Origin of the sequence: Streptomyces sp. NPDC057002 (genome assembly GCF_042673825.1) — a bacterium.
Lineage (GTDB): Bacteria > Actinomycetota > Actinomycetes > Streptomycetales > Streptomycetaceae > Streptomyces.
Window position 1 is genome coordinate 57672 of record NZ_JBHURZ010000007.1, and the last position, 115343, is coordinate 173014.

Below are 115343 nucleotides of genomic sequence, written 5' to 3' on the forward strand. Positions count from 1 at the left end.
GCGAGCAGCGCCTCCAGGTCGGCCTGGCGGGTGCTCAGCTCGCCCTCCAGGGTCACCACGTCACTGAGCTTGGTCGCCTGGTCCATCAGCTCGCGGATCCGGGCCACGCTCGCGCGCTGCGACTTGATCCGGCTCTCCACGTCCACGACCTGGTCGGTGACGTCCTCGGCCTTGGCGTTGCGGTCGAGGAGCTTTCCGGCGCCCTCCAGCTCGGCGAGGACCTGGTCGTACTTCTCGACGGGCACGCGCAGCACGACCCGGGTCCGCTCGTGGCCGTCCGCGTCCCGGGTGGTGGTCTCGTTGCCGACGTAGCCGCCCGCGTTCTCGGCGTTGGTGCGGGCCTCCTCCAGGGCTTTGGGGACGTCCTTGACCCGCACGGTCAGGGAGGCGGTGCGGATGATGTGGCTCGCGGTGAGCTTCGGCGGCGCGGTCGCCCGGGCTCCGCTTCCGGCGGTGCCGGGCGCGGCCTCCTTCGCGCCGGACGCGTCGCCCGCCTTGTCGTCCGCCTGCGGGGCGGCGACTCCGCGGTCGGCGGTGCTGCCGGCGGAGTCCTCGCCGGCGCCGCTGCATCCGGTGAGCGCGAGGGCCGCGGCCAGCAGGACGGCGGCCAGAGTCGGGGCGGGGTGGCGTGCGGGTCGTCGTGTGCGCATGTGGGCTTCCCCCGGGGTTCGATTCCGCTGACGCTTCTTCGACGCCCGGGCGGCGCCGGACGTTTGGTCCTGGACGGTTCCGATGCGGTCACGGTCGGGACTCGTGCGGGACTCGTGCGGGACACCGGGGCCCGGCGGCACTGTCGGAGGGGTCTGAGAGGCTGGAGGCATGCGCGAAGTTCAAGCCCGTGCGGGCACGGGACAGGTCATCGTCATCGGGGCGGGTATCGCGGGCCTGGCCGCCGCGCACCGGTTGCTGGAGCGCGGGGCGCGGGTGACCGTGCTCGAGGCCTCCGACCGGGTCGGCGGCAAGCTGCTGCCCGGCGAGATCGCGGGCGCGCGCGTGGACCTCGGCGCCGAGTCGATGCTGGCCCGCCGCCCCGAGGCGGTGGCGCTCGCACGCGAGGTGGGCCTCACCGACCGCCTCCAGCCCCCGGCCACCGCCACGGCCTCGATCTGGACCCGGGGCGCACTGCGCCCGATGCCCAAGGGACATGTGATGGGCGTCCCCGGCACCGCCGCCGCCCTGTCCGGCCTGCTGTCCGACGAGGGCCTGGCCCGCATCGAGCGCGACGCCGAGCTGCCCCGCACCGAGGTCGGCGACGACGTGGCGGTCGGGGAGTACGTGGCGGAGCGCCTGGGCCGCGAGGTCGTCGACCGCCTGGTGGAGCCCTTGCTGGGCGGCGTGTACGCGGGCGACGCGTACCGCATCTCGATGCGCTCGGCCGTCCCCCAGCTCTTCCAGGCCGCCCGCGGCCACACCTCCCTGACGGAGGGGGTCCGCGAGATCCAGGCGAAGGCGGCCGCCGCCCAGCAGACCGGCCCGGTGTTCATGGGCCTCCAGGGCGGTGTGGGCACCCTGCCCCTCGCGGTGGCGGAGTCGGTCCGGGCCCGCGGGGGCGAGATCCTGACGGGGACGCCGGTGACGGAGCTGCGCCGCACCCCGGCGGACGGCGGGTGGCGGGTCGTCTCCGGTGTGCATGTGTGGCATGCGGACGCGGTGGTCGTCGCCGTGCCCGCTCCGGCCGCCGCCGCCCTGGTGCGCACCGACAGCCCCGGGGCCGCCGCCGAGCTCGGCGCCGTCGAGTACGCCTCCATGGCCCTGATCACCCTCGCCTACCGCCGCGCCGAGGCGGCCCTGCCCGAGGGCAGCGGCTTCCTGGTGCCGCCGGTCGACGGACGCACCATCAAGGCCTCCACCTTCGCCTCGCGGAAATGGGGCTGGGTCGCCGAGGAGAACCCCGACCTGCTCGTCCTGCGCACCTCCGTCGGGCGGTACGGCGAGACGGAGATCCTCGACCGCGACGACAGCGAGCTCGTGGAGGTATCCCGGCGCGACCTGAAGGCGGCGACCGGCCTGGACGCCACACCCGTCGCCACCCGCGTCACCCGCTGGGACGACGGCCTGCCCCAGTACCCCGTCGGCCACCACGCGCGCGTGGCCCGCGTCCGCGAGCACATCGCCCGGCTGCCCGGGCTCGCCGTCTGCGGCGCCCCGTACGACGGCGTCGGCATCCCGGCCTGCATCGCGAGCGCCTATGCCGCCGTCGACCAGATCCACGGTGACCTGCGGGGTGTGCAGGAGCTCACCGACCACCCGGTGCAGAGCCTGCACGGCGGAGCAGGAGAATGAGGACATGAGCAACGACGCCTCCACCCCCGAGACCGGCAGGATCCCGAACAAGGGCAAGCTGGCCAAGGACCTCAACGAGGTCATCCGCTACACGCTCTGGTCCGTCTTCAAGCTGAAGGACGTCCTCCCCGAGGACCGCGCCGGGTATGCCGACGAGGTCCAGGAGCTGTTCGACCAGCTCGCCGCGAAGGACGTGACGGTCCGCGGCACGTACGACGTCTCGGGCCTGCGCGCCGACGCCGACCTCATGATCTGGTGGCACGCGGAGACCAGCGACGCGCTGCAGGAGGCGTACAACCTCTTCCGCCGCACGAAGCTGGGCCGGGCGCTCACTCCGGTGTGGTCGAACATGGCGCTGCACCGCCCCGCCGAGTTCAACCGCGCGCACATCCCGGCGTTTCTCGCCGACGAGACGCCCCGCAACTATGTGAGCGTCTACCCCTTCGTGCGCTCCTACGACTGGTACCTGCTGCCCGACGAGGACCGCCGCCGCATGCTCGCCGACCACGGCAAGATGGCCCGCGGCTACCCGGACGTGCGCGCCAACACGGTCGCCTCGTTCTCTCTCGGCGACTACGAGTGGCTGCTGGCCTTCGAGGCCGACGAGCTGTACCGCATCGTCGACCTCATGCGTCACCTGCGCGCCTCCGAGGCCCGTATGCACGTCCGCGAGGAGGTCCCGTTCTTCACGGGCCGTCGCAAGGACGTCGCCGAACTGGTCGCCGGTCTGGCCTGATCAGCGCAGCCGTCGCTCGGCCCCGGGCTTCTCCGGGGCCGTCGACCGCGGCTCGGGCTCGGCGTGCGGTGCGCACTGCGCGCGCCGCCCCGGCAGCCGGCCCTCCAGCAGATACGCCTCCAGGTGGCCGTTGACGCAGGCGTTCGGCCCGCCCGCCAGGCCGTGCGCGCCCGCGTTCCGCTCCGTCACCAGGACCGAGCCCGCGAGCCTGCGGCGGAGTTCCAGGGCCCCGTCGTACGGCGTGGCCGCGTCCCGCTCGGCGGCCAGGATCAGCGTCGGCGGCAGCTCGCCCGGCGCGGTGCCGACGTCGAGCGGCCGCTGCCGCGGCCCCCGCCAGTAGGCGCACGGCAGGTTCGTCCACACGTTGTCCCAGGTCTCGAACGGCGCCACCCGCGCGAGCCGGGTGTTGTCCCGGTCCCACACCCGCCAGTCCGTCGGCCAGGGGGCGTCGTTGCACTCGACGGCCAGATACACCGCGCGGGTGTTCTCCGCCTCGGCGGCCGCTTCCGGATACCGGCTCGCCTGCTCGACCAGCGGCTTGGGATCGCCCTTGAGGTACGCCGAGAGCGCGTGCGCGAGGAGCGGCCACTGGTCGTCGTAGTACCCGGCTTGCAGGAACGCCTCCTGCAACTGCCCCGGCCCGACCTTCCCGCCGGCCGGCTCGGCGGCCAGCCGCGCGTTCGCCCGCGCGTAGCCGCGCTGCACCTCCCGCGCGGTCCTGCCCAGCCCGTACACGCCATGGTGCCGGGCGATCCAGCTCCGGAAGTCCCGCCAGCGGCCCTCGAACGCCGCCGACTGGGCGAGGTTGTTGCGGTACCAGATCTCCGCCGGGTCGGGATCGACCACCGAGTCGAACACCATCCGCCGTACGTGCGAGGGGAACAGCGTCGCGTACACGGCCCCGAAGTAGGTGCCGTACGACGAGCCCAGGAACGTCAGCCGTCTCTCGCCGAGCGCGGCGCGCAGCACGTCGAGGTCGCGGGCGTTGTTCAGCGAGTGGTAGTGCCGCAGCGCGCTGCCGGCCCGCTCGGCGCAGCCGCGCGCGTACGCCTTCGCCTGCGCGACGCGTTCCCTCTTGAACGCCGCCGAGGGGTACGTCTGCGCCTGGGTGGGCGCCTTGAAGAACTGCCCGGGGTCCTGGCAGGACAGCGGCGCGGAACGGCCGACGCCGCGCGGGGCGTAGCCGACGAGGTCGTAGGCGGCCGCGATCCGCTTCCACTCGGGGAGCATCCCGACGACCGGGAAGTACAGGCCGGTGGCCCCGGGTCCGCCGGGGTTGTAGACCAGGGCACCCTGCCGGCGGACCTTGCGCTTGCCGTTGTTCGGGTCCTTCTGCGTGGCCCGGGTCCGGCTGACGGCGAGTCGGATCTGCCGGCCGTCGGGCCGGGCGTAGTCCAGCGGGACGGTCACCGTGCCGCACTGCATGCCCCCCGGCAGGTCCCGCGCGTCGGCGCACGGGCCGAACCGGACACCGGCCGCCTTCGCGCGCGCGGCGGCCACCGCGGTGCCGTGCTGCTCGGGCGCGGCGGATCGGCCCTCGATGTCCGGGGCCGCGGTCAGGGCGCTCAACAGCAAGGACCCCGCTGCCGAGTAGAGGAGGGCGGCTCTCATCGGGTATCCCTTCGGTGCACGGTGGTGACAAAAGGGATGTTTGGTGCGTCGATTGAGGAAGGCAAGCACCGTCCGCCGGTGTCGGCGTCAATGCTCCCGTGCGCCCCCGGGCCGTCCGCCGTGTGCCTCGCGGTGCGCGAAAGCGGCGCGCAGATCCGGTTCACCTATCGCGCTGACCCCGCGAACGGCCACAGAGGTGAGGTACGTACGGTCGTCGGCGGTGCCGTCCGCGTTGCGGGCCAGCGCGCCGAGCAGCCGCTGACCCGCCGGGGAGGCCCAGCGCGAGTACGGGTGGATCTCGACGCGCGCGACGGCGAGGCAGCTCAGGCTCAGCGTGAGCGGCAGCGCGAACCACAGGGCGATCAGGTGGCGCGGCATGTCCGGCGGGGCGGGCGCCAGCAGCGCGGCGACGCCGAGCCCGAGCACGGCGACCGCCGCCACGCGCACCTGCCGAACCCCCGCCGCGACCGTGGTCCGGTCGCTGTCGGGCACGGCGAGGCCCGCGCGCACCAGCCCGTCGGCGATCCCGCGCACCGCGTCCGCCGTGGCGGCGGTGGTTCGCACCGGGGCGATCCGGGACTGCCCCTCGGGGCCGATGGCTCCTATCACCGACCGCTCCATCGCGTCCCGCCCGCGCGGATCGACGACGGTCGCCCAGCCGGTGTGGGCCAGCAGCAGGCGCCGCTGACGCGCCATGGCGACGAGGGTCACGTCGGCGACCCGCCGGGGCCCGCCGGAGAGGAACGCGGCCTCGTACAGGGTGAGTTCATGGACCTGGCCGGTGTCCGTGTCGCCGGCCGCGGCGCGCACCGCGGCCAGGCACAGCCGTGTGCACGCCGTGCCCGCCACGGCCCAGGCCGCCAGCAGGAAAAGAACCCAGAGCATATGTTGTTTGTATGTGACACGGTCCCGAAAGCACCATGCCTCATCCACAATCCGGACGGAGTGTTGTCGGTATGTGACGTTCCGCTTCACTGCCCCGGCGGTGGGCGGAAGGCGGGCGGCGGGAGCGTCATGGACGGGGCCGGGGTCGGGGCGGAGGCCGGGGGAGTGCTGCCGGCGGCCATGTCGCGTGCCACGGCGTCGTAGTCGACGTCGCCCGTCGCCTCCAGGGCCTTGATGTGGTCGAGGACGGTCATGGTGGCGTCGTCGGCGAGGTCGCGCACCAGGGAGTTGCGGGTGCTCGCCCGGACCTGGGCGGCGACCGGGAACACCTGGCCCTGCGCCAGCCGCAGCACGGTGGCGAACCGCCGGTCGTACTCCGCGCCCCGCGCCTCGTCCAGGGTGGCCAGCCACTGCTTCTGCCGGTCGTCGGGCGTGTCCGGCAGGGTGACGTTCAGCTGGGCGGCGGCGCCGCGGACCCGCTCGTCCAGGAACCGGTGCCCCTCGACGAGATGCCGGCCGCCCGCCCGCACGGCCGGGGTGGTCCCCTTCGTCCGTGCCTGCCGTCCCGCGGACGGCTCCCACAGTCCGGCCAGCCGGAACTTGACGAGGAACTCCTGGTCGAGCGAGGACAGCGGGCCGTAGCTCGTCCGCAACGTCTGCGCGCTCAGCGCGTCCGGCGCCGTCCCCGGCCGGTCGGTGTACGGCCAGAGCGAGAAGACCAGCGCGGCGAGCGTCGCCGCGAGGCACATGACGATGAGCCCTGTGCCGCTGACGATGCCTCGGCCCTTGACGGGGGGTCGGGGTCGCATGGTGGTGCCTCCTGGTACGGCACCGCACGCTAGTGCGCTTCGGGTGCGGAATCGCCATGATACGGCGGGCTCTACGTCAACTGCCGTACACGGGCGAATGGTTGCATCGGGGACAGGGCGGGGCGATCTGATGAGCCGCGTCGAGGGGCCTATCCGTGCAAATGGGCAGATATCTTCCCGTGGGTCCCGGCGGACACGACCCCGGTGTTAGTCCCGGCACACTCGGGCGCGCGGGCGCGGGGCCGGGCGACTAGCCCACCCGGGTCCTCTGGGCCGCCCGGACGCCGTCGCGGCGGTGTGCCCCGTGGCCGCCGACCTCCCGATGGGCCATGTTGCTGACCGTCGAGCCGATCGGCACCGGCCGGATGCGAAGGAGGCCCCGCGGTGGGTGAGCTGTACATCGACGGCGAGTGGACACAGGCCACGGCCGGTGGGCGGCGGGAGGTGGTCAACCCCTACGACGCCTCCGTCGTCACCACCGTCGACGAGGCCGACGCCGCCGACGTGGACCGCGCCGTACGCGCCGCCCGGCGTGCCTTCGCCGAGGAGGACTGGGCGAACGCCCCCTCCCGCCGCCGCGCCGACCTGCTGCTGCGCGTCCACGACCTGCTGCTGCGCGACCAGGAGGAGATCGCCCGCACCGAGACCCTCGACACCGGCAAGACACTGACCGAGGCGCGCATCGACGTGGAGGACGTGGCCAACGCCTTCCGCTACTTCGCCGAACTCGCGGGCAAGGACGGCGGCCGGGTCGTCGATGTCGGCCCCGACGTCCTCAGCCGCGTCGTCTACCAGCCGATCGGCGTGTGCGCGCTCATCGCCCCCTGGAACTACCCGCTGCTCCAGGCCTCCTGGAAGGTGGCCCCGGCGCTGGCCGCCGGCAACACCTTCGTCCTCAAGCCCAGCGAGACCACACCGCTCACCACCATCGCCATGATCCGGCTCATCGAGGAGGCCGGCGCCCCGCCCGGCGTCGCCAACCTGGTGCTGGGCTCCGGGGCGACCGTCGGCGCGGCCCTGACCAGCCACCCCGACGTGGACCTGGTGTCCTTCACCGGCGGCCTCGACACCGGACGGTCCATCATGGCCAGCGCCGCCGAGGGGCCGAGGAACATCGCCCTGGAACTGGGCGGCAAGAACCCCAACATCGTCTTCGCGGACGCCGACTTCGACGCGGCCGTCGACTACGCGCTGGACGCCGCCTTCCTGCACTCCGGGCAGGTCTGCTCGGCCGGTTCGCGCCTGCTCGTCCAGGACTCCCTGCACGACAGATTCGTCGACGCCTACGCCGACCGCGCCCGGGCGATCCGGCTCGGCAACGGCCTGGAGGAGGGCACCGAGAGCGGCCCGCTCAGCTCCGCCGAGCACCGCGAGAAGGTCGAGGGGTACATCGCCATCGGCAAGGAGGAGGGCGCCCGGCTCGTCACCGGCGGCGTCCGCCCCGACGAACCCGCCCTGAGCCGCGGCTTCTTCCTGCTGCCGACGATCTTCGCCGACTGCGACCGGTCCATGCGCATCGTCCAGGAGGAGGTCTTCGGCCCGGTGGTCACCGTCGAGCGCTTCCGCACCGAGGACGAGGCGGTGGAACTCGCCAACGACACCCGCTACGGCCTGGCAGGCGGCGTGTGGACCTCCGACGCGAGCCGCGCCCAGCGCGTCGCGCAGCGGCTTCGGCACGGCACCGTGTGGATCAACGACTTCCACCCCTATGTGCCGCAGGCCGAGTGGGGCGGCTTCGGCCGCTCCGGCGTCGGTCGCGAGCTGGGCCCCACCGGGCTGCGCGAGTACCAGGAGGCCAAGCACATCTACCAGAACCTCGCCCCCGCCCCCTCCGGCTGGTTCAAGGGCTGACCTTCCGGCAGCAACATCCCGCCCGTGGCGCACCGAACGACAAAGAAAGCAGGGCACCGCATGGCCCCCACACCCGCGCACGGCGCCGAGTCCGCCTACGACTACGTCATCGTCGGCGGCGGCACCGCCGGCTGCGTGCTCGCCGCCAGGCTGAGCGAGGACCCCGACTGCCGCGTCTGCGTCATCGAGGGCGGCCCCAGCGATGTCGGCGACGAGCGCGTGCTGCGCCTGCGCAACTGGATCAACCTGCTCGGCTCGGAGTACGACTACGGCTACAAGACCGTCGAACAGCCGCGCGGCAACTCCCACATCCTGCACTCACGGGCCCGTGTGCTCGGCGGCTGCTCCTCCCACAACACGCTGATCAGCTTCCTGCCGCTGCCGCAGGACCTCGACGACTGGGTGGCCCGCGGCTGCCCCGGCTGGGACCCGGCGACGATCCTCCCCTACCGGGACCGGCTGCGCACCCAGATCGTCCCGGTGGCCGAGGCCGACCGCAATCCCATCGCCAAGGACTTCGTCACCGCGGCCACCCGCGCCCTCGGCGTCCCCGTCGTCGACGACTTCAACGCCGAACCCTTCGCCGACGGCACCGGCTTCTTCTCGCTGGCCTACGAGCCGGAGGGCAATCTGCGCTCCTCCGCCTCCGTCGCCTATGTGCACCCGGTCATGGACCGGCCCAACCTCACGCTCCTCCTGGAGACCTGGGCACACCGGCTGCTCACCGACGAGTCGGGGCGCCTGACCCGGGTCGCCGTCCGCGGCGCCGACGGCGAACCCGCCACCGTGCGCGCCGAACGCGAACTCCTGCTGTGCGCCGGAGCCGTCGACACCCCGCGCCTGCTGATGCTCTCCGGCATCGGCCCGGCCGACGACCTGCGCAAGCTGGGCATCGAGGTACGGGCCGACCTGCCCGGCGTCGGCGAGAACCTGCTGGACCACCCCGAGTCCGTGATCGTCTGGGAGACCGACGGCCCGCTGCCGCCCAACTCCGCGATGGACTCCGACGCCGGCCTGTTCGTTCGCCGCGACAAGGGCCAGCCGCGTCCCGACCTGATGTTCCACTTCTACCAGGTGCCGTTCACCGTCAACACCGAACGCCTGGGCTACCCCGTGCCGCAGCACGGAGTGTGCATGACGCCGAACGTGCCGCGTGCCCGGTCCACCGGCCGCCTGTGGCTGCGCAGCGCCGACCCCGCCGAGCACCCCGCCCTGGACTTCCGGTACTTCACCGACCCGGAGGGGCACGACGAGCGCACCATCGTGGACGGTCTGAAGATCGCCCGCGAGGTCGCCGCCACCGCCCCGCTGCGCGACTGGCTCGTCCGCGAGGTCGCGCCCGGCCCGGACGTCGTCTCCGACGCCGACCTGTCGGAGTACGGCCGCCGCGTGGCACACACCGTCTACCACCCCGCGGGCACCTGCCGCATGGGCGCCCCGGACGATCCGCTGGCCGTCTGCGACCCCGAGCTGAGACTGCGCGGCTTCGAGGGCGTGCGGATCATCGACGCGTCGGTGTTCCCGACGATGCCCACGATCAACCCCATGGTGACCGTCCTGCTCACCGCAGAACGCGCCGCCGACCTGATCAGCGGCCGCACGCCGGCCGTGGAACAGAGGGCCGGAAAGTGACCGCCGCACAGCCTCCCGCACCGGCCTCCGGCACCCCCGGAGGGGAGCCCGGCTCGGAGTTCCGCAAGGACATGAGCCCCTGGGCCAACTTCGCCCTCGGCTTCACCTACCTCTCCCCGGTGGTGGGCACCTACACCCTCTTCGGCATCGCGATCGCCGACGGCGGACCGCCGATGGTCTGGGCGTTCCTGGTCGCCGGCTGCGGCCAGTTCCTCGTCGCGCTGATCTTCGGCGAGATCGTCGCCCAGTACCCGATCGCGGGCGGTGTCTACCCCTGGGCCCGGCGGCTGTGGGGCACACGCTGGGCGTGGATGACCGGCTGGGTGTACATGTGGGCGCTGCTGGTGACCATCACCTCCGTCGCCTACGGCGCCGGCCCCTACATCGCCATCCTCTTCGGCTTCAGAGCCACCGTGCACACCACCGTGCTGTGCACCGCCGTGCTCATCGTCGTCGCCATCCTCATCAACTACATGGGCACCAAGGCACTGTCGACGGCGGCGCTCATCGGTTTCGCCGGCGAACTCATCGGCGCCCTCGTCGTCGGCGTCTACCTGCTGGCCACCCACCGCCACCAGGGCCTCGGCGTCATCTTCGACACCTACGGCGTCGAGGGAGACGGCTCCTACCTGCCGGCGTTCCTGGCAGCCGGCATCATCGGCCTCTACCAGTACTACGGCTTCGAGGCGTGCGGCGACACCGCCGAGGAGGTCGCCCACCCTGGCCGGGTCATCCCCCGCGCGATGCGCCGCACCATCTACATCGGCGGCTCGGCGGCCACGTTCACCTGCATGTCGCTGCTGCTGTCGGTCACGGACTTCAACGCGATCATCTCGGGCGAGCAGGCCGACCCGGTGGTGGACGTGCTGTTCGACGCCATGGGCGAGACCGGGGCGCGGATGGTGATGGCCGTGGTGCTGATCTCCTTCCTGTCCTGCACGATCAGCCTCCAGGCCGCGGCCGGGCGGCTCATCTACTCCTACGCCCGTGACGAGATGATCGCCGGGCACCGGCTGCTGCGGCGGTTCGTCCACGCCCGTGCGGTGCCCAGCTGGGCACTGTTCGTGTCCGCGGCGGTGCCGCTGATCATCGCCTTCGCCTCACTGCTCTCCGAGGACGCCCTCACCAATATCGTCTCGTTCGCGATTCTCGGCATCTACGGCTCGTTCCAGATGGTGGTCCTGGCCGCGCTGCGCGCCCGGCTCAAGGGCTGGCGTCCGGCGGGGGAGTTCACCTTGGGCCGCTGGGGCCTGGCAGTGAACATCGCGGCGCTGGTCTACGGCATCCTCGCCATCATCAACATCTGCTGGGCCCGCACCCCGGAGAAGTCCTGGTGGGAGAACTGGATCGTCCTGCTGTGCGGCGGCGTGGTGGTGGGGTCGGGCCTGCTCTACATGTTCACGACGCACCACTACGGCCGGGGCGATGCTCCGGCGGGCGACGCGGTACCGGAGAAGCACCTTTAGAGGGGGCTCCCCTCAACTAGAGGGGGCTCCCCTCAACGCCGCAGCAGGACCCTGCGTGTGGCGCGAGCGAGTCGCTGGGCCGGGCGCCGGGAGCGCGGCGTGGGGCCCGACCGCTCCAGCCACCACTCCCGCAGTTCCCGCCGCACCTGCGCGTCCCCGGGCCGCCCGGCGGACAGCAGGTGCTCGGCGAAGGTGAGGGCGTCGCGTCGGTAGCCGTCGGTCATCGGGTGGGTCTGGGCGTAGCCGAGGAAGGCGGGCCGGTAGTCCGCTCCGAGGATCACCGGCAGCTCGGGCGCGACCTTCCCCACGACATCCGCCCGCTTGGCGGCGAGCGCCCGCGCCTGTACGCCGACCCGTGCCCGGTCGAACCCCTCGGGCACGGGGGTCCCGGCGACCAGCGCGGACAACAGCGCGGCCTGCGCGAGCCCCACCCGCTCCCGGGCACCGGGGTGGGGCAGGTCGAAGGCGCCCCGTGTCGCCCCGACCTCCCCGGTCTCTCGGCCCCGCTTCCCGGCGCTGCCACCGTCGAGCAGCTCGCCTTGTGCGCCCCCGACCCCGGCGCCCTCGAGCTGCTCGGCGTCGGCGCCCGCGTGCAGCTCGCCGCCGGCGTCCAGCGCCGCTTGGGCCCGCTGCCCGGCGCTGCCACCCGCGAGTAGTTCGCCCCGCGCGTTCCGGGTCTCGCTGTCCCGTCGCTCGGCGTACGCCCCCGACGGCAGCCCGGCTTCAGTGCCCCCTGCCCCATCCCGTCGCGCAGCCACGTCACCCGCCGTGCGGAGTTCCGTCTTCACGCGCTCGACGGCACCCGTCTCCAGCGCCCGTCGGATCGTGCCCAGCTCCCGCTCCAGTTCCGCCGGTTCCGGGAAGTTCTCGTCGCGTTCCAGGAGGACGCCCGGTGGGGAGACGCGGGAGGCGAGGTCGGTCAGGATGTCGAGGACCGGCCGGGGGACGGGGTGGGCGTGGCTGTCGTGCCAGACGCCGTCGCGTTCGAAGCCGCCCGCGACATGGACGTAGGCGATGGCCTCGAGGGGCAGCTCGGCGAGGGCCTTGGCCGGGTCCTCGCCGCGGTTGACATGGTTGGTGTGCAGGTTGGCCACGTCGATGAGGAGACGGACCCCCGTACGGTCGGCCAGCTCGTACAGGAACTGGCCCTCCGTCATCTCCTCGCCCGGCCAGGAGATCAGCGCGGCGATGTTCTCGACGGCCAGCGGCACCGGCAGTGACTCCTGCGCGATGCGGACGTTCTCGCAGAGGACGTCGAGGGCGTCCCGGGTCCGGGGCACGGGCAGCAGATGGCCCGCCTCCAGGCGCGGGGACGCCGTCAGCGCACCGCCCGCCCGTACGAACGCGATGTGCTCGGTGACCAGCGGCGAGCCGAGCGTCTCCACCCGCTCGGCCAGCGCGGCCAGCCGGCCCTCGTCGGGCCGGTCAGCGCCCCCGAGGCCCAGTGAGACGCCGTGCGGCACCACGGTGACGCCGCGTTCGCGCAGCCGCAGCAGCGAATCGGGCAGATGCCCGGGGCAGACGTTCTCGGCCACGGCCTCGACCCAGTCGATCCCCGGCATGCGCTCCACGGCGTCCGCGATCTCCGGTCGCCATCCGATGCCCGTCCCCAGTCGCTCCATTTCGTCCCCCTCCTCCGCACGGCCCGATCCTCGAACGTGAGGGGGGTATGGCCCAGCCGCCCGGCCCCGAACCCTGCCACGGACGCCTTCAGAGGAACATTTGAGGTTCACCGACGGAGGCACCGGGCTCGCGCCACCCCCTGATACGCCGTAGACCGGAACTGTGCCCGAAGGCAGCGAGCAGCCGCAGCGCCCCGCGCGGAAGAGGGAGCCGGAGTCCGGGGCGGCCGGTGTCCGCCGGCTGCGGATCGGAGCCGGAGCCCTGCTCGTGGCGGTCGGCACGGCCTATTTCCTGTTGCCGCTCGAAGGGCTCGGCGCCGACCGCCCCTGGCTGGGCTGGCCGCTGTTCGCGCTGTGCCTGACGCTCGTCGCCGCGCTGCTGCTGCGCCATGTGCGCGACGTGGTGCTGGAGAAGCCGCAGGCCCGGTCGGGCCTCATGATCTCGCTGCTCATGTGCCTGGCCGTGCTGGTCTTCTCGTCCGGCTACTACGCCCTCGCCCAGCAGCCGGGCCAGTTCGTCGGTCTGAGCACCCGCGTCGACGCGCTGTACTTCACCGTCGTCACGCTCGCGACCGTCGGCTACGGCGACATCACGCCGAGCGGACAGGAGGCCCGCATGGTGACCGTCCTGCAGATCCTGTACACGTTCGTCTTCCTCACCGCGGCGGCCACCGCGCTGACCCGTCGGCTGCACACGGTGGTCGCCGACCGGGACCGGCGTCCGCCGCCCGACTGACCCGGCGCCTACGCCGTGCTGGAGGCGCGGTAGTTGAACACCGACCACAGGACGAACAGACCGGTCACGATCATGATGATCGACCAGAACGGCTGGTACGGCAGCCAGATGAAGTTCGCGATCAGCGCCAGCCCGACCACGCACGCGCCGGCGACCCGCGCCCAGGTGGCGCCGGTGAACAGGCCGAGCCCGGCCAGCACCACGAGCACCCCGACGACCAGGTGGATCCAGCCCCAAGCGGTCAGGTCGAACGCGAAGACGTACTCGCCGAAGCTCGTGTACACCTCGTCGTTCGCGATCGCCGCGATGCCCTGGAGCACCGCGAACAGGCCGTAGACGACCATCAGGGTGCCGCCGAGGGTGAGACCCCCGGCCGCCCAGGAATCGCCGCTGCCACCGGAGCCGCCGGGCGTCCGGTCGGAGGCGGGCGGAGTGGGGGGAGGGTGGGCTGCGCTGGTCATGGCTGCCTCCTGGGTCGGGTCGACTCGTAACCCCACTGGAGCACCCGCCCGCGACCGGCGCGCTCGCGGCTGCGCCGAACGGGTGGACGCCCCGCGGCTCCGCCGGGGACGTCAGGGACGTCAGGGACTGGGCCGAAGGGTCCGGCGGACCGCGTCCCTGAGCCAGCGGTGCGCTCCGTCGGCGGCGTGGCGGGGATGCCAGGCGATGCCGATGACCAGGGGCGGCAGCGGCATGGGGATGTCGAGCAGGCCGAGTCCGAGCGCGGCGGCGGCTTCGGTCACGGGTGACGGCGGGGCGCCGGGCAGCGCGGCGGGGACGAGGCAGACGACGTCGCTGCGGGCGGCGAGGTGCAGTGCGGCCAGGTGGCTGGGGAGCACGGCGGTGACCCGCCGGCGGAGGTTTTGCTCGGCCAGGGCGGTGTCGAGGGGCCCGGTGAACCGGCCGCGGCGGCTGACCACCACGTGCTCGGCGGCGGCGAGCCGGTCAGGGGTCAGGGTGTCCCGGGTGAGGGGATGACCGTCCCGGACCGCCGCCACCATCCGCAGCGCGACCAACTCCTCGACCTGGGTCTCGGGGTCGACGTGGTCGATCGATCCGATCTCCAGGTCGATCCGGCCGTCGCGGAGGGCCGGCCCGGCCTCCAGTTCCTCGGCGCGCAGCCGCAACGAGACGCCCGGTGCCTCCTCCCGGGCCAGGTCCAGCAGCCCGGGGGCCAGCGCCGCGGCCACCAGGTCGGAGGCCTGGAGGGTGAAGGTGCCGCGCAGGGTGGCGGGGTCGGCCTCGGAGCCGGGGCCGAGCAGTGCCCCGAGGCGGTGCACCACCGCGGCGGCCTCGTCACGCAGTGCCTGGGCCCGGGGGGTGGGGACCATGGCCTGCCCCGCCCGGACCAGCAGGGGGTCCTGGAGGACACGGCGGAGGCGGGCGAGGGTGCGGCTCATGGCCGCGGGGGAGGTGTGCAGGCGTTCGGCGGCGCGGGTGACGCTCTGCTCGTCGAGCAGGGCGTGCAGTGCCACGGCGAGATTCGCGTCGATGACCGGATCCGTGCTGTTCACCAGAGTAATTCCATTCCGGGCAATGATCCCTTGCTGAAGTTCCCATTGTGGCAACGGTGTTGGTCTCCGGAGGATGAGGAACGTCAGCCGCTCGACGACCCACCGAAGGAGCCACGATGTCCACCGAGGAAACCACTGTGCCCGTGACGGCTTTCATGCTCGTCAAGACCACACCCGAATGGCTCGCCATGACACCCCACGAGCGCGTGAACGCCCTCGCCACCGAGGTCGTCCCCGTGGTCAAGGCCAAGACCACAGGCGTCCGGTCACGCTTCTACGACACGGAGTTCTACTCCGCCCGCGTCACCGACGTCTGGGTCTGGGAGGCGGACGACCACCACGCCTACCAGCTCCTCGTCGACGCCCTGCGGGAGACGCCCTTCTGGGACCGCTGGTTCGAGGTCGTCGACCTCCTCGTCGGCACCGAGAACGGCTACGCGCGGACCTACGGCGTCGACGCCGTGACCACCATCACGACCTGACGCGCCGCCCTACGGCCGACCCTCGCGCGCGAGGGCACGGATACGGTCGACCCCTTCCACCGCGAAAGTGGCGCCGGGGGCGATCTCCGTGAACCCCGCGTCCCGGACCACCGGCAACCCGCTGTCCGTCAGTTCCGGCCAGCGGGCCGGGGCGGCCGTCCGTACGGCGAGCGGGAAGCCCGCGTCATGCCAGGCGGCCCGCTCCTCGTCGGTCAGTTCCCACCAGGCCAGCTGGGCGGCGTGGCCCGCCTGGGCCATCGCCTTGCCGGCCGTCATGCCGAGGTGCGGGTTCACCCACAGCACGGGGGCGGCCGGGTCCGCGTCCACGGGCGGCTCCGGGTCGTCCAGGTCGGTGCCGGAGACCTGGAGCCGTGCCAGGTCCTTGGGCCAGCCGTCCAGCGGGACCGGCGGGAAGACTCGCACCTGGGCCGACTCGCCGGTGACGGTGATGCCGGGCAGCGCCTCGGCCCGCCGCCACTCGGCCCCGCGCGCCCGCCGCACCACCTTGCGGATCCGGGCGTCCTGCCAGTCCCGCATGGCCTGGGCCCACTCGCCGTCGCCGGTCGACCGCTGGTCGTCCAGGATCGTCAGCACGGCCAGCGCGGCCGTCTCGAGCGCGTCCGTACGCGCCGGCGGGTCCGCCCGCTCGATCCGCACGACCAGCGGCAGCACGAACTGCGGCGCCGTGTCCCGCGTAGAGGGCTCGGACCGGAAGGGGCTGTCACTGACGGGCGTCGGGTGTTCGCTCACGAAGCCCAGTCTGCCAGCCGCAAGATCGTGCAGTATGGGCCCCATGCGACCCGACCTGTCCCTGGAGAACGCGGGCCGCCGCTATGGCCTGCGCGGCCCCTGGGTGCTGCGTGGCGTCGACCTGACGGTGGCCCCGGGCCGCCTTGTCCGCGTCGAAGGCGCCAACGGCACGGGTAAGTCCACCCTCCTGCGCCTGCTCGCCGGTATCGACGCTCCCAGCGAAGGCCGGATCACCGGCCGGCCGCGCACGGCCTACGTCCCCGAGCGGTTCCCGCCGGCCCTGCCCTTCACCGCCGTCGGCTACCTCACCCACCTCGGCACCGTGCACGGCCTGTCCCGCACGACGGCCGCACGGACCGCCGGTGAGTGGCTGGAGCGCCTCGGGGCCGCCGCCTACGCCGATACGCCGATGGCCCGGCTGTCCAAGGGGAGCAGCCAGAAGGTCGCGGTCGCCCAGGCTCTGCTGGCGGAGCCGGAACTGTTGGTGCTGGACGAGGCGTGGACCGGTCTGGACACCGATGCCCGCGCCGAGTTGGAGCGGGCGGTCGCCGCGCGCACGGCGGCCGGTGGATCCGTGGTGTTCGTCGACCACGACCCGCGCCGCCTCGCGGGTCTGCCCGACGCGACGTACGCCGTGCGCGACGGGAGTCTTGTTCCGTGCGAGGTGCCGGGACCGCGGCCGTCCGGACCGCACGTCACCGTCGAGGCACAGGGCCCGCCGGACGGTCGGCTTCCCGACGACGTGCGGCGGACCGCCGCCTCCGCCGAGGAGACCGGACCGGGCCACTACCGCCTGACCGTTGCCGCCCCGCACTCCGACATCCTGCTCCGCGCCCTGCTCACGGCCCGGCCTCCCTGGCACGTGGTGCGCGTGGTTCCGCAGCCGGATGCCGGGGGCAGCCGATGACGGCCCTCCTGCGTTACCACGCCGCCCTGCTGCTGCGCTCGCAGCGCTGGCTGCCGCCGTTCCTGCTGTACGCCGCCTTCCTCGCCGTCAGCGTCCAGGCCGGCCAGCCGGTGCTCGACTCGCTGGGCTACTCCGCCGCCGCGCTGCTGCCCGTCGCGGCCTGGCTGGCGCGGATCTGCGTCACGGGCGAGCCGGAGGCCGCGCGCGGCTGCGTGGCGGCGGCCGCCGGGCCCGCCCGGGCCCATGTGGCCTGCCTGCTGGTGGCACTGGCCGGCACGGCGGCGCTCGGCTCGGTCACGACCCTTCTCGTGACACTGCTCAGCGACCCGGTCGCCTCGGACCACCACACCCGGGTGCCGCTTGCCCCGGCCTGCGGTGCCGGGCTGCTCGCCACCCTGGCCTGCGCCCTGCTCGGCACAGCCGTCGGCGCGCTGACGAGCCGGCCGCTGCTGCGGTCGCGGGGCCGTGCCGTCCTGGCCCTGCTGCTCGCGGCGCTGTTGTCCCTGGTGGCCACCGGCTCCCCGGCGCAGGCGGCGGTGCAGGGCCTGGTGACCGGATCTCGGTCAGGCACCGTCCCGCTCCCGCTGCTGCCGCTGGCAGCGGCAGCCCTGGTCACGGCAGCGGCGCTGGCCCTGGCCGGTGCGATCGTCTCTCGCCGATCACCCTGAGCAGGCCGTGCGCTGCGCCTCCTGCCACTCGCAGACCGGGCAGAGCGTGATGCCCTTGTACGACTCCGGGTACTCCGTGGGCTCCCGGCACAGCACGCACTCGGCGTACGGCGGGCCCTCCGCGAGGGGTGGCCTGGTCGCGTCGATCAGGCAGTAGTCGTTGTCGTTCATATGTTCAGCGTAGGCCGGTCAGGGCCGCCCGCCCACGGCCCCGACCAGCTCGGACACCTTCACGAACCGGAAGCCCCTGCGGCGCAGCTCCGGCACGATCGTCCGCATGGCCCGTTCGGTCGCCGGGGCGGCGCTGCGGGTGCAGTGCAGGACGACCACCGAGCCGGGCCGCACCCCGTCCAGCACCTGCCGGGCGACCACGTCCGGGTCCGTTTCGAACGCGTCACCGCCGACCACGTCCCACTGCACCGCGGTCACCCCGGTCGGGGTCAGGGCCTTCAGGGCCCGGCGGTCGTAACAGCCGCCGGGAAAGCGGAAGTACGGCAGCGGATCCGGTACGCCGGCCTCGCGTAACGCGGCGTACGCCCGCTCCACGTCCGACCGCTTCCGCTCCTCGGACACGGTCGGCAGGCCGTAGCAGTCCGGTGTGTAGGCGTAGTGGCTGTAGGAGTGGTTGGCGACCTCGAAGAGCGGGTCCCGGCCGATGGAGCGGGCCTGCTCCGGGTACTCCTCGGCCCACCGCCCGGTCATGAACACGGTGGCCCGCACCTTCAGCGCGCGCAGCGTCGAGATCAGCCGCGGATGGTCGAACCGCTCGCCCGCCGCCGCCCGCGCCCCCTGCCCGGCGGTCATGTCGGCGTCGAAGGTCAGCGCGACGGTCCGGCCGCGGGTGCGGGGACCGTGCTCGAAGACGGGGGTGAGGCCGGCCGGACCGGGGACGAGGGTGGGGTGCCTCGGCGGTGGTGCGGGCACCGGCGTGGTGAGCGCCCGCGGAGGCTGGGTGGTACCGCAGGCGGCGAGGGCCGTGCTCAGGGCGCACACGGTGGTGACACGGCGGAGAAGGGCGATCACCGTATGAAGATATGAGCGGGATCGTTCCCTTATGCGTGACGACCGCTGGTGTCACCCGGCCGTCAGATGTCCCGCTGCTCCAGCGGCTTGGTCGCCGGGCCCTGGATCACCTTGCCGTCCGTGTCGAAGCGGGAGCCGTGGCAGGGGCACTCCCAGGCGCGCTCGGCGCCGTTGAAGGCGACCAGGCAGCCCAGGTGGGTGCAGCGGGCGGAGACGGCGTGCAGGCTGCCGTCGTCGTCCCGGTAGACCGCGAGGCGATGGCCGTCGGCGCGGACCACGGCGCCCTCGCCGGGCGGCAGGGCCTCCACGGGCGGCACGGGCCGCAGCCGGTCCCCCACGAAGTGCCCGGCGACCTTGGCCTGCGTCTTGAGGAACGACGGCGCCTCGCGCACGGCCGGACGCAGCCGCCGCGGGTCGTACAGCCCGCTCCACGCGCACTCCTCGCCCGTGATCCGCGCGGTGAGGAGGCGGCCCGCCATCATGCCGCCGCTCATGCCCCAGCCGCCGAAGCCGGTGGCCACGTACGCGTGCCGCGCACCCGGGTGCAGCGGGCCGACCATCGGCACGGTGTCGGTGGGGTCGATGTCCTGCGTGGCCCAGCGGTGGGTGACGTCCAGGTCCGGGAAGTGGTCCCGGGCCCAGGCGGTGAGGTGCTCGAAGCGGGCCCGCGGGTCGCCGGTGCCAGGTGTGAAGTGCTCCCCGGTGACGATGAGCAGCCGCCGGTCGCCCTCGTGCGGTGCCGTGCGCACCGAGCGGATGCCCTCGTCGGGCGTGATGAACATGCCGTCCGGGTCCCGGTCCGCGGGGATCGTCCCGGCCACCACCAGCTCGCGGCGCGGCGACAGCCGGGCGAACAGCAGGGCCCGGTCGAAGATCGGGTAGTGCGTCGCGACGACGACGTCCCGGGCCCTGACCGTCGCCCCGGTCGTGGTCGACAGCCGGCACGGCTCGCCCTCGTCCAGGCCGAGGACGGCGGTGTCCTCGTAGATCCGCCCGCCGTGTTCGGCCAGGTCGGCGGCGAGGGCCAGCAGGTACTTGCGCGGGTGGAACTGGGCCTGTCCGGTGACCCGGACCGCGCCGGCCACCGGGAAGGGCAGCCCGGTCTCCGTCACGAACGAGGCGGGCAGCCCGGCCTCGGCGGCCGCCCGCGCCTCGGCGCGCAGTTCGTCCACCCGGCCCGCGTCGCACGCGTACGTGTAGGCGCTCCGGCTCTCCCACTCGCAGTCGATGCCGAGTTCCTCGACGATCCCGGCCGCCCGCTCGATCGCCTCGGACTGGGAGCGGGCGTACAGCCGCGCGCCCTCGGGGCCGCGGGTGCGCCGCAGCTTGTCGTAGACCAGCGTGTGCAGGGCGGTGACCTTGGCGGTGGTGTGGCCGGTGACCCCGGCCGCGACCCGCCCGGCCTCCAGCACCGCCACGCTCCGTCCGGCCCGCGTCAGCTCCCACGCCGTGCACAGACCGGCGATCCCGGCGCCGATGACCGCCACGTCGACGTCCACGTCCTCGGCCAGAGCCGGGTGGCGGCCGTCCGGTGCCGTCTGAAGCCAGTACGAGCTGCTGACCTGCTCCTTCTCGCTCATGGGGCGCCGAGTACCCCCGAGGGCCCGCTTCAGCGGACGGGCGTGTCGCTTTACAGGGCGGGCCGGCGGAGCTAACGTACAACCAAATGGTTGTAGATGAGTTGAGCGACGAGACGGTGGACCGGCTGTTCCACGCCCTGGCCGACACCACACGCCGGGACATACTGCGCCGCTGCGTGCGCGGGGAGCTGTCGGTGTCGCGGCTGGCCGAGTCGTACCCGATGAGCTTCGCGGCCGTGCAGAAGCACGTCGCCGTGCTGGAGCGGGCGGGTCTCGTCACCAAGCAGCGCAGCGGACGGGAGCAGCTCGTGTGCACGGACCCCGAAGCGGTGGGCCGCGCACGCCAGGCCCTCGACGAACTCGAGTCGGCATGGCGCGGGCGTGTGGACCGGATGGCCCGGCTGCTCGCCGAGGACCCCGGAACCGAAGAGAACGAAGAGAACGACACCACGGAAGGACCCCGAAGATGAGTGTCACCAGTGTCGACAAGGACCTCGACCACCTCACCCTCACCCTGATCGCCGACTTCGCCGCCCCCGTCGAGCGGGTGTGGCGGCTGTGGGCCGACCCCCGGCAGCTGGAGCGCTGGTGGGGACCGCCGACCTACCCGGCGACCGTGGAACAGCACGACCTGACCCCCGGCGGAGAGGTCACGTACTTCATGACCGGACCGGAGGGCGACCGGCACCGCGGCTGGTGGCGGATCTCCTCGGTCACCCCGCCTACGGCCCTGGAGTTCACCGACGGCTTCGCCGACGACGACGGAAAGCCCAAGGACGACATGCCGACCATCTCCGTGCGGGTGACCCTCACCGAGCGCGGCGGCGGCACCCGGATGGAGATGCGCTCCCTCTTCGACACCCGTGAGCAGATGGAGCAACTGGTCACCATGGGCATGGAGGAGGGCCTGAAGGAGGCCGTCGGCCAGATCGACGCCCTGCTGGCCGCCTGACCGGCCGGATCAGGACTGCCGCAGCAGCAGCTTCCGGAGCTCCGCCACGTCGAAGTCCGTCTGGGGATACCGCGGATCCAGCTCCTCCAGATGTTCCAGGAGCAGGGTGCTGACCGCCCAGTTGCGGTACCACTTGCGGTCGGCCGGGACCAGGTACCAGGGCGCGTACGAGGTGCCGCAGCGCTCCATGGCGATCTCGTAGGCCTCCTGGTACGCGGGCCACAGGGTGCGGTCCTCGATGTCGGAGGCGGCGAACTTCCAGCGCTTCTCCGGCTCGTCGAGACGCTTGAGCAGCCGGCGGCGCTGCTCCTCGTAGGAGAGGTGCAGAAAGCACTTGACCAGGGTCACGCCGTCGTCCGCGAGGGACTTCTCGAAGCGGTTGATCTGCTCGTAGCGCCGGTTGATCTCGGGGGCGGACGCCAGGGCGCGGACGCGGGCGATCAGGACGTCCTCGTAGTGGGAGCGGTCGAAGATGCCCAGTTCGCCGGGGTGCGGGAGCGCCTTCTCCACGCGCCACAGGAAGGAGTGGGTGCGCTCCTCGGCCGTGGGCGCCTTGAACGGTGTGATGCGGCAGCCGGACGGGTTGAGCAGCCCGATCACATGCTTGACCGTGCCGCCCTTGCCGCTGGTGTCCATGCCTTGGAGGACCAGCAGGACGCGGCGCCGGTCGCCCGCGGTGCTCGCCGCCCACAGCCGCTCCTGGAGGACGGCGAGGCGCTCGCCGATCCGGGCCGTGGCGGCCCTGCCCGCGGCCTTGCCGTCCGGGCCGCCGGGGGTGGCGGCGGCGTCGTGACGGGACAGGTCGAGCGGCTCGCCGGCCGGGACGCGCAGCCGCTCACGCAACAAGGTGCCGTGTTTGTGACCCACCGGGCCCCCTTTCGGCCTGGAGCCTCGATCATCCGCCCGGGCGCCGGGTTCCGCACCCGGCGCCCCGGTCGGGAGCGCGGCCGCGGCTACCGGCGCCAGGGGCCCGTCACCGCGAACGTGGTGCCGGGTGTGTAGCAGTTGACGTACATCGTGTCGCCGTCGGGGGAGAAGGTGACACCGGCGAACTCACCCCACTCGGGCTCCTCGGGGGTGCCGCCCGCCGCGGTAGCGGCAGATGTGATCGCCTGTCGGTTGCGGGCCATCGCGTACACCTCGCCGCGCCGGGTCACGCCGTAGACGTGCTGGGCGCCGTTGCCGTCCTCGCAGACCATGAGGCCGCCGCTGGGCGCCAGGCAGATGTTGTCCGGCGACTCTCCCGGCAGCTGGATGTCGGTGTCCGGGCCGAAGACGATCACCAGGGTCAGCCGGCGGCGCTCGGGGTCGTAGCGCCAGATCTGCCCGTAGTGGTCGGCCGTCGAACCGTCCGAGCGGCGGGCGAAGGACGACACGAAGTACACCGAACGGCCGCCCCAGTAGCAGCCCTCCAGCTTCTGCGCGTGGGTGATCCCCCCGCGGCCGAAGTCCTGGAACCGGATGGGCGTCCGCGCGGCCCCCGGGTCCGGTACGTCCACCCACTCGATGCCGTCGAACTCGGCGGCAGCGCCGACGGACTGGATCGTGGACAGGTCGGGCACGCCGGGCACCCGCATGGCCTGGAGCCGGCCGCCCGCGCGCAGCGAACCCCGGCCGCCCAGCGGCTTCTCCGGCAGGAAACGGTAGAAGAGGCCGAAGGGCTTCTCGAAGGCGTCCTCCGTCTCGTACACCACACCCCGCCGGGGGTCGACGGCGATCGCCTCGTGCTGGAAGCGGCCCATCGCGGTCAGCGGTACGGCTCCGGTGCGGCGCGGGTCGGCCGGGTCGACCTCGAAGATGAAGCCGTGGTCCTTGGTGTAGCCGTTGGTGCCGGCCTTGTCCTCGGTCTCCTCGCAGGTCAGCCAGGTGTCCCACGGGGTGGGGCCGCCCGCGCAGTTCACGGCGGTGCCGGCGATCGCGACGCGTTCCGACACGACGTTGTTGCGGGCGTCCAGCGTCAGGGCCGTACAGCCGCCCTTCCCGGCCGGGTCGTAGGTGAGGCCCTCGACCGTGGGGACCGGGACCCTGCCGTCGGCGCGGTTCTCGTGATTGCGGACCAGATGGACCCGGCCGCCTTTGCCCGCGAAGGCCGACATGCCGTCGTGGTTGGAGGGGACCTTGCCCTCACCCGAACGGAGCCGGTCCCCCTCGCGGGAGAGGACCCGGTAGCGGAAGCCTTCCGGGAGGTCGAGCAGGCCCTTCGGGTCGGGGACGAGCGGGCCGTAGCCGTGGTGGCCGAGGCCCTGTGCGGCGGCCGTGCCGGTGAAGAGTTCGGACAGGGCACCGGAGAATCCGATCCCGATGCCCAGGGCGCCCGTTCCGGCGAGCACCTGACGTCGCGTGGCGATACGACCGGTTTTGGTCATGGCGGAACCTTCCTGCTGGCGGACAGGAACTGTGATCCCGCTGTGTCTATCACCTGGTGCGGGCGGCGTGAACCACGCGCGTAGCGCGGGTCACTGCTCCACCGCCCGACGCAGCTCTTCCATGGCCTGTTCTGTCTTGTCGAGAGGGTGCTCCGCCGTGTCGAGGGAGGCCTGTGCCTCCTGTTCGGGTGCCGGTGTCTGTGACTGCGCCTGGGTCTGCCGGCCCTCTTCGTGGCCCCGTTCCAGGAACCGCAGCAGTTCCACCGGGATGGGGAGCACCAGCGTGGAGTTCTTCTCCGCCGCCACGGCCATCACGGTCTGGAGCAGCCGGAGCTGGAGCGCGGACGGCGTGTCGGCCATCTGGTGCGCGGCCTGGGCCAGCTTCTTGGAGGCCTGGTACTCGGCGTCCGCGTTGATCAGACGGGCCCGCCGCTCCCGGTCGGCCTCGGCCTGGCGGGCCATGGAGCGCTTCATCGTGTCCGGCAGGGACACGTCCTTGATCTCCACCCGGTCGATGGTCACACCCCACTCCACGGCCGGGCTGTCGATCATCAGCTCCAGGCCCTGGTTGAGCTTCTCCCGGTTGGACAGCAGATCGTCCAGCTCGCTCTTTCCGATGATCGAGCGCAGGGAGGTCTGTGCCATCTGGGAGACGGCGAAGCGGTAGTCCTCGACGTTGACGATCGCGGCCGCCGGGTCCACGACCTTGAAGTACACCACCGCGTCGACCCGCACGGTGACGTTGTCGCGGGTGATGCCCTCCTGGGCGGGGATGGGCATCGTCACGATCTGCAGATTGACTTTGCGCATCCGGTCCACCGCGGGAATGATCATGTTGAACCCGGGCCGCCGCACATCCCCGTGCACGCGCCCGAGCCGGAAGACGAGCCCGCGCTCGTACTGCTTGACGACCCGCGCCGCCGAGGCCAGATAGACCAGACCCGCGGCTCCGGCGGCCACTATCGCCGCGACCAGCTCTTGGACCATGACGACCTCCCCGTTCAGAGGTCCCGTTTCGGCTACTTCTGCAACGATATGCCGGGACCGGGGTCCGGGGCCATGCCCCATCGGCACGGGGAACCGCGCGACCGGTCCCCACCGGCCCCCACGGTCCGCGGCGGACATGCGAACGGCCCGGGGCGCGCTGAGGGGCGCGTCCCGGGCCGGGGCGTCGGTGTCGCGGCGGGCCGCTAGGCCACCGTCACCTTCTCGCCCTCTTTCGACTGCTCGGACTCCAGCTCGGGCTCCGTGACCTTCACCGGCTCGGTGCCCGTCGCGCTGTGGCGTTCGGCCCAGTTCTCCAGGGCCGTGCGGCAGGCGTGGTCGAGGTGGTGCAGGCCCGAGAGGTCCAGCTCGACCGGGCGGTCCTGCGGCAGGCTCTCCAGGTTGTCGAGGATCTTCGGCAGCCGCAGGAACGTCGCGTTGCCCGACAGGTACGCCTGGATGGGACCGGCGCCCTTGTCGATGACCTCGAGCTTGAGGTGCGAGGCCTCCCAGGCGGTCTTGACGACCGACAGGGCCAGACCGATCAGGACACCCTCGAACATGTTCACCGCGACGATCGACACGGCGGTGACGACGAGGATGACCGCCTCACCCCGGTGCTCGCGCCACAGCGGCACGATCTTGCGGAACGGGATGAGCTTGAAGCCCGCGTGGACCAGGATGCCCGCGAGCGCGGGCAGCGGGATCAGGGCCAGCGTGGCCGGCAGGAGCGCCGCGAAGAGGAGCAGCCACACGCCGTGCATCACCCGGGACGCCTTGGTCTTGGCACCCGCGCTGACGTTGGCCGAGCTGCGGACGATGACCGCGGTCATCGGCAGCGCGCCGAGCACGCCGCAGAGCGTGTTGCCCGCGCCCTGCGCCATGAGCTCCTTGTCGTACTGGGTGCGCGGTCCGTCGTGCAGCCGGTCCACCGCGGCGGCGCTGAAGAGGCTCTCGGCGGAGGCGATCAGGGTGAAGGCGATGATCGTGCCGATGATGCCGACCCCCACGCTGCCGAAGGCGTCGAGGCCGGGCGGCTGGATGGAGTCCAGCAGACCCTGCACCTTGACGGTGTCGACCGGCAGGTTGAACGCGGCGGTGGCCGCGATCGCCAGGATCACCGCGGCGAGCGCGCCCGGAACGGCCTGCGCCTGCTTCGGCAGCTTCTTCCACAGCACCATCACCGCGATGGTGGCCGCGCCGAGTGCGAGCGAGGTGAGCGCCTTGGTGCTGCCGAGCGCGTCGGCGGCGGCTCCGGGCAGGCCCAGGATCTTGTCGATGCCGGAGGCGGGCGCCTTCAGTCCGGCCGTCGCGTACAGCTGACCGGCGATGAGCACCAGACCGATTCCGGCCAGCATGCCCTCGACGACCGAGACGGATATCGCGCGGAACCAGCGGCCGAGCTTCAGCGCGCCCATGATGAGCTGCAGCAGACCGGCGGCCAGCACGATCACACCGAGCGCGGGCAGGCCGTAGGTGTCGACGGCCTCGAAGACCAGCACGGTCAGACCGGCGGCCGGCCCGGACACCTGGAGGCTGCTGCCCGGCAGGAATCCGGTGACGAGGCCGCCCACGATGCCGGTGATCAGGCCGAGTTCGGCCGGGACGCCGGAGGCGACGGCCACGCCCACGCACAGCGGGAGCGCGACCAGGAACACGACGAGCGAGGCGGTGAAGTCCTGCCTCAGGTAAGGGAACTTGGTCATGGTGTCCCTCACAGCTTCTCGAAGGAGTCGGTGTCCGCGCGGTGGTCCCGCACGGTTCCGGTGTGCACTTCGTAGAACCAGGCGTGCAGCCGGAGCCGGCCGTCCGTCAGACGGCTCTCCACGCACGGGTACGAGCGCAGCCGCTCCACCTGGGTCAGGACGTGGTTCTGCACGGCTTCGGTGACCGTCTTGTCGGTCGGGTCCGCGCACTTGGGCTCGTCGCAGGCGTGCGCGAGCCAGTCCCGCACGGCGGGTACGCCGGTGAGGTCGTCGCCCCGCACCACCGCGCCGACGGCGCCGCAGTGCGAGTGGCCGCAGACCACGATCTCCTTGACGCCGAGGACTTCCACGGCGTACTCGATCGTGGCCGCCTCGGAGGTGGGGTGTCCGAAGGCGTAGGGGGGAACTACGTTGCCCGCGGTGCGCAGCTCGAAGAGCTCGCCGGGCCGGGCGCCCGTGATCAGGGCAGGTACGACCCTGGAGTCGGAGCAGGTGATGAACAGGACGTCGGGGGACTGGCCCTCGGCGAGGCGGGCGAACTCCTCAGGGCGCTGTCCGTGCGTGCGGGCGTTGTCGATGAGGGGTTGCATGAGTGTGGTGACTCCTCCTGGCGCGCAGTGGGGGCGCGTCGGACGGGCATGACAGAGGTGGGGGAAGGAACGACTCTGTTCCTCAGCAGCGGAAGACCTGAAGCGCTGCCGGTGTGTGCGACGTCGAGGATCTCGACGTGCGTTGGTGCGCGGCGCCGGCTCTGACCTGGTCCGGTGCTGCCGGCTGGATGTGCCGCAGCAGGGGCCGCTCCGGCGCGCAGGGCGCGGAGTCGGCGTGGAACCGGTCGCGGGTCCGCAGGGGACCGGTCGGGTCCCCGTGGTGTCCGGCGCGGCAGGTGGCGATCTCGTCGCGCAGTGCCTTCCCGGAGAACTTGATTCCGGGGCGCGAGGACTGGCCGGAGGGTTCAGTTCCGGGCTGAGCCTTGGCCTCGGCTTTACGGGGTGTGTGCGCGGATGCGAAGGACGCCGTCGGTGCGAAGAACTGAAGGGCGAGCAGGACGGCGGCGAAGATCGAAACCACGGTCCGTGCCGTCGTACCTCGGTACATGCGCCCCCCTTCAGCTGATTCACACGTCTAGCACTGACCAACACTTGGTCAATGGCTGGTCAAGAAACACGTTAACCCTGCAAAGTCATTTGCAGGGTTAACTTAACGTTTCAAGCTGAAGAGAGCCTGAAAACCGTGGGTGGGTTGGCTTGAACCACCCCTTGGCCTCACGGCAGTTGGTGCGGTATTGGGGTTGTGGTTACCGGGAGTTCGCCAGCTTGCCCGCGTCGCGGGCCAGGGCGGTGAGCCGGGAGATGGCCCGGAAGTACTTCTTGCGGTAGCCGCCGTTCAGCATCTCCTCGCTGAAGAGCTGGTCGAAGGGCATGCCCGAGGCCATCACGGGCACCTCGCGGTCGTAGAGCCGGTCCGCGAGGACGACCAGCCTGAGGGCCGTCGACTGGTCGGGAACCGGCCGCACACCGGTGAGGCACACGGCCCTGATTCCGTCGGTCAGAGCGCCGTACCGGCTGGGGTGGACCCGGGCGAGGTGCTCCAGGAGGGGCGAGAACGCGTCGAGGGAGGCGCCCCCGGTGGCGTGCGCCGTCTTCGTCACCTCTTCGTCGGAGTGCGGCGGCGGCGCCTCGGGCAGACCGCGGTGGCGGTAGTCCTCGCCGTCGATGCGCAGGGCCCGGAAGTGGGCCGACAGGCCCTGGATCTCCCGCAGGAAGTCGGCCGAGGCGAACCGGCCCTCTCCGAGCTTGCCGGGCAGCGTGTTGGAGGTCGCGGCGAGCGCGACGCCCGCGTCGACGAGCTTGCCGAGGAGGGTGGAGACCAGGACGGTGTCGCCCGGGTCGTCGAGCTCGAACTCGTCGATGCACAGCAGGCGGTGGCCGGACAGGGTCTGGACGGTCTTCTGGAACCCGAGGGCGCCGACCAGGTTGGTCAGCTCCACGAAGGTGCCGAACGCCTTGAGCTCGGGCTCGGCCGGGGTGGCGTGCCACAGGGAGGCCAGCAGGTGGGTCTTGCCCACGCCGTAGCCACCGTCGAGGTAGACGCCGCGCGGGCCGGCCGGGGCCTTCTTCGGGGCCTTGCCGAAACCGAACAGCCGCCGCTTGCCGGAGCCGCCCGCTCCCTGGCCGAGGCCTGCCGCGAAGCTCTCCAGGACCTGGACGGCCTCGGTCTGGCTGGGCTGGTTCGGGTCCGGGATGTACGTGCTGAAACGCACCGAGTCGAAGCGCGGCGGCGGCACCATCTCGGCGACCAGCCGATCCGCGGGGACGTGCGGCTCACGGGCGCACAGGGACAGCGGGGCCGCTTCGGCTATCGGGCCGGTACCGGAGGGAGCGGGGGAGGAGGACACGGTTCACCATGCTACGGCGCGTGGAACACTGCACGGCATGCGACGTCTGTTCCCTGTGACCGATGAAACAGCAGCTCCGGCCCCGGGTGGCGGGCCCGGTGAGGAGGGTGCCGGGCGGGAGTGGGACCTGGCCGAGCTGGCGGCCGCCTACGCCTATCCCGAGCCGGGGGCCGGGGGGCCGCTGCCGTGGCTGCGCGCCAACATGGTGTCCACGCTGGACGGGGCCGCCCAGCACGACGGCCGTTCGCAGCCCATCTCCAGCGCGACCGACATGCGGATCTTCGGCACCTTGCGGGCGCTGGCGGACGTGGTGGTGGTCGGCGCGGAAACGGTGCGCCAGGAGGGCTACCGGCCGGCACGCGCGCGTGCCGAGTTCGCGGCGACGCGGGAGGCGGCCGGACAGGCCCCCGCCCCGGCGATCGCGGTCGTCAGCGCCAGCCTCGACCTGGACTTCTCGCTCCCGCTGTTCACCTCGCCCCTGGTTCCCACCCTGGTCCTCACGGGAGCCGCCGCCGCCCCGGACCGCGTCGCCACCGCCGAGAAGGCGGGCGCGCGGGTGGTGACCGCCGGGGACGGCATCGGCGTCGACCCCGCCCGGGCCGTCCAGGCCCTCGCCGGCCTCGGCCACACCCGGCTGCTGACCGAGGGCGGCCCGCGGCTGCTGGGGCAGCTGGTGGCGGCCGGCGTGCTCGACGAGCTCTGTCTGACCGTCTCCCCGATGCTCAGCGCCGGCGACGCCCAGCGCATCGCCGGGGGACCCGCCGTCACCGTCCCGCGGCGCTTCTCGCTGCTGTCGATGCTGGAGGAGGACGGCTTCCTGTTCACCAGGTACGGACGGTCCTGACGTACTGAACCGCGCGGCACGGGGTAGCGGCACGGAGGTACAGGGGTCGGCGATCAGGAAGCCGGACCGGTCGGTACGTTCGGAATATGCCGTTCTGTTTGGATTCCGGAGGGCACACTGGATCCGGCAGTTCCCGTGCGACCACGGGGCAGGATGGTTTCCGCAAGGTTCAGAAGGGGCGCCTGGTGTTCACAAGCGTATTGATGATCGAGAAGGCCCTGACGTCCGCTGACGTGGAGTTCGTCACCACCTTGCACGGGGAGGAGCGGGTCTCCTTCCAGGTGCTGCTCCAGCCGCGCGGCGAGCAGGCGGACCGGCTGCTGCGGGCCATCGACGACGTCGCGCTCGGCGAACTCGACGACGCCGTCCGCGAGGGCGAGACGCCGGAGGGCGAGGAGGCGCTGAGCGTCGGGCAGCGGGCGCTGGAGGTGTCCCTCGCGGCGCTGCGGACGTCCGGGAGCGAGGCGCGGGGACGGTTGATCGAGGACCATCCGCTGGACGCGCTGAAGAGATTGGTGGAGGAGGTCGGCGCGGACGAGGTCATCGTGCTGACCGACCCCCACTACGTGGAGGAGTTCTTCCACCGTGACTGGGCGTCGCGGGCCCGGCACAAGGTGGGGGTGCCGGTGCTGAAGCTGTTCTCGCACAGCAAGGCGTAGTGCCGGGCTGATGCGGTGGCGCTTCTGAAATAGGCTGTGGGCGCTCACCGTCCCAGAACGCCCTTGGAGATATGCATGGCACCCGGCCTTCCCACCGCCATGGACCGACCGCACTTCATCGGGATCGGTGGGGCCGGGATGTCGGGTATCGCGAAGATCCTCGCCCAGCGCGGGGCCGTCGTGGCGGGCAGTGACGCGAAGGACTCGGCGACGGCCGAGGCGCTGCGGGCGCTGGGTGTGACGGTGCACATCGGGCACGCCGCGGAGCACCTGGCCGACGACGCGAGCTGTGTGGTCGTGTCGTCCGCGATCCGGCAGGACAACCCCGAGCTGGCCCGCGCGGCAGCGCTCGGCATCCCCGTCGTGCACCGTTCCGACGCGCTCGCCGCCCTGATGGAGGGCCTGCGGCCGATCGCGGTCGCCGGTACGCACGGCAAGACGACCACGACCTCGATGCTCGCGGTGTCGCTGAGCGAGCTGGGCCTGACGCCGTCGTACGCCATCGGCGGGGACCTGGACGCGCCCGGCTCCAACGCGCTGCACGGCGACGGCGAGATCTTCGTCGCCGAGGCGGACGAGTCGGACCGCAGCTTCCACAAGTACGCGCCCGAGGTCGCGATCGTCCTCAACGTCGAGCTGGACCACCACGCCAACTACGCTTCGATGGACGAGATCTACGAGTCGTTCGAGACGTTCGTGGACCGGATCACCGAGGGCGGCACGCTGGTGATCACGGCCGACCACGAGGGCGCCCGGGAGCTGACCCGCCGGGTCGCGGGACGCGGCGTGCGGGTGGTGACGTACGGCGAGTCCGAGGACGCCGGCGTGCGCATCCTGTCGGTCGTGCCGCAGGGCCTGAAGAGCGAGGTCACCGTGGTGCTTCAGGGGCAGGAGCTGACCTTCGCGGTCTCCGTCCCCGGCCGGCACTACGCGCACAACGCGGTGGCCGCGCTCGCGGCGGGCGTGGCGCTCGGCGTCCCCGCCGAGGAACTGGCCCGGGCGCTGGGCGCGTACACGGGCGTGAAGCGGCGGCTCCAGCTCAAGGGCGAGGCCGCGGGCGTCCAGGTCATCGACTCCTACGCGCACCACCCCACCGAGATGACCGCCGACCTGGAGGCCATGCGCGCGGCGGCGGGCGACTCCCGGATCCTGGTCGTCTTCCAGCCGCACCTGTTCTCGCGCACGCAGGAGCTGGGCAAGGAGATGGGCCAGTCCCTGGCCCTCGCGGACGCCTCGGTCGTGCTGGACATCTACCCGGCCCGTGAGGACCCGATCCCCGGTGTGACCAGCGAGCTGATCATCGAGGCGGCCCGGGCGGCGGGCGCGGACGTGACGCCGGTGCACGACAAGGCGGACGTCCCCTCGGTCGTCGCGGGAATGGCGAAGCCCGGTGATCTCGTTCTCACCATGGGAGCGGGCGACGTCACCGACCTCGGCCCGCGCATCCTGGACCGTCTGTCGAACTGAGGGGCTGGAGGCTCATGCCGTACGACGTCGAGAAGCCGGACGAGCAGTGGCGCGCGGAGCTGAGCCCTGGCGAGTACGCGGTGCTGCGCCAGGCGGCCACGGAGCCCGCCTTCACCGGTGAGTACACCGACACCAAGACCCGGGGGGTCTACTCCTGCCGCGCCTGCGGTGCGGAGCTGTTCACCTCGGACACGAAGTTCGAGTCCCACTGCGGCTGGCCGTCCTTCTTCGACCCGAGGGACACCGACGCGGTGGAACTGATCGAGGACCGGACCCACGGCATGGTGCGTACCGAGGTGCGCTGTGCGCGCTGCGGCTCGCACCTCGGGCACGTGTTCGCGGGCGAGGGGTATCCCACGCCCACGGACCAGCGGTACTGCATCAACAGCATCGCGCTGCGTCTGACCGCCGCTGAGGGCTGAGACGGCCCTCAGCGGATCCGGCACTCCTTCTGGGTGAGCCGCTTCGTGTTCCCCGCGGTGCGGCTGCACACCACCCGCGTCTGGGAGGTGCCGTCGTCGGCGCGGCGGACCTCCTTGAGGAGGACGCTGTGGCCGGTGCGGTCGCCGTACAGCGGGGCACGGGTGAAGTCGATGGTGCCGGTGGCCATGCCCTCGATCTTGACGTTGCGCAGGTTCACCCAGGTCGAGGCGCGGCTCTGGGGCCGGTCGTCCCGGGTGGCCGCCCAGTACAGGGCGCGGGTCGCGTCGTGTGCCAGGGCGGTCTGCCCGCTGGCCAGGGCGGGGCTGTCGTAGCGCAGGTTCCCGCCCCGCAGCCCCGGCAGGTGCGCGGCGGCGTCCAGGTAGAAGGTCGTCCGGGTGGCGGCCGTCCGCAGCTCGGCCAGGGCCGCGTGGTACAGCGTGACCTTCGGCGCGACGGACTGTCCGCCGACGGTGAAGTCGGCCTTGGACAGATCGTCGCCGGTGAGGATGGCCAGGGGCGTTCCGGCGCAGCCCGGCTCGGTGCCCAGCTGGGTCATCAGGGGATCGATGTCCTCCACCCGGCCGGCGAAGTAGATCACCGACGGGACCTGTCCGCCCCGGCAGATCTCCTGGGCGTGCGAGCGGAGTTCCGGCTTGCCGCCGCTGAGGGTGTAGCGGCGCTGATCGAGCGGGGTGAAGCCCTGCCGGCGCAGCATGTCCTGGCCGTAGCGTGCCTGTTCGTCGGTGTAGAGGTCGTCGGTCTTCGCCGTGTCGCGGGCGAGGACGAGGGCGTACTGCCGACGGTCCGGTGTGCGCAACTGGGCCGCGATCAGGCCGAGTTGCTCGGTCTGCCACTGGTCCGTGGCGGCCAGGCTGAACCAGTTGGCGAACTCGCGGGGGAGATAGGTGGCGGAGTTCGTGCCGGAGACGACCGGCAGCCCGGCCTCCATCAGGGTGCGGGTCGTCGCCCTGCTCGACTTCAGGTCGCGGCCGGTGCCGACGACCCCCACCACGGTCGGGTCCTGGGCGGCGTACGCGGCGATCTCCTCGGCCATCTCCTCCTGGTGGCCGAGGTCCACGCCGCCGTTGGCGAGCAGGACCCGCAGTTTCACACTGGAGTTCTTGTTGATGACGGCCTGTGCCAGATACACGCCCGCCAGTTCCTCGGCGCCCTTCACGAGCGAGGAGCCGTCCGAGGAATCGGCGCTCAGCGGCCCGGCGTAGACGACGGTGACGTATTTGCCGGAATGGGTGGCGAGGACGTTCGCGTTCTGCTTGGCGATGCGGTCCTCCAGCTCGTCCACCGTCCAGGGCGTCGCCTCGTCGGCCGTCAGGGCCTTGGGCTCGTCGCCGGGGTCGGGCGCGGGCAGCCAGTCGGCGAAGCGGACGCCGTCCGTCGCTATGCCGATGCATTCCGCGCCGCCGCCGGGTGTCTCCTCGCGCCGGGTGTCCCGGTTGGCCGTCAGCACGGACGCCGAGCAGTACCGGTCGTGCAGGGCGTCGGCCCGCATGACGGTCCCGGCGGTCAGCAGGGCGATCACCAGGACCAGGGTGTGCAGGGCCCAGACCAGCCGGGCGGGCGTGGGCCGGGTGGAGGCCCGTAGATGCCGGGTGCGTTCCTCGACGGGAGCGAGCTGGTCGTGCGGCAGCGGGATCTTCATCACCCACGGCAGGACGGACCGCTCCCGGCTGGGCGACTGTTCGGCGCGCAGGTTGTGCGCCCACTGCCGGTGCCAGGCGCGCAGCCGCTCGCCGAACCTGGGCGGTTCGGCGGCCGGGTCGGGCGTCGCCGGAACCACCCCGCGCTCCAGGCGCGGCACGTCGTGCGTGTGCACCGCGGCGACCACCATCAGCGGGTCGAGCTCACTGCGCCGGCTGCGGACGTCGCTGATGGCCCGGATCAGTTCGATGCCGCCGTTGCGGGCGTCCGCGTGGGGCAGGAACAGCATCGGCGGGCGCGGCCGTTTGAAGCCGCGCAGGTCCCAGCTCCAGCGGCGGTGGTTGTCCCGCAGGTCCTCCCGCAGCGCGAGCACGCACAGCTGGAGGTGGAAGTCGCCGCCCGCCGTGAGCGCCTCGGCCACGTCGTACGCCCGGGCCGCGATCGCCTTCCAGGACCGCACCGGCCGCAGCAGCGAGACCTCGGTGGGATCCTCGTGGTCCGCCGCTCTGAGGAACGTCGTCGTCATGAACCAGCGGCTCTCCCGGCGCAGCCACAGGAAGATCGGCGCCCGCCCCGGCAACACGTAGTTGAGGACGGTCAGCAGCAGCAGGAAGACGAGACCGGCGCCCACCGCCACGTACCACTCGCTACGGGCCATGAGCGCGGCGAGCACGGTCACGAGGCTCGCCGGGAGGATGTGCGCCATGTCGAAGAGCGGCAGCCCCGAGCGCCAGCGCGCGGTGTTCTTCGGCCGCCAGCGCTGCTGGGCCAGCTGGTTCAGCAGCCGTTGCCGCTGGTCCTGACCGGCCTCGGCGCTGCCCGGCTCGGGCGCCGGCCAGGTGTCGCCGAGGGCCGCGACCGCGTCGTCGATGGCGTGCACCAGCCGCAGCCGCGGGAACGCGTAGCGCCGGTAGACCGCCTTCGGGCCGCCCCACTTCTTCGGTTCGCTCAGCGCCCGCACCATGGCCGCGGCCCGGCGTACCTCCGTGGTGCCCTCGTAGACGTCCTGCGCCACCGCGCAGCGCGTGCCGTGTGCCTCCTGGCCCGTGTACAGCTGCCGGACCAGCCCGGTCACCGCGTCGTCGTCCGCGCTCTCCTGGGCGTGCACGACGAACACCGGCATCGGCGGCTCGGCGCTCGTGCGGAAGTCCTGGATGAGGAATTCGAGCTGATCCTGGAGGTGGAGCCCGGCGCCACGCTCCGGCATGCCGTCATGTCCCCCAGGGCAGTCCGGCGGCGTGCGATCAGCGTTCACCATGGGCAATCCCCCGTTCGCCTTCGGTGACCTACGAGGCTAGCCGGTGTGGGTGGGGTGCGAGTGGGTGACGGACGAACTTCAGGATCGTTTCTGGCTGGGCCGTGGTGACACTCGGGATGAATGAGTGATCCATCGACCTGTTGACTAGTGGATGATCGAGCCAGAAGATGTGCGGAGTGACCTCCTCCGCGCATCCGCCCGCACGTCCCGGCCGCCTCCCCGCCGACCTTCTCGTCGGCCTCCCCGTCGATCTCGACGAGGCCGCACACCGCTGTCTCGTCGCGGGGTTCGACGGGACGGCGGGGGTTCCGGACGAGCTGAAGCGGCTCGTCGACCGGGGGCTCGGCGGGGTCATCCTGTTCACCCGGAACGTGCGGGACGCGGAGCAGGTGCGGCGGCTCACCGCGGAGCTGCGGGCCCTGCGGCCGGACCTGCTCGTGGGGATCGACAACGAGGGCGGCGGGATCGGTCACCTGGTGGGCGCGGGCGCTCCGGAGGTGCCCGGATCGTACGCGCTCGGAGTGGCCGACGACCCCGGGCTGACCGGCCGCTGCGCCGACGCCCTGGCCGGGCATCTGGCCTCGCTCGGCATCACGGTCTCCTACGCCCCGGTCGCCGACCTCCAGCACCATCCGCGCAACCCGATCGTGCGCACCCGGTCCTTCGGTGCCGAACCCGCCTTGGCCGCCCGGCATCTGCGGGCCTGGATCACCGCCACCGAGCGGCGGGGCGTCGCCTCCTGCGCCAAGCACTTCCCCGGCCACGGCGGCACCGAGACCGACAGCCATCACGGGACGGCCGTCGACCCGCGGTCGTACGACGAGCTGCGGGCCGACTTCGAGCCGTTCCGCGCCGCCGTCGACGCGGGCGTGCCGATGATCATGAGCGCCCATGTCGTCTACCCGGCGCTGGACCCCGAGCGGCCCGCCACCCTGAGCCGCCGCATCCTGGGCGATCTGCTCCGCCACGAGCTGGACTTCGACGGTGTCCTGGTCAGCGACGCCCTGGAGATGAAGGCCATCGCCGACCGCTACGGCGAGGCCGCCGGGGCGCGGATCGCCCTCGCTGCGGGCGCCGACCAGGTGATCGTGGCCGTGCCTGACCTGGAGGTCACCCTGGCCTGCCGGGACGCGGTGCTCAGCGCGTTGCGCTCCGGTGTGCTGCCCGAGGAGCGGGTGCGTGAGGCCGCCGGGCGGGTGCGGCGCCTCGCCGTGCGGTACGCCGCTCCGGCCGCCGGGGCCGTCGACGGCTGGGACGCGGGGGCCGGTCTCGAGGCCGCCCGCCGGGCTGTCCGCAGCCTGCCGGTGCCGTCGGGCGTGCGGGGCGCCCATGTCGTCGACCTGTTCCCGCCGCCGCATCCCGCGCTCAACTGGGGCGGCGAGGACCTGCTGACGGAGGTGAGCGCCGTCGACCCCACGGCCACGGGGACCGCGGTGAGTGGAGAGCCGGCGGATCCGGCCCCCTTCGTGGAGGAGATCCTGCGCGCCTCCGGTGACACACCGCTGGTCATCGCCACCTGTGACGCCGGGCTCCACCCCTGGCAGGAACGGCTGCGCGCCGCCCTGCTCGCCCGGCGGCCCGACGCCGTACGGATCGACACCGGGCTGCCGGAGGGCGGCGCGCTCTGCTCCTACGGGCGGGGGCGGGTGAACCTGCGGGCCGTCGCGGAAGCGCTGACGGGCACCTGAAGTTCACGGCACCCGTACGACCTCCTTGATGCCGCGCGCCGCGAGGTACGCGGCGTCCTCCGCCCGCCCCGCCAGGACCACCGCCGGGTGGACGCCCTCCGTGCGCAGGGCCATCCACGCGTCGAAGAACGCGCCTCCCGGTCCGGAGACGGAGCGGGTGGACGGCGTGCAGTCCAGGGCCAGGGCCGTGTCGCGGGGCCGGGCGGGGTGATGCCCCGCGCGTACCTCGGCGACGGTCTCGGCCAGGGCCGTGGCGATGGGCTTGGCGCCGCCCCGCGCGTCGAACAGGCCCAGGGTGTACTCGAGTTCCGGGTAGTCGGCCAGGGACCGGTCCACGTCGTGGGAGCACCACCAGGTCACACCCCACAGCCCCTCGCACCCGGCCGCGTTCCGCACGGTCGCCCGCGCGAACTCCGGGGCGTCGGCCGCCGGGATGTGCGGTTCCGGGGCGCCCGTCTCCTGGACCCAGACCGGGCGGGCCGGATCCTCGGCGTAGGCCTTGGCGAGTTCCGTGCCGTACTCGGCGAGGTGGAGCACCTGGGGCGAGCGGGGGCCGTAGCGGCGGGCGCAGTCGCCGGAGAACACCCAGGGGTGGACGGTGGTGACATCGCCCTTGCGGGCCGAGGCCTGAGGGGTGAAGGGGTGGTCGTCGCCGTACCAGGCCGCGTCGTAGGCGGAGTGGGTCGCGAGCCGCCCCGGGGGCAGGTGCTCACGGGTGGCGGACAGCAGGGTGTCGAGGTAGCGGTCCACCTCGTCCGCGGTCACCGGGTTGTGCTCGACCAGGTTGTTGAGCTCGTTGCCCAGCTGGAGCCCGATGAGGTTGGGACGGCCGGCGAGGGCGCGGCCGAGGGTCCGCATCAGCTCCGCCTGGGCGGCGACGGCCTCCGGGTCGGTGAAGACGTTGCGGTGGTGCCAGCTCCGCGTCCACTCCGGATAGAAGTCGAAGCTGGACAGATGACCCTGCACGCCGTCCACCAGGACGTCGAGACCGGCCTCGGCCGCCAGGTCGACCAGGTGCGCGACCTGGTCCACGGCGGCGGGGCGGATGAGCGTGCGGTTGGGCTGGAGGAGCGGCCACAGATGGAAGACCCGGACGTGGTCGAGGCCGAGCGCGGCGATCTGGTCCAGGTCCTCGCGGGCGTGCGCCGGGTCGAAGTCGTGCCAGGCGTGGAACCAGCCGCGGCGGGGCGTGTAGTTGACGCCGAAGCGGAGCGTGGGGATGGGATCCTCCTCGGGTCCAGCACCCAGATCCCTTGCTCTGGGTGAATGCATCAATCACCATAGTCGGCGATGGGTAATGAATTGAACCAGGAGCGTCAAGGCGGCTCGCCTTTGGTGGTCGGCCTCGACGCGGGCGGCACGCGGACCCGGGCGGTCCTGGCGGCCGCCGCTGACGGACGTCCGCTGGGCGAGGGTTCCGCCGGGCCGGGCAACGCCCTGACCGTCCCGGTGCCGCAGCTCACCGAGCAGCTCGCCGAGGCCGTCGGACAGGCCGTGCCCGAGTCCGTCCGTGCCCGGGTCGTGGCCGTGGCCGGCGGTTTCGCGGGCGCGACGGACGCCGCCGCCGACGAACCGGGGCGGCGCAACGCTCTGGCCGCCCTCACCGCCGCCTTGCGCCGACTGGGCATCGACGCGGGCCCGCCCGTCATCGGCAGCGACATCGAGGCGGCCTTCGCCTCCGCCCCGGGCGCCCCGGCCGACGGCCTCGCCCTGGTGGCCGGCACGGGCGCGGTCGCCATGCGCATCACCGGCCGCCGCGGCACCGCCACCGTGGACGGCGACGGCTGGCTCCTCGGCGACGACGGGAGCGGCTTCTGGATCGGCCGCGCGGCGGTGAGGGCCGCGCTGCGGATGGCCGACGGGAGGGGTGCGCCGACCGTGCTGGCGGAGACGGTGGGGCGGGAACTCGGGGTGCCGGGCGAGGCGCTGCCCGGCGGAGCGGCCGGGGGTGTCGCCGGCGGTGTGGTGCGGAGACTGTCCCCTGACGTGGTCCAGGGCATCTCGGAGGGCGTGCCGGGTGACGCGGCGGTGCCGCCGCCCGCGAGCGGGCCGACCGGAGTGGCCGGGGCCGGTTCCCCGGCCGACCGGCACCCCCTCCCGCCCCACGACAAAACCCCCTGGTCCCGCCCCCACCGCGAGGCCTACCGCAGACACGTGCTCCCCGCTGTCATGGCCGAGCCCCCCATTCGCCTCGCGCGACTCGCGCCGCTGGTCGTCGAGGCGGTCGAGGACGCCGTCGCCCTGGCCATCCTGGACGAGGCAGCCGACCAACTCGCCGACGCCATCAGGGCATTGGATCCACAGCCAGGAGAGCGGGTCGTGGCCACCGGAGGCCTGCTCGGGCCCGACGGGCCCCTCACCTCGCGCCTGGAAGCCCGCCTCCACCCGCTCGGCCTGACCCTCGACTGGGTCCCCGACGGCCGCCTGGGCGCCGTGGCCCTGGCCCGGCTCGCCCACCAGGGCCGTACATGACCGCCACCCGGCAGGGCACGCCCCTGTACCGCGACCCCGCCGCCCCGGTCGACGACCGCGTCCATGACCTTCTCGCGCGGATGACCCTGCGCGAGAAGGCCGGACAGCTCAACCAGCGGATGTACGGCTGGGACGCCTACCGCCGCACCCCCGACGGCGGCTTCGAACTCACCGACGCCCTCCGGGCCGAGACCGAGCGCTTCGCCGGACTCGGGGCCCTGTACGGGCTGCTGCGCGCCGACGCCTGGTCGGGCGTCGACCACACCACCGGGTCCGGCGCCGAGGACGGTGCCGAACTGGCCCACCTCGTCCAGCGGCATGTCGTCGAGCAGAGCAGGCTCGGCATCCCGGCCCTGTTCGTCGAGGAGGTGCCGCACGGGCACATGGCCCTCGACGGCACGGTCCTGCCCGTCAATCTGGCCGTCGGCGCCGGCTGGGACCCCGGGCTCTACGAGCGGGCCGCCGCCCACGCCGCCGCCGAACTGCGCGCCCGGGGCGGCCATGTCGCCCTGGTCTCGGCCCTGGACATCGCCCGGGACCCGCGCTGGGGCCGGACCGAGGAGTGCTTCGGCGAGGACCCGTATCTGGCCGCCCGGCTCACCGAGGCGCTCGTACACGGCATACAGGGGGAGCGGGGACCGGACGGGGCCTTCGCCCCCGACAAGGCCCCCGTCGTCCTCAAGCACTTCGCCGGGCAGGGCGCCACCGTCGGCGGCCGCAACTCCGCCGAGTCCGAACTCGGTCTCCGCGAGCTGCACGAGATCCATCTCCCGGCCGCCCACGCCGGTGTCCGGGCCGGAGCCGCCGCCGTCATGGCCGCCTACAACGAGGTCGACGGGATGCCCTGCTGCGGCAACCGCGCCCTGCTCACCGGACTGCTGCGCCACCGCTGGGGTTTCGACGGGCTCGTCATGGCGGACGGACTGGCCGTGGACCGGCTGGCCCGCGTCACCGGCGACAAGGTCTCCGCCGGTGCCCTCGCCCTCGACGCCGGGATCGACCTCAGCCTGTGGGACGAGGGCTTCACCCATCTGGAGGAGGCGGTCGAACGGGGGTTGGTGAGCGAGGAGGTCCTGGATCGGGCGGTCGCCCGGGTGCTACGGCTCAAGTTCCGCCTGGGGCTCTTCGAACAGCCCTACAGTGCGGGCCCGTTCCCGGACCCCGCCGTCGGACGCGAGCTGAGCACGGCACTCGCCCGTGCCGCCGTCACCCTGCTCCACAACGACCAAGGTGTGCTGCCCCTGTCGACCGGCTCCCCTATCGCCCTCCTGGGACCGCACGCCGGCACCGTCGCCCACCAACTGGGCGACTACACCGCCCCGCAACGCCCCGGCACCGGCACCAGCGTCCTCGACGCGCTCCGGCGAACCGGCGTCGACGTACGCCACGCCAAGGGCTGTGCCCTCACCGGCGACGACCTCTCCGGCATCCCCGAGGCGATCGCCGAGGCCGCCGCGTCCGATGTGGCCGTGCTCGTACTGGGCGGGAGCAGCGCCCGTACGCCCGGCACGGAGTTCGACGCCAACGGCGCCGCGCGCACCGTCGTGTCCGAGATGACCTGCGGAGAGGGCGTCGACCTGGCCGGGCTCCGGCTCGGCGTGGCCCAGCACGCCCTGCTCGACGCCGTCACGGCGACCGGCACACCCACCGTCGTCGTGCTGATCCAGGGCCGCCCGCACGCCGTCCCCGAGGCCGCCGAACGGGCCGCCGCGCTGCTCACCGCCTGGTACCCGGGCCCCTGGGGCGGCGAGGCGATCGCGGACGTCCTGCTCGGACGGGCCGAGCCCATGGGCCGGCTGCCCGTCTCCGTACCTCGCTCGGCAGGTCAACTGCCCGTTTACTACAACCACAAGGACACCGAGTACGGCGAATACGTCGACGACAGCGCCGAGCCGCTCCACTCCTTCGGGCACGGGCTGTCGTACACGAGCTTCGTCTACGGGCCGCCACGGCTGTCGGGGCGGACCGTCGAGGTCGACATCACCAACACCGGGGAACGGCACGGGCGTACCGTCGCGCAGCTGTACCTGCGCCGGCTCGTCACGCCGGTCTGGCCGCGCGCACTGGAACTACGGGGCTTCCGGGCCGTCGATCTGGAGCCCGGGGAGCGTCGTACGGTCGCCTTCGATCTCGGCCCTGACCAACTCGCCCAGGTGGGCCCCGACTTGCTGACGGCGGTCCTGCCCGGCACGGTCGAGATCCGCGTCGCGGAGTCGGCGCGCCGGGCCCTGACCGCCGTACCGGTCGGGCTCCGGGTCGATCAGAGCTTCACGGCACCGGACGAGACGCCCTTGTAGAACCACCGCTGGGTGATGACGAACAGCACCAGCACCGGGATCACGGAGATCACCGAGCCGGCCATCACCATCCGCTGGTCGTAGCCGAACGACGAGCTCTGCAGCCGGGCGAGACCGAGCGTCAGCGTGAAGTGCTCCTCCGAGCGCAGCACGATCAGCGGCCACAGGAAGTCGTCCCAGGCGCTGATGAAGGTGTTGATGGTGACGACGAGGATCGCGCCGTAGGCGGAGGGCAGATACAGATGGCGGAAGCGTTTCCACTCGCCCGCTCCGTCCAGCATCGCCGCGTCCTCGATCTCGCGCGGCACGGCGAGGAACGCGGCCCGCATGATGAGGACGTTGATCGCCGCGACGAAGCCGGGCAGCCAGACACCGGCCAGGTGGTCGACCAGGCCCATGTCCCGGATGCTGAGGAACAGCGACACCATGATCGACTCGAAGGGGAACATCATGGACGCCATCAGCACCACCCAGACCAGCTTGCGGCCCTTCCAGCCGGGCTTGGAGAGCATGTAGCCGGCCAGGGTGGAGAAGACGAGCTGGCTCGTGACGGACAGCGCGACGATCACCAGGCTGTTCCCGATGTACGTCCACACCGGGACCTGGTCGAAGATCTCCCGGTAGGCCCGCAGGGTCGGGTGGTGGGGGATCAGCGAGGCACCGGCGCCGAAGACGTCCTCGCCCGCGCCCTTGAGGGACGACAGCAGCTGCCACAGCAGCGGGCCGACGGTGATGAAGAGGACGAACACCAGCAGCAGATAGCGGACGACCAGTTCGCGCGGCCGGCCGTAGTCGCGCCAGCGGGGCATCAGACGTCGGCGCTTGTCGACGGCGGTCGTCATGCCTCGTCCTCCTTCGTCAGGCGCTGGGCGAGCAGCGTGAGGCCCAGGGTCAGGGCGAACAGGGCGACGCTGACGGCGGCGCCGTAGCCGGCGTTGCCGGTGAGCGGGTCGAGGCCGACGTCGCGGATGTAGAAGGGCAGCGTGCGGTCGGCGCCGCCGGGGCCGCCGGTGGAACCGCCCAGCATGTAGATCTCGGTGAAGACCCGCAGCGAGCCGATGCCGGTCAGGGTGCCGACCAGCATCATCGAGGTGCGGACGCCGGGCACGGTGACGTGCCAGAAGCGGCGCACGGCACCCGCGCCGTCCACGGCCGCCGCCTCGTGCAGTTCCTTGGGGACGTTTCCGAGGGCGGCCAGGTAGAAGATCATGTACCAGCCGAGGCCCTTCCACAGCGTCAGCCCCATCGCCGACAGCAGGATCAGCCACGAGTCGGACAGGAACGGGATGGCGTCCCGGATCAGGTGGGCCTTCTGCAGCCAGGTGTTGACCAGCCCCTGGTCGCTCAGCAGCCACTGCCAGCTCAGGCCCACGACCACGCTGGAGGCGAGCACCGGCGTGTAGAAGGCGGAGCGGAAGAAGCCGATGCCCGGCAGGTTCTTCTCCACGAGGATCGCGAGCAGCAGCGGCAGCAGCACCATCAGCGGTACGACGAACAGCGCGTACAGCAGGCTGTTGCGGGTGGCCAGCCAGAAGTCCGGATCGCCCAGCATCCGGCGGTAGTTGTCCAGCCCGACGAGGTTGTACGCCCCGCCGAGCGGCTTGGCGTCGGTGAAGGAGACGAGGACCGTGTTGAGGAACGGGAAGACCCCGAACACGGTCGCGCCGATGATCGCCGGGGTCATCCACAGCCAGGGCAGCCACCAGCGGCGGTGGAGCGCCGCGCCCCCCGCGTCGGCGCTCGGGCCGGGCGTCACGAAGCGGAGGGCGCGGCGCAGGGGCCCCGGCGGCCGGGAGGGGGAGGCGCCGCCGGGGCGTCGGGCGCCCGCACCCGGGGGAGCGGGGACGGGCGCCTGGTGGACGGTCGGTTGAGTCATCCTCAGCTGCCCTGCTCGATCAGCTGGTTCGCCTTGGACTGTGCCTCCTTCAGAGCGTCCTCGGCGCTCTTCTTGCCCTGCATGGCCAGCTGGATCTGGGCCGAGATGGCGTTCAGCTCACCGGGTGTCAGGGCGATCTCGTCGGCCGTGGCGGTCTTGCGGTCACTGGCGACGATCTTGCGGGCCTCGGCGAAGGGGTCGTCGCCCTTGACCGACTGGAAGAACGGGTCGTTCAGGGAGGCCGTGGTGGAGGGGAAGATGACGACGTTCGGGTCCTTGGCCCAGCCGAGCTGGTTCTCGGCGTTGGTCAGGAACCGCGCGAAGGCCAGTGCCGTGGAGGCGTTCTTGCTGGTGGACGCGACGCCGACATACTGCGGGGCGCCGACGGTGTGGCCGAGGGCGTCGAGCATGAAGGGGGCGACGCCGGTCTTCTTGTAGACGCTCGGGTTGTTCTGCTGGATGAACCGCAGGAAGTTGGGGTTGGTGGGGCCGTAGACGAGCTTGCCCTGGCCGTAGACGTTGGCCGGGTCCTGCGTGGAGGACAGGGAGTCCCTGGGCATGCCGCCGGCCTTGTAGAGCTTGGTCATGGCCTCGACCCACCGCGCGGTCTTCGGGTCGTCGGCGAAGGTGAACTTCTTGCCGTCGGCCGAGAGGATCTCGATGCCCATCTGCTGCCAGTCGGCCGGGATGCGCAGCTGCGGGTTGGCGAGGAACGCGTAGTACTTGCCGCCGGAGGCCTTGGCCACCTTCTCCGCGTCGCCGAACAGGCCGAGCACGGTCGTCGGAGGTTTGGCCGGGTCCAGGCCCGCTTTCCTCATCAGGTCGGTGTTGAAGGTCTGCACGATGCCGCCCGAGTACCAGGGGAGCACGCTGTGCACCTTCTTGCCGTCCGCTTCGGCGTACATGCTGGACTTCCACAGCGCGGGGGCGAACGGCTTGCCCGCGTCCGGCGCCTTGTTGTCCAGGTTCAGCAGGTAGCCGTTCTTCGTCAGCGCCACCGCCGTGTTGACGTTGATGTTCACCACGTCCGGCAGCGTGCAGCCTTGCGCGTCGGCGACCAGGCGCTGGGTGAAGGTGGCGTCGCCCGGGTCGTCGATCCAGTTGACCTCGGTGCCGGGGTTGGCCTTCTCGAAGGCGTCGATGACGCCGTTGAAGTACTTCCCGAAGTCCTTCTTCAGGTTGGTGGTCTGGAACGTGATCTTTCCCTTGACCTCGCCGGAGAGCTTGCCGGAACCGACGTTGCCCTTGGCGACCTTGCAGCCGCCGGCGGTGGCGTCACCGCCGTCCGAACCACCGCCGGACAGGCCGCAGCCGGCGGCCGTCAGGGTCAGGACGACCAGACAGGTCAGGGATCCGGTGAGTCTTCTTGCGCGCATTGCTGCCCTCCTGGGACCAGTCGTCGCTGGATCGAGTCGCTGGATCAAATCACCAAGTCGGACTTCGATTGATGAAAATGTGGACCAGAATTCATCGGAGGTCAATGGTTTTGCTCAGTGGTGGTGTTCGTGATCCTGGTGCGTGGGGTCGCCGGGGTGTTCGTAGCCCTCGGCGTACTCGACGTCCGCGCGGGCCTCGTCGAGCCAGGTGAAGAAGGCGCGGTGGGCTGCGGCTTGGCGTAGTTCGCGTTCGATGCGGTGGCGTACGCGGCTGTACGGATGGATGTCCGTGGGGGCTGGTTCGTCGTAGGGGTCGACGCCGCGTCTTAGGGCCTCGGGGGTGAGGAAGCGGTCTCGGTTGCGGGTGTAGTAGTCCCGTACGGCCGCCTCGGGGATGTCCTGCTCGTGTTCCAGGTCGGTGAGGAGGGCTTGGGCGGCGGGGGAGTGGGTGAGGGCTGCGGCGATGATGCTGCCGAGGGTGGCGACGTCGGGTTCGGGGACGTTCAGCAGGTGCGTCGGGAGGGCGTTGGGTGGTGGGAGGCCTCGTTCTGCGCAGGCTCGGCGGGCGAGTTCGTCTGCGATGATCACCTGGGTTGCCCAGCGTCGTTGTTGGCGGTGTCGTCGTGCGGGTGCGGCGGTGTTGTGGCTGGTCGCGCAGTTCCCCGCGCCCCTAGAGGGCGATGTACCGCCCGCGTTCAGGAAAGCTGCCACCCGGTCCTGCGGGATCGGTTCGCCCCGGACGAGCGCCGCGTGATCTCCCGTCATGGCGTCACCACCAGCTCCACGGCCTTCGTGTACGCCACGCAGCCGTGCCAGGCCGTCTTCGCCAGCAGCCAGTACGAACCCGGTGGGATCGCCGTGCCGTCCACCTCGATCACGGACTCGGCCTGCTCCCCGCCCGGCACCGTGAAGCCCTGGCAACCCGGGGTGACTCCCGGCCACGTGCCCCAGGAGGAGACCGCCCACAGGGTGCCGTTGACGGGGCCCTGGGTGGGGTTCCGCAGGGTCACGGGGACCCGGGCCCGTTCTCCTCGGCGGACGGTCACCCGCTCGACTCCCAGATCCGTCACCAGAGTCGGGCCGCTGTGGCCGTCCGGCACGTCCAGGGCCACCACGTCCTCGTAGGTCTGGCCGCCGTACGACAGCCGCGCGGCGAGCCAGTGGCGGCCGGGGGCGGGGTCCGGGGGCGGCGTCACCGTGATATCCGTGAGGGTGAAGCCGCCGGGGGCGAGGGCATAGGGGAGTTCGGCGGGGTCGGTGGTCCAGCCGGGTGGGGTCTCGAAGGTCACCGTGCCCGACACCGGGGCGTCGGTGAGTTCCGAGGAGACCCGGACGGTCGCCGTGACCGGGCCGTCGGCGGTGAGGGTGGTGGGGGAGAGGTAGACCGCGACGGGCATGTTGCCGCGTGGGGCGGGGCCGGAGTTGTGCAGCCAGTAGCGGGTGGCGATCGGCTGGGCGGGCTCGTGAGCGTCGATGCCCGGCCCGGACGCGAGGTCCGGCGCGTGGGCCGGGGTGGCCAGGATCGTGGCGACCTCGAAGCCGGTCAGGTCGGCCTCGAGAACACCGTCCGCGTCGAGGGCAAGGGGCTCGCCGGGCGTCTCCAGGACGTCGGCGCGGGTGCCCGCCGACCAGGGGACCGGTCCGGTCAGCCGGGCCCGCACCGGGCGTCCGTCGACCTCGTGCACGCGGACAACGACGCCCTGCCCCGGATCCACGGGCGCCGCGCTGCCCCGGGCCAGCGGGGAGCCGGCCGGTTTGAGCGCGTCGAGCAGTACCTCGCCGTCGGACTCCAGGCCCAGCAGGGCGACGTCCCTCGGGAGGGCACCCGAGGAGCGACGGAGCCGTGCCGTCAGCGGGCGGTTGTACGCGTGGCCGGCCTGGGGCAGGCGCAGTTCGCGCCAGTCGCCGGGGCCCGCGACGACGGCGTACTCGAAGGTGTGCGACCAGCGCTGGAGCTGGAAGCCCGAGCCGTCGGGGGCGGTCCGGCGGGGTGGGTCCACCCAGATCCCGGACGGCCAGCCGGTGCAGGAGCGCATCAGGGACATGTAGAGGTCGCCGGCGGAGGTGACCACACAGCCGGGCGTGCCACGGTTGAGGACGGCGAAGCCGCGCCCGTCCCAGGCGTCACCGGGCGGCAGCGCCTCCCCGCCACCGGCGGCCGTGGCCGTCACCGTGAAGTCGTCCAGGTCGGCGACGAGCGCGTCGACCGCCTTGGCGTCGTCCTCCGGGCGGGTGCCCGCCACCACGAGCAGCGGCAGACGTTCCAGGTCGCGCAGGTCGGCCCCGGGGATCCACTCCTCGCGCAGAGAGGCGCGCGGCGCGACCCAGACGGCGGCCACACCCCGCTCGGCGAGCTGACGCCTGAGTTCCCGCCCGGCCGCCGGGTCCCAGCCGAGCGCCTCGGCGACCACGGTGTTGCGGTCGGGGCCGCCGACGGCGATCCGGATGTCGGGGAGGTTGGAGTCGACCTCCAGGTCGCCGTAGCGGGGTCCGCCCGCGATGGTCGAGGTCGCCGTGACCCCGGCCCGGACCAGGGCCGCCGCGAGCGGGGCCCCGAGGTCGCCCGCCATGTCCCAGTCGGCGTACACGAGTTCGGCGACGCCGATCGAACGGTGCCCGAGGAGGGTGCCGGACTCGTCGTGCACCGCGACCCGTGCGGTGGAGCCGAGGCCGAACCACGTGTTCGCGGGGTTGTCCAGCGTCCACGGGAACCGCTCGCTGTCCACCTCCACGAACCCGAACCCGCGCCCGATCACCGCGTCCGCCACCTCGTGCACCGGCAGCCCGCCCCGTACGTCCGACGGCCAGCGCACCCGGATCAGCCGGTCGGCGCCGTCGTAGCCGTCGAGGGTCGTGGTGACGTCGAGCCGGTCGACGCCCTGCCACAGCGTCAGGCGCTGGGTGTAGCGGAAGAGGCCGAGGTCGGCGGTGACGGTGATCCGGGAACCGGCGGCGGAGTGCTCGGCGCGCACCTCGGCGGTCACGTCCCGGCTGCGGGCGGCGGTCGTGCCGGTCGGGGTGAGGTGCCAGGGGCCCTCGCCGAAGCGCGGGTGCCTCGGGTACTCCTCCTGGACGACGATCTCGTTGCCGATGTCCCCGGGCCGCAGCAGCTCCCGGCCGCCCTCGGCCAGGGCGCGCAGACCGCTGACGCCACCGCCGCGTGCCGGGTCGACCGTCACCTCGTAGAACTCGTTGCGGATGGTGAGGCCTTCGGCGGGTTCCCATCCGGGGACCGTCCCCTCGGCGAGCGGGAGCGCCTTGAGGCCCATGCCGGGTACCTCCGGGACGACGACATGGAGGCGGCCGTCCTCGCGGACCGCGGGGAGTCCCCGGGGTACGAGCCCCGGGTCGTCGACCGTCAGCACGTCCCGCCGCGTCCAGGGCGCGGAGTTGAACACGACCAGGTCGGGGCCGTCGCCGGGGGCGACCCGGTCGGCCAGGGCCTGGGTGGCGTCGGCGTGCACGCTCCCGGCCAGGTCGTGCAGTTCCCGCCAGCCGGTCATCAGGTCGATGTACACCTGGTCCGACTCCGAGCCGGTGATGGCGTCGTGGTGTGCGCCGTAGACCAGCTGCCGCCAGGCCTTGTCCAGGGCCGCGTCCGGATAGGGGTGTCCGGTGACGAGCGAGGCGAGCGTCGCCCAGGCCTCGGCGTCGGCGAGCAACGACTCGCCGTGGCGCTGGGCCTGCTTGGTGTCGATGTAGGAGACGTCCTTGCCGGTGTAGACCGGGTTCATGTCGCGGGTCTGCGGGGAGGCCTTGCGGCCCTCCGCCTCCAGCTCGGCGCGGACGGCGGCGAAGAAGTCCCGGGGGATCGCGCTGATGAACCGCGGCCACACGTACCGGGCGTTCCAGTCGCGGTGGATGTCCATGACCCAGCGGCACGGCGGCGCGTAGTCCCCGCCCACCGGGAGCAGCACATTGCGGGTGAGCGCGACCTGCTTGAGCCGCTGGAACAGCTTGTACGCGGCGGCGTTCGCCTCCGGCAGGGTGGGCGCGTTGTCGATCGCCCAGCCGGCGCCGTAGTGGTTGACCATGTACGCGGTCAGCAGGCCGCGCCCCGACGGGGCGATCCAGTCGAACTCGGCCGGGAACTGCATCCGGCCCGGGTCCCTCGGTTCCTCGCCGAACACCGACAGCGTCGGCCCCCACTGGTGGAACGGCCCGCGCGCCCACGAACTGGAGCTGACCCCCGCGTCCGCCATCAGCCCCGGGAACTGCGGGTCGTGCCCGAAGGCGTCCAGCTGCCAGGCCGTCTCGGGTGAGGCCCCGATGATCCCGCGCTGGAAGCCGTCGCCGCACAGGGCGTTGCGCACGGTCGCCTCGGCGCCGGTGAGGTTGGTGTTGGGCTCGTTGTAGGTGCCGCCCATGATCTCGACGCGGCCGGTGCGGATCAGCTGCCGCAGGAAGGCGCGCTCCTCCGGGAAGGAGTCCCAGTAGGGCTTGAGATAGTCGACCTCGGCGAGCACGAAGGTGTACGCCGGATCGCGACGGGCCAGGTCGCAGTGGGCCCGGACCAGGCTCATGCCGGACTGGCCGCGCGAGTCGAAGGTACGGGCGGGCAGTCCGCTCGTCGCCGGGTCGTCGGCGACGTCCCAGGTCTCGGTGTAGGCGCCCTGGGTGTTCCACCAGACGGGGTCGTAGTGGAAGTGGCTGACCATGAACATGGTCCAGCCGGGTTCCGCCGCCGTGAACGCGCCGGTGCGGGTGGTGACTTCGGCCCCGTCCGTGGCGGTCACGGTGATCTCGCGGCGGTCACCGGGGACCAGGTCCTCGCCGGTCACGGGTATCTCGGCGCGTGCCGTGCCGTCCTCGCCGACGGTGGTCTCCGCGGTGCCGCTGAGGCCCGGGCCCTCGACGTTGAGCCGGACGGCACGGCCCGGGGCGTGGCTCAGCCCGACGGCCACCACTTGGCGCGGCTGTTCGGTGGTCCCGGTGAAGAGCTCGGTGGACTCGACAGAGGTGACGCGCATGGGGCTCCTACGAGTGCTCTGGGGGGAGCCCCATCCTGCATGGCAGGAATGATTCAAACAACCATCTTCACGTCAACTTGGTGGTTCATCCATGCACCCTCGGCCATCCTCGCCGGCGCCGTGCGCACCCCTCGACCATGCTCACCTGGCCCGCCGGGACTTCACCGCGTGCTGCCCGGCGATGTGGTCGGTCAGCGCCAGCGAGGCGCTCGCGCGCTGGTAGGAGAGCTGGGCGACCCGGACGTACAGGCAGTCGATGAGCACCAGCGCGCTGTGCCGGGCGCCGATGCTGCCGGTGCGGAAACTGGTCTCCGAGGAGGAGGAGACGAGCCGGACGTCGGCGGCCCGGGCGAGCGGCGAGCGCGTGTCGGCCGTGATGGCGACGGTGGTGGCCCCGCGCTCCTTGGCCAGTTCGAACGGCTCGATGGTCTCGCGCGTCGCCCCGGAGTGGGAGATGCCGATCGCCACGTCGGCGGGTGTGAGCAGGGCGGCGGAGGTGGTCGCGGCGTGCACCTCGGTCCAGCCGCGCACCGCGCAGCCGATCCGGAACAGCCGGGTCTCGGTCTCCTGGGCCACGGCCCCGCTGCCACCGACGCCGTAGACGTCGATGCGCCGGGCCCGGGCGGTGGCCTGCGCCGCGCGCTCGACCGCGTCGAGGTCGATCCGCTCGATGGTCTGCTGCACCGCCCGCAGATCCGCGCTGCCGACGACCTGCACGACCCGCTCCAGGCTGTCGTCCGGCGAGATGTCCGCGCCGATCTCGGCGGTCCCCCAGTCGGAGACCTCGCCCCGGCCGCGCTCCTGGGCCAGTTCGATCAGCAGGTGCTGATAGGAGTCCAGCCCGATGGCCCGGCAGAAGCGGGTCACCGTCGCCTGGGAGGTGCCGGTGCGGCGGCCCAGCTCGGCGGCCGAGCAGTGGGTGACGGCGGCCGGATCCTCCAGGATCAGCTCGCCGACCTTCCGCAGGGAGCCCGCCAGCCGGGGCAGCTCGGTGCGGATCAGTGTGGTGACGTCCGTGGGAGGCATGGGGAGAAGGTACCAGCCACCCTACCCTGCGTGACTTGAATACCAGGACCCGATATGGTTTATGGATTCATCGATGGAGAAGCATAGGGTGGTTCAATCCATCAGTGAGGAGTGTGGTCGCGTGTCCGTCGAGTCTGTGAGCGCCCAGGGGTTCGCGCGGGAGAGCCTCGCCGCCCTCCAGCAGGTCATCGAGTCCGCCCGCGACGGCGTGGCCGCCGCCGCCGACCTGGTCGCCGAGTGCGTGCGCGCGGACGGGGTCGTCCATGCCTTCGGCACGGGTCACTCGCAGGCCCTCGTCCTCGAACTCGCCGGCCGCGCCGGAGGACTGGTCCCCACCAACCGGCTGAGCATCGCCGACCTCGTCCTCTACGGCGGCGAGAACCCGTCCGTCCTCGACGACCCGCTCCTCGAACGGCAGCCCGGAGTGGCCCGGCGGATCTACGACCTCGCCGCCCCCAACCCCCAGGACCTGTTCGTCGTCATCTCCAACTCCGGCGTCAACAACGTCATCGTGGAGATGGCCCTGCACGCCAAGGAGCACGGCCACCGCGTCCTGGCCCTCACCTCCCTCACTCACACCCGGGCCGTCCCCGCCGCCCATCCCAGCGGGCGGAAGCTGGCCGACATCGCCGACGTCGTCCTCGACAACGCGGCCCCGCGCGGCGACTCCCTGCTCGAACTGCCCGGCGGCGGCTCGGTCTGCGCCCTGTCCACGCTCACCGGCGTGATGCTCGTCCAGATGACCGTCGCCGAAGCGGCCGGACGCCTCCTCGCCGCCGGCGAACGCCCCCCGGTCTATGTCTCGGCCAATGTGCCCGGCGGCTTCGAGGGCAACCTGGAGCTGGAGAAGAAGTACGCGGGCCGGATCCGCCGCACGGCGAGCTGAACCGGACCGTACGCAACGGCCGGGGTCCCTCGTCGGGACCCCGGCCGTTCCCGTCTCACTTCACGGGTACGGGCGTCAGCGCGACGGCCAGCGGATACGCGCCGGTCGTCAGCGGCGTCCCGACGGCACCGGACGCCGTGTCGACGGGGACCAGCGCGCCCGCGTCGGCGGTGGTGACGTACGCCGTGCCTCCGTTCCAGTCCAGGGCGACGTCGAAGGCGGACCTGCCGACCGTCACCGCCTTGCCGGGCGCGCCGGTGACCGTGTCGACGGGCGTGACGGTGTCGCCGGTGCTGGGGCTGACCCACAGGGTCCGGCCGTCGGGGGACAGGGCGAGACCGTACGCCTGGCCCGAGACCAGGAGGGTCGGCTCGGTGTCGTTCGTGGCCGTGTCGATCGGAGTGACCGTCGAGCCGCCGGAGTTGGACACATACACCGTCTTCCCGTCCGGGGCGGCCACGATGTTGAAGGGGCTCGGGCCGACGGGGACGGAGGCAGCGGCCTTTCGGGTGGTCAGGTCGACCGGGGTGACCGTGTTGTCCTTGATGTTGGGCACGTAGAGCGTCCGGCCGTCGGGCGTGATCGCCAGGTTCTCCGGCCCATTGCCGACCTGGACGGGCGCTCCCGGGGTGAGGGAGGCCGTGTCGACGGGCTGGACCGTGCCGTCCGAGTAGTTGGCGACCCAGAGGGTGCGGCCGTCCGGGGTGAGCACGAGCCCGGCGGGGACCTTGCCGACGGGGACCGTGGCGGTGACCTTGCCCTGCGCCACGTCGATCACGCTGACCGTGTTCGAGCCCTGGTCGGCGGCGTAGGCGGTACGGCCGTCCGTGCTCGTCACCACCTCGCCGGGGTTGGCGCCCACGGGGATGTTCGTGGTCTTCCGCGAGGACAGATCGACGGAACTGACCGATGCCCCGCTGAAGTTCACCGTCAGCGCCCTCGACGAGCCGGTGCCGTCGGTGACCTGGACCGGGAGCGCACGGTCGAGTACGCCGTCGCCCGCCACCCCGACGGACCGCACTCCGGCAGTCGCGTTCTCCCCGGCCGTGACGGTGACCGTCGCGGACGCGCTGCCCCCGGCCGGGACGGTCGCGGTGCCCTCCGCGGGCGAGACGGTGACGCCGTCGGGGGCGGTCAGCTTCCATGTCACCGACCGGGCGGCGGTGGCGGCCGTGTCGGAGAAGGAGAGCGTGATCTTCGCGGACCCGCCCGGCTTCAGACTGACGGAACCGGGCGCGAAGGCCGCGTCCACACCCGGGTCGGGCGCGTTCTCGATCATCGCCGTGTAGAGGAACTGGTCCATCACGCCCGGGGACACCTGCTGGGGGATCGCGTCGAGCTCCTTGCGCTGGGACCTGAGCCGGTTCCAGTACGTGGTGACCGCGTCGGAGTCACCGCGCTTGCCGGCCAGCAGCAGGTCCACGGCCGTGCGCCCCGCGCTGCCGTACCGGCCGAGCTTGTCCAGCCAGGCCGAAGTCTCCTGAAGGAACCCGGGGTTGTCGAGGCGGGCCCGGAGTTCACGGGGCGTGGCCGCCATGTCGGCGAAGTACGAGCGGAGCGCCGCGGCGGCACGGTCGAGGCCCGAGTCCTCGTCGTAGGCCTTGCGGAACTCGGCGATGAGGGCGCTCAGCGTGGGGGACTCGGTCGGGTCGAGCTGGGACGAGTAGTTGTTCTCGGCGAAGATCCGCATCCACTTGGCGGCATCCGGTCCGGCGAGGTCGCGGACGGAGGCGAGGAACGCGGCCCGCGGGTCGTAGGAGTCCGGGTTCCACAGATAAGCGGCCGAGGTGAACAGGGCGAGCCGGCTCGCCTCGCCCTGGACCATCGGGTTGGCGGTCACCCCGGTCGCCGCCTTCGCCACGCCGGGCTCGCGGCCGGTGTAGGGGCCGAGCAGGAGGCGGCTGGTGACGTAGTCGTTCACCGGGTAGTTGTCCCAGACCAGGATCGGATGGCCGTAGACCTCACGGGCCTTGGCGACCTGCTCGGCGGTGATGGTGGGGGCGATCACGCCGACGCCGGTCCACTCCACGACCACCGACGGGTCCAGCTTCTCCCGGAGCGCCTTCTTGTAGGGGGAGTCGGCGAGGTCGGAGTACTCCGTGGGGACCATCTCCAATGGGTGCAGGCCGGAGTGGCCGGCCGAGAAGTCCTTCCAGACCTCGTTGAGCAGATGCGCCTGCGCCGCCCCCGCCGCACCGCCGCCGGTGCCGAACTCCTTCTCGTCGGCGGCGCAGTTCCACTTTGTGTAGCTGATGTCGTCCAGCGGGATCGCGAAGGAGCGCACGCCGATGGCGTACAGGGAGTCGAACTTGCGGGTGAGCGCCTTGATATCGGCGTCCGAGGAGTAGCAGACGGACAGTCCGGGGGAGAGGGCGTAGGTGAAGCGGACGTGGTTGGCGTCGGCCCGGTCGACCAGTTCCCCGAGCCGCGCCAGCTCGGCGGGCGGGTACTCGTCGCGCCACTGGGCGCGGAGGTAGGGGTCGTCCTTGGGGGAGTAGACGTAGACGTTCTGCTTGGTGCGGCCGTAGAAGTCGAGCTGGTCCAGTCGCTCGGTGTGCGACCAGGGGGTGCCGTAGAAGCCCTCGATCACTCCGCGCAGCGCGGCCGTGGGCCAGTCCCGGACGGTCACCACGGGCACGGTCCTCGTGACCAGTTGGCGCAGGGTCTGTGCGGCGTAGAAGGTGCCGGTGCGGTCGGTGCCGGACACGGCGAGGAGGGTGCGGCCGTCCGCGCGGCCGGAGGCGAGGACGTAGCCGCCGGAGGGCAGTCCGGCGGGGGAGGGGGCCTTGAGGCGCCGCAGGGCCGAGGCGGTCGCGGTGTTCTCCTTCGGGCCGCCCAGGAAGACGGTGAACCCGGCCTTCGCGGGCGGCTTGTCGACCGTCACGATCCGCTTGGCTCCGGCGTCGCGCAGGACGCTCTCGACGACCCGCCGGGCCGAGGGGTCGGTTCCGCGTCCGACGACCGCCACGACCCGGTCGGGGACGGTGAGCCGGCCGGGCCCCGTGTGCAGGCTCTTCGGCCGTGGCCACACCTGGGGCAGGGCGCTCTTCGACGGCTCGTCAGGTGCGGCGGCCGCGGGCGGCACGTGTGTGAACGTGAGACCCAGTGCCAACAGCAGCGCGGCGGTGGGAAGTCTGAGACGAGTGGCTGGGAACACGGATTCTCCTTCCCGGGGGAGGGGTGAGGGGAGAGGTGAATGGAGCCACCGAGTGATGCTAGAGATGCTGAATCAAGCAATCAATGGGGCGTCGGAGATCGTCTCCGCCCGGGGCATTGACGCCGTCGGCCTCGACTCCCACACTGGCCTGACTACGTAGTCAAGCAAGCCCTTCCGGTCAGACGGCTTCGATTGACTACGTAGTCCGTTCTCATGCCATCTCCTGGGAGCCCTCATGACGACGAGTGGAGCCGCCGGCGGACGTCGCCGCCGTGGTCCCGGCATGACCGAGGTCGCACGTGCCGCCGGGGTGTCGCAGAAGACCGTCTCCCGGGTCGTCAACGGCGAGCCGCATGTCAGCCCGGAGGTGCGCGACCGCGTCCTGAGGGTCATCCGCGAACTGGACTACCGTCCCAACACCGCGGCCCGGGCCCTGCTCCTCGGCCGCTACCGGCGGATCGGCGTGGTCTCGCTGGGCAGTTCGCTCTACGGCCCGTCGACCCTGCTCATCGCCCTGGAACGGGCGATGCAGCGCGCCGGGTACTCCGTCGCCCTGGCCAGCACCCTGGAGGGGCAGAAGGTCTCGGTCGCCGTGGACGCGCTGCTGGAACAGGGCGTGGACGGGATCGTGCTGTCCGAGCCCATCGACGACGGCACGCCGCTCAGGCTCAGCGCCGAGGTGCCGGTGGTCAGCGTCGGCGAGGGCGTGGAACTCGCCCAGGGTGCCTGTGCCGTGGTCGGCGGCGACGGCATCGCGGCCGCCCGGATCGCCACCGAGCATCTGCTGGCCCTGGGTCACCGCACCGTCTGGCACCTGCCCGGCCCGCAGGACTGGTGGGCCGCCCGTGACCGTCTGCGCGGCTGGCGCGAGGCTCTCGCCGCCGCCGGCGCGCCCGAACCGCCCCTGCCGTCACCCGGCGACTGGAGCCCGGCCTCCGGGTACGCCGCCGGACGGCAGCTCGCCGGACTCTCCGATGTGACGGCCGTGTTCGCCGCCAACGACGACATGGCCATCGGCGCCCTGCGCGCGTTCGCCGACGCGGGCCGCGCCGTCCCCGGCGACGTGAGCGTCGTCGGCTACGACGACATCCCCGCAGCTGCCTATCTCTCCCCGCCGCTCACCACCGTCCGGCAGAACTTCGCCGCCGTCGCCGACCGCGCCGTCGACGTACTGATCGCCCTGATCGAGGGCCGCCCAACACCGGCCGAACCCGCCGACCAGGCGGTCGAGTTGACCGTACGGGCCTCCACCGGCCCGGTACGCGACCCGGGCCCCGCGCTTCCCCGCCACTAGGCCCTGTCGTCAAATTCCCGCCTGCCTCGCGACGCCTGGCACGCACGCTCGCCGCGTTGCCGAACCGCCCACGTGGCTCCGCCACGAGGACGCTCCGGCGCCTTGCGATCGCACGCACCAGACGCCGCGAGGCCCGCCCTCCGGGCGGACGACGGGAATTTGACGACAGGACCTATCCGCACCACGTGAGGAGTCACGTGTGTACACCCCACCGTCCCCTGCCCCTCCGACCCGCCGCGCCCTGCTGCGCGGAGCCCTCGGCCTCGGTACGGCCGCCGCCCTCTCCGCCTGCGGACAGGGCGATACGACGCCCCGTACCTCCGGTGACGTCACCCTCTCCCTGTGGACCCACGACCCGGGCTACGAGGCGTTCTTCGTGAAGGGCGTCCCGGAGGCCGACCGGGCCACCGACTTCCGCTACCACCTGAAGGTCACCCGCTCCGGGCCCTCGGACATCGTCACCAAGCTGCTCGCCCAGGCCGTCGCCGGACGCGGCACACCCGACATGGTGGGCTTCGAGATCGGCAGCTTCCCGCGCATGCTGCGCGGCGACATCGCCGAGCGGCTGCTGCACGACTTCACGCCCGACATCGAGGCCGTGCCCGGTCTGAAGGACGATCTGCTGCCCGCCCGCACCGCCCCCTTCAGCAGGGACGGCCATGTCTACGCCTTCGACTCGGACACCCCGATGGTCGTGTACTTCTACCGCGAGGACCTCTTCGACGAGTACGGGCTGCTCCAAGGCGACCAGACCTGGGAGGAGTTCGCCGAGGCCGGCGCGCGGGTGTACCGGGATCACAAGGCCTCGATGTGCGTCGTCTCCACGGTGGGCAGCGACCCGGGCCAGGTCGTGCAGTCCTTCCAGATGCTGCTCTACCAGCGCGGGGGCGAGTTCTTCGACGCCGACGGGAAGCTGCGGCTGGACTCGCCGGAGGCCGAGGAGGTGCTGCGCTTCCTCTGCGAGGGGCTGCGCAGCGGGTTCGTCATCGACGTGGCCGACTACTACGGGGCCGCCATGCAGACCGCGCTGAAGAGCGGCCGGGTCATCGGTCTGCCCATGGCCATCTGGTACAAGAACTACGGCCTGCTCCCCAATGTGCCCGAGCAGAAGGGCAAGTGGCGGGTGCGGGCGCTGCCACGATTCGCGGGGGGTGGCGGAGTCACCGCCGCGCTCGGCGGTACCGGCTTCGGTGTCATCAAGGACAAGGCCAACACCCGGGCCGCCACGGAGTTCCTCTTCAAGACGTGGCTCACCCACGACGGCCAGGTGCGGCGGTTCACCGAGACCGGCTATCTGCCCACCCGGCGGTCCGTGTACGAGGATCCGCGTCTGGGTGCGTACAGGGACGAATTCTGCGGCGGCCAGCGGCTGTTCGGCCTCTACCGCTCGCTGCTCCCGGATGTGCCGGCGTTCCATCAGAGCCCGGACCAGTCGATCCTCTACGACGTCCTCGCGGGCAATCTGTTGCGCGCCTATCGCGGCAGCCTGACCCCACGGCAGGCGCTGAAGCAGACCGCGGCCGATTTTCGTGACCAGGCCGGGCGTTAGGAGGACGACCGACATGACCACCACCGTCACCGGGCCGTCCGGCATCACGCACGAGCACAGTGCCCCCGACCGCACGGCGCACCGCCCCCGTACGTCCTGGGCGCCCTACCTCTTCATCTCGCCCTTCTATCTCCTCTACGTCCTTTTCATGCTGGTCCCGGTCGGGGTCTCCATGTGGCTGAGTCTCACCGAGTGGGTGGGGCTCGGGACCCCGCGCTGGGTGGGGCTGCGCAACTACCGGCTGCTCGCCACCGACATCAGCTTTCACCGGGCCCTCGGAAACACCGGCGTCTTCGTGCTGGTCGCGGTCTGTCTCGTCGTGCCGCTCGCGCTGCTGATCGCCCAGGCGCTCAACGCCAAGGGGCTCAGGGCACGCGACCTGTGGCGGACCGCCTACTTCGTGCCGATGGTCGTCTCCCCGATCCTCGTCGCCCTGGTCTTCGGCCTGATCTTCGACCGGCAGTTCGGACTCGCCAACGCGGTGCTGCGGGCGCTGTTCGGCACCGGCGGTGTCGACTGGCTCGGCGATCCGGGCATGGCCAAGGTGAGCATCGCCCTGGTCATGCTGTGGCGCTGGACCGGCTATCTCACCGTCTTCTTCCTCGCCGGACTCCAGAGCGTGCCCCGTGAGCTGTACGAGGCCGCCGCCATCGACGGGGCCGGCCGGCTGCGCACCTTCACCACCGTCACCCTGCCGGCGCTGAAGCCGGTGACGGCGTTCGTCGTCGTCACGTCCTTCATCTGCGCGGCCCAGATCTTCGAGGAGCCGTATCTGCTGACCGGCGGCGGACCGGCCGAGTCGACCCTCTCGGTGAACATGTTCATCTACCGGGCCGCCTTCCAGCGCCAGCAGTTCGGCTACGCGGCGGCCGCCGCCGTCGTCCTCTTCGTCCTCGTCTTCGGCCTCAGCCGGCTCTTCAACCGTCTCCTCGGCATCGGGAGGGCCACCTCATGACACGCGCCCGACTGCCCCTCTACGGCGTCCTGGTCCTGCTGTTCCTGGGCTTCCTCGCCCCGCTGCTGTGGGCCCTGAGCGGCTCGTTCAAGCCGCGCGGCGAGATCTTCGGCTACCCGCCGAAGCTGATCCCCGACCCGTTCACCCTGGACAACTACCGCACCCTGCTCACCGAGCAGCCCTTCGGCCGCTGGTTCCTGATGAGCACGGTGGTCGCCGTCGTCGCCACCACCGTGTCCGTCTTCGTCTGCGCGCTGGCCGGCTACGGCTTCGCCAAGTTCCGCTTCGCCGGGAAGCGGCTGCTGTTCAACGTCATGTTCAGCTCGCTGTCGATCCCCTTCGCGGTGGTCCTCGTGCCGCTGTTCGTGATCGTCGTGAAGACCGGGCTCGGCAGCCCGTGGTTCGCGCTGATCGTGCCGTGGGTGGCGCCCGCGTTCGGGATCTTCATGATGCAGCAGTACATCGTGCAGTCCATTCCGGACTCGGTGCTGGAGGCCGCCCGGATCGACGGGGCGAGCGAGTTCGGCATCTTCCGGACCATCGTGCTGCCGCTGCTGCGGCCCTCACTGGGTGCCCTGGCCGTCTGGCAGTTCCTGCAGAGCTACAACAGCTTCCTGTGGCCGCTGGTGCTGGTCTCCGACAGCTCCCAGTACACCCTGCCGCTGGGTCTGCAGACCCTGTTCGTGTCGGAGCAACGGCAGTACGACCTCGTGCTCGCCGGAGCCGTCCTCGCCGTCCTGCCCGCCGTCGTCCTCTTCGTGCTGCTGCGCAAGCAGCTCCTCGAAGGCCTGTCCACGGGCGCCGTGAAGGGCTGACCGTCCCCCGACCCATTGCAAGGAGAAGCATGTTCGAGCTGCCCCGGCGCGTCCTGTTCGGTGCCGCCTACTACCACGAGTACCAGCCGTACGAGCGCCTCAAGGACGACCTCGACCTGATGGCCGAGGCCCGCTTCACGGTGATCCGCGTCGGCGAGTCGGTGTGGTCCACCTGGGAGCCCGAGAACGGCCGCTTCGACCTCGACTGGCTCCAGCCCGTCCTGGACGGCGCACACGAGCGGGGCATCTCGGTCATCCTCGGGACCCCGACGTACGCCGTGCCGCCGTGGCTGGCCCGGCAGTACCCGGAGATCGCGGGGGAGTCCCGCACGGGCGAGCGCCTCGGCTGGGGCGCCCGGCAGGAGGTCGACTTCACCCACCCCGCGTTCCGCTTCCACGCCGAGCGGATCATCCGCAAGGTCGTCGGCCGGTACGCCGACCACCCGGCGGTCATCGGCTTCCAGGTGGACAACGAACCCGGACTGCACCTCTTCCACAACCACGGCGTCTTCCAGCGCTTCACCGACGAACTGCGCGAGCGCTACGGCGACGTGGAGACCCTCAACCGCGAATGGGGCCTGGTCTACTGGTCCCACCGGCTGTCCACCTGGGCCGATCTGTGGACCCCGGACGGCAACGCCCAGCCCCAGTACGACCTGGCCTGGCGGCGCTTCCAGGCCCGGCTCACCACCGAGTTCATCGCCTGGCAGGCCGAGATCGTCCGCGAGTACGCCCGCCCCGGCCAGTTCGTGACGACCTGCATCTCCTACGACCGCCAGGGCGTCGAGGACGACCGGCTCACCGAGCGCCTCGACATCACCGCGGGCAACCCGTACTACACGATGCAGGACGCCCTGGCACTGCCCGACGTGAACGGGGACGGGCAGCACTGGACGACCAACGGCACCTGGGCGCTGTACCGCAGCGCCGACCGCATGTACTCCTCCCGCCAGGAGCCCTACCTGGTCACCGAGACCAACGCGCAGGCCATCAGCGGACCGTGGGACAACCGCCCCGCCTACGACGGCCAGTGGCGCCAGGCCGCCTGGGTGCTGATCTCCCGGGGCGCCTCGATGATCGAGTACTGGCACTGGCACACCCTGCACTTCGGCACCGAGACCTACTGGGGCGGCATCCTCCCGCACAACGGCAGGCCCGGCCGCGTCTACCGCGAACTGGCCGCACTGGGAGCGGAGTTGGAGAAGGCCGGTGAACTCGTGTCGGCCCTCACCCCGGACGCCGACGTCGCCTTCCTGTACGACGGGCCCAGCAAGTGGGCGCTCAAGGGCCAGCCGCCGCTCGCCGACGCCGACGGAAACCCGGACGGGCGGTCGTACGAGACCGTCTTCGACGCCTTCTACCGCGGCGCCTTCGACGCGCGGCTCCAGGCACGCGTCCTGCACCCCGGGCAGCTCGCGGACGCCGACCTGCCGCCCCTCCTCGTCGTCCCCGCCTACTACGCCGCCGACGACTCGGTCCTCGACCGGCTCCGCGCCTACGCCGAGGCGGGCGGCCACCTCGTGCTCGGCCCGCGCACCGGCTACGGCGACACCGAGGCCAGGGCCCGCACCGACCTCCAGCCGGGCCGACTGGCCGAGGCGGCCGGGGTGACGTACGACGAGTTCAGCAACCTGCGCGACCCGCTGCCCGTCACCGGAACGGACTCCCTCCCCCTCCCGGCCGACGCGCACGCCCTGCACTGGGCGGACGGACTGCGGCCGCAGGGGGCCGAGACCCTGGCGGCGTACACGCATCCGCACTTCGGCCGCTGGCCCGCGATCACCACGCACCGCCACGGCGCCGGCCGCATCACCTACGTCGGCACCGTGCCCGACCCGGTCCTCGCCCGGGCCCTGTTCGACCGGTACGCCCCGGACCGTGCCCGGCGCCCCGCCCACCCGAGCGTCACGGCCACCTCGGCGACCGCCCGGGACGGCCGCCGCGTGCGCTTCCTGCACAACTGGTCGTGGGACGAGGTGTCCGTGCCGGTGCCCGCGGCCGTGCGGGACGTGCTGTCGGAGACCGTGTACACGGACGCGGTGCCGCTCGGGCCGTGGGACGTCAAGGTGCTTCAGGACGAGACGCCGTAGCAACCGTCCTTTCCGGCCGGGGAGTTCCTGCCGCCTGTTCGCTGGGCATCGTGTCAGGGGCGTGGGCCGCGCCGCCCCGGAGGGGGAGCGGGCGGGCCCTGTCGGCCGGCGAAGGGATGGGAAGCCATGACGTCACCGCTGCCCCCGGGAGAGACGCTGCCACAGCCGCTGCTGAACCCGCCGGCGTCGATCGCGGTGTTCCTGGTCGCCACGATCGAACCCGGCGGGGAGGCCGCCGTACGGGAGGCGCTGGGCTCCCTCGCGGGCCTGGTGCGGTCCGTCGGCTTCCCCAGCCCCGACGGCGGTCTCGGCTGTGTCGCCGGGGTCGGATCCCGGGCCTGGGGACGGCTGTTCGACGGCCCGCGGCCCGCCGAACTGCACCCGTTCCGCGAGCTGGCCGGGCCCCGGCACCACGCCCCGGCCACCCCGGGCGACCTGTTCCTCCACATCAAGGCCGCCCGCACCGACCTGTGTTTCGCCCTCGCCGCCGAGCTGGTACGGCGGCTGCGCGGCGCGGTCACCGTGCGGGACGAGACGCAGGCCTTCGCCTATTTCGACTCGCGCAACCTCCTCGGCTTCGTCGACGGCACCGAGAACCCCGTCGGCCGGCCCGCGGCCGACGCGGCGCTGGTCGGCGAGGAGGATCCCGTCTTCCGCGGCGGCAGCTACGCGATGGTGCAGAAGTACCTGCACGACATGGACGCGTGGGAGGCCCTCGCCGTGGAGGCGCAGGAGAAGGTGATAGGACGCACCAAGCTCACCAACCTCGAACTCGACGCACCCGGCTCCCACAAGGACGTCAACACCGTTCTCGGCCCGGACGGCTCGGAGCAGAAGGTCCTGCGCTCCGCGATGCCGTTCGGCAGGCCGGGGCACGGGGAGTTCGGCACGTACTTCGTGGCCTACGCGCGCACGCCACGAATACCCGAGACGATGCTGCGCAAGATGTTCCTCGGCGAGCCGGGCTCGGGGCCCGACCCGCTGCTGGACTACTCACGGGCCGTCACCGGAAGTCTGTTCTTCGTGCCGCCGGCGGGGTTCCTGGAGGACCTGCCGGAGGGGTGACGGCGGCCGCTCGGCCGGACCCGCCGGACAGCGGGGTGCTCGCCCGCCCGGCGCATCCGGAGCCGCTGAGCAGGACGGTGGTGAGGGGGCGTGCACATACTGGTGTGAGTGTCGTCCTCAGGGGCGCCGCTCAAGTTCCTGTCGGCCGATGGTGGAGGCCGCGTGATCTGGCCAGTGCTGTCCTCCATGCTCTCCGGGTCCGTGCTGCCCGTCATCGGCCGGCTGCTGCGCCCCCGTACGCCCCGGGTGTGGCGGACCCCTGGGGGCGTGCAGGTCGAGATCCGGCACCTGGGAGGGCCCGGGACGGTGCGTGCGGCCCGCGAGCTGGAGGCCGCGCTGCGCCGGACGGAGGGGGTGAGCCGTGCCGAGGTGAACGGCACGCTGGGATGCGTCTACGTCGGGTGCGGGCCGGAGACCGATCTGGAGCGCGTCGCGGGCCTCGTCGCCGCCGCGGACGCCGCCGAGGAGGCAGGCGCCCCCTGCTCTGTCGGTGCCGGCCCGTCGCGGTCCCCGGTCGGCTTCCCGGGGGCGGCGGGGCCGCGGGCCGGGGCGGCTGTCCGGCTCGGCGCGGGCCTGGTGGGCGTGGCGGTGGCGTCGGTGGGCGACATGATGCGGCTGAGGGGCCTGCCGCCGGTGGTGCTGTCCGCGATCCAGTTCGTGGAGTCCGCTCCGCCGCTGCGTGAGGGCATCACCCGACGGCTCGGCGAGACGGCCACCGAACGGACCTTCGCCGTGGCGAACCTGCTGGTGACGACGCTGACGTTCCGGCCCCTGGGCGCCACGGTGGCCGCTGTCGTGTCGTGGTCCCGGTACGCGGAGGTGCAGGCTCGCCGCAGGGCGTGGGGGGACTGGTCGCGTCGGCTGGCCGCGCACGAGGGGAGCTACCGTCACGACGCGCAGCCCGGTCAGGAGCGGCCCGCCCCGCTGCCACCGGGTCCGGGCGACCGCTACGCCGCGGTGGCGGCTCCGGTGTCCCTCGGGGCCTATGCGCTGACGGCAGTCGGCACGCTCAGCCATGACCGGGGCCTGGCGCTGCTGATCTCGGGCACGCCGCGCGGCCCTCGGCTCGGCGGCGAGTCGTTCTCGTCCACGGTGGCCCGGGCCCTCTCCGACCGCGGGGCACTGGTGCTACGGCCGGAACGACTGCGCCGCCTGGACCGGATCGACACCGTGGTCCTCGACGCCCGGGTGCTGGCCGACGGCGGCTGGACGGTCGAGGGTGTGGCGCGCCTGACGCCGCCCGGCACCCCGCAGGGCGGTTCGGACGACGATGAACTGTACGCGCGGATCCACGAGTTGATCGAGCCCGGTGGCCCGGCCGGGTGGCGGACCGGGCGCGGCGCCGACCCGCTGCGAACGCGGCGGCAGGGAGGCTGGGAGCTGCGGCCCTTCACCGCCACGGACACTCTCCCTCACGGGGGTCTCGGCAGCGCCCCGGCACCTGCCGTGAACAGCGTCGCCGTACCCGACGGGACGGCCGCCCGGGCCCGGCAGTGGGCCGAGGAAGGCGCGCAGGTGATGCTCCTGCTGCGGGACGGCAGGCCGGTGGCCGTGACCGGCCTGGTCCCCCAACTGCATCCGCTCGCCCACCATGTGGTGCGCGCGGCACGGGAGTGCGGCCGCGTCCGGCTGGTGGGCGGCCCGCCGGGGCTGCACCGCCGGTTCGGGCTTCCCGAGGCCGCGCCCACCGGGCACCGGCGCACGGCCGCCCTGGTCCGCTCCCTGCAGGCGGACGGCCACGGTGTCGCGGTGGTCTCGGCGCGGACCCGGCGCGCCCTGGTCCGTGCGGACCTGGGCATCGGAGTGATCGCCGTGCCACGGCACGTGCCCTGGGACGCCGATGTCGCCGCCCCGCCCGATGTCGTCCACCTGCTGCTGACGGCCCTGCCGGAGGCCCGGCGGATCGGCCGGCTCTGCGCGCGGCTGGAGGCCGGCGGCGCCGTGGCGGGCTCGGCCCTCGCGCTCCTGGTCCCCCGTCCGCGGGCCTGGGCACGGGCCCGCCTGGTGACCGACGCGGTGACCATCGCCGGGATCGCGGCGGGGTTCTGGGCGGGGTGGCGGTTGCACGGGCGCCCGGCCCCGGCCGCCGCGGAGCGCACCCCCTGGCACGCGATGACGGTACGTCAGGTGATGACCCGGCTCGGTACGTCGTCCCGGGGGCTGCACGAGGCCGAGGCCGTCCGGCGGCGACAGCTCGCGGGCCATGACCGGCACGACGGTGCCGTCACCCTGGTCGGCCGGGTCGCCGAGGAGCTGGCCAATCCGCTCACTCCCATCCTCGCGGCCGGCGGCGGCATCTCGGCGGCGCTGGGTTCCCTCGTGGACGCCGTGCTCATCGGCGGAGTGCTCGGCGTGGACGCGCTCGTCGGCGGTGTGCAGCAGCAGAAGGCCGACCAGGAGGCGGAACGGCTGGTCGAGGCCACCTCGGCGCGGGTGCGGGTACGCCGGCCCGACCGGACGGAGCCGGACTGGGCGGCCGGTGAGCACCTGGTGCGCGGCGATGTGATCGAGCTGCGGGCGGGGGACGCGGTTCCGGCGGACTGCCGGGTGGTGCGGGCGCAGAACCTGGAGGTGGACGAGTCCAGTCTGACCGGTGAGTCGCTGCCGGTCGTCAAGAGCGCCGCGCCGTCCGCGGCCCGGGCGGTCGCCGACCGGACCTCCATGCTCTACCAGGGGACGACGGTGGCGGCCGGCGAGGCGCTGGCCGTCGTCGTCGCCACCGGGACGGCCACCGAGGCGGGCAGCGCGGCCGAGGCGGCCCCGGAGGGCGGGCCGCCGGAGAGCGGGGTGGAGCGGCGGCTGAAGGCGCTGGGCCGGTGGTTCCTGCCGGTGTCCGTCGCGGCGGGCGTCGTCCTGTTCGCCATCGACCTGATGCGCCGGCGGCCGCTGGGCGCCGCCCTGGGATCCGCGGTCAGTCTGTGCGTCGCGGCGGTGCCCGAGGGGCTGCCGTTCATCGCGACGGTCGCGGAGCTGGCCGCCGCCCGCCGGCTGTCCACCCGCGACACCCTGGTCCGCAGTGCCTCGACCATCGAGGCGCTGGGCCGTACCGATGTGCTGTGCTTCGACAAGACCGGCACGCTCACCGAGGGCCGGATCAGCCTGCGGCAGGTGTCCGACGGCCTCGAGCGCCGTCCGCCCGACCGGCTCACCCCGGCGCTGCGCAGGGTCCTGGCCACAGCGGCCCTGGCGGGTCCCCAGGGGCCGGCCGCGTCGCACGCCCATCCCACCGACCGGGCCATCGCCGCCGGGGCCGAGCTGCTCGGTGCCGCCCCGCCCCGGGCCGCCGGGCTCGGCTCGGACACCTGGGAGCAGCTGGCGGAGCTGCCGTTCGAGCCGGGACGCGGCTACCACGCCGTTCTGGGAAGGGTCGGCGCCGAGGCGCGGATCGCCGTCAAGGGCGCCCCGGAGGTCGTGCTGGCCCGTTGCGACCGCGTTCGCCGGGGCGAGACGACCGAGCGGTTCGACGAGGGGCGGCGCGCGGAGATCGAGGCGGAGGTCGACCGGCTCGCGCGCGAAGGCCTGAGGGTCCTCGCGGTCGCGGAGCGGCTCGCGCCCGCGCAACCGCCGGACGCCTCGCCGGGCCTCGGCGAAGGTCCGGATCTCGACGAGAGTGTCGACGGGCTGTGTCTGCTGGGCCTGCTGGGTCTCGCGGACCCGGTGCGGGCCACCGCCGCCGAGAGCGTCAGCCGGCTGTCGCGGGCCGGGGTGCGCATCGTCATGCTCACCGGGGACCATCCCAGCACGGCCGCGGCGATCGCCAGAGAACTGCGGCCCGAGGAGGAGCCGCGGCTGATGACCGGGGCGGAGCTGGACGCCCTGGACGACGCGTCCCTCGCCCGAACGCTGCCGGACGTCACGGTGTTCGCGCGGGTCACCCCCGCGCACAAGGTCCGGATCGTCACCGCGCTGCGCACGGCCGGCCGCGTCGTCGCCGTCACCGGCGACGGCGCCAACGACGCGCCCGCCATCCGCATCGCCGACGTCGGCATCGCCCTCGGCTCGCGGGCCACGCCCGCGGCCCGCTCCGCCGCCGACGTGGTGGTCACCGACGACCGCATCGAGACGATCGTCGACGCCTTCGTCGAGGGACGGGCCATGTGGGCCTCGGTGCGCAAGGCGCTGGGCATCCTGCTCGGCGGCAACCTGGGCGAGATCGCCTTCGTCCTGGCGACCACCCTGCTCACCGGGCGCAGCGCGCTGAACGCACGCCAGCTGCTGCTGGTCAACCTGCTCACGGACATGCTGCCCGCCATGGCCATCGCCGCCCGGCCGCCCGCCGACCACGCCGAGCGGCTGCTCGCGGAGGGACCCGAAGCCTCGCTCGGCAAGGCCCTGACCCGTCATCTCCGACTGCGCGCCGGGATCACCGCGGCCGCCGCCACCGTCGCCTGGGTCGTGGCCCGGCCGACCGGTACCCGGGCGCACGCCGACACCGTCGCCCTGGTCGCCCTGGTGGCCTCCCAACTGCTCCAGACGCTTCAGGACGCGGGCCGCGATCCGGTGGTCGCCGTGGCCGCGGTGGGGTCCCTGGTGGTGCTGGGTGTGGTGGTGACCGTTCCGGGGCTCAGCCATTTCTTCGGCAGCCGGCCCCTGGGCCCCGTGGGCTGGACGATCGCGCTGAGCTCGGCGGCGGGGTCGGTCTTGGTGCCCGCGGTGGTGCGGCACGGCGCCGAGGCGCTGACCAAAGTTTCCCCGCAGGAAACCCGAGTGAAGCCTCTCGTATGACATGGGACCGCAGAAAGGAGTGGTACCCAGCACGACGCACCGTTCACGAAAGGCGGCTCGCCATGCCGCACATCTTCAGCACGATCCTGACCCAGGTCGCGGTCGCCCTGATCGAGGCCGCCCTGGTACGGCTGTTCATGCAGCTCTGGAAGACGTTCGCCGCGAGCGGCCGTCCGGCAGCGGCCCACGCCTGACACCACACCGCACCCGGAGCGAGACAGCCCAGGGGCTGCGCACAGCCTGTCGCGACATGACAGGTCCTAGCCGCCCGGCAGCACGGCTGTCCCGGTGGCGGGGAAGCCCGGCGACCGCAGGACCCGGCGCCCGGCGTCCACCGCGAACACCTCGCAGCCCTCCCGGGCCGCGGCCCATTCGACGCCCTCGGCGCCCAGCGCGAACGCCGCCGTCGCGACGGTGTCGGCCTCGGTGAGGGTGGGGGCCACGACCGTGAGGCTGAGCAGCCCGGTCGCCGGGCGGCCGGTACGCCCGTCGACGATGTGGTCACCGCGCTCGTAGCGAGCGGACGTCGCCACGGCCCGGTCCGTGAGGTCCAGGACCGTGCACAACTGGTCGGCGTGCTCGGGATGCCGTACGCCCACGCGCCAGGGGCCGCCGGCCGCGACCACGTCACCGCCCGCGTTGAGGCAGAACCTCCGCGCCCCGGCCGCCGCCAGCAGCTCCGCACCCTTCTGCACCGACCAGCCCTTCACCACCGCGCAGGGATCGAGGCCGCGCCCCGGCAGGCGTACGTCGAACGCGCCCCCGGTCGCGACCCGGTACTCCTCGCACAGATCCAGGATCTCCCGGAGCGCCGCACTGGGCTCGGACACCTCCCCGCGGTCCAGCCGCGACACCTCGCTGCCCGGCCGGAACGGGCTGAACCGCGCGTCGACCTCGTGCAGCCAGGCGAAGAGGCCGTCCACCGCCGCCTCGGGGAAGCCCTTGTCGTCGATCCGGACCGACACCGGGAACCCCATCACCTGCTCGACGCGCCGCATCCCCTCAGCCCTTCGCGTCGATGGCGGCCTGGAGCGACTCCTTGTAGCCGTCGCTGGTGACCGTGGCGCCGGACACCGTGTCGATGTCGGCGCTCTGCGCCTGGAGCGTCTCCTCGATCAGCTTGGGCACGGCGGCCGTCGTCTGCGGATGGTTCGGCTGCTGGAGCATGCGCACCGAGGCGATCTTGTCGCCGGCGAAGGTGACCTCGACCTGCACCGGGCCCTTCTCGGTGTCGATCGTGGACCCCGACACGACGGTGGAGGTGGTTCCGCCCGACGACGAGGCCGAGGGCGTGGACGCCGGCGCCGCGGCCTCCGTGACGGACGACGACGATCCGGTGTCCTGCGAGGGCGCGTAGCGCCAGACCGGGATCAGGCCCGCGATGCTCAGGACGAGGACGGGTATGGCTCGTTTCACGACAATCTCCTCGTCATCCGGCCAGGCTGAAGCGTTCGAAGTGAACCTGCGGCCTGGGCACACCCAGCTCGCGCAGGCTGCCGAGCACCGCGTTCATCATCGGCGGCGGGCCGCACAGGTAGACGTCCCGACCCGCGATGTCCGGAACCAGGCGTGCCAGCTCCCGCGGCGCCAGCCGGTCGGGCACGGGCGGGCCGGTGACCAGGTGCAGTTCGGCGCCCTTGGCGTGCGCGAGGTCGCGCAGTTCGTCGTAGAGGACGGCGTCCTGGTCCGTGGCCACCCGGTAGATCACGACCGCGTGGCCGTGCAGTTCCTCCAGCAGGGCCCGGATCGGCGTGACACCGACGCCGCCCGCGATGAGCAGGGCGTCCGGGCGGGTGCGGTGCAGGGTGGTGAAGGCGCCGTAGGGGCCCTCGGCGAACACGCGCGTGCCCACCTTCAGGTGCCGCAGGGCCGCGCTCCCGTCGCCCGCGCGCTTGGCGGTCAGCCGGAGCGTACGGCCGTCCGGGGCGGCGGACAGCGAGAACGGGTTGGCCTGCCACCAGCGGTCCTTCGTCAGGAACCGCCACAGGAAGAACTGTCCGGCCCGGGCGGGCAGCCGGTCGAGGTCCCGGCCCGTGATGTAGATCGAGACGACGTGGTCGTTCTCGGGGACGACGGCTGTCACACGCAGCTGGTGACGGAAATTGCGCCACAGGGGCAGTACCAGACGGCCCGTGAACACCGCGGCGAGGGCCAGGCCCCACACGGCGTACCAGTACGTCTTCGCCGCCGACGACGAGGTGAACGTCGTACCCGCCGCGACCTGGTGCGTGAACGCCAGCACCACCGCGACGTAGGTGTACAGATGGATGAAGTGCCAGGTCTCGTAGGCCAGCCGGCGCCGGGCGGAGCGGGCCGAGACGACGCCGACCACGATGATGATCGCCAGGGCCGTGATCGCGCGCAGCACGCCCTCGACGGTCTCGGCGAGGTCCACCAGCTGGTTCACCGGGTCCAGCGAAGAGGACTGGGCGTAGCCGAAGACGATGAACACCGCGTGCGCGAGCAGCAGCCACAGCACCGAGAAGCCGGTCCAGCGGTGCCAGGACGTCAGCCGGTCCATGCCGATCCGCCGGTCGAACCAGGGCAGCCGGGCCACCAGCAGCAGCTGGAACGCCATGAGCAGCGAACCGTAGAGCCCGGTCAGCCGGCCCAGCACGATGAGCGTGTTCGAGGCGAAACCGGCCTGGACGAAGAACACGGCCACCACGACCGCGTTGGCGAGCAGCACCGCGTACAGGCCGGTGCGCCCCACCACTCTGGGGCGCACGCCCGCGCGGGTCGCCGCGGGAGGTTCTTGGAGGGTCGTCACGGTCGGCAGCTCCTTGATCGGATCCTGGGACACCGAGCTTGTCGCGGAGGAGCTGTCGAAATACTGTCGCTCAACTTTCAAGTGTTTATCGATCGCACCGCGAAAGGGCGGACGGCTATGGAGGCGCGGGACAGGTGAAGCACTATGAGCGGGTGGAAAAAGTACGCTTCCTCGTCGTCGACGACGACCCGCCCATCGCCGACCTCGTCGCGACCGTCGCCCGCTACGAGGGCTGGGACGCGGTCACGGCGTACACCGGCGAGGACGCGCTGAAGCGGGCCGCCGAGTTCCACCCGGACATCGTGGTGCTCGACCTGATGCTGCCCGGCGTGGACGGCTTCGGTGTCCTGGACCGGCTGCGCGCCTCCGGGACGATGGTGCCGGTGGTGTTCCTCACCGCGCGCGACGGCGTCGCCGACCGGGTCGCGGGCCTGACGCGGGGCGGCGACGACTACCTGGTCAAGCCGTTCGCCGTGGAGGAGCTGATGGCCCGGCTGCGGACCGTGCTGCGGCGCAGCGCCGGACCCGCCTTCCAGCGGTCCGTGCTCCAGGTCGGCGACCTGACCATGGACGAGGACACCCGCGATGTGCGGCGCGGCGAGCGGCTGCTGTCGCTCACCCCGACCGAGTACGAGGTGCTGCGCTACCTGATGCGCAAGTCGCCCACCGTGCTCACCAAGGCGCAGATCCTCGACCACGTGTGGGAGTACGGCTTCGGCGGCCGCTCCAACGTCGTCGAGCTGGTCGTCAGCCGGCTGCGCCGCAAGCTCGACGAGACGGACGACGGCGGCGCGCCCCTGATCCACACCGTGCGGGGATTCGGGTACGTCCTGCGGCAGGCCTCCGAGTGATCGCCAGACTCCGGCGGACCTACCGCAGGATGCGCCTGGGCACCCGGCTGGCGCTGGGCCTCGGCGCCCTGGCGCTGGTCGTGTTCGCCGTCGTCGGCACGGCCCTGACCACCTACATGCGGGACTACCTCTCGGCCCAGCTCGACACCCAGCTCGCACAGGCCCAGATCGCCCAGTCCAAGAGCATCGCGGACTACGGCACGCTCTCGGGCAAGAAGTACTACAGCTGGTTCTACGCCGTGTACGACGTCTCGGACGGCACGCCCGAGCTCCGCAGGCCCGAGGACCCCGCCGACCTGCCGAAGGACGTCGACGACTTCACCTCCCTGGCCCGGGCGCAGACCACCGCGCACACGGAACTCCTGCGCACCGAGCACCTCAAGGGCGCCGGCTCCTACCGGCTGCGCGCCTGCCAGGTCGAGCCCGGGGTCGTCCTCGTCAGCGCCGCGCCCATGGAGGACATCGAGGACACGGTCGGGCAGCTGATCACCATCCAGGTCGTCACCTTCGGGGCCGCGCTGCTCGCGCTGGTCGTCTTCGGCCGCAGGACGCTGCGCCGCGGACTGAAACCGCTCAGCGACATGGCGTCCACCGCCCACGGCATCGCCTCGCACGACCTGACCGAGTCGGCGGCCCGGCTGCCGCTGCGCGCCGACGGCCGGGACGGCGGACCCGAGGTGGACGAACTGCGCACCGCCTTCAACACGATGCTGGAGCACATCGACCACTCCCTCGCCGTGCGCGCGGAGGCCGAGCAGCGGCTGCGCCGGTTCGTCGCGGACGCCTCGCACGAGCTGCGCACCCCGCTGATGTCGGTACGCGGCTACGCCGACCTCTTCCAGTACGCCGCCGCCAACGCCCCCGAGGAACGCGACCGGCACCTGGCCCGGCTGCGCGCCGAGGCCGCGCGGATGGGTGTCCTCCTGGACGACCTGCTGCTGCTCGCCCGGCTGGACGCGGCGGAGGTGGAGGAGCCGCTGCGCCTCGAGGACGCCGACCTGGTCGAGTTGGTGTGCCAGGCCGCGGACGCCTTCCGCGCGGGCCGCCCCGACCACGGGCTGACCGTGCTCGCGGGGCCGCGCCCGGTGCGGCTGCGGATGGACCCGCTGCGCATCCGGCAGGTCGTCGACAACCTCCTCACCAACGCCGCTGTGCACACCCCCGCCGGGACGAAGGTGTCCGTGGAGGTGTGCGTCGCGCCCGGCTCGGCCGAGGTGCGGGTCGCCGACACCGGTCCGGGCATCCCGCCCGACGACCGGGCCCGGGTCTTCGACCGCTTCTACCGCGTCGACAAGGCCCGCAGCCGCGACCGCGGCGGCAGCGGCCTCGGCCTCGCGGTCGCCCAGTCCCTGGTCCGGGCTCATGGCGGCCGCATCGAGCTGGACAGCGAGCCGGGGGCGACGGTCTTCACCGTCCGCCTGCCGCTGAACGGGGACGGCCCGGCGGCCGCCCCGGGGCCGGAAACCGCTGCCGTCTAGACTCGTCCGGCAACAACCCGTACGACCATGGCCAAAAGTCTCCGCCAACCCGAAGGGCCCCGGCGCCTTGATACGGATCGAATCAGTCACCAAGCGGTACCCGGACGGCACGGTGGCGGTCGACCGGCTCTCCATGGAGATACCCGACCGCTCGATCACCGTCCTCGTCGGACCGTCGGGCTGTGGCAAGACGACCACCCTGCGGATGATCAACAGGATGGTCGAACCGAGCGAGGGAACGATCCTCCTCGACGGCGAGGACATCCAGCGGCAGCCCGTCACCACCCTGCGCCGTTCCATGGGCTACGTCATCCAGAACGCCGGCCTCTTCCAGCACCGCACGATCGTCGACAACATCGCGACCGTGCCGCGCATGCTCGGCTGGGGCAAGCAGAAGGCCCGGGCCCGGGCGGCCGAACTGATGGAGCGCGTGGGCCTCGACGCCGCGCTCGCCAAGCGGTACCCCTACCAGCTGTCCGGCGGCCAGCAGCAGCGCGTCGGCGTGGCCCGGGCGCTCGCCGCCGACCCGCCGGTACTGCTCATGGACGAGCCGTTCTCGGCGGTCGACCCCGTGGTGCGCAAGGTCCTCCAGGACGAACTGCTGCGCATCCAGGACGAGTTGGGCAAGACCATCGTCTTCGTCACCCATGACATCGACGAGGCGATCAAGCTCGGCACGATGGTCGCCGTGCTGCGGGAGGGCGGCCATCTCGCCCAGTACGCACCGCCCGCCGAGCTGCTCTCCAACCCCGCCGACGCCTTCGTCGAGGACTTCCTCGGCGCCGACCGCGGCATCCGGGGCCTGTCGTTCTTCCCGTCCGCGCGGCTCACGCTGACCACCGACCCGGTGATCCGGGTCGACGCCACCGCCGAGCAGATCGCCGCCCCCGACGCCGCCTGGCTGCTGGTGACCGACGCGGACGGCAGGCCGCTCGGCTGGGGCGCGCCGCAGGATCTGACGGCCGGTGACATCAGGCCGGACCGGCTCCTCTCCCACGGGCGGCCGTTCGTGCCCGGCACCGACTCGCTGCGGGCCGCCCTCGACTGTGCCGTACTCTCCCCGACCGGCTGGGCCGTCGCCGTGGACGCCGGCGGACACGTGACCGGAGTGGTCGCCCAGCAGACCATCGGCGAGGCCATCCGCAGCGCCCACGAGGCACGGCGCGACGACGAGCGCGACGACGAGAAGGTCGCCGGATGAGCGGCTACCTCCACGACTTCTTCGACATCCCGAGCGACCTCCAGCACAGCTGGTTCGGGCTGATCGGGCTGCACCTGAGGGAAGCCCTGCTTCCGGTCGCGGCCGGACTGCTCCTCGCCCTGCCGATCGCCCAGCTCTGTGTGCGCTTCCGCTGGCTGTACCCGCCCGTCCTCGGCCTGACGACCGTGCTGTACGCCATCCCGTCCCTGGCGTTCTTCGTCGTGCTCATCGACTACACCGGGCAGACCGAACTCACCGTGATGATCCCGCTGGCCGTGTACAGCCTGGTGGTGCTCGTCCCGGCGATCGTCGACGGAGTGCGCTCAGTGCCCCCGGAGACCCTGGCCGCCGCGACCGCCATGGGCTTCGGGCCCGTACGGCGGTACTTCCAGGTGCAATTGCCGATCGCGGTACCGGCGATCATCGCCGGCCTCAGGGTGGCGACCGTGTCGAGCATCTCCCTCGTCAGCGTCGGCATGCTGATCGGCAACCAGGGCGCGCTCGGCAACCTGCTCCACGACGCGCAGATCTACAACCGGCCCGAGCTCACCTGGAACTCCGTGATCACCACGGCGCTCCTGGCGATCCTCGTCGACGCCCTTCTGGTCCTCGTCCGGGTGCTGCTGACGCCCTGGATGCCGAGCGGGAGGGCCCGTCGCAAGCCGGCGCCCGCCCTTGAGGAAGCCGCCCGGTGAACGTACTCAACTTCGTCAACGCGTTCTTCAGCGACAGCGCCCACTGGCAGGGCTACGACGGCATCCCGGCCCGGCTCGGGGAGCATGTCCAGTACACCCTGGAGGCGCTGCTCCTCGCCGCCGCGATCGGACTGCCGATCGGCCTGGTCACCGGGCACTACGGGCGCGGCGGCAACGCCCTGTCCCTGGTCGCCACCGCCGGGCGGGCCCTGCCCAGCTTCGGTCTGCTGGTGCTGATGACCACCCTGCTGGGGTTCGGGATGCTGCCCGTGATGATCCCGCTGGTCATCCTCGCCGTTCCGCCGATCCTGGTCACCACCTACGAGGCGATGCGTTCCGTCGACCCCTCGCCGGTGGACGCCGCCCGGGGCATGGGCATGCACGAGTCCCGGATCCTCTTCCAGGTGGAACTGCCGGTCGCCCTGCCGCTGATCCTCAGCGGCCTGCGCTCGGCGGCCATCCAGATCGTGTCGACGGCCACCATCGCCGCGTACGTCAGCCTGGGCGGCCTCGGCCGGTACATCGTCGACGGCCTTTACCAGCGCAACTACGAGAAGGTGGTGGGCGGTGCGACGCTCGTGGCCGTTCTCGCACTGGTCACGCTCGCGCTGTTCTGGGCGGCGGCCCGGGTCGCGGTATCCCCGGGTGTGCGCAGGAGATGACGCCAATTGGTGACCAAGCTGCTCTTGACTGACCGAATATCCGCTGGCTTGGATCAGTGGGTGATTACTACACGGAAGAGCAGCACCCGGTCCATCACGAGGCACCCCGGCGCGGCAGCGGTCGCGCTGGCCGCGGCGGCAGCTCTTCTCGGGGGCTGTTCCTCCGGCGGCACCTCCGACGACCCGCTCAAGGGCGGCGGGGCGGAGGGCGGCGCCGTCGTCGTCGGCTCCAACAACTTCGCCGAGAGCATCCTGCTCGCCGACATCTACGGCGAGGCCCTCAAGGCCAAGGGCATCAAGGTCACCTACAAGCCCAACATAGGCAGCCGGGAGACCACGTACGGTCTGATGAAGAACGGCAGCGTCACCGTGCTGCCGGAGTACAACGGCTCCCTGCTGGCCTACCTCGACGCCAAGGCCAAGCCGAAGACGGTCGAGGAGACCACGACGGCCATCGACGGCAAGCTCGACTCCAAGCTGGAGCTGCTGAAGCCGTCGGCGGCGCAGAACAAGGACTCCGTGACGGTCAACGCGGAGACCGCGAAGAAGTACAAGCTGACCGCGGACTCGTCCATCGCGGACCTCAAGGACGTCGCCAAGGACCTGGACTTCGGCGGCTCACCGGAGTTCCAGACCCGGCACCAGGGGCTGGTGGGCCTCAAGTCGGTGTACGGCCTTGAGTTCAAGTCCTTCAAGTCCCTCGACGCGGGCGGTCCGCTGACCCAGACGGCGCTGAAGAAGAACACCGTGCAGGCCGCGGACCTCTTCACCACCGACCCGACCATCGCCCGGGACAAGTTCATCGTCCTGAAGGACCCGGAGAACCTCTTCGGCTTCCAGAACGTGCAGCCGCTGGTCCGCAAGGGCGAGCTGTCCAAGGAGGGCGCCGCGGCACTCGACGCGGTCTCGGCCAAGCTCGACACGGCCGCGCTGCTCGAACTGGACGCGCAGGTCCAGCTCGAGAAGAAGGACCCGCTGGACGTGGCCAAGGCGTGGCTGAAGTCGGCGGGCCTGAGCTGACCTGACCTGCCCTGCCGACGGTCGGGCGTGACCGGCACTCCGATCACGCCTGACCCGGTCACCCTTGTCGTTGACGGTCACACCCGGCTGACCATGCCGAGTTCGGCCCGCGCCCGGGCCGCAGCGCCGATCGCCACGGCGTCGTCGCCCAGCAGCGCGAGCCGTACGCGCACCGGGTGCCCGCTGACCGGCGGTTCGGCGGCTAGGGCTGCGAGCAGGGGCGGCTCCAACAGCGACCAGGCCCGGCTGACGCCCCCGCCGACGACGCACACGGTCACATCCAGCAGCCCGGCCGTGACGAGAATCGCCCGCGCGACGGCGGCCCCGGCAGCCTGGTAGACGGCCAGGGCGTCCTGGTCCCCTTGTGCGGCCAGCCCGGCGACAGCCAGGCCGGAGAGACCTGGCCGGACTTCCCCAACCCGCCCGCCTGCTTCGGCCTGGCGAAGACCCACGGCCCGGCCGGCTCCCCGGCCCCGGCTGGTTTCCCGGCCCTGGCTGGTTTCCCGGCCCTGGCTGCTTTCCCGGCCTTGGCTGGCCACCCGGCCCCGGCCGGGAAGCTGCCCCCGGCCGGGTTCCTCGGGCCGGTGGGGTGGCCCGGCCTGACCGACGCCCTCGGCCTCCGATCCCGCCACTCGTTCGGCGTACCTCGCCGCGATCGCACGCCCCGACGCCAAGGTCTCCAGGTGGCCGCGGCCCCCGCAGGTGCAGGGCAGGTCGCCGAAGCCGGGGACGTGGCCGATCTCGCCCGCCGCTCCGTTCGGGCCGTCGTGCAGCCGGCCGTCCAGCCACAGCGCACCGCCGACCCCGGTGCCGAGCGTCATGCCGAGGACATGCGGCTCACCCGCGGCGGCGCCCCCGACGACCTCGCCGCGCAGAAACGCGTTGACGTCGTTCTCCAGGTACGCGGGAACGCCCAGCCCCTCCCGGACCGCCGCCGTCACCGGGAAACCGGCCCAGTCGCGGAAGGAGTCGCTGGCGACGAGGATCCGCCCGGCCCGGGCGTCCACCACGCCCGCCGCGCCGACCCCCACGCCGAGCAGCCGCGCCGGCGTACGGCCGAGGAGCAGCCGTACGGCGTCCAGCGCCGCGTCCGTCATCGCCCTGCCGTCCTCGGCCGCCGGTGTGGGCACGGCCACGCGGTCCGCGACCCGGAGATCCGCCGTACACAGCACCACCTGGGTGGTCGTGCCGCCGATGTCGACACCGGCGACGACCTCGACAGCGCCGGTCACGCCGTGGCCCCCGTCCCGAGGGCCGCCGCCCGGCGCCGCCGTTGCAGCACCGGATCCGGCACCGGCACGGCGGCGATGAGCCGCCGTGTGTACTCCGTCTCCGGGCGCGAGAGGGTGGACAGCGTGGGCCCCTGCTCCACCACCTGCCCGGCCCGCATCACCACCACGCGCCGGGCGAACTCCTGCACCACGGCCAGATCGTGCGACACGAACAGACAGGCGAACCCCAGCTCGCGCTGTGACTCGGCGATCACCTCCAGCACCGTCCGCTGCACACTCACATCGAGCGCACTGGTCGGCTCGTCCGCGACCAGCAGCCGCGGCTGCAGCACCAGCGCCCGGGCCAGACTCACCCGCTGCCGCTGACCGCCGGACAGCTCACGCGGCCCGCGGACCGCCAACTCCGTCGGCAGCCGCACCAGTTCGAGCACCTCGGTGACCCGCGCCCGCCGCTCGGCCGCCGGCATCCCACGCCGGTGCACCCGCAGCGGCTCGGCCACGCACTCCGCGACACTCATCCGCGCGTCCAGCGACGCCACGGGATCCTGGAGCACCACACCCACCCCGGCCAGCAGCGAACGCCGACGGCGCCCCCGCACCCGGCGCAGATCGCCGCCGAACAGCGACACCGTGCCGGAGGACGGCCGGACCAGCCCCAGCGCGACCCGCGCCGCCGTCGACTTGCCGGATCCCGACTCGCCGACCAGGCCGACCGTCTCACCGGGACGGACGGTGAGGGACACGTCCTCCAGGGCCCGCACGGCACGCGGCCCCCGCCCGAACCGCACGGAGACGTCCCGGAGTTCGACCACCGCGTCTCGCGGGGGACGCGCCGCCGGTGGCGGCGCTGCCTCCGGCTCGCCCACCGCCAGACGCGGCACCGCCGCCAGCAGCCCCCGGGTGTACTCGTGCCGAGGCCGCAGCAGCACCTCCTCCACCGTCCCGGTCTCCACGATCTCGCCCCGCAGCATCACGGCCACCCGGTCGGCGAAGTCCGCGACCACGCCCATGTTGTGGGTCACGAGCAGCACGCCCGTGCCCGAGTCGGCGGCGAGACCCCGCAGCAGGTCCAGGATCCCGGCCTGCACGGTGACATCGAGGGCCGTGGTCGGCTCGTCCGCGACCAGCAGCCCGGGCGAGTTGGCGATCGCCATGGCGATGACGACCCGCTGCCGCTGCCCGCCCGACAACTGGAACGGAAACGCCGAGGCCCGCCGCTCCGGCTCCGGAATACCCACCCGGCGCAGCAACGCCACCGCCTCCCGGGCCGCCTCGGTGCGCGACACCGTCCGGTGGTTGCGGAGCACCTCGGCGATCTGCGCCCCGACCCGGGTCAACGGGTCCAGTGCCGTCGCGGGCTCCTGGAACACCATCGAGGCCGTACGGCCTCGCATCCGGGCCAGTCCGGCCTCGGACGTGCCGACGACCTCGGCACCGTCGACCCTGACGCTCCCGGAGACCCGGGCGCTGCCCGGCAGCAGTCCCAGCGCGGCCAGCGCCACCGTCGACTTCCCCGACCCCGACTCGCCGACCAGCGCCAGCGTCTCCCCGGGCCGGACCCGCAGCGACACGTCCCGCACGGCGGGCACGTCACCGCTGTCCGTCGTGAAGGTCACGCCCAGCTTCTCGATCTCCAGGATGCTCACGCACGCCCCTTCACATCGAAGGCGTCGCGCAGCCCGTCGCCGATCGCGTTGAACGCGCACACGACGAGAATGATCGCGAGGCCCGGCGGAACGATCAGCCACCAGCGCCCGGAGTACGCCGCCGTCAGACCGGCCGACAGCATGCCGCCCCAGTCCGTCGCCGGCGGCTGGACACCCAAGCCGAGATACGACACATACGCCACGAGCAGGATCGCGTCGGCGATCTGGAACGTCGCCGCGACCACGATGGTGGACACCGAGTTGGGCAGGATGTGCCGGCCGATCGCCCGCCCGTGCGTCCCGCCGATGGCACGCAGGGTCAGCACGTAGTCCCGGCTCTTCAGCGTGAGCGTCTCCGCCCGCACCAGCCGCGAGGGCACCAGCCACGACACCACCCCGAGGATCACGACGAGCCCGAGCGGCCCCGGATCGGTGATGGCGGACACCACGAGCAGGATGAACAGCGCCGGGATCGCGATCCCCGCGTCCACGACCCGCATCATCACGGCGTCCACCCAGCCGCCCGCGTACCCCGCGACGGCTCCCCAGAGCGTCCCGATGACGGTCGCCAGCAGTCCGGCGGCAAGCCCCACGAGCAACGAGATCTTCCCGCCGTACATGAGCCGCCCGAGCTGATCGTGTCCTACGGCATCGGTACCGAGCCAATGGGCCCCGCTGGGCGCGAGATTGACCTGGGAGAGATCCGTATGGGTCTGATCGGTGGAGTACACCAACGGCCCGACGAAACAGAACAGAAGGAAGAGCACAAGAACAACAAGCCCAGCCACAGCAAGCCTGTTGCGCGCGAAGCGCGCATTCCTCAGGGGCGCGGGGCTGTTTCCATTTGCGGCTCCGCCGCGGGGCGCGAGCACCCCCCACCGGCCTGCGGCGAAAACACGACCACTCACACCCGCCCCTCCTTAACCCGAGGATCCACAACCCGCTGCACCACATCCGCCAGCAAGGTCCCCACCACCGTCGCGACGGAAATGACCAGCACACACCCGAGCAGCACCGGGTAGTCAGAAGACTGCGCCGCACTCCAGAACAACAGCCCCATCCCCGGGTAGTTGAAGAGCTGCTCAACCACCAGCGCACCCCCGAACAACACCGGCACGTAATACCCGAGCATCGCGATCACCGGCGTCAGTGAACTCCGGAACACATGCCGGAAGAGAATCGCGTACTGCCCGGCCCCACCCGCCCGGGCCGTGCGGACATAGTCCTCGGAGAGGTTCTCCAGCGTCGAAGCCCGCATGTACCGGCTGAACACCGCCACCATCGACGCCGCCCCCGTCACCACCGGCAGCACCAGTCCCACCGGATCCGCGAACACCTGCCCCAGCGTGTCGCCCTGCGGCGCCTGGGAGGGGAACCAGTTCAGCGTCTGTGTGAACAGCAGGATCAGCAGCAGCCCCAGGAAGTACACCGGCGTGGAGTACGCGACGAAGCTCAGCGTGGTGACGACGTAGTCCACCGGCTTGTTGCGCCGCACCGCCTGCCACATGCCCAGCGGCACCGCCAGCAGCAGACCCACAAGAGCGGACAGCACGGTCAGGACGAGTGTCTTCGGCAGACGCTGGGTGATGAGCCGGGACACCGCCTCGTTGAGCGTGTACGAGGTCCCGAGGTCGCCGTGCAGCAGGGTGCCGAGGTAGTGGACGTACTGCACGGGCAGGGACCGGTCCAGCCCCTGCTCCTGATTGAACGCGGCGATCTGCTGGGCGGTCGCCTGCGGGCCGAGGATTCCGCGTGCGGGACCCCCGGGCAGCGCGTGCAGCAGGCAGAACACCACGACCGTGACGAGGAGGATGACGACGAGGGCCTGGAGCACCCGCCGGGTCAGGTACCAGACGGTGTCCATGGCTCAGTCGGTCCACTTCCACTGGGCGGGGTGGAAGTTGGCGAGGGAGTCCTGGGAGAAGCCGCCGAGACCCTTCCTGACGACCGAGATCTGGTAGACGGGCTCCGGCAGCCAGATCACCGGGAGGTCCTCGGAGAGGGCCTCGCTGTACTTCTGGATCGCCTCGTTCGAACTCGACGTCGTGGAAGCGGAGATCAGCTTGTCCACCTCAGGGTTGGAGTACCCGCCGAAGTTCGAGCCGCCGCCGGTCTGGAACAGCGAGTCGCCGGTGGGGAACGCCGGGAAGTACCAGCTGCCCGCCGTACCGAAGAAGGACAGCTGCCATGAGCAGACGGGCTGGTCCGCCTTGCACTGCGGGGTCTGCGACAGCACCGAGTTGACCGGGGCCGTCTTGATGGAGAACTTGATGCCGGTCTTCGCGAGGGAGGACTGGATCGCGCTCATCATGTTGTCCGTCACCGTCGAGCCGGACTGCGACAGCACCCGCATCTCGAACTTCGTCCCCTTGGCGACACCCGCACCGCACTTCGCGGGTTCGGTGCACGTCATCACACCGCCCTGCTCGCTCCAGCCGTGCTCGGTGAGCAGGGTGCGTGCGGCGTCCGTCGAGTACGGGTACGGGTTGCCCTTCTGCGCCGGTGAGACGAAGTCGGAGGCCTGACCCTGCGGTACGGGGCCGTAGCCGGGCATCGCCGTGCCGTTGAAGATGACCTTCGCGAGGCTCGCCTGGTCGATGGAGCGCTGGACGGCCTGGCGGGCGTACGGCTGCTTGAACACCGCGCCCATCCGCGGGTTGTTGAAGTTGTACGGCATATAGGTGATCGCCCAGCCGGACCACGGCTTCACCTCGTAGCCCCGCGCGGTGAAGCTCTCCTTCTGGTCGAGGTCGCCCGCCTCGATGTAGCCGTAGTCGACGGTGCCGGAGCGCAGCGCGTTCTTCTCGGCGTCCGCGGTGGTGAACGGCAGCAGGTTCACGGTCGGGATGTTCGCCTTCTCACCGCCGTCGTACTTCTTGTTGGCGTTGAGGACGACCTTGCCGGCCGTCGAGAAGGACTTCACCGCGTAGGGGCCGCTGATGGTCTTCCACAGGGGGTTCGTCGCGTAGTCGCCGATGTTCTTCGCGGCGTTGTTGAGGGCGGTCCACACCTGCTTCGGGTCGCCGCCCTTGTCCCAGACATGCCGGGGGAGCGGCGTGATGGAGCTCAGCTCGTTGGCGAGCATCCACTGCGGGTTGTAGGCCTTGTCGAAGGTGATCGTGAAGTGGCGGTCGTCGGCCGCCTTGAACGCAGTCCAGTTGTCGGGCGCCTGGCCCGGGTTGTAGCCCGCCCACTCCTTCTTGTTGGCCTTGATGAGGTCGAACCAGAACTTCACGTCGCGGGAGGTGATGGGCTTGCCGTCGCTCCAGTGCCGGTCGCCCAGCGTGATCCGCACGCTCTTGTTGTCCGGGGCGAAGTCGGCGGCCGTGGCGACGGAACCCTTCTTGTTCCAGGCGATCTTGCCGGTCGAGCCGTCGTAGGCGATCAGCGGCTCCCACAGGGTGTTCGCGATGGAGATGTTGTTGGTGTTCAGATGGGCCGCCGTACCGATCGGCAGGATCCAGTTCGGTGTGAAGTTCGCGGGCAGCGCGTAGTCGATCGAGTCGCGGGACGACGCGGACGACGTGCCGCTCGTCCCGGAGCAGCCCGCGAGCAGCAGCGTGCCCGCGCCGAGGGCGGCACCGGTGAGCAGTCTCGTGCGAGCAGGGGACATGGCTCTCCTCGGGGACAGAAGCCGGGGTCGGGGGGTGGAGCCAGTGAACGCCCGCTGTGTTCGAAGAAACAGACGTGCATGGGTAAAAAGTCTGTTTCTGCTGTTCTGGAAAAAGCCGCGAGAGGGTCTTTCTGGCCTACGCTCACTGCTCCGGCCGGCCGCTGACGGAAGTAACCGCATCCATGCCTGAAAAAAGTGCTCCGTTGAGCGGACGCGTCCTCGAACTCCTCGCCTCCGGGCAGGCGTCGACCCGCACCGAGCTGGCGCAACTGCTCGGCGCCGCGCCCTCGACGGTGTCGTTCACGGTGAGCCAGCTGATGTCCCACGGACTGGTCGCCGAGGAGGGCACGGTGTCCTCCACCGGCGGGCGTCCGCGCAAGGTGCTGCGGCTGGGCGGCAGCGACGGGTTCGCGGTGGCGGCCGAACTGGGCGGCCGGCACGCCCATGTGGGCGTCGTCCTGCCCGGCGGTGGACTCACCGACGTCTCCACCGTGCCGTTCCCGACGGACCACGGCCCCGAGGCCGCACTGCCCGGGCTGGCCGAGACCCTGCTCGTGCTCGCCGAACAGCACGGCCGGCATCTGCTCCGGGGCGTCGGCCTGTCCCTGCCCGGTCCGGTCGACGTCACCACCGGCGTCGTCACGCTGCCGTCCCGGATGCCCGGCTGGAACCGCTTCCCGGTCCGCGCCTGGCTGGAGGAGCACTTCGGAGTCCCGGCGGCCATCGAGAACGACGCCAACTGCATGGCCGTAGGCGAACACACCGTGCAGCCGCCCGAGCGCCGCCAGTCGATCATGGTGAAGAGCGGTACGGCCATCGGCGCGGGCGTCATGGCCGACGGGCGGCTCTACCGGGGCGGTTCCGGCGCCGCCGGCGAGATCACCCACGTCCGCGTCGAGGCAGGCCACGACATCCCCTGCTCCTGCGGCAACACCGGCTGTCTGGAGACCGTCGCCTCCGGCGCGGCCCTGGTACGGATCCTGCGCGCCCGCGGCCTCGACGTGGCCTCCACCGAGGACGTCGTACGCCTCGCCTCCGACGCCGACCCCGAGGCGACCCGGGCGGTCCGGCAGGCCGGGCGCTACCTCGGCATGGTGCTGGCCGCCAACGTCAACTTCTTCAACCCCGACGCCGTCTACCTCGGCGGCATCCTCTCCACCCTTGAGCCCTTCGTGGCCGCCGTGCGCAGCCAGCTCTACGAGGGCTGCCACCCCCTCGTGACCGAGCACCTGGTGATCGAACGGGCCAGCCTCGGCGCCGACGCCGGACTCGTCGGCGCCGGCCAGTTCGCCCTCCAGCGGGCCCTGGCCCACGCCCTGCACACGGCCACCGGCACCCCGCACCCCTGAGCCACCGGAACCGGCACCCGCACCCCTGAGCCCCGGCACCCGTCACCCCTGACATCCCGGAGGAGCCATGTCCGTACCGTCCCGCCCCGTGATCGCGATCGCCGGACTCGGCATCGAGTCGTCGACCTTCTCCCCGGCCCGCACCGAGGCCCCGGCCTTCCACCCGCGGCGCGGCGCAGAAGTCCTCACTCGGTACCCGTTCCTCGCCCCGGGACAGCCGCTCCGAAACGCCGCCGACTGGCGCGGCGCCCTCGTCGGCAAGGCCCTGCCCGGAGGCACGGTGACGGCGGCGGCCTTCGCCGAGCTGTCCGGTGAACTCCTCGACCGGTTGCGGGCGCTGGGCCCGCTGGACGGCCTGTGGTTCGACATCCACGGCGCCATGACGGTCGAAGGACTGGACGACGCGGAGGCGGTGCTCCTGGACCGGATCCGCGAGGTGACCGGACCGGACGTCATCGTGTCCACCTCCATGGACCTGCACGGCAACGTCTCCCGCGACCTCGTCCACCGCACCGACCTGATCACCTGCTACCGCATGGCCCCGCACGAGGACGCCATGGAGACCAAGGAACGCGCCGCCCGCAACCTCGTCGAGCACCTCGTGAGCGGTGCGCCTCGCCCGGTCAAGGCGTGGATCCCGGTGCCCGTGCTGCTGGCCGGGGAACAGACCTCCACCCGGATCGAACCGGCCAAGGGCCTGTACGAGGCCGTGGCGGAGGTCGCGGCGGCCGACGGGGTGACCGACGCCGCGGTCTGGGTCGGCTACGCGTGGGCGGACGAACCGCGCAACCGGGCCGCCGTCGTGGTCACCGGCCCCGAGCCGGACGCCGTCGGCGCGGGTGCCGAGCGCCTGGCCCGCGGCTTCTGGGCGGCCCGGCACGACTTCGCCTTCGTCGCCCCCACCGGCACCCTCGACGCGTGCCTCGACGCGGCCCTGGTATCCCCCGCACGCCCGTACTTCGTCAGCGACACCGGCGACAACCCCACGGCGGGCGGCGCCGGCGATGTCACCTGGGGCCTCGAACAAGTACTGGCCCGATTCGAGTTCAAGGACCCGGCCGGGCCGTCCGTCCTCTACGCGTCCCTGCCCGGCCCGGACGCCGTGGACACGGCCGTGCGGGCGGGCGTCGGCGCGACGGTCACCGTCACCGCCGGTGCCGGCGTCGACGACCGGCACGCCGGGCCGCTCACCCTGACCGGCGTGGTGCACGCCGTCCGGCACGGCGACCGGGACGCCGAGACGGAGGTGGTGCTACGGGTCGGGAGCGTGCGCGTGATCGTCACCCGGCTGCGCAAGCCGTACCACCACGAACACGACTTCACGAACCTGGACCTGGACCCGCGCGGCGCGGACGTGGTCATCGTCAAGATCGGCTATCTGGAGCCCGAGCTCTTCGCCATGGCCGCCGACTGGAAGATGGCCCTCACACCGGGCGGCGTCGACCAGGAGCTCACCCGCCTCGGCCACCACCGCATCCACCGGCCGATGTTCCCCTTCGACCCGGAGATGCCGGACCCGGACCTCAAGGCCAGGATCGTCCCGCCCTCCGACGAGCCCTGCACACCGGCCCTAGGCCTGGACCGCTGACGCGATCAACTGGTCGATCAGGGCGATCAGCACGTCCCGGCACGACTCCCGGTCCCGCGCGTCGCACAGCAGTACCTGCACATGCTCCGGCACCGCGAGCGCCTCCCGGATGTCCTCCGGCGGATAAGGGTGCTTGCCGTGGAAGCCGTTGACCCCGACGACGAACGGGATCTCCCGGCGTTCGAAGAAGTCGATCGCGGCGAAGCTGGACTCGGGTCTGCGGACGTCGACCAGGACCACGGCGCCGAGCGCGCCGAGCGCCAGGTCGTTCCACATGAACCAGAACCGCTGCTGCCCCGGCGTACCGAACAGGTACAGCACCAGTTCCCGGCTGATGGTGATTCTGCCGAAGTCCAGGGCCACGGTGGTGGCCCGCTTCTCCTCGATGCCGTCGAGGTCGTCGATGCCCAGACCGGCGATGGTCAGGGGTTCCTCGGTGCGCAGCGGGGCGATCTCGCTGACCGACCCGACCATGGTGGTCTTGCCCACGCCGAAGCCCCCGGCGATGAGGATCTTGACCGTGTCGGGTGCCGAGGACGCGTCTGTGACGGGGTCAGAGCCGGCCAAGGCCGTCCCTCACTTTCTGCAGCAGGTCCAGGTCCGGAGTGGTACGGGAAACGAGGCGCGGCGGGCGGACGGTGATCCGGCCCGCCTCCAGCAGGTCGCAGAGCAGGATGACGACCACGCTCACCGGCAGGTCAAGCCGGGCGGCCAGCTCCGCCACGGCGACCGGCTCGGCACAGAGCCGGAGGATCCGGGTGTGCTCGGGCTGGCACCGGGGCGCGGTGGCCGGTGCGGGATCGACCGCGGTCACCGTCGCGATGAGCGTGAAGTCGGCACGGCTGGGCCGGGTCCGGCCACCGGTCAGGGCGAACGGTCTTACGAGCCGGCCCGCCGAGTCGCCTTCGCCCACCTCACACGCCTGGGTCGACGACGGGTCCGGACATGCCCCGCGGTGCCGCGCTGAGGTGCTCGCCGATCTTCTTCACCAGCATGTTCATCTGGTACGCCACCACACCGACGTCCGCGCCCGGGCCGGTCAGCACGACCAGATGGGCGCCGGGGCCGGCGGAGGTCAGGATCAGGTAGCTGTTGGCCATCTCGATGAGCGCCTGGCGCACGGGACCGCCCCGGAAGTCCATGCTGACGCCCTTGCTCAGGCTCATCAGACCGGACGCGGTCGCCGCGAGCCGCTCGGCGTCGTCGCGCAGGAACCCGGTGGACTTGCTGACCACCAGGCCGTCCTCGGAGAGCACCACGGCCTGGTTCACGTCGGCGACCCGCTCCACGAGTCCGGTCAGCAGCTGGTCGAGCTGGGTGTGCGTGGCGGGGATGGGGCGTGTCATTGCGGTGTCCTTCGTCAGCGGTCGGCGGGCGGAGTCGAGGGGGCGGGGTCGGCGGCGGCCTGCCGGGGCGGTGTGGCCGGGTCCTCGTCACGGGCCCGGAGCGTGCCGCGCTGGAAGCCGGCCAGGGAGGAGGCGGCGGCTTCCGCGGTGAAGTCGTCGAGGGAAGCGTCGTCGCCGTCGGGCGCGGACTCTTCGCGCAGTTCCTCGACCAGGCTGGTCTGCGGCACACGACGGGGGAGCGGGGCGAGACCGTCCCCGCGGGGGATACGAGCGGCGGACGCCGTCCGGGCCCCGGCGAGCGCCCGCGACTCACGCCCGGAACGGCCGTCGCCGACACCGCCGGTGACGCTATCGGCCCCGGCGTTGCCACCGTTGCCGGTGGCGCCGGAGACACCCTCGGACTCCGAGGCACGCTCGGCACCCACCGAGTTCCGCCCGCTGCCCGAGCGTTGTCCGTCTGCCGGGCTGCGGTCGTCTGCCGACTTCTGCCCGCGGTCCGAGTGTCGTCCGTCTGCCGGGCTGCGGTCGTCTGCCGACTTCTGCCCGCGGTCCGAGTGTCGTCCGTCTGCCGGGCTGCGGTCGTCTGCCGAGCTCTGCCCGCCGCCCGAGCGCTGTCCGTCGTCCGAGCCTTGCCCGTCCGTCGGGCTTCGGCCGTCGTCCGAGCCTCGCCCGTCCGCCGAACCCTGCCCGTCGCCCGATCCTCGCCCGTCGCCCAAGGATTCTTCTTCCACCGAGCTCCGCCCGTCCTCCGGGCCTCCGCCGTCCCTCGGCCCGCCGGCGGCCGGGAGGCCCGTGCCCCGAGGGCCGCCTAGGGCCGTCAGGCTGCTGTGCGTGCCGTTCAGGGACTTGGCGTTGTGGGTGCCGGGTGTGCCGGTGGAGGGGACCTCCCGGACCACGATGTCGTGCGGTATCAGCACGATCGCCGTGGTCCCGCCGTACGGCGACGAGCGCAGGGTGACGGCGATGCCGTGCCGGTGGGCCAGCTGGGCTATCACGAACATGCCGAGCCGCAGGTCGTCGGCGAGCGCGACCACGTCGAACTGCGGGGGGACCGCGAGCTGTTCGTTGAAGGACGCGTAGTCCTCCTCCGACATGCCGAGTCCGCGGTCCTCGACCTCGACGGCCAGGCCCTTGGCCACCATCCCGGCCCGCACGGTGACGGGGCTCGGGGCGGGGGAGTATGCCGTCGCGTTGTCGATGAGCTCGGCCAGCAGATGGATGACGTCGGCGACCGCGGGCGGGGCGACGTACACCTCCTCCTCGGTGTGCACCTCCACCCGCTGGTACTCGGCGACCTCGCCGACCGCGCTGCGCAGGATGTCCATCAGCGCGACCGGCTCGCTCCAGCTGCGGCCCGGCCGTTCGCCGCTGACGATGACCAGGTTCTCCTCGTAGCGGCGCAACTGGCTGGCCGTGGAGTCCAGCTCGTACAGGCCCTTGAGGATGTCGGGGTCGCTGTGTTCGCGCTCCAGCGCGTCCAGCTTGCTCAGCTGGAGGTTGACCAGGTTCTGGCTCTGCCGGGCGATGCCCAGGATGACCTTCTGGAAGCCGCGCCGGGTGTCGGCGAGTTCGACGGCGGTGTGCACGGCCGTGCGCTGGGCGGTGTTGAACGCCTGGGCTACCTGGCCGAGTTCGTCGTGCCCGTAGTCCAGCCGGGTCGTCGCCGACTCCGGGTCGACCGTCTCGCCCCGCTCCAGCCGCGCCACCACGTCCGGCAGCCGCTCCTTGGCCAGGCTGAGCGTGGCCAGGCGCAGACCGCGCAGCCGCCGGGACAGCGAGCGGGTGATCCGCCAGGACATGCCGACGCACAGCAGCAGCGCGAGCAGTCCGCCGGCGCTCAGCGACGCCGCCTTGATCAGCGTCCCGTCGGCCTTGTCGGCGCTGCGTTCCAGCAGTCCCGCCGTCTGCCGCTCGATGAGGCTCGCGTAGTGCGCGGACAGCTTGTCCATGGCGGCGTTCCACCGCTTCTGCGCGTCCGGCAGGGCGATCCGGTCCGCGTGGGCGCTGGAGTTCCGGGCCGCCAGCACCTGGTCCTCGATCGACTCCAGCGTCCGCCACTCCGGGCTCGCCAGGATCCGCTCGGTCTGCGCCTTGGCCTCGCCGGTCAGCTGGGGCACGACCTGGTCCTGGACCAGCCAGCGCCGGGTGTTCACGAGTTCCGCGTACTGCACCCACGCCTTGTCGTCCAGATGCCCCGACGGCCAGGCCAGGGTCAGCTGCGCGTCCTCCCGGGAGACCAGCTCCGCCGCGTGCTCCAGCGCGACGAGCGGGCCGGCCTGCGAGGTGAGGTCGCCGTCGTCGACCTGGGAGAGCTCCTGGAAGGCGTGGATCTGGTCGTCGATGATCGAGGAGTACTGGTCCAGAGCCTGCTGGGGAGTGATGTCGGTGGGGTCGTCCACCTGGTCCCGGTAGTACTCGAGACTTCCCACCGAGCCCAGCACCGAGTACAGCCGGTCGGAGACACGGGAGGGCGCCTTCTCGATCGCGTCCGCCTGCCCGACGAGCTTCCCGACCGCCTTGTCGGTGTCCTCGCGCTGCGCGTCGAGGGCGGCCCGGGAACCGTGCGGCGAGGCCAGCCAGGCGGCCGACAGGCTGCGCTCCCGCTGGAGCGCGAGCGTCGCGTCGGTGCCCATGGCGCCGGTCGACCGGCTCAGCTCCGTCTGGTCCCGCAGCCGCAGGCCCTCCGAGAACATCTGGATCGTCGTCACGCCCCACATGGCGGCGAGGGTGACGCTGGGCACCAGGGCCAGCAGCCACAGGGAGAGGCGTATGGAACCGAGACGGCGCCGGGCACCTGTCCGTCGAGACATCGTCGTCCTAGGGCGATCAGCGGGGAGCGAGGAACGGGGAAGCGGAACGGTCGGGGAGGGTGGGGGACAGGCGCGGGGGTGAGGCCGTCCCGGGCGCGGCACATGGGATGCGCAGGATGTTATCCGTACAAGTGGGCCTGCGAACCGGGCCTGACCGAATCTTTGGCGACACCGTCACAGGAAGTGTCCGGTCACCGGGTCCCGGCGGCGGCGAACCGTGCCACAGCGGACACGTTCGACCTGGTCACGAACGCGGGACCGGTGAGCACCGGAGCCGCCCCGCCGCCGCTGATGTTGCCGTTGGTGCGGTACAGCCACAGGGCGTCCACCGCGAGGTAGCCCTGCAGATACGGCTGCTGGTCCACGGCGAACTGCACATCGCCGCCCTGGACGGCCTTGACCAGGTCCTTGTTGAGGTCGAAGGTGGCCACCTCGGCTCTGCTGCCGGCCTGCTTCACGGCCTTGACCGCGCTGAGCGCGAACTGGGCCCCGTTGGTGACGACCTCGTCGATGCTGGTGTCCTGCCGCAGCCGGGACGCGATCGTGGCGGTCACCGCGTCGAGGTCGGTGCCGTCCACGTAGAGGTTGTCGGTGTCGCCGCGGAACGTCTTCCTCACGCCGGCGCAGCGGGCTTCCAGCGCCACGTTGCCCCGCTCGTGCACCACGCACAGGGCGTGCTTGGCCTTGACCTCGTCCAGCTTGTCGCCGACGGCCCGGCCGGCGACGGACTCGTCCTGGCCGAAGTACTCCAGGAGTCCCGTGGGCCGCCAGGCGTCGATGCCGGAGTTGAGCCCGACGACGGGGATGCCGGCCGCCTTGGCCTGGGCGACCGGGCCGCGCATCGCCGCCGGCTTGGCCAGCGTCACGGCGATGCCGTCGACCTTGTCGCGGACCGCGTCCTTCACCAGCGCGGCCTGCGCGGCCGGGTCGGAGTCCCCGGCGTACGTGAGGTCGATGCCGTCCTTGGCGGCCGCCGCCTCGGCGCCTCTGCGCACCAGGTCCCAGAAGGCGTCGCCCTTGCCGCCGTGGGTGACGAGGGCGACCTTCATCCCGCCGCCGGACCGGTCCGCGGTATCCGACCTGTCGTCGGCGGCGCCGAGGACGGAACAGCCGGACACCAGCAGACACGCGGCGGAGGCCAGGGCCACGGTTCGGAACAGTCTCGGGGTGGTGGGCTGCGGGGGAGGAGCGTTCATGGGGGGTGGACCTCGCTGTGCGGCCGAGCAAGAGCAGGGTGAGAGCACAGCGGGGCCGTGAACGTGCACGACCCGATGACTCTCTCTGGCCCGGAGCCAACCGTGTGTGACCACCGGTCGTCAAGTGAGCGGCCACAAGCCGTGAGTTGATGCCACCGCATCGTGATGATCCGTCCGACAGGCCGAACGGCGAGGTCAGGGACCCTTTCCCCGGCTACGGCTTGCGCGCCACCGCCCCGTACATCGCGATGTCCTCGTCCCGGATCCCGGCACCGTCTTTTTCCGTACCGTCCGTGCGGTTCGGGCGCCACTTGTGGACCTGCGCGATGCCGGGCTCCACCAGGTCGAGACCCTCGAAGAACTCCGCCGCCTCGGGGAGGGTGCGCAGCCGCATCGGCATGCCGCGCGCGGCGTACTCCCGGGCCACCCGGCCGACCTCGTCGGGCGCGAAGTCGGCGGTGCCGACGGACATCGCGAGGCAGCTGCCCGACGGCAGCGGGTCGAGCAGCCGGCGTACGATGCCGACGGCGTCGTGCTCGTCCAGCATGAAGTGCACGATCGCGATGACGGTCAGCGCGACCGGCTCCGAGAGGTCGAGGGTCTCCCGGAAGCCGGGGGCGCCGAGGATGGCCGCCGGGTCGCGCATGTCCGCCTCGACGTACGCCGTCCCGCCCTCGGGCGTGCTCGACAGCAGGTCCTTGGAGAGGGAGAGGACGAGCGGGTCGTTGTCGACGTAGACGACCCGCGCGTCCGGGGCCGCGGCCTGGGCGATCTCGTGCAGGTTGGGCGAGGTCGGGATGCCGGTGCCGATGTCGAGGAACTGGCGTATCCCCGCCTCGGCGGCGAGATACCGCACGGCGCGGTGCATGAAGTCGCGGTTGGCCCGCATGTGGACCGGCAGGGCGGGCCACTCACGGCACATGGCGTCGCCCGCCCGCCGGTCGGCGGGATAGTTGTCGTCGCCGCCGAGGATGTAGTCGTAGATCCGCGCGGAGTGCGCGCTCTCGGTGTCGATACGGTGCTCCGGCATCCGGGCCTCCCAGTACACAACTCACCTGTCACCGGCCACAGTTGGACCGATGGGCGCGATTCCATCACTCCTGGCCCCGGGAGGGAAGGAACAGCCTTCCGAGGCGGGTGGCGCGGGCCGCCTAAACTGGTGCGGCTCACGGGACGACGGACGCGACGGACACGACGTAAGGGGCGGTGACGGTGGCGGCAGCCGGCAGTGGCTTCGAGGACCCGTCCGCCGACGTACTCGCCGAGGCGGCCGCGGCCTTCGGGCTGCTGGCCTCGCCCGCCCGGCTGCACATCGTCTGGGCGCTGGCCCAGGGCGAGAGCGACGTGACCGGGCTCGCGGAGCGGGTCGGCGGGGCGCTGCCCGCGGTCAGCCAGCACCTCACCAAGCTGAAGCTGGCCGGCCTGGTCCGCTCCCGCCGTGAGGGCCGACGGCAGGTGTACTACGTCGACGACCCGGACATCGTCGACGTCGTACGGCTCCTGGTGGGCCGGCTCACCGACCGCGCGGCACCGGCGCGCCGCCGGCTCCATGGCCTCTGAGACCGCCGAGGGCACCACCCTGGAGGTGCTGCGGCGGCTGGAGTCGGGGCCCCGAGGACTGACCGAGGCCGAGGCCGCGGCGAGGCTGATCACCTGCGGCGAGAACACCCTGCCGGAGGCGCGCACACCGTCCTGGCCCCTCCGCTGCGCGCACGCCCTGCGCGACCCCTTCACCGCCGTACTGCTCTGCCTCGGCCTGGTGTCCGTCGCCATAGCGTCCTGGGGCACCGGGGTGGTCATCCTCGCCCTGGTCGTGGTGAGCTGCGTGCTGCGCGCGACCGGGGAGCACCGGGCCGACCGGTCCATGTCCGCCCTGCGCGATCTGGTCGCCGGCACGGCCGCGGTGCTCCGCCGCACCGACGGCCGGGAGCCGCCGGAGCCCCGGGAGGTCCCGGTCGCCGAACTGGTCCCCGGCGACGTGATCCGCCTCGGCCCGGGAGACCTGGTCCCGGCGGACGTACGCCTGCTGCGGGCGCGGGGGCTCACGGTGCACCAGGGCGTCGTGACCGGGGAGTCGGCGCCGGTGGACAAGAAGACGGCGGACGGGACGGGCGAGTCCCTCCTGTGTTTCCAGGGCAGCACCGTCGCCTCGGGCACCGCCACCGCCGTCGTGGTCGCCACCGGCACCGGGACCCGGTTCGCCGCCGCGCACCGGCAGCCGGCCGCGCGCCGGGAGGGCGGGGCCTTCGACCGGTCCGTGCACGGGATCTCCTGGGTGCTGATCCGGTTCATGCTGCTGACCCCGCCCCTGGTGCTGATGGCCAACGCGGCGCTGCGCGGACGCGGCCTGGAGACCCTGCCCTTCGCCGTCGCGGTCGCCGTCGGTCTGACGCCCGAGATGCTGCCGGTGATCGTCACCACCTGTCTGGCCCGGGGCGCCGCCCTCCTGGCCCGCACGCACGGCGTCATCGTGAAACGGCTGCCCGCGCTGCACGACCTGGGCGCCGTCGACGTGCTGTGCGTCGACAAGACCGGCACGCTCACCGAGGACCGGCCGGTCGTCGCTCGGTCCCTCGACCCGGCGGGCCGGGACGACCCGGAGGTGCTGCGCTGGGCCGCCGTCGGCGCCTGGTGGACCCTCCAGCTCGCCGAACTGCCCGCCCCCGACGCCCTCGACGAGGCCCTGCTGGAGGCGGCCGGACCGGTGGGCGAGGAGTACGACGGGGTGGACGCCGTGCCGTTCGACCCGGTACGGCGGATCTCGACTGCGGTGGTACGCGGCTCCCTCGGACGGCACACCGTCGTCGTCACCGGTGCCGTCGAGGCCGTACTGGAACGCTGCGTGACCGAGCCCGGCGAGCGCGACCGGCTGCTCGCCCTCGCCGCCCGGGAGGCGGACACCGGGCTGCGGGTGCTGGCCCTCGCCACGGCCGACCGCCCCGCCGGCGTGAAACCGTCGGCCGATCCCCGGGGCCTGACCTTCCGGGGCCTGGTGACCTTCCGGGACACCCTCGCCCCGACCGCCGCCGAGGCACTGCGCGGCCTGGCCGACCGCGGCGTCACCGTCAAGGTCCTCACCGGCGACCACCCGGCCACGGCGGCCCGGGCCTGCCGGGAACTCGGCCTGGATCCCGGGCGGGTACGGACCGCCTCGGACCTGGCGGACTCCGAAGCCGCCGGGGCGACCGTGGTCGCCCGCTGCACCCCTCAGGACAAGGCCCGCCTCGTCGCCGTCCTGCGAGCCGCCGGGCACACCGTCGGGTTCCTCGGGGACGGGGTCAACGACGTGGCCGCGCTGCGCGCCGCCGATGTCGGGCTCGCGCCCCGCTCCGCCGTAGGCGTGGCCCGGGAGAGCGCCGATGTCGTCCTCGCCGAGAAGGACCTCACGGCGATCGGCCACGCGATCACGGCCGGCCGGCACGCGAGCGGCAACATCGCCTCGTACCTGCGCGTCACGCTCTCCTCCAACCTGGGCAACGTGGTCGCCATGCTCGCCGCGGGCCTGCTGCTGCCCTTCCTGCCGATGCTCCCGGCCCAGGTGCTCGCGCAGAACCTGTGCTTCGACGCGGCCCAGCTCGCCTTCGCCCACGACCGTCCCGGCACGGCGGCGCTGCGCGGCCCGGCCGTGCTGCGGCCGCGCTCCTTCCTCCGGTTCGTCACCGGCTTCGGCCTGCTCAACGCGCTCGCCGACCTCGCCACCTTCGCCGTTCTCGCCCTCGCGCTGAACGGCCCCGACGCCGTGGACGACGAGGCCGTGTTCCACTCCGCCTGGTTCACCGAGAACCTGCTCACCCAGGCCCTGGTGATGCTGCTCCTGCGCAGCGGCCGGCGCGCCGAGGGGAGCCGGGTGCCCGGCCCGGTCGGCCTGGCGGCGGCCGGCCTCGCCGCCGTCGGCCTGCTGCTGCCGCCGAGCCCCCTCGGCACGGCCCTCGGCATGACGGCCCTGCCCGCCGCGTACTACCTGCTGCCCGCCGTGGTGCTCGGCCTGTACGCCCTGGCCCTGACGGCGGCCAGGGCCGGGCAGCGGCGGCGTCAGCCGTAGGTGAGGTCCGAGCAGGGGTTGTCGTCCGCCGAACGGGCCCCGTCGGCGACCTCGGAGGGTACGGCGGCCGGAGCCGGGGACGCGGACGAGGTCGCCGCCGGGCTGTCGGCGTACGACCGCCCCAGCACGACCTTGATCCCGCTGCCGGTCACCGGCCGGAGCTCGGCGCCGGGGAAGGCCGCCGCGACGGTCCTGGCCCGGTCCTCGAGGCCGGGGCCGTACTCGACCAGTGTGGTCGTGTGGTCCTGGGCGGACGCCGTCGCCGTACCCGTGACGGTGAAGCCGTCCGCGGTGAGGGCCTCGGCGGCGCGTGCGGCCAGTCCGGGGACCGCGGTTCCGTTGTAGACGGCGACGTCGATGCCGTCCCCGGAGACCGGCGCGGGGGATGCGGAGGCGGACGGAGTGTCCGCCGTGGGGCTGGAACCAGACTCTCCGGTTTTCTTTCCGCCGGCGTCCTGGCCGTCGATCGTGCGGTCGGCCTTGAGCGCGGCCCACAGGGCGTCGGCGTCCGGCTGCACGATCGCCACCCGGGAACCCTCGTAGCGCCAGGGCAGGGTGACGAACTTCGTGTTGTGCAGGTCGATGTCCTTCAGGGACATCGCGAAGGAGATCAGCTTGTCGGCGGAGCCGAGGCCGGGGTCGACGGTCAGCGACTCGGTCGCGGCGTCGGCCAGCGGCAACAGCCGCGTCGGGGTGAGTCCCTTGCTCTTCACCTCCTTCAGCAGACCGGCCACGAACGCCTGCTGCCGCTTGATCCGGCCTATATCGCTGCCGTCGCCTATGCCGTGCCGGATCCGGACGTAGTCCAGCGCCCGCTGTCCCGACACGGTCTGCTCGCCCTGGTGGAACAGCAGCTTGCCGGGGGCGGTGAGGTGCGGGTCGAGGTCGTTCTCGTGCACGTCCTGCGGCAGGCACACCCGCACTCCGCCCACCACCTCCGTCAGCCGTGCGAAGCCCTTGAAGTCGACGACGACGGTGTGGTCGACGCGCAGCCCGGTGAGCTGTTCGACGGTGTTCTGGGTGCAGGCGGGGTTGCCCTTGGCGGTCTGCCCGACCGAGTACGCGGCGTTGAACATCGTGTCCGGCTGCGCCTTCGTCCAGCTGCCGTCGGGCAGTCTGCAGGACGGGACGGTGACCAGGGTGTCGCGCGGGATGGAGACGGCGAGGGCGTGCCGGTGGTCGGCGTAGACGTGCAGCAGGAACGCGGTGTCGGAGCGGCCCACGTCGTCCTTGTCGCCGCCGCCCAGCGCGCTGTTGCCGCCGGTGCGCGTGTCGGAGCCGATGACCAGGATGTTCTCGCCCTTCGACGAGCCGGCCGCGGGGCGGTTGTCGGAGAGGCCGCCGGAGTCGAAGGTGCTGATGTCGCCGTCCAGCTTCAGATACAGCCAGCCGGCACCGCCCGCGGCGAGCACGAGCAGGGCCAGACAGACCAGGAGGGCGACGCGTGGGCCGCGGCGGCGACCGCGCCGCCGCCTCTGATCCCGGGGCGCGGCCCGGTGCCGCGGTGGCTCTGTCCTCCGAATGCTGCTGACCGTCATCGGCGTCCGCTTGCCTCTCGCCCGGGGGTTGTACAGTTGCGCAATGTAGCAACTGTTGAAGAGAGGGAGGGCATGACGTGCTGCGCAACGGACTGGAGCCCTGGCATCTGCTGATCGTGGGGATCGTCGTGATCGTTCTGTTCGGCTCGAAGAAGCTGCCGGACACGGCGCGTTCACTCGGCCGCTCGATGCGGATCCTCAAGAGCGAGGCGAAGGCACTGAAGGAGGAGGGCGCCGCGGAACCGGCCTCCGGAGAGCCGGACCTGCGGGATCCGGCGCCCTCCGCGGAGCCCGTCAGCCCGTCAGAACCGGCAGCGTCCGATGGCCGTGCGAGATGAACGAGTCCACCGGCAGCAGTTCCTCGGCCGGTACGGCCAGGGTGAGGCCGGGGAACCGTTCGAACAGCGCCGGCAGGGCCACGCGCGCCTCCAGCCGGCCGAGCGGGGCGCCCAGGCAGTGGTGGACGCCGTACCCGAAGGCCAGATGATCCTTCGCGGCGCGGGTGACGTCGAAGACGGCGGCGTCCGGGCCGTGGTGCTCCGGGTCGCGTCCCGCGGCGGCGTACGAGGCGAGGATCGCCTCGCCCTTGCGGATCACCGCGCCGTCCGGGCCGCCCAGTTCACCGAGGGGCAGATCCTCGACGGCGTACCGCAGCGGCAGGCTGGCCACCGGTGCCTCGGCCCGCAGGGTCTCCTCGATCACATCGTCCCAGGAGGCGCGCCCGGCGCGGACGTGGGCGAGCTGGTCGGGGTGGGTGAGCAGCGCGTGGACGGCGTTGTCGAGCAGGTTGACCGTGGTCTCGTGACCGGCGCTGATCATCAGCATCAGCGTGTCGAGCAGCTCCTGCTCGCTGAGCCGGGTGCCGCTCTCCTCCTCGTGGGCCGCGATCAGCGCGGAGGTGAGGTCGTCGCCGGGTGCCGCCCGTTTCACGGCGACGAGCTCACCGAGGACGGCGTAGAACCGGGCGTAGATGTCGGCGACCTCGGCCGCGTCGGCCGAGGTGTGGAAGACGCCGTCCACCACGACCCGCAGCTCGTCCCCCAGCTCCTCGGGCAGCCCGAGGAGCTCGCCGATGACCTGGATGGGCAGCGGGTAGCAGAACTCCTCCCGCAGATCGACCGCGTGGCCGTCCGCGCCGCCGCCGGCCCCGGCCTTGGCGACCCGGTCGAGCAGTGCCCCGGTGATCTCCTCGATCCGTGGCCGCAGCGCGTTGGTGCGGCGGCCGGTGAACGCCTTGGAGACAAGGGTGCGCAGCCGTTTGTGGTCGGTGCCGTAGGCAGTGAACATGTTCTGCACCGCGACCCAGGTGAACAGCGGCCAGTCCGGTGAGACCTCGCCGTCGATCCAGCGTCGCCAGTGCCGGCGCGGATCCTTCGACACCCGTGGGTCGGTGAGCAGCCGTTTGAGAAGCGGGGTGCTGCTGACCGCCCAGGCCGGGACGCCGTGGGGGAGTTCGACGGGGGTGACGGGGCCGCGCTCGCGGATCCGGGTCGCCTCGCCGTGGATGTCGCGGCCGGTCGGGTCGATCACAATCGGGTGGGTCTGATCCATCGGACTCTCCCTGGGCTGACGGCTGTTCGTGCGCCGCGCGCACGCCTCGTGGGCGGGGGCGCGGCACGTCCAGCCAAGTCGCCGCGGCCGGGCGACGCCAGGGGATGCCGGATCAGTGGCCTGAACAGGATCACCGGGCCTGATTCAGACGGTCTGGCCGGCCTCCCGCTCCAGGGGCCCCGCCACCGCCCGCGCGGCCTCGGCGGCCTTCCTGCGCTGCCGCCGGCTGACACGCGGCTCCTGGTCCGGGAGCCACCCGAAGGTGAGGCAGCTGCCGACGATGCCCAGGAGCATGCCCACGAAGAAGCCGCCCAGGTTCGAGGTCATCCAGGTCGCCAGGGAGACCAGCACCCCGATGACCGAGTAGAACAGGCGCTGGGAGGGATTGAAGAGGATCAGTACGCCGCACAGCAGCATCACGGCCGGAAACAGATAGCCGGCCAGACCCTGCATGCCGACGTGCAGGATGACGTCCAGCGACGCCTTCAGGGTGAGCAGGACCTCGGCACCGCCCAGGGTGAGCAGCAGCCCGCCCCAGAAGGGGCGGCCGGCCCGCCACCGGCGGAAGGCGGACCGGGACTTCCCGCGTGGTTCGCCGGGCATCAGCAGCCCGATTCGCTGAAGCCCAGCTTCAGCCCGGGCAGCTTGAACACACCGGCCGTCGTGGCGTAGTTGGTCTGCCGCAGGTTGGCGATGTGCACGGTGTCGGACTGCTGGCTGAACACGCCGATCGGTCCGCGGCCCAGATCCCCGGCCTTGTTGAGCTTGCTGGCGTCGTTGCCGATCTCGATGTTGGTGAAGGCCGCGTCGCCCGAGAGCTGGGTGGAGTCGGTGGTCAGGTCGGTGGCCCGGACCTTCTTCGTACCCTCACCCGCCCTGATGATCAGGTTCGTGCCGCCCAGGTCCACGCTCTGGCACAGCTTGGTGAGCGTCGCGTCCTTGATCACGGAGGTGACGACCAGGACCTGGCCACCGGTCTCACCCGCGTTGGGGCTGCCCTCGGCCATCTCGTCCAGACCGCCGAACTGTGCGAAGCCGTTGCCCTTCAGCTCGGTCGCGGTGACCGTGAAGGGCATACCGGAGATGGCGAACTGCACGCCCAGCGCCCCCTCGGCGGTGAGGACCGCGAGGCCCGCGGCGACCAGGGTGGCCGGCACCGCCATCACCGCGGCCCGGCGTGCCCGGACCCGCCCGCGGCGCGCGGGAACGTCACCGGCGTCCGCGGCGGCGGCGCCGTCCGGTCTTTCGGGGGTGTGCTCGGCGGAGGAGGTCATGTCTGCTCCAGGTGCGTGTCGGTGCGGATCGGACTTCGGTGGCACGTTGCCCTGGCGCGGACACCGACCGCGTACGTACGTCTCCCCGCAACTCCCGGCGGTTGCAAGGGCTTTCTCGTTACGCCGCAGTAGCCGACTCGGAAGTTACCGGGGGTTACATGAGCGGTCAAGGGAAGTGTGAACAAAGAGTGTTGAATGTGCGCCGCATGTGAGTCACCGTCGTTCGGAAACTCTCAAGGCGTGCACAACTCCCTTGATAAGTCTTGACGTTGACTGACCGCCAGGTCTACAACTCTCCTCGTCTCAACGGATCCGTGGCGCCGGATCCGCCGCGCGGCACCGTCCGCGAGCCCTCGGACCGCCCGTCCCGGACGGGCATCTCACCGCCCGGTGCGTCCGCACGGGCTTTCCATCGCCCGAGTCCGATCCTCCACGGCACGGCAGCTTCCTCTGGAGCCGCGCCACCAGCCACCCCCCGCCCGGCCCGGCCGGAGCCGCGTTCCCGTGCGTGCCTCCGGCCGGTGACCGGACCGCCGTTGCCGGTCCGTCACGTACGGAGAAGGCGTGACGGACCGGCGACGGCGGACGCCGACGCGCGTCCCCCCTCACCCTCGCTTCCGAAAGAGGTACACCCGCATGCGTACACGCACCCTGCTCGCCCTCACCGCCGCCGTCGCCGCCCTGGGCCTCGCCACCCCCGCCTCGGCCGCCGACACCCCGGTCCTGACCACGACCGACGGCGCGGCCGTCGCGGTCGGCGACGTCCTCGACGCGTCACTGGCGAGCGGTACCGCCGCCACCTTCTACTCCAGCGCGACCGGCACCAGCGGCATCTCGTGCACCTCGTCGGCGTTCTCCGCCAAGGTCACCGCCAACCCGGCCGCCCCGGGCACCGCCACCGAGTCCCTCGCCTCGCACACCTTCGACACCAGCGGCTGTACCACCAACGTCGTCGGTTCGCTCGGCGTCAGCGGCATCACCGTCGACAACCTGCCCTACACCACCAGCGTGTCCTCCGACGGCACCGTCTCCGTGACCCCGGGCGCGAGCTCCGCCATCCAGTCCACGGTCAAGCTGCGCACCCTGCTGGGCAGCATCACCTGCGTCTACCAGGCGCCGAGCCTGACCGGCACGGCGAGCAACGCCGACCACAGCATCTCCTTCACCAACCAGCAGTTCACGAAGGTCTCCGGTTCGTCGCTCTGCTTCAGCAACGCCTTCTTCACCGCCAAGTACGCCCCGGTGACGAAGGGCGGCGCGGCGATCAACGTCAACTGAGCGCTGGACAGCGGTAGTTCAGCGTCGCCGTAGTCGTACGGCCAGGGCGGCGCCGCCGGTGAGCAACAGCACCGCCGCGGCGCCGCCCGCCAGCATGGGCGTGGACGGGCCCGAGCCGGGGCCGGAGGTGGCGGCCACCGGGGTGTGCTCGGCCTGCGGCTGCGGGGCGGCGGTGCTCGCATCCCGTACCTCTTCCTTGCGCTCCTCCTCCTCCTTCTTCTTCTTCTTCTCCGGGAACACCACGTCCGAGCACGAGTAATAGGTGTCCGGCGTACTGCTGTTCTGCCACACCGTGTACAGCACGTGCCGCCCCGTCCGGTCGGACGGCAGGGTCGCCTCCAGGCGGTAGGCACCGTCCGTCAGGGCCGGGTCCGTCGCCTCCGCGAACGGCTTCTCGGGCAGGTCGGACCAGGACAGCGGCCCGGCCGGCTCGTAGCCCGGCTTCGTCAGGTACATCCGGAACGTGCCCGTGTGCGGGATCGTCGAGACGTACCGCATGGTCAGCGCCGCGCCGGGTTTCACCCGGGTCGACGGCCAGTCGGCGCGGGCGAGGTCGAGGCCCCGGTACTCGGGCAGTCCTCCGCTGCACAGCTTCCCGTCGGGGACGACCTGCCGGTCCCGGCCGTTCACGTTCGCCAGCCGCAGGTTGTCCCAGGCTGTGAAGGGCGCGCCGTTCGCGGCGACGGCCGCGCGGCACGCCGCCGAGCCGGCGCGATCGCCGCCCTCGGGGGAGCAGGCCACCACCCGGCTCACCGGGTCCGTCGGCGCACCGTGTGCCCCGGCCGGTCCGGCGGCCCACAGCGGCAGCAGCAGCGGGGTCACGAGGGCGGCCGCGAGTGCGGTGCGGTGTGCGGTCGTACGAGGCATCCCTCTGCGTCTCCTCGGCCGGGGCGGCAACGTCGGTAGTGCAGTACGGGAAACCGGCCCGGCGCGTTCACCGCGCACGGTGCGTTCGAAAAGGGGCCATTCGCGCCCAACTGCCCGCCATAGAGGGTGGGTTTCCGGCCGGATCGAGGGTTTCCCCCGTATCCCGATGACCTTCCCTTTGCCTATCGTTCGACCACAGCCGACCCACAGGCAACCCCGAACGGGTCCGCTCGCCTTCTCTGCGCCTGGCCGGCCATCGCGTCGCTTTTCGAACCACCCCCCTCCGCTTCGACGACGAAGCGACTCCACCGCCGCTCCGCCCAGCCCGGAGTCAGGCCACGAAAGGCAACGACCGTGCGTACCTCCCCAGAGCTCAGACGGAAGCTGATATCCGTCGCCGTCGTCTCCGCCGCGCTGCTGACCGCCGCCCCCGCCTCGGTCGCCGTCGCCCAGGAGTCCGCACCCCGCCCCGCCGCGGTCCCCACCGCGCAGACCGAGGCCGCCCCCGGCGCCCCGGCCGAGCGACTCATCGTCGGGTACAAGTCCGGTGCCTCCGAGGCCAAGTCGAACAAGGCCGCGGCGGCCGACGCCGAGGCCAAGGCCGAGAAGACGGGCGAGGAAGTCGACTTCCAGCGCCGCCTCGGCACGGGCGCCGCCCTCGTCGAGCTGGGCACCGACACCACCCGGGCGTCCGTCTCCGACGTCGTCGCCCAGTACGAGGCCGACCCGCAGGTCGCCTACGTCGTTCCGGACCGTCTGAACAAGCCGACGGCCGTCACCCCGAACGACACCGACTACGGCAAGCAGTGGGACCTGTTCGAGTCCACCGCGGGCATGAACGTCCCGGCCGCCTGGGACACCACCACCGGCAGCGGAGTCACCGTCGCCGTCATCGACACCGGCTATGTCACCCACTCCGACCTGGCCGCGAACATCGTCGGCGGCTATGACTTCATCTCCGACACCGCCGTCTCCGTCGACGGCAACGGCCGTGACAGCAACCCGGCCGACCCGGGCGACTGGTACAACGCCGACGAGTGCGGTCAGGGCATCCCGGCCTCCAGCTCCTCCTGGCACGGCACCCACGTCGCCGGCACCATCGCCGCCGCCACCAACAACGGCAAGGGCGTCGCCGGCATCGCCTACGGCGCGAAGATCTCCCCGGTCCGCGTCCTCGGCAAGTGCGGCGGCTACGACTCCGACATCATCGACGCGATCACCTGGGCCTCCGGCGGCACGGTCTCCGGCGTTCCCGCCAACACCAACGTCGCCAAGGTCATCAACATGAGCCTCGGCGGGGGCGGCGCCTGCTCCACCGCCACCCAGAGCGCCATCACCGGCGCCGTGAACCGGGGTACCTCGGTCGTCGTCGCGGCCGGCAACGAGAACCAGAACGTCTCCAACTCCTCCCCGGCGAACTGCAACAACGTCATCTCCGTCGCCGCGACCAACCGCGCGGGCAGCCGTGCCTCGTACTCCAACTACGGCTCGCTCGTCGACATCTCCGCCCCCGGCGGCGAGACCCGTACCTCCACCGCCAACGGCATCCTGTCCACGCTGAACTCCGGCACCAAGACGCCGTCGAGCGAGAACTACGCCTACTACCAGGGCACCAGCATGGCCACCCCGCACGTCGCGGGCCTCGCCGCGCTGCTGAAGTCGGCGAACTCCGCCCTCACCCCGGCGCAGATCGAGTCGGCCATCAAGGCCAACGCCCGTGCCCTGCCCGGCACCTGCTCCGGCGGCTGCGGCGCCGGCCTCGCGGACGCCGCCAAGACGGTCCAGGCCGTCAAGGGCGGTACGTCCACCGGTACGACCTTCTCCAGCACCACCGCCGTCGCCGTCCCGGACAACGGCGCGGCGATCGAGTCGCCGATCAGCGTCACCGGCCGCAGCGGCAACGCCCCCTCGGCCCTCCAGGTCGGCGTCGACATCACCCACACCTACCGCGGCGACCTCGTCATCGACCTCGTCGCGCCGGACGGTTCGACGTACCGCCTGAAGTCCGCCGCGTCGGACTCCGCCGACAACGTGAACACCACCTACACGGTGAACGCGTCGAGCGAGACCGCCAACGGCACCTGGAAGCTGCGCGTCCAGGACACCGCGGCGCAGGACACGGGCACGCTGAACAGCTGGAAGCTGACCTTCTGATTCGCGTTCACCAGCGGGCGGGTCGACCGGTGCGGATGGGGCACCGGCCGGCCCGCCTTTACGTCTGCCCGCACAACCCCCACAGTTAGATACCGAACGCGCTGTTTTCTTTCACCGGTCGCGATTGTTTTGCCGGATGTGCACCCGCACTCCGGCACACTGGTGTGATGAGCGCCGTCTGAGGGTGAGTTATCGTGTACGGGGGGTAAAAACAAACGGCATGACCCGTTCATTTCCGTCCCGGGAGAGTTCAGCCGATGGCGAGGCAGTTGCGAGCCGAGCAGACCCGCTCGACGATCATCACGGCCGCCGCTGACCTGTTCGACCGTCGCGGCTACGAATCGACCAGTCTCAGCGACATCGTGGAGCACGCTCAGGTCACCAAGGGTGCCCTGTATTTCCACTTCGCGGCGAAGGAGGATCTCGCCCACGCGATCCTCGAGATCCAGTCGCACACCGCCAACCGCCTGGCGACGGAGACCGACAACCGCGGCCACACCTCGCTGGAGGCGCTGATGCGCCTCACGTTCGGCATCACCCGCATGTCCGTCGAGGACCCGGTCCTGCGGGCCGGCCTGCGGCTCGCCACCGGCGGGATCCAGCCGCGGCCGCCGCTGAGTCACCCCTTCACGGAGTGGCTGGACATCGTCACCAGCCGGCTCGTCGGGGCGGTCAAGGAATCCGACGTCCACCCGGACATCGACGTCGATGTCGTGGCCCACTCCCTGGTGTGCTTCTTCGTCGGCACCCGGGTCGTGGGCCGCTCCCGCGAGCCCGTCGCGCGGCAGCCTCGCAGGACGGCCGAGATGTGGAACATACTCATCCGCAGCCTGGTCCCGGTGACCCGCCGCGCCCGCTATCTGAGTCTGGCGGCCCGCCTGGAACGGGAGATCGCGCCGGTCTGACCGGCCCGACCCGGGCATAGGGGCCGCGCGCTACGGTGAGGCGCATGCCCGACACCCCCACCCCGCCCGTGCTCCTCGGCAACCAGCCGGGCTCGTTCCCCCACAGCGTGCTGGCCGAGCGGCACCCCGCGATCATCCGTCAGGTCCGCGAGGCCTTCCCTTACGAACCCGGGCAGCACAGCGCGCTCGACGACCTGCTGGAGAACTGCACCAAGGGCGGGATCGAACCGCTCCCTGCCGACGCGCACGACCGAGGCCTCTGGGAAACCTGGGGGCTGCGCGAATACACCGGCCGCTCCTGGTTCGACGTGCCGTGGCTGTGGTCCGAGAGCTGGTTCTACCGCCGACTCCTCCAGGCCGTGGGCTGGTTCGGGCCGGGCCCCTGGCAGGGCATCGACCCCTTCCGCCCCTTCAAACTGGCCGAACTCGACTCCACCGAGACCGACGAGGAACTGGCCGCACTCGACGACCTCGCGGACCGGCCCGCCGGCGAACAGGCACAGGCCCTGCTGCACGGCTCCCTCTGGGGCAACCGGGCCGACCTGGGCTTCCGCCTCTCCGCCGAGGGAGCGCGGGACGCGGACGCCGCGCCCGGTCTGGTGGCCGACGACAGCGACAGGCTGTGGTCCGTGCTCGGCGGCACCGGCACCGGCACGGGCGCTGGAACCGGCACCGGCACCGGCACCTTGTGCCTGGTCGCCGACAACGCGGGCCGCGAACTCGTGCCCGACCTGCTCCTCATCGCCCACCTCCTCGCCCACGGCCGGATCGGACGGGCGGTCCTGCACATCAAGCCGTACCCCTACTACGTCTCCGACGCCACCACCGCCGACGTCGTCGACGCACTGCGCCGGCTGACCGGAGCCGGGGGAGCGGCCGCCGACTTCGGACGGCACCTGTGGTCGGCCCTGGCCGACGGTCGCCTCGTCCTGCGCGCCCACCCCTTCTCCAGCGCCCCGCTGCCGTACGAGCAGATGCCCGCCGACCTGCGCGCCGAGTTCGCCTCGGCCACGCTCACGATCTTCAAGGGCGACCTCAACTACCGCCGCCTGGTGGGCGACCGGCTCTGGTCCCCGACTACCCCCTTCACCGACGTCACCGCGTACTTCCCCGGCCCGGTCGCCGCCCTGCGCACCCTCAAGTCCGACGTGATCACCGGCCTCGACCGCCGTACGGAGGCAGAACTGGTCGCGGCGGAGGACCAGCGCTGGCGCACCAGCGGCACTCACGCGCTGATCCAGGTGAGGGTCCCCGGCTAGGTCAGGCCACCTCCAAAACGCCTGGGTTCACTGTCGATTCACGCGATGGTGTGATCATGTGCCGCCCCGCGGATGCCGCCGCGGGGCACCGGGTAGGGCCCGGCCATGACGCAGCCGTTCGAACTCCCGCACTTCTACATGCCGCACCCCGCGCGGCTGAACCCTCACCTCGAAGAGGCCCGCGCCCACTCGACGGAATGGGCGCGCGAGATGGGCATGCTGGAGGGATCCGGCGTCTGGGAGCAGGCCGACCTCGACGCCCACGACTACGGCCTGCTCTGCGCCTACACGCACCCCGACTGCGACGGCCCGGCCCTCTCCCTCATCACCGACTGGTACGTGTGGGTCTTCTTCTTCGACGACCACTTCCTGGAGATGTACAAGCGCAGCCAGGACCGCCTCGCCGGCAAGGCCCACCTGGACCGGCTGCCCCTGTTCATGCCGCTGGACCTCTCGACTCCCGTACCGGAACCGGAGAACCCCGTCGAGGCGGGCCTCGCCGATCTGTGGGCGCGCACCGTTCCGAGGATGTCGGAGGAATGGCGGCGCCGCTTCGCCGTGGCCACCGAGCACCTGCTGAACGAGTCCATGTGGGAGCTGTCCAACATCAACGAGGGGCGGATCTCCAATCCCGTCGAGTACATCGAGATGCGCCGCAAGGTGGGCGGCGCCCCCTGGTCGGCGGGGCTCGTGGAGTACGCGACCGCCGAGGTGCCCGCCGCCGTGGCCGGGTCGCGGCCGCTGAGGGTGCTGATGGAGACGTTCTCCGACGCCGTGCATCTGCGCAACGACCTGTTCTCCTACCAGCGGGAGGTCGAGGACGAGGGCGAGCTCAGCAACGGCGTGCTCGTCCTGGAGACCTTCTTCGGCTGCACCACCCAGGAGGCCGCCGACACCGTCAACGACGTCCTCACCTCCCGCCTCCACCAGTTCGAGCACACGGCGTTCACCGAAGTGCCCGCGGTGGCCCTGGACAAGGGCCTCACTCCGGACGAGATGGCGGCCGTCGCGGCGTACACGAAGGGACTGCAGGACTGGCAGTCCGGCGGCCACGAGTGGCATCTGCGCTCCAGCCGCTACATGAACGAGAACGCGCGCGGCAGCAAGCCCTGGCCGGGCTGCAGCGGCATGGGCACCTCCGCCGCCGATGTCCGCGCCCTGCTCGCCTCGGCCGGCGTCGAGCGGCTGCGCTCCTACACGCATGTGCCGTACCAGAAGGTCGGGCCGTCCCGGATCCCCGACATCCGCATGCCGTTCCCGCTGGCACTCAGCCCGCACCTCGACGACGCCCGCCGGAATCTGCGCCACTGGGCGGACCGGATGGGCATCCTCGCCGAGGGCGTCTGGGACGAGGACAAGCTCAGGGCCTACGACCTCGCACTCTGCTCGGCGGGCCTCGACCCCGACGCCACACCGGAGGCCCTCGACCTCAGCGCGCAGTGGCTCGCCTGGGGCACCTACGGCGACGACTACTACCCGCTGGTCTACGGCCACCGGCGTGACCTGGCCGCCGCCCGGCTGACCACGGCCCGGCTGTCCGACTGCATGCCGGTCGACGGCGAGACACCGCCGGTCCCGGTCGACGCCATGGAGCGGGGCCTCGTCGACCTGTGGCTGCGCACCACCGCGGACATGACGCCCGAGGCACGGCGCACCCTGAAGGACTCGGTGAACGTCATGACCGAGAGCTGGGTCTGGGAACTGTCCAACCAGCTGCAGAACCGCGTCCCCGACCCGGTCGACTACCTGGAGATGCGCCGCGCGACCTTCGGCTCCGACCTCACCCTCAGCCTGTGCCGGATGGGGCACGGCCCGGCCGTCCCGCCCGAGGTCTACCGCAGCGGCCCGGTCCGCTCCCTGGAGAACGCCGCGATCGACTTCGCGTGCCTGACCAACGACGTGTTCTCGTACCAGAAGGAGATCGAGTACGAGGGCGAGATCCACAACGCGATCCTCGTCGTGCAGTCCTTCTTCGGCTGCGACTACCCGGCCGCGCTCGGCATCGTGCACGACCTGATGAGCCAGCGCATGCGGCAGTTCGAGCACGTGGTGGCGCACGAACTGCCCGTCCTGTACGACGACTTCCAGCTCTCCGACGAGGCCCGCGCCATCATGGGGGAGTACGTGACGGATCTGCGGAACTGGCTGGCGGGCATCCTGCACTGGCACCGCGAGGTGGACCGCTACAAGGCGCCCTGGCTGGCCCGGCGCGCCCACGGGTTCCTCCCGGACCGGGCCCCCGCCGTGCCCGTGCCCGCTCTCGGCGGCTGAGGCGGCGTTTTCCGGCCAGATCGACTCGGAACGGGGCATCACGGAACCCCCGGCGGCGCGCCGGGGGTCTTCCTGCGTGAGGTGAACGGACAACGCATCACACGGGGGTTTCCACCTTGACCGACATCATCGAAAAGCCGACCGACACCGCCGGGCAGACGGACGAGCAGGCACAGGCACAGGCGCCCGCACCGGCCGAACTGACGCCGTACGTCGCGCCGCTGCCCGTCCCGCCCGTCCTGCGTCCCGCCTCCGGCGACGTACTGCGCGAGACGGAGATCGCCCTGCGCCCGACCTGGGTGCGCCTGCACCCGCAGCTCCCGCCGACCCTGATGTGGGGCTACGACGGCCGGGTGCCGGGCCCGACCATCGAGGTCCGGCGCGGGCAGCGCGTGCGCATCGCCTGGACCAACCGCATTCCCCGGGACAGCGAGTACCCGGTGACCTCCGTCGAGGTGAAGCTGCGCCGGGACGGCCGCCCGCAGTCGAGCACCGAACCCGGACGCGACGGAGCCGAGCCGAACAAGGACGTCGCGGCCCTGCCCGCCTGGTCCGTGACCCATCTGCACGGCGCCCAGACGGGCGGCGGCAACGACGGCTGGGCCGACAACGCGGTCGCCCAAGGCGACGCCCAGCTCTCCGAGTACCCGAACGACCACCAGGCGGTGCAGTGGTGGTACCACGACCATGCCATGAACATCACCCGGTGGAACGTGATGACGGGTCTGTACGGCACCTACCTCGTGCGGGACGACGAGGAGGACGCCCTCCAACTCCCGTGCGGTGAGCGGGAGATCCCGCTGCTGCTCGCCGACCGTAACCTCGACACGGACGAGGACGGCCGCCTCAACGGCCGGCTGCTGCACAAGACGGTCATGGTCCAGGACAAGAACCCGGAGACGGGCAAGCCGGTCTCCATCCCGTTCACCGGCCCGTACACCACGGTCAACGGCCGGATCTGGCCGTACGCCGGAGTCGACGCGGGCTGGTACCGGTTCCGGCTGGTCAACGCCTCGAACGCGCGCATCTACGACCTCGTCCTCGTCGACGAGGAGAACAACCCGGTCCCGGGCGTGCTCCACCAGATCGGCAGCGACGGCGGGCTGCTGCCGCGCCCCGTCCCGGTCGGCTTCGACGAGTCCCTGCCGACGCTGACGGCGGCCCCCGCCGAGCGGTTCGACCTGCTGGCCGACTTCCGGGGCCTGGAGGGACGGACGCTGCGCCTCGTCAACAAGGGCCGCAACCAGCCGCCCGGCGTGCCGGACCCGGCGGGTGACGTGCCGTATCCGGCCGTCATGGAGTTCAGGGTCGGGGAGATTTGCGAGCCGGACACCTTCGAACTGCCCACGGTGCTCTCCGGCTCCTTCCGTCGTCTCAGCCATGACGTCGGGCACGGCCATCGCCTGGTCGTCCTCACCCCGCCCGCCACGAAGGGGGCCGGCGGCCACCCCGAGATGTGGGAGATGGCGGAGGTCAAGCACCCGGGCGACATCCAGGTCCCCACGGACGGCGTCATCCAGATCACCGGTCCGGACGACAAGACCAGGACCTACCGGCGCACGGCACGGACGTTCAACGACGCCCTCGGCTACACCATCGCCGAGGGCAGCCACGAGCAGTGGAGCTTCCTCAACCTCGCGCCCATCGTCCATCCCATGCACATCCACCTGGCCGACTTCCAGCTCCTCGGCCGCGACGCCTACGACGTCTCGGGCTTCGACCCGGAGGTGGGCGGCACGCGCACACCCATCCGGTACGACGCGGGCACAAGCATCCCGCTCGCGCCCAACGAGCGGGGCTGGAAGGACGTCTTCCGGGTGCCCGGCAACCAGATGCTGCGTGTCATGGGGAAGTTCGACGGCGCGCACGGGCGGTTCATGTATCACTGCCATCTGCTGGAGCACGAGGACATGGGCATGATGCGGCCCTTCGTCGTGATGCCCGCCGAGGTGCTGAAGTTCGACCACGGCGGCGCCCACGGCGGCCACGGGGAGGGCCACACGGGCTGATCCGATCCCCGGCTCGCACCGCGCCCGACAGGTCGGGCGCGGTGCGAGCCGTGTCCCGGTTCCGGCCTCCCTGGCAGGACTCCATGGCCCCTTCCGGCGCCGGTCAGTCTCACTCGTTCGTGGCTCGTCGCGTGCCGAGGTGCCGGGTAGAGCACCAGCCGTGATCGTTCCGCGTCCGCCGGAGGCGATCGGCACCATCCGGAGGCGAGCCATGGAACAGACCGCGCTGCGACCCAAGCCGATGCCCGGTCAGGAGCCCGACGCGGCGGTGCCTGCCACCGAGGCCGGTCCGGCCCGGCCGCGCCCGCGCACCGCCCGGCGGCGCGGCAGGCGGCTCGTCAACGCGCTGTTCGCCGCCTTCCTGGGCGCGGTCCTCGTCCTCTCCGGGATCGGCCTCGGGGCGGTGGGCGTCACGATGGCCGAGACGGGCGGAGTCCTGGACCCGCGAGGGTGGCGCAAGCCGTCGCCCCCCGGCCCCTCGCCGTCCGCCGCCGCGTCCGTGCCCGCCGCCGTGACCCTCGGTGTGCAGGTCATGGACGCCGGGAAGCCGGGGGCCCTGGTCGTCGGGATCCATGTCCCGGGCCCGGGACACGCGGCGGGCCTGGAGCGTGGCGACCTGCTCCTCGTCTTCGGGACGACCCGTGTCGACACGGCCGCCGACCTGGCCCGAGCCGTCGCCCGTGCCCGGCCCGGTTCCGAGGTCCGGCTGACGGTGCGGCACCGCAGCGGTGGCTACGAGCAGCTGACGGTCGTACCGGCCGTCGTCACGTGACCACCCGGAAGTGGCTCGTGAGCCGCCCCCTGTCGTCCAGGACGTGGAAGGCGAGTCCGGGCGGCGCGTCCCGGTCCGCGACCTGATCGCCCTCCCAGGGCAGCCGCAGCGTCCAGGTCACACCGGGGCCGGTGACCAGCGGCCGCCCCGCGAAGGAGGTGGCGGCGGGGGTGTGGGCGTGGCCGGTGATCAGACCGGCGATCTCGGGCCGGCGAGCCAGCAACGCGGCCAGCCGGTCGGCGTGCCGCAGCCGGCAGGAGTCGGGCAGCGGGTGGTGCAGCGCCACCGGCGGGTGGTGGAAGGCGAGCAGGGCCGGAAGACCGCCGTCGAGTTCGTCCAGGGTCGACTCGATCCAGTCGTACGTCTCCTCGTCCAGCTCCCCGTCGTCGCTCCCCGGGACGCTGGAGTCGCACATCAGCACGGCGCCGTCGTCGAAGACCTGCACGCTGTTGACCGGCCCCTCGGCCCCGGGCAGGCCCAGCAGCGCCTTGCGATAGGGCACGCGGCTGTCGTGGTTGCCCGGGCAGGTCAGCACGGGGAACGGGGCGTCGCCGTCGCGCAGCCCGAGCAGGCGGGCCGCCTCGTCGTACTCGGGCTCCGTGCCGTGGTCCGCGATGTCCCCGGTCACGAGCAGGGCGTCGACCCGGCCCGGCAGTTCCCGCAACCGGTCGCGGACGCGCTCGGCGCGCTCCGTCGCCCGCGCACTCCCGTCCAGATGCAGATCGCTGATGTGTGCGAGTACGAGCACGGCCGTACGTCCCCTCGTTCGAGCGGCTAATGGATGCAGTGAATATAAGCATTAGCGCTAATGCCTGGGCAATCATCTGCCGTTAGCGGTGATGTTCGGATGATGTCCGCAGACGGCTCGCGCCGCCCCCTCCGGCCGGGCAGGATGTCTGCCCGTAGCCCCTTCGCCCGTCCTGGGAGGCCCGGATGACCGGAAGCACGGCCGCGTCCTTCACCGCCGACGACTACGGGGCCCGCATGGAGCGCGCCGCGCGGGACGCCGCCGAGGCGGGTCTCGCGGGCCTGCTGGTGGCCCCCGGACCGGATCTGGTCTGGCTCACCGGCTACACGCCCCCGGCGGTCACCGAACGGCTCACCCTGCTGGTCCTCGCCGCCGGGCAGGAACCCGTCCTCGTCGTCCCCGCCCTGGAGGCCCCGGACGCGCACAAGGCGGCCGGCGCGCCCGCCCTGGCCCTGCGCGACTGGACCGACGGCAAGGACCCCTACGCCGCCACCGCCGCACTGCTCGACGCCTCGGGCCGCTTCGGCATCAGCGACAACGCCTGGGCCCTGCACCTGCTGGCGCTGCGGCAGGCCATGCCCGCCAGTTCCTACGCCTCGCTCACCGAGGCCCTGCCGATGCTGCGCGCCGTCAAGGACGCGGCCGAACTGGAGCTCATGGCGGCCGCGGGAGCCGCCGCCGACGCGACGTTCGAGGAGATCCGGAACGTCCCGTTCGCCGGCCGCCGGGAATCCGAGGTGGCGGCGGACCTCGACCGGCAGCTGCGCCGGCACGGACACGAGCAGGTCGACTTCACCATCGTCGCCTCAGGCCCGAACGGCGCCAATCCGCACCACGAGGCGGGCGACCGCGTCATCGAACGCGGTGACATGGTCGTCCTCGACTTCGGCGGCCTGCGCGACGGCTACGGCTCCGACACCTCCCGCACGGTCCACGTCGGCGAACCCACCGACGAGGAACGCCGCGTGCACGACATCGTGCGCGCGGCCCAGGAGGCCGGCTTCCGCGCCGTGCGGCCGGGGGCCGGCTGCCAGGACGTCGACCGGGCCGCCCGTGCGGTCATCGCCGACGCCGGCTACGGCGAGTACTTCATCCACCGCACCGGACACGGCATCGGCGTCACCACCCACGAACCGCCGTACATGATCGAGGGCGAGCTGCGATCCCTCGTGCCCGGCATGTGCTTCTCCGTGGAACCCGGCATCTACCTGCCGGGCCGGTTCGGCGTGCGCATCGAGGACATCGTGACCGTCACCGAGGACGGCGGGCGGCGCCTGAACACCACCACCCGCGAGCTGGTCATAGTGGAGTGACGCCACCATGTCCCCACCACGCCTCCCGAACGGCAACGGCGCGACCATGACCCAGGCACCGACACCCACCGCGGACACCGTCCGCCGGCTGGTCCGTTCCCTCCTCAAGGACGGCAAGGAGACCAAGCAGGCAAGGGAAGGCACCGGACCCGACGTCCGGCCCGCCACCCAGGGCGCCGAACCCGCCACCTGGTGGGTCGGCAGCCGCCATGTGCTGCGCCTCGCCCCCGACCGCGAGGCCACCGTGCGCCAGCGCCGCGAACTGCGCCTGCGCGACCTCGTCCGCCCGCACCTCCCTGTCGCGGTGCCGGCCAGCGTGGCGCACGGCGAGTGGGCGGCCGGGCTGACCTACACGCTGGACACCAAGGTGCCAGGCGGCTCGGGGCAGGAGCACGACGTGTCCGCCGTCGGCGAGGCCGACCTCGCGGCACTGCTCACCGGGCTGCGCGAGGTGCCGGTCCGGCAGGCCGAGACCCTCGGTGTGCCGCGCGCCGCGCCGCGCTCCCTGGAGGGGCTGCGCCGGGCCGCCGTACGCGCCGCCGAACACTGCGCCGACGCCGACGAGTTCGACGCCGCACGCCTTCACCAGCTCACGCAGGCCGCCGCGGCCCAGCTCGCCGCCCAGTCCGGCTCGGCGGTCCTCACCCACCACGCCCTCACCGGCGGCCACCTCGTGGTCAGTGCCGACGGCCGGGTGCGCGGCGTCCTCGGCTGGGCCGGCGCGGTCGTCGGCGACCCGGCCGAGGACATCGCGGGACTCGCGCTCGCCGTCGGATCACCCGCCGCCGTACGCGCCGCCACCCTCGCCGGCTACGGCGCCCGGCCCTGTCTGCGCGGCCTGTGGCTCGCCCGCTGCGACACCGTCGTCCACCTCGCCGAGGTCCTCACGGGCGGCGACGCGGGCCGGCTCGCCGTGGCGCGGACGCGGCTGCGCCACGCCTGGGAGCCGATCCTGCTGGAACGCGTGACGGACCTGCGCGAGACGGACGACGACGCCCTGTAGCCGGGCGCCGTCGCAGGCGCCTCACTCCTGCAGCAGCACCACGCCCGACTCCCCGGGCAGCCGCACCACCCCGTCGGCCCCGGGCGTCTCGACCGGCTCCCACGCGGCCAGCACACGCGCGTGCGGCACGCCGAGCGACAGCTCCGCCGGTTCCGGCGCCAGGTTCACCGCCACGAGGACGTCCCCGCGCCGGAAGGCGATCCAGCGGCGCTGCTCGTCGCAGGCCACCTTGGTGTCGGCGAGGTCGGGGTCGGTCAGATCGGGCTGCTCGTGACGCAGGGCGAGAAGCCGCCGGTACCAGGCCAGCACGCGCGCGTGCGGCTCGCGTTCCGGTTCGGACCAGTCGAGGCAGGAGCGGTCCCGGGTCGCCGGATCCTGCGGGTCGGGCACGTCCTCCTCCTTCCAGCCGTGCGCCGCGAACTCCCGCCGCCTGCCCCGCCGTACGGCGTCGGCGAGCTCCGGATCGGTGTGGTCGGTGAAGAACTGCCAGGGCGTGCCGGCCGCCCACTCCTCGCCCATGAAGAGCATCGGAGTGAACGGCGCCGTCAGCGTCAGTGTCGCCGCGCAGGCCAGCAGCCCGGGGGAGAGCAGCGCCGAAAGCCGGTCCCCCTGGGCGCGGTTGCCGACCTGGTCGTGGGTCTGGCTGTAGCCGAGGAGCCGGTGCCCGGCCACGCGCGTGCGGTCCAGGGGGCGTCCGTGGTGCCGCTCGCGGAAGCTCGAGTACGTGCCGTCGTGGAACCAGCCGCCGCTGAGGGTCTTGGCGAGCCCGCCGAGCCCGGCGCGCGCGAAGTCGGCGTAGTAGCCCTGCGACTCGCCGGTCAGCGTGGTGTGCAGGGCGTGGTGGAAGTCGTCGTTCCACTGCGCGTGCAGCCCGAAGCCGTTCTCCGGGCGGGAGGTGATGAGCCGCGGGTCGTTCAGATCCGACTCGGCGACCAGGAACAGCGGCCGGTCCACCTCGGCCGCCAACGCGTCCACCGCCGCCGACAGTTCCTCCAGGAAGTGCCGCGCGCGGGTGTCCACCAGCGCGTGCACCGCGTCCAGGCGCAGCCCGTCGATCCGGTAGTCGCGCAGCCACGCCAGCGCGCTGCCGACGAGGAACGCGCGCACCTCGTCCGACCCGGGAGCGTCCAGATTGACCGCGGCGCCCCAGGGCGTGTGGTGCGTGTCCGTGAGGTACGGCCCGAAGACCGGCAGGTAGTTGCCGGACGGACCGAAGTGGTTGTGCACCACGTCGAGGACCACGCCCAGGCCGAGTTCGTGGGCCCGGTCGACGAAGCGTTTCAGCGCCTCGGGTCCGCCGTACGGCTCGTGCACCGCCCACAGCGAGACGCCCTCGTACCCCCAGCCGTGTGTGCCCGGAAAGGGGCACAGCGGCATCAGCTGCACATGC

Annotated in this window: 95 protein-coding genes (2 of these 95 cut by a window edge); 47 read left to right on the forward strand and 48 right to left on the reverse strand. The window is 72.1% G+C overall.

What is annotated here, in order from left to right; genetic code table 11:
* Positions 1 to 650: the 5' portion of a DUF4349 domain-containing protein gene (locus ACFT32_RS31365; protein ID WP_382496025.1), read on the reverse strand. The gene continues 355 nt to the left of window position 1, outside the view; 650 of the gene's 1005 nt are visible here — the first part of the coding sequence; it begins with the start codon at positions 648 to 650; its stop codon lies off the left edge, out of view.
* A gap of 169 nt (positions 651 to 819) precedes the next feature.
* Here ACFT32_RS31365 and hemG point away from each other — a divergent pair, with 169 nt between their 5' ends.
* Both hemG and hemQ read left to right on the forward strand, forming a co-directional pair.
* Entirely contained in the window at positions 820 to 2283 is a 1464-nt protein-coding gene (gene hemG, locus ACFT32_RS31370; RefSeq protein ID WP_382496026.1) for a protoporphyrinogen oxidase, read from the forward strand.
* Between the two features lie 4 nt (positions 2284 to 2287).
* Positions 2288 to 3019, forward strand: a complete 732-nt coding sequence (gene hemQ / locus ACFT32_RS31375; protein WP_382496027.1) for a hydrogen peroxide-dependent heme synthase — start codon at positions 2288 to 2290, stop codon at positions 3017 to 3019.
* Here the strand turns inward: hemQ and ACFT32_RS31380 are convergent, their stop codons facing one another.
* The 3 genes from ACFT32_RS31380 to ACFT32_RS31390 form a co-directional block, all read right to left on the reverse strand.
* Positions 3020 to 4630, reverse strand: coding sequence for an alpha/beta hydrolase (locus ACFT32_RS31380; RefSeq protein WP_382496029.1), 1611 nt, complete (start codon positions 4628 to 4630; stop codon positions 3020 to 3022).
* Positions 4631 to 4717: 87 nt separating this feature from the next.
* Positions 4718 to 5515 (reverse strand): TIGR04222 domain-containing membrane protein, encoded by a 798-nt coding sequence (locus tag ACFT32_RS31385; RefSeq protein ID WP_382496030.1) that lies wholly within the window; start codon positions 5513 to 5515, stop codon positions 4718 to 4720.
* A gap of 86 nt (positions 5516 to 5601) precedes the next feature.
* Complete coding sequence (locus ACFT32_RS31390; RefSeq protein ID WP_382496032.1) at positions 5602 to 6324, reverse strand: DUF4142 domain-containing protein; 723 nt, start codon at positions 6322 to 6324, stop codon at positions 5602 to 5604.
* 384 nt (positions 6325 to 6708) lie between these two features.
* Here ACFT32_RS31390 and ACFT32_RS31395 point away from each other — a divergent pair, with 384 nt between their 5' ends.
* The 3 genes from ACFT32_RS31395 to ACFT32_RS31405 are packed head-to-tail and all read left to right on the forward strand — an operon-like array spanning position 6709 to position 11273.
* Positions 6709 to 8175, forward strand: a complete 1467-nt coding sequence (locus tag ACFT32_RS31395; RefSeq protein ID WP_382496034.1) for an aldehyde dehydrogenase family protein — start codon at positions 6709 to 6711, stop codon at positions 8173 to 8175.
* A 60-nt stretch (positions 8176 to 8235) separates the two neighbouring features.
* Positions 8236 to 9807 carry a GMC family oxidoreductase gene (locus ACFT32_RS31400; protein ID WP_382496036.1) on the forward strand — a complete coding sequence of 524 codons (1572 nt, stop codon included), beginning with the start codon at positions 8236 to 8238 and terminating at the stop codon, positions 9805 to 9807.
* Positions 9804 to 11273, forward strand: coding sequence for an APC family permease (locus ACFT32_RS31405; protein WP_382496038.1), 1470 nt, complete (start codon positions 9804 to 9806; stop codon positions 11271 to 11273). Before ACFT32_RS31400 ends, ACFT32_RS31405 begins: the two co-directional genes overlap by 4 nt.
* A 32-nt stretch (positions 11274 to 11305) precedes the next feature.
* On the opposite strand, the gene ACFT32_RS31410 is transcribed toward ACFT32_RS31405, so the two are convergent.
* A complete protein-coding gene (locus tag ACFT32_RS31410) occupies positions 11306 to 12895 on the reverse strand; it encodes a DUF692 domain-containing protein (protein WP_382496040.1) in 1590 nt (529 codons plus the stop codon).
* Positions 12896 to 13136: 241 nt separating this feature from the next.
* Between ACFT32_RS31410 and ACFT32_RS31415 the strand changes: the two genes are divergently transcribed.
* Positions 13137 to 13631: a potassium channel family protein gene (locus ACFT32_RS31415; RefSeq protein ID WP_382496676.1), complete on the forward strand. Its 495-nt coding sequence runs from the start codon at positions 13137 to 13139 to the stop codon at positions 13629 to 13631.
* An 8-nt stretch (positions 13632 to 13639) separates the two neighbouring features.
* On the opposite strand, the gene ACFT32_RS31420 is transcribed toward ACFT32_RS31415, so the two are convergent.
* Entirely contained in the window at positions 13640 to 14092 is a 453-nt protein-coding gene (locus ACFT32_RS31420; protein ID WP_382496042.1) for a hypothetical protein, read from the reverse strand.
* A 120-nt stretch (positions 14093 to 14212) separates the two neighbouring features.
* Positions 14213 to 15145, reverse strand: a complete 933-nt coding sequence (locus ACFT32_RS31425; RefSeq protein ID WP_382496044.1) for a LysR family transcriptional regulator — start codon at positions 15143 to 15145, stop codon at positions 14213 to 14215.
* Between the two features lie 116 nt (positions 15146 to 15261).
* Between ACFT32_RS31425 and ACFT32_RS31430 the strand changes: the two genes are divergently transcribed.
* Positions 15262 to 15627 (forward strand): darcynin family protein, encoded by a 366-nt coding sequence (locus tag ACFT32_RS31430; protein WP_382496046.1) that lies wholly within the window; start codon positions 15262 to 15264, stop codon positions 15625 to 15627.
* A gap of 9 nt (positions 15628 to 15636) precedes the next feature.
* On the opposite strand, the gene ACFT32_RS31435 is transcribed toward ACFT32_RS31430, so the two are convergent.
* Positions 15637 to 16422, reverse strand: coding sequence for a peptidyl-tRNA hydrolase (locus tag ACFT32_RS31435; RefSeq protein ID WP_382496048.1), 786 nt, complete (start codon positions 16420 to 16422; stop codon positions 15637 to 15639).
* Here ACFT32_RS31435 and ACFT32_RS31440 point away from each other — a divergent pair.
* Both ACFT32_RS31440 and ACFT32_RS31445 read left to right on the forward strand, forming a co-directional pair.
* Entirely contained in the window at positions 16421 to 17284 is an 864-nt protein-coding gene (locus tag ACFT32_RS31440) for an ATP-binding cassette domain-containing protein (protein WP_382496050.1), read from the forward strand. The two genes, ACFT32_RS31435 and ACFT32_RS31440, sit on opposite strands and share 2 nt — an antisense overlap.
* Positions 17281 to 17952 (forward strand): ABC transporter, encoded by a 672-nt coding sequence (locus ACFT32_RS31445; protein ID WP_382496052.1) that lies wholly within the window; start codon positions 17281 to 17283, stop codon positions 17950 to 17952. Before ACFT32_RS31440 ends, ACFT32_RS31445 begins: the two co-directional genes overlap by 4 nt.
* Here ACFT32_RS31445 and ACFT32_RS31450 read toward each other — a convergent pair.
* The 3 genes from ACFT32_RS31450 to ACFT32_RS31460 all read right to left on the reverse strand — a co-directional run bounded on the left by ACFT32_RS31450 (position 17944) and on the right by ACFT32_RS31460 (position 20555).
* The gene (locus ACFT32_RS31450; RefSeq protein ID WP_382496054.1) at positions 17944 to 18123 is read right to left on the reverse strand and encodes a hypothetical protein; all 180 of its coding nucleotides are present in this window, start codon (positions 18121 to 18123) and stop codon (positions 17944 to 17946) included. The two genes, ACFT32_RS31445 and ACFT32_RS31450, sit on opposite strands and share 9 nt — an antisense overlap.
* Positions 18124 to 18141: 18 nt before the next feature.
* Entirely contained in the window at positions 18142 to 18975 is an 834-nt protein-coding gene (locus ACFT32_RS31455; RefSeq protein WP_382496055.1) for a polysaccharide deacetylase family protein, read from the reverse strand.
* Between the two features lie 62 nt (positions 18976 to 19037).
* Positions 19038 to 20555: an FAD-dependent oxidoreductase gene (locus tag ACFT32_RS31460; RefSeq protein ID WP_382496057.1), complete on the reverse strand. Its 1518-nt coding sequence runs from the start codon at positions 20553 to 20555 to the stop codon at positions 19038 to 19040.
* Positions 20556 to 20641: 86 nt separating this feature from the next.
* On the opposite strand from ACFT32_RS31460, the gene ACFT32_RS31465 reads away from it, so the two are divergent.
* Positions 20642 to 21025 carry an ArsR/SmtB family transcription factor gene (locus ACFT32_RS31465; RefSeq protein ID WP_382496059.1) on the forward strand — a complete coding sequence of 128 codons (384 nt, stop codon included), beginning with the start codon at positions 20642 to 20644 and terminating at the stop codon, positions 21023 to 21025.
* Complete coding sequence (locus ACFT32_RS31470; protein WP_382496061.1) at positions 21022 to 21507, forward strand: SRPBCC domain-containing protein; 486 nt, start codon at positions 21022 to 21024, stop codon at positions 21505 to 21507. The genes ACFT32_RS31465 and ACFT32_RS31470 overlap by 4 nt, the downstream gene beginning before the upstream one ends.
* Before the next feature lie 9 nt (positions 21508 to 21516).
* On the opposite strand, the gene ACFT32_RS31475 is transcribed toward ACFT32_RS31470, so the two are convergent.
* The 7 genes from ACFT32_RS31475 to zapE all read right to left on the reverse strand — a co-directional run bounded on the left by ACFT32_RS31475 (position 21517) and on the right by zapE (position 28961).
* Positions 21517 to 22374: a PPK2 family polyphosphate kinase gene (locus ACFT32_RS31475; RefSeq protein ID WP_382496063.1), complete on the reverse strand. Its 858-nt coding sequence runs from the start codon at positions 22372 to 22374 to the stop codon at positions 21517 to 21519.
* An 86-nt stretch (positions 22375 to 22460) separates the two neighbouring features.
* Positions 22461 to 23873: a PhoX family protein gene (locus ACFT32_RS31480; protein WP_382496065.1), complete on the reverse strand. Its 1413-nt coding sequence runs from the start codon at positions 23871 to 23873 to the stop codon at positions 22461 to 22463.
* A 90-nt stretch (positions 23874 to 23963) separates the two neighbouring features.
* Positions 23964 to 24860: a slipin family protein gene (locus ACFT32_RS31485; protein ID WP_382496067.1), complete on the reverse strand. Its 897-nt coding sequence runs from the start codon at positions 24858 to 24860 to the stop codon at positions 23964 to 23966.
* 203 nt (positions 24861 to 25063) lie between these two features.
* Positions 25064 to 26563: a SulP family inorganic anion transporter gene (locus ACFT32_RS31490; protein ID WP_382496069.1), complete on the reverse strand. Its 1500-nt coding sequence runs from the start codon at positions 26561 to 26563 to the stop codon at positions 25064 to 25066.
* An 8-nt stretch (positions 26564 to 26571) separates the two neighbouring features.
* Entirely contained in the window at positions 26572 to 27153 is a 582-nt protein-coding gene (locus ACFT32_RS31495) for a carbonic anhydrase (protein WP_382496071.1), read from the reverse strand.
* An 82-nt stretch (positions 27154 to 27235) separates the two neighbouring features.
* Positions 27236 to 27661: a hypothetical protein gene (locus ACFT32_RS31500; protein ID WP_382496073.1), complete on the reverse strand. Its 426-nt coding sequence runs from the start codon at positions 27659 to 27661 to the stop codon at positions 27236 to 27238.
* A gap of 199 nt (positions 27662 to 27860) precedes the next feature.
* A complete protein-coding gene (gene zapE / locus ACFT32_RS31505; protein ID WP_382496075.1) occupies positions 27861 to 28961 on the reverse strand; it encodes a cell division protein ZapE in 1101 nt (366 codons plus the stop codon).
* A 37-nt stretch (positions 28962 to 28998) separates the two neighbouring features.
* On the opposite strand from zapE, the gene ACFT32_RS31510 reads away from it, so the two are divergent.
* The 4 genes from ACFT32_RS31510 (at position 28999) to msrB (ending at position 32353) form a co-directional block, all read left to right on the forward strand.
* A complete protein-coding gene (locus ACFT32_RS31510; RefSeq protein ID WP_382496077.1) occupies positions 28999 to 29805 on the forward strand; it encodes a pyrimidine reductase family protein in 807 nt (268 codons plus the stop codon).
* A 185-nt stretch (positions 29806 to 29990) separates the two neighbouring features.
* Positions 29991 to 30464 carry an indole-3-glycerol phosphate synthase gene (locus ACFT32_RS31515; RefSeq protein ID WP_382496079.1) on the forward strand — a complete coding sequence of 158 codons (474 nt, stop codon included), beginning with the start codon at positions 29991 to 29993 and terminating at the stop codon, positions 30462 to 30464.
* Between the two features lie 75 nt (positions 30465 to 30539).
* Positions 30540 to 31931 (forward strand): UDP-N-acetylmuramate--L-alanine ligase, encoded by a 1392-nt coding sequence (gene murC / locus ACFT32_RS31520; RefSeq protein ID WP_382496081.1) that lies wholly within the window; start codon positions 30540 to 30542, stop codon positions 31929 to 31931.
* Between the two features lie 14 nt (positions 31932 to 31945).
* A complete protein-coding gene (gene msrB, locus ACFT32_RS31525; protein ID WP_382496083.1) occupies positions 31946 to 32353 on the forward strand; it encodes a peptide-methionine (R)-S-oxide reductase MsrB in 408 nt (135 codons plus the stop codon).
* Between the two features lie 8 nt (positions 32354 to 32361).
* Here the strand turns inward: msrB and ACFT32_RS31530 are convergent, their stop codons facing one another.
* Positions 32362 to 35220 (reverse strand): ABC transporter substrate-binding protein, encoded by a 2859-nt coding sequence (locus ACFT32_RS31530; RefSeq protein ID WP_382496085.1) that lies wholly within the window; start codon positions 35218 to 35220, stop codon positions 32362 to 32364.
* Between the two features lie 218 nt (positions 35221 to 35438).
* Between ACFT32_RS31530 and ACFT32_RS31535 the strand changes: the two genes are divergently transcribed.
* Positions 35439 to 36959, forward strand: coding sequence for a glycoside hydrolase family 3 N-terminal domain-containing protein (locus ACFT32_RS31535; RefSeq protein WP_382496087.1), 1521 nt, complete (start codon positions 35439 to 35441; stop codon positions 36957 to 36959).
* A 3-nt stretch (positions 36960 to 36962) separates the two neighbouring features.
* On the opposite strand, the gene ACFT32_RS31540 is transcribed toward ACFT32_RS31535, so the two are convergent.
* Positions 36963 to 38231 (reverse strand): glycosyl hydrolase, encoded by a 1269-nt coding sequence (locus ACFT32_RS31540; RefSeq protein WP_382496089.1) that lies wholly within the window; start codon positions 38229 to 38231, stop codon positions 36963 to 36965.
* 18 nt (positions 38232 to 38249) lie between these two features.
* Between ACFT32_RS31540 and ACFT32_RS31545 the strand changes: the two genes are divergently transcribed.
* A complete protein-coding gene (locus ACFT32_RS31545) occupies positions 38250 to 39431 on the forward strand; it encodes an N-acetylglucosamine kinase (protein WP_382496091.1) in 1182 nt (393 codons plus the stop codon).
* Positions 39428 to 41728, forward strand: a complete 2301-nt coding sequence (locus ACFT32_RS31550; protein ID WP_382496093.1) for a glycoside hydrolase family 3 N-terminal domain-containing protein — start codon at positions 39428 to 39430, stop codon at positions 41726 to 41728. Before ACFT32_RS31545 ends, ACFT32_RS31550 begins: the two co-directional genes overlap by 4 nt.
* Here the strand turns inward: ACFT32_RS31550 and ACFT32_RS31555 are convergent.
* The 6 genes from ACFT32_RS31555 to ACFT32_RS31580 form a co-directional block, all read right to left on the reverse strand.
* Positions 41692 to 42570, reverse strand: coding sequence for a carbohydrate ABC transporter permease (locus tag ACFT32_RS31555; RefSeq protein ID WP_382496094.1), 879 nt, complete (start codon positions 42568 to 42570; stop codon positions 41692 to 41694). The two genes, ACFT32_RS31550 and ACFT32_RS31555, sit on opposite strands and share 37 nt — an antisense overlap.
* The gene (locus ACFT32_RS31560; RefSeq protein WP_382496096.1) at positions 42567 to 43604 is read right to left on the reverse strand and encodes an ABC transporter permease subunit; all 1038 of its coding nucleotides are present in this window, start codon (positions 43602 to 43604) and stop codon (positions 42567 to 42569) included. The genes ACFT32_RS31555 and ACFT32_RS31560 overlap by 4 nt, the downstream gene beginning before the upstream one ends.
* Before the next feature lie 2 nt (positions 43605 to 43606).
* Positions 43607 to 44980, reverse strand: a complete 1374-nt coding sequence (locus tag ACFT32_RS31565; protein WP_382496098.1) for an extracellular solute-binding protein — start codon at positions 44978 to 44980, stop codon at positions 43607 to 43609.
* Positions 44981 to 45094: 114 nt separating this feature from the next.
* Entirely contained in the window at positions 45095 to 45568 is a 474-nt protein-coding gene (locus ACFT32_RS31570) for a peptidyl-prolyl cis-trans isomerase (protein WP_382496099.1), read from the reverse strand.
* 173 nt (positions 45569 to 45741) lie between these two features.
* Positions 45742 to 49950, reverse strand: a complete 4209-nt coding sequence (locus tag ACFT32_RS31575) for an NEW3 domain-containing protein (protein ID WP_382496101.1) — start codon at positions 49948 to 49950, stop codon at positions 45742 to 45744.
* A gap of 141 nt (positions 49951 to 50091) precedes the next feature.
* Complete coding sequence (locus ACFT32_RS31580; protein ID WP_382496103.1) at positions 50092 to 50976, reverse strand: MurR/RpiR family transcriptional regulator; 885 nt, start codon at positions 50974 to 50976, stop codon at positions 50092 to 50094.
* A gap of 121 nt (positions 50977 to 51097) precedes the next feature.
* Between ACFT32_RS31580 and ACFT32_RS31585 the strand changes: the two genes are divergently transcribed.
* Positions 51098 to 51862 (forward strand): sugar isomerase domain-containing protein, encoded by a 765-nt coding sequence (locus ACFT32_RS31585; protein WP_382496105.1) that lies wholly within the window; start codon positions 51098 to 51100, stop codon positions 51860 to 51862.
* 55 nt (positions 51863 to 51917) lie between these two features.
* Here ACFT32_RS31585 and ACFT32_RS31590 read toward each other — a convergent pair whose 3' ends face one another.
* Entirely contained in the window at positions 51918 to 55019 is a 3102-nt protein-coding gene (locus ACFT32_RS31590) for a beta-N-acetylglucosaminidase domain-containing protein (protein ID WP_382496107.1), read from the reverse strand.
* A 283-nt stretch (positions 55020 to 55302) separates the two neighbouring features.
* Here ACFT32_RS31590 and ACFT32_RS31595 point away from each other — a divergent pair, with 283 nt between their 5' ends.
* The 8 genes from ACFT32_RS31595 to ACFT32_RS31630 all read left to right on the forward strand — a co-directional run bounded on the left by ACFT32_RS31595 (position 55303) and on the right by ACFT32_RS31630 (position 67706).
* Entirely contained in the window at positions 55303 to 56313 is a 1011-nt protein-coding gene (locus ACFT32_RS31595; protein WP_382496109.1) for a LacI family DNA-binding transcriptional regulator, read from the forward strand.
* A 199-nt stretch (positions 56314 to 56512) separates the two neighbouring features.
* Positions 56513 to 57862, forward strand: a complete 1350-nt coding sequence (locus ACFT32_RS31600) for an ABC transporter substrate-binding protein (protein WP_382496111.1) — start codon at positions 56513 to 56515, stop codon at positions 57860 to 57862.
* A gap of 13 nt (positions 57863 to 57875) precedes the next feature.
* On the forward strand, positions 57876 to 58817 hold the full coding sequence (locus ACFT32_RS31605; protein ID WP_382496113.1) for a carbohydrate ABC transporter permease: 942 nt from the start codon (positions 57876 to 57878) through the stop codon (positions 58815 to 58817).
* Positions 58814 to 59632 (forward strand): carbohydrate ABC transporter permease, encoded by an 819-nt coding sequence (locus ACFT32_RS31610; RefSeq protein ID WP_382496115.1) that lies wholly within the window; start codon positions 58814 to 58816, stop codon positions 59630 to 59632. The genes ACFT32_RS31605 and ACFT32_RS31610 overlap by 4 nt, the downstream gene beginning before the upstream one ends.
* A gap of 29 nt (positions 59633 to 59661) precedes the next feature.
* A complete protein-coding gene (locus tag ACFT32_RS31615) occupies positions 59662 to 61722 on the forward strand; it encodes a beta-galactosidase (protein WP_382496117.1) in 2061 nt (686 codons plus the stop codon).
* A gap of 126 nt (positions 61723 to 61848) precedes the next feature.
* Positions 61849 to 62787, forward strand: a complete 939-nt coding sequence (locus ACFT32_RS31620) for a Dyp-type peroxidase (RefSeq protein WP_382496119.1) — start codon at positions 61849 to 61851, stop codon at positions 62785 to 62787.
* Positions 62788 to 62949: 162 nt separating this feature from the next.
* Positions 62950 to 67512: an HAD-IC family P-type ATPase gene (locus tag ACFT32_RS31625; protein ID WP_382496121.1), complete on the forward strand. Its 4563-nt coding sequence runs from the start codon at positions 62950 to 62952 to the stop codon at positions 67510 to 67512.
* A 62-nt stretch (positions 67513 to 67574) separates the two neighbouring features.
* A complete protein-coding gene (locus tag ACFT32_RS31630; protein WP_382496123.1) occupies positions 67575 to 67706 on the forward strand; it encodes a hypothetical protein in 132 nt (43 codons plus the stop codon).
* Between the two features lie 66 nt (positions 67707 to 67772).
* Here ACFT32_RS31630 and ACFT32_RS31635 read toward each other — a convergent pair whose 3' ends face one another.
* Genes ACFT32_RS31635 through ACFT32_RS31645 form a run of 3 tightly spaced genes read right to left on the reverse strand, consistent with a single transcriptional unit; the run spans position 67773 to position 70282 of the window.
* Positions 67773 to 68510 carry an FAD:protein FMN transferase gene (locus ACFT32_RS31635; protein WP_382496125.1) on the reverse strand — a complete coding sequence of 246 codons (738 nt, stop codon included), beginning with the start codon at positions 68508 to 68510 and terminating at the stop codon, positions 67773 to 67775.
* A 4-nt stretch (positions 68511 to 68514) separates the two neighbouring features.
* Positions 68515 to 68928 (reverse strand): FMN-binding protein, encoded by a 414-nt coding sequence (locus ACFT32_RS31640; protein ID WP_382496127.1) that lies wholly within the window; start codon positions 68926 to 68928, stop codon positions 68515 to 68517.
* Positions 68929 to 68941: 13 nt separating this feature from the next.
* Positions 68942 to 70282: a ferric reductase-like transmembrane domain-containing protein gene (locus ACFT32_RS31645; RefSeq protein ID WP_382496129.1), complete on the reverse strand. Its 1341-nt coding sequence runs from the start codon at positions 70280 to 70282 to the stop codon at positions 68942 to 68944.
* 152 nt (positions 70283 to 70434) lie between these two features.
* On the opposite strand from ACFT32_RS31645, the gene ACFT32_RS31650 reads away from it, so the two are divergent.
* From ACFT32_RS31650 to ACFT32_RS31675, 6 genes are all read left to right on the forward strand, one after another.
* Positions 70435 to 71133 carry a response regulator transcription factor gene (locus ACFT32_RS31650; RefSeq protein WP_382496678.1) on the forward strand — a complete coding sequence of 233 codons (699 nt, stop codon included), beginning with the start codon at positions 70435 to 70437 and terminating at the stop codon, positions 71131 to 71133.
* Complete coding sequence (locus ACFT32_RS31655) at positions 71130 to 72611, forward strand: sensor histidine kinase (protein WP_382496131.1); 1482 nt, start codon at positions 71130 to 71132, stop codon at positions 72609 to 72611. Before ACFT32_RS31650 ends, ACFT32_RS31655 begins: the two co-directional genes overlap by 4 nt.
* Positions 72612 to 72678: 67 nt before the next feature.
* On the forward strand, positions 72679 to 73812 hold the full coding sequence (locus ACFT32_RS31660) for an ABC transporter ATP-binding protein (protein ID WP_382496133.1): 1134 nt from the start codon (positions 72679 to 72681) through the stop codon (positions 73810 to 73812).
* The gene (locus ACFT32_RS31665; RefSeq protein WP_382496135.1) at positions 73809 to 74507 is read left to right on the forward strand and encodes an ABC transporter permease; all 699 of its coding nucleotides are present in this window, start codon (positions 73809 to 73811) and stop codon (positions 74505 to 74507) included. Before ACFT32_RS31660 ends, ACFT32_RS31665 begins: the two co-directional genes overlap by 4 nt.
* Positions 74504 to 75169, forward strand: a complete 666-nt coding sequence (locus ACFT32_RS31670) for an ABC transporter permease (protein WP_382496137.1) — start codon at positions 74504 to 74506, stop codon at positions 75167 to 75169. The genes ACFT32_RS31665 and ACFT32_RS31670 overlap by 4 nt, the downstream gene beginning before the upstream one ends.
* 63 nt (positions 75170 to 75232) lie before the next feature.
* Positions 75233 to 76189: an ABC transporter substrate-binding protein gene (locus ACFT32_RS31675; protein WP_382496680.1), complete on the forward strand. Its 957-nt coding sequence runs from the start codon at positions 75233 to 75235 to the stop codon at positions 76187 to 76189.
* Between the two features lie 77 nt (positions 76190 to 76266).
* Here the strand turns inward: ACFT32_RS31675 and ACFT32_RS31680 are convergent, their stop codons facing one another.
* Genes ACFT32_RS31680 through ACFT32_RS31700 form a run of 5 tightly spaced genes read right to left on the reverse strand, consistent with a single transcriptional unit; the run spans position 76267 to position 82680 of the window.
* The gene (locus ACFT32_RS31680; RefSeq protein WP_382496139.1) at positions 76267 to 77421 is read right to left on the reverse strand and encodes an ROK family protein; all 1155 of its coding nucleotides are present in this window, start codon (positions 77419 to 77421) and stop codon (positions 76267 to 76269) included.
* Positions 77418 to 79067, reverse strand: a complete 1650-nt coding sequence (locus ACFT32_RS31685; RefSeq protein WP_382496141.1) for a dipeptide ABC transporter ATP-binding protein — start codon at positions 79065 to 79067, stop codon at positions 77418 to 77420. Before ACFT32_RS31685 ends, ACFT32_RS31680 begins: the two co-directional genes overlap by 4 nt.
* A complete protein-coding gene (locus tag ACFT32_RS31690) occupies positions 79064 to 79939 on the reverse strand; it encodes an ABC transporter permease (protein ID WP_382496143.1) in 876 nt (291 codons plus the stop codon). The genes ACFT32_RS31685 and ACFT32_RS31690 overlap by 4 nt, the downstream gene beginning before the upstream one ends.
* A gap of 32 nt (positions 79940 to 79971) precedes the next feature.
* Positions 79972 to 80931 (reverse strand): ABC transporter permease, encoded by a 960-nt coding sequence (locus ACFT32_RS31695; RefSeq protein WP_382496145.1) that lies wholly within the window; start codon positions 80929 to 80931, stop codon positions 79972 to 79974.
* A 3-nt stretch (positions 80932 to 80934) separates the two neighbouring features.
* Complete coding sequence (locus tag ACFT32_RS31700; protein ID WP_382496147.1) at positions 80935 to 82680, reverse strand: peptide ABC transporter substrate-binding protein; 1746 nt, start codon at positions 82678 to 82680, stop codon at positions 80935 to 80937.
* A gap of 182 nt (positions 82681 to 82862) precedes the next feature.
* Between ACFT32_RS31700 and ACFT32_RS31705 the strand changes: the two genes are divergently transcribed.
* Positions 82863 to 84029: an ROK family protein gene (locus ACFT32_RS31705; RefSeq protein ID WP_382496149.1), complete on the forward strand. Its 1167-nt coding sequence runs from the start codon at positions 82863 to 82865 to the stop codon at positions 84027 to 84029.
* A gap of 67 nt (positions 84030 to 84096) precedes the next feature.
* Positions 84097 to 85617, forward strand: coding sequence for a M81 family metallopeptidase (locus ACFT32_RS31710; RefSeq protein WP_382496151.1), 1521 nt, complete (start codon positions 84097 to 84099; stop codon positions 85615 to 85617).
* Here the strand turns inward: ACFT32_RS31710 and ACFT32_RS31715 are convergent.
* From ACFT32_RS31715 to ACFT32_RS31740, 6 genes are all read right to left on the reverse strand, one after another.
* Complete coding sequence (locus ACFT32_RS31715; protein WP_382496153.1) at positions 85600 to 86184, reverse strand: ATP/GTP-binding protein; 585 nt, start codon at positions 86182 to 86184, stop codon at positions 85600 to 85602. The genes ACFT32_RS31710 and ACFT32_RS31715 overlap by 18 nt on opposite strands.
* On the reverse strand, positions 86171 to 86530 hold the full coding sequence (locus ACFT32_RS31720; protein WP_382496154.1) for a DUF742 domain-containing protein: 360 nt from the start codon (positions 86528 to 86530) through the stop codon (positions 86171 to 86173). The genes ACFT32_RS31715 and ACFT32_RS31720 overlap by 14 nt, the downstream gene beginning before the upstream one ends.
* A 1-nt stretch (position 86531) precedes the next feature.
* Positions 86532 to 86963, reverse strand: a complete 432-nt coding sequence (locus ACFT32_RS31725) for a roadblock/LC7 domain-containing protein (protein WP_382496156.1) — start codon at positions 86961 to 86963, stop codon at positions 86532 to 86534.
* 14 nt (positions 86964 to 86977) lie between these two features.
* Positions 86978 to 89773, reverse strand: coding sequence for a nitrate- and nitrite sensing domain-containing protein (locus tag ACFT32_RS31730; RefSeq protein ID WP_382496158.1), 2796 nt, complete (start codon positions 89771 to 89773; stop codon positions 86978 to 86980).
* Positions 89774 to 89964: 191 nt separating this feature from the next.
* A complete protein-coding gene (locus ACFT32_RS31735; protein WP_382496160.1) occupies positions 89965 to 90969 on the reverse strand; it encodes a substrate-binding domain-containing protein in 1005 nt (334 codons plus the stop codon).
* A 214-nt stretch (positions 90970 to 91183) separates the two neighbouring features.
* Positions 91184 to 91999 carry an SAM-dependent methyltransferase gene (locus ACFT32_RS31740; RefSeq protein ID WP_382496162.1) on the reverse strand — a complete coding sequence of 272 codons (816 nt, stop codon included), beginning with the start codon at positions 91997 to 91999 and terminating at the stop codon, positions 91184 to 91186.
* 182 nt (positions 92000 to 92181) lie between these two features.
* Here ACFT32_RS31740 and ACFT32_RS31745 point away from each other — a divergent pair, with 182 nt between their 5' ends.
* Together ACFT32_RS31745 and mgtA are read left to right on the forward strand one after the other, a co-directional pair.
* Positions 92182 to 92529, forward strand: a complete 348-nt coding sequence (locus ACFT32_RS31745) for an ArsR/SmtB family transcription factor (protein WP_382496682.1) — start codon at positions 92182 to 92184, stop codon at positions 92527 to 92529.
* Positions 92519 to 95011: a magnesium-translocating P-type ATPase gene (mgtA, locus tag ACFT32_RS31750; RefSeq protein ID WP_382496164.1), complete on the forward strand. Its 2493-nt coding sequence runs from the start codon at positions 92519 to 92521 to the stop codon at positions 95009 to 95011. The genes ACFT32_RS31745 and mgtA overlap by 11 nt, the downstream gene beginning before the upstream one ends.
* Here mgtA and ACFT32_RS31755 read toward each other — a convergent pair.
* A complete protein-coding gene (locus ACFT32_RS31755) occupies positions 95002 to 96549 on the reverse strand; it encodes an LCP family protein (RefSeq protein WP_382496166.1) in 1548 nt (515 codons plus the stop codon). The two genes, mgtA and ACFT32_RS31755, sit on opposite strands and share 10 nt — an antisense overlap.
* A gap of 77 nt (positions 96550 to 96626) precedes the next feature.
* On the opposite strand from ACFT32_RS31755, the gene tatA reads away from it, so the two are divergent.
* On the forward strand, positions 96627 to 96887 hold the full coding sequence (gene tatA, locus ACFT32_RS31760) for a Sec-independent protein translocase subunit TatA (protein ID WP_382496168.1): 261 nt from the start codon (positions 96627 to 96629) through the stop codon (positions 96885 to 96887).
* Here the strand turns inward: tatA and ACFT32_RS31765 are convergent.
* The 3 genes from ACFT32_RS31765 to ACFT32_RS31775 form a co-directional block, all read right to left on the reverse strand.
* Positions 96844 to 98100, reverse strand: a complete 1257-nt coding sequence (locus ACFT32_RS31765; protein ID WP_382496170.1) for a cytochrome P450 — start codon at positions 98098 to 98100, stop codon at positions 96844 to 96846. The two genes, tatA and ACFT32_RS31765, sit on opposite strands and share 44 nt — an antisense overlap.
* Before the next feature lie 144 nt (positions 98101 to 98244).
* On the reverse strand, positions 98245 to 98703 hold the full coding sequence (locus ACFT32_RS31770; RefSeq protein ID WP_382496172.1) for a DUF6114 domain-containing protein: 459 nt from the start codon (positions 98701 to 98703) through the stop codon (positions 98245 to 98247).
* A complete protein-coding gene (locus ACFT32_RS31775) occupies positions 98703 to 99374 on the reverse strand; it encodes a DUF6230 family protein (protein ID WP_382496174.1) in 672 nt (223 codons plus the stop codon). The genes ACFT32_RS31770 and ACFT32_RS31775 overlap by 1 nt, the downstream gene beginning before the upstream one ends.
* Before the next feature lie 636 nt (positions 99375 to 100010).
* Between ACFT32_RS31775 and ACFT32_RS31780 the strand changes: the two genes are divergently transcribed.
* Positions 100011 to 100652: a Tat pathway signal sequence domain protein gene (locus tag ACFT32_RS31780; RefSeq protein ID WP_382496176.1), complete on the forward strand. Its 642-nt coding sequence runs from the start codon at positions 100011 to 100013 to the stop codon at positions 100650 to 100652.
* A gap of 18 nt (positions 100653 to 100670) precedes the next feature.
* Here ACFT32_RS31780 and ACFT32_RS31785 read toward each other — a convergent pair whose 3' ends face one another.
* Positions 100671 to 101519: a lytic polysaccharide monooxygenase gene (locus ACFT32_RS31785; protein WP_382496178.1), complete on the reverse strand. Its 849-nt coding sequence runs from the start codon at positions 101517 to 101519 to the stop codon at positions 100671 to 100673.
* A gap of 354 nt (positions 101520 to 101873) precedes the next feature.
* Here ACFT32_RS31785 and ACFT32_RS31790 point away from each other — a divergent pair, with 354 nt between their 5' ends.
* From ACFT32_RS31790 to ACFT32_RS31815, 6 genes are all read left to right on the forward strand, one after another.
* Positions 101874 to 103673: a S8 family serine peptidase gene (locus ACFT32_RS31790; RefSeq protein WP_382496179.1), complete on the forward strand. Its 1800-nt coding sequence runs from the start codon at positions 101874 to 101876 to the stop codon at positions 103671 to 103673.
* Positions 103674 to 103930: 257 nt separating this feature from the next.
* Positions 103931 to 104578 (forward strand): ScbR family autoregulator-binding transcription factor, encoded by a 648-nt coding sequence (locus ACFT32_RS31795; RefSeq protein ID WP_382496181.1) that lies wholly within the window; start codon positions 103931 to 103933, stop codon positions 104576 to 104578.
* Positions 104579 to 104622: 44 nt separating this feature from the next.
* On the forward strand, positions 104623 to 105837 hold the full coding sequence (locus ACFT32_RS31800) for a damage-control phosphatase ARMT1 family protein (RefSeq protein WP_382496183.1): 1215 nt from the start codon (positions 104623 to 104625) through the stop codon (positions 105835 to 105837).
* Positions 105838 to 105942: 105 nt separating this feature from the next.
* Positions 105943 to 108108, forward strand: a complete 2166-nt coding sequence (gene cyc2 / locus ACFT32_RS31805) for a germacradienol/geosmin synthase Cyc2 (RefSeq protein WP_382496185.1) — start codon at positions 105943 to 105945, stop codon at positions 108106 to 108108.
* Positions 108109 to 108224: 116 nt separating this feature from the next.
* Positions 108225 to 110117 carry an O-aminophenol oxidase PhsA gene (phsA, locus tag ACFT32_RS31810; RefSeq protein WP_382496187.1) on the forward strand — a complete coding sequence of 631 codons (1893 nt, stop codon included), beginning with the start codon at positions 108225 to 108227 and terminating at the stop codon, positions 110115 to 110117.
* Positions 110118 to 110328: 211 nt separating this feature from the next.
* A complete protein-coding gene (locus ACFT32_RS31815; protein ID WP_382496189.1) occupies positions 110329 to 110889 on the forward strand; it encodes a PDZ domain-containing protein in 561 nt (186 codons plus the stop codon).
* Here the strand turns inward: ACFT32_RS31815 and ACFT32_RS31820 are convergent.
* Complete coding sequence (locus ACFT32_RS31820; RefSeq protein WP_382496190.1) at positions 110882 to 111637, reverse strand: phosphodiesterase; 756 nt, start codon at positions 111635 to 111637, stop codon at positions 110882 to 110884. The two genes, ACFT32_RS31815 and ACFT32_RS31820, sit on opposite strands and share 8 nt — an antisense overlap.
* A gap of 185 nt (positions 111638 to 111822) precedes the next feature.
* Here ACFT32_RS31820 and ACFT32_RS31825 point away from each other — a divergent pair, with 185 nt between their 5' ends.
* Both ACFT32_RS31825 and ACFT32_RS31830 read left to right on the forward strand, forming a co-directional pair.
* Positions 111823 to 112950 (forward strand): aminopeptidase P family protein, encoded by a 1128-nt coding sequence (locus tag ACFT32_RS31825; protein WP_382496192.1) that lies wholly within the window; start codon positions 111823 to 111825, stop codon positions 112948 to 112950.
* Positions 112951 to 112996: 46 nt separating this feature from the next.
* Entirely contained in the window at positions 112997 to 113953 is a 957-nt protein-coding gene (locus ACFT32_RS31830) for an aminoglycoside phosphotransferase family protein (RefSeq protein WP_382496684.1), read from the forward strand.
* Positions 113954 to 113974: 21 nt separating this feature from the next.
* Here ACFT32_RS31830 and treZ read toward each other — a convergent pair whose 3' ends face one another.
* Positions 113975 to 115343, reverse strand: partial view of a malto-oligosyltrehalose trehalohydrolase gene (gene treZ, locus ACFT32_RS31835; RefSeq protein WP_382496194.1) — the 3' portion only. Its footprint extends 377 nt past the window's final position; the window shows 1369 of its 1746 coding nt (coding positions 378–1746); its start codon lies beyond the right edge, outside the window; the stop codon is at positions 113975 to 113977.

Bases quoted from the DNA above. Each gene is read 5' to 3' on its own strand.
- ACFT32_RS31630 (WP_382496123.1), top strand. From the start codon at position 67,575: ATGCCGCACATCTTCAGCACGATCCTGACCCAGGTCGCGGTCGCCCTG.
- ACFT32_RS31575 (WP_382496101.1), bottom strand. From the start codon at position 49,950: ATGCGCGTCACCTCTGTCGAGTCCACCGAGCTCTTCACCGGGACCACC.
- ACFT32_RS31595 (WP_382496109.1), top strand. From the start codon at position 55,303: ATGACCGAGGTCGCACGTGCCGCCGGGGTGTCGCAGAAGACCGTCTCC.
- ACFT32_RS31445 (WP_382496052.1), top strand. From the start codon at position 17,281: ATGACGGCCCTCCTGCGTTACCACGCCGCCCTGCTGCTGCGCTCGCAG.
- ACFT32_RS31470 (WP_382496061.1), top strand. From the start codon at position 21,022: ATGAGTGTCACCAGTGTCGACAAGGACCTCGACCACCTCACCCTCACC.
- msrB (WP_382496083.1), top strand. From the start codon at position 31,946: ATGCCGTACGACGTCGAGAAGCCGGACGAGCAGTGGCGCGCGGAGCTG.
- ACFT32_RS31535 (WP_382496087.1), top strand. From the start codon at position 35,439: ATGTGCGGAGTGACCTCCTCCGCGCATCCGCCCGCACGTCCCGGCCGC.
- ACFT32_RS31615 (WP_382496117.1), top strand. From the start codon at position 59,662: ATGTTCGAGCTGCCCCGGCGCGTCCTGTTCGGTGCCGCCTACTACCAC.
- ACFT32_RS31580 (WP_382496103.1), bottom strand. From the start codon at position 50,976: ATGCCTCCCACGGACGTCACCACACTGATCCGCACCGAGCTGCCCCGG.
- ACFT32_RS31695 (WP_382496145.1), bottom strand. From the start codon at position 80,931: ATGGACACCGTCTGGTACCTGACCCGGCGGGTGCTCCAGGCCCTCGTC.
- ACFT32_RS31495 (WP_382496071.1), bottom strand. From the start codon at position 27,153: ATGCAACCCCTCATCGACAACGCCCGCACGCACGGACAGCGCCCTGAG.
- ACFT32_RS31385 (WP_382496030.1), bottom strand. From the start codon at position 5,515: ATGCTCTGGGTTCTTTTCCTGCTGGCGGCCTGGGCCGTGGCGGGCACG.
- ACFT32_RS31700 (WP_382496147.1), bottom strand. From the start codon at position 82,680: ATGTCCCCTGCTCGCACGAGACTGCTCACCGGTGCCGCCCTCGGCGCG.
- ACFT32_RS31390 (WP_382496032.1), bottom strand. From the start codon at position 6,324: ATGCGACCCCGACCCCCCGTCAAGGGCCGAGGCATCGTCAGCGGCACA.
- ACFT32_RS31500 (WP_382496073.1), bottom strand. From the start codon at position 27,661: ATGTACCGAGGTACGACGGCACGGACCGTGGTTTCGATCTTCGCCGCC.
- ACFT32_RS31755 (WP_382496166.1), bottom strand. From the start codon at position 96,549: ATGACGGTCAGCAGCATTCGGAGGACAGAGCCACCGCGGCACCGGGCC.
- ACFT32_RS31485 (WP_382496067.1), bottom strand. From the start codon at position 24,860: ATGGTCCAAGAGCTGGTCGCGGCGATAGTGGCCGCCGGAGCCGCGGGT.
- ACFT32_RS31620 (WP_382496119.1), top strand. From the start codon at position 61,849: ATGACGTCACCGCTGCCCCCGGGAGAGACGCTGCCACAGCCGCTGCTG.
- ACFT32_RS31490 (WP_382496069.1), bottom strand. From the start codon at position 26,563: ATGACCAAGTTCCCTTACCTGAGGCAGGACTTCACCGCCTCGCTCGTC.
- ACFT32_RS31765 (WP_382496170.1), bottom strand. From the start codon at position 98,100: ATGGATCAGACCCACCCGATTGTGATCGACCCGACCGGCCGCGACATC.
- ACFT32_RS31435 (WP_382496048.1), bottom strand. From the start codon at position 16,422: ATGGGGCCCATACTGCACGATCTTGCGGCTGGCAGACTGGGCTTCGTG.
- ACFT32_RS31770 (WP_382496172.1), bottom strand. From the start codon at position 98,703: ATGCCCGGCGAACCACGCGGGAAGTCCCGGTCCGCCTTCCGCCGGTGG.
- ACFT32_RS31825 (WP_382496192.1), top strand. From the start codon at position 111,823: ATGACCGGAAGCACGGCCGCGTCCTTCACCGCCGACGACTACGGGGCC.
- ACFT32_RS31800 (WP_382496183.1), top strand. From the start codon at position 104,623: ATGCCCGACACCCCCACCCCGCCCGTGCTCCTCGGCAACCAGCCGGGC.
- ACFT32_RS31510 (WP_382496077.1), top strand. From the start codon at position 28,999: ATGCGACGTCTGTTCCCTGTGACCGATGAAACAGCAGCTCCGGCCCCG.
- ACFT32_RS31420 (WP_382496042.1), bottom strand. From the start codon at position 14,092: ATGACCAGCGCAGCCCACCCTCCCCCCACTCCGCCCGCCTCCGACCGG.
- ACFT32_RS31665 (WP_382496135.1), top strand. From the start codon at position 73,809: ATGAGCGGCTACCTCCACGACTTCTTCGACATCCCGAGCGACCTCCAG.
- hemG (WP_382496026.1), top strand. From the start codon at position 820: ATGCGCGAAGTTCAAGCCCGTGCGGGCACGGGACAGGTCATCGTCATC.
- ACFT32_RS31610 (WP_382496115.1), top strand. From the start codon at position 58,814: ATGACACGCGCCCGACTGCCCCTCTACGGCGTCCTGGTCCTGCTGTTC.
- ACFT32_RS31465 (WP_382496059.1), top strand. From the start codon at position 20,642: ATGGTTGTAGATGAGTTGAGCGACGAGACGGTGGACCGGCTGTTCCAC.
- ACFT32_RS31635 (WP_382496125.1), bottom strand. From the start codon at position 68,510: ATGCGGCGCGTCGAGCAGGTGATGGGGTTCCCGGTGTCGGTCCGGATC.
- ACFT32_RS31545 (WP_382496091.1), top strand. From the start codon at position 38,250: ATGGGTAATGAATTGAACCAGGAGCGTCAAGGCGGCTCGCCTTTGGTG.
- cyc2 (WP_382496185.1), top strand. From the start codon at position 105,943: ATGACGCAGCCGTTCGAACTCCCGCACTTCTACATGCCGCACCCCGCG.
- ACFT32_RS31540 (WP_382496089.1), bottom strand. From the start codon at position 38,231: ATGCATTCACCCAGAGCAAGGGATCTGGGTGCTGGACCCGAGGAGGAT.
- ACFT32_RS31410 (WP_382496040.1), bottom strand. From the start codon at position 12,895: ATGGAGCGACTGGGGACGGGCATCGGATGGCGACCGGAGATCGCGGAC.
- ACFT32_RS31480 (WP_382496065.1), bottom strand. From the start codon at position 23,873: ATGACCAAAACCGGTCGTATCGCCACGCGACGTCAGGTGCTCGCCGGA.
- hemQ (WP_382496027.1), top strand. From the start codon at position 2,288: ATGAGCAACGACGCCTCCACCCCCGAGACCGGCAGGATCCCGAACAAG.
- mgtA (WP_382496164.1), top strand. From the start codon at position 92,519: ATGGCCTCTGAGACCGCCGAGGGCACCACCCTGGAGGTGCTGCGGCGG.
- ACFT32_RS31550 (WP_382496093.1), top strand. From the start codon at position 39,428: ATGACCGCCACCCGGCAGGGCACGCCCCTGTACCGCGACCCCGCCGCC.
- ACFT32_RS31795 (WP_382496181.1), top strand. From the start codon at position 103,931: ATGGCGAGGCAGTTGCGAGCCGAGCAGACCCGCTCGACGATCATCACG.
- ACFT32_RS31725 (WP_382496156.1), bottom strand. From the start codon at position 86,963: ATGACACGCCCCATCCCCGCCACGCACACCCAGCTCGACCAGCTGCTG.
- ACFT32_RS31785 (WP_382496178.1), bottom strand. From the start codon at position 101,519: ATGCCTCGTACGACCGCACACCGCACCGCACTCGCGGCCGCCCTCGTG.
- ACFT32_RS31530 (WP_382496085.1), bottom strand. From the start codon at position 35,220: ATGCCGGAGCGTGGCGCCGGGCTCCACCTCCAGGATCAGCTCGAATTC.
- murC (WP_382496081.1), top strand. From the start codon at position 30,540: ATGGCACCCGGCCTTCCCACCGCCATGGACCGACCGCACTTCATCGGG.
- ACFT32_RS31775 (WP_382496174.1), bottom strand. From the start codon at position 99,374: ATGACCTCCTCCGCCGAGCACACCCCCGAAAGACCGGACGGCGCCGCC.
- ACFT32_RS31830 (WP_382496684.1), top strand. From the start codon at position 112,997: ATGACCCAGGCACCGACACCCACCGCGGACACCGTCCGCCGGCTGGTC.
- ACFT32_RS31705 (WP_382496149.1), top strand. From the start codon at position 82,863: ATGCCTGAAAAAAGTGCTCCGTTGAGCGGACGCGTCCTCGAACTCCTC.
- ACFT32_RS31740 (WP_382496162.1), bottom strand. From the start codon at position 91,999: ATGCCGGAGCACCGTATCGACACCGAGAGCGCGCACTCCGCGCGGATC.
- ACFT32_RS31735 (WP_382496160.1), bottom strand. From the start codon at position 90,969: ATGAACGCTCCTCCCCCGCAGCCCACCACCCCGAGACTGTTCCGAACC.
- ACFT32_RS31565 (WP_382496098.1), bottom strand. From the start codon at position 44,980: ATGCGCGCAAGAAGACTCACCGGATCCCTGACCTGTCTGGTCGTCCTG.
- ACFT32_RS31780 (WP_382496176.1), top strand. From the start codon at position 100,011: ATGCGTACACGCACCCTGCTCGCCCTCACCGCCGCCGTCGCCGCCCTG.
- ACFT32_RS31460 (WP_382496057.1), bottom strand. From the start codon at position 20,555: ATGAGCGAGAAGGAGCAGGTCAGCAGCTCGTACTGGCTTCAGACGGCA.
- ACFT32_RS31430 (WP_382496046.1), top strand. From the start codon at position 15,262: ATGTCCACCGAGGAAACCACTGTGCCCGTGACGGCTTTCATGCTCGTC.
- ACFT32_RS31450 (WP_382496054.1), bottom strand. From the start codon at position 18,123: ATGAACGACAACGACTACTGCCTGATCGACGCGACCAGGCCACCCCTC.
- ACFT32_RS31555 (WP_382496094.1), bottom strand. From the start codon at position 42,570: ATGACGACCGCCGTCGACAAGCGCCGACGTCTGATGCCCCGCTGGCGC.
- ACFT32_RS31815 (WP_382496189.1), top strand. From the start codon at position 110,329: ATGGAACAGACCGCGCTGCGACCCAAGCCGATGCCCGGTCAGGAGCCC.
- ACFT32_RS31710 (WP_382496151.1), top strand. From the start codon at position 84,097: ATGTCCGTACCGTCCCGCCCCGTGATCGCGATCGCCGGACTCGGCATC.
- ACFT32_RS31730 (WP_382496158.1), bottom strand. From the start codon at position 89,773: ATGTCTCGACGGACAGGTGCCCGGCGCCGTCTCGGTTCCATACGCCTC.
- ACFT32_RS31380 (WP_382496029.1), bottom strand. From the start codon at position 4,630: ATGAGAGCCGCCCTCCTCTACTCGGCAGCGGGGTCCTTGCTGTTGAGC.
- ACFT32_RS31605 (WP_382496113.1), top strand. From the start codon at position 57,876: ATGACCACCACCGTCACCGGGCCGTCCGGCATCACGCACGAGCACAGT.
- ACFT32_RS31400 (WP_382496036.1), top strand. From the start codon at position 8,236: ATGGCCCCCACACCCGCGCACGGCGCCGAGTCCGCCTACGACTACGTC.
- ACFT32_RS31440 (WP_382496050.1), top strand. From the start codon at position 16,421: ATGCGACCCGACCTGTCCCTGGAGAACGCGGGCCGCCGCTATGGCCTG.
- ACFT32_RS31560 (WP_382496096.1), bottom strand. From the start codon at position 43,604: ATGACTCAACCGACCGTCCACCAGGCGCCCGTCCCCGCTCCCCCGGGT.